The organism is Pseudomonas sp. 1L-B-1-E-C1 (genome assembly GCF_057291835.1).
In genome coordinates this window covers 54839-166231 of sequence record NZ_JBXAWN010000013.1, presented here as the reverse complement: position 1 = coordinate 166231, position 111393 = coordinate 54839, and the positions used below count along the sequence as shown (strand labels likewise).

Below are 111393 nucleotides of genomic sequence, written 5' to 3'. Positions count from 1 at the left end.
TTGGCTGCGCCCTGGCGTTCCATTTGCTGCTCGGCTGTTCGCTGACTTTCGGCATCGCCCTGACCGCGTTCGACACACTGCTGGTGCTGGCCCTGCAGAACCGTGGTTTCCGCCGGCTCGAAGCGATCATGCTGGTGCTGGTCGCGACCATCGGCGTGTGTTTTTTCGTTGAGCTGTTGCTGATCAAACCGTACTGGCCGGACGTGGCGCAGGGCTTCAAACCGTCGCTGGCGGCCATCGGCGATGCCGCACCGCTGTATCTGGCCATCGGCATCCTCGGCGCCACGGTTATGCCGCATAACCTGTATCTGCACACCTCGATCGTGCAGACACGAATGATCGGCAAGGATCTGGCGAGCAAGCAGGATGCGGTGAAACTGGCGCGCATCGACACCATCGGTTCGCTGGCCCTGGCGCTGCTGGTGAATGCGGCGATCCTGATTCTCGCCGCGGCGGCGTTTCACCAGTCCGGGCACACCGATGTGGTCGACATTCAGGACGCCTATCATTTGCTTGATCCGCTGGTCGGCGGTGCGCTGGCGAGCGTGTTGTTTGGCGTGGCGCTGTTGGCGTCCGGGCAGAGTTCGACCTTCACCGGGACCATCGCCGGGCAGGTGATCATGGAGGGCTATCTGAACCTGCGCATCCCATGCTGGCAGCGACGTTTGATCACTCGCGGGCTGGCGCTGATTCCGGCTTTTATCGGCGTGTGGCTCATGGGCGATAACGCGATCGGCAAATTGCTGGTGTTGAGCCAGGTGGTGCTCAGCCTGCAACTGCCCTTTGCCTTGTATCCATTGATCCGTATGACCAACGACAAACAGCTGATGGGCCCGTTCGTCAATCGCTGGCCGACCCGGGTGCTGGCGTGGGGGTTGTTCGTGTTGATCAGCGGGGCGAACAGCTGGTTGATCTTGCAGTGGGCGGTTTGATTGTTGAGTTGCGGTGGATGTTTTGGCCTCTTCGCGAGCAGGCTCGCTCCCACAATGTTGAGTTCATCACTGGGCCAATGTGGGAGCGAGCCTGCTCGCGAAGACTCATCATCAGCCGCCGCTAATGTTGAACAGTGGAACCCGGCCATTGAGCGATGGCCTGTAATCCCAGCCCAGGCTATTCAGACCAAGGCCGCTGGCAAGGATTTGATTCAAAGTCGCCCCGGCAATACTCATCGCCAACGCTTGCCCCGGACACTGATGCCGACCACTGCCAAAACTGAAACTTCGCCGATTCGGCCGCTCCGGCAGAAAACGCTCCGGCTGTTCATTCAGCGCCGGATCGCGATTGGCCGCGGCCAACAGCAGCAGAACTGCATCACCCGCTGCAAGCCGCACGCCATCGATTTCGCATGGCGCTGCAACAAAGCGGCGGGTGTTCTGTACGGGCGGGTCGAAGCGCTGAACTTCCGCCAGTAGATTCTCTATCGGTGTTGCATGTAATTCAGGCTGGCGCTGCAACGTTACCAACGCATTGCCGATCAGGCCGGCGCAGGCTTCGAATGTCTGCGAGCACAGGCCGATGAGGTTGGCGATCAATGTGTCTTGATCGCCTTCGAAACGTTGTGTGATCCCCTGCAATAGCGCGCTGTTCATGCCGGGATCGGCCAACAACCCGATGAAATAACCGCGCAACTGCGTTGCTGCAGCATGAGCGGCGGCGAGTTGCAGGTCATTGCTCAAAGGTGACAGGCACGCGACGAAATCCGCGGTCAGCTCGCTGATCGTCCGACTCTGCGCCGGCGGGAACCCGAGCAACGTTGCGACCACGGCGACCGGGCCGCGGAACATTGCGTTGTACAAACCGTCGGCATCTGCTGTGAACAGTCGGGCAGCAACCAGCTCACGTACCTCATTCTGATTGATCAGCCCCAGCGCCGGTTCGATGGCCGAGCGTGGGCAGCGCTGGCGCTCGCCGTCATTCATGCGCATCAGTCGGCCAAACACCTCGCCCGCCGGGCCTTGTGCGATGGTTTGAGGCACCGGTTCCTGCACCGGGCGCACGCGGCAATCGGCGTGCGCCAGCACCGCACACACCGCCCGTGCGCTGCTGGCGACCCACAGTTTCAAATCGTGGTGAAAGGCCAGTCCGCCAGCGCGCAGCTCTGTGTAGTAAGGATAGGGATCGGCGTGAGTCGCAGCGCGAAGCGGGTCCATGGTTGGCGGCCTTGTCAGCGGAGAAAGTATTGCTACTATCTCCACTCCTTGCAGGCGACGATTCGTTCGGGAGCGAAATATGCACGCAGAGCAGCACGACATCGGCGTCTCGCAAGTGGCCGCCGCTATCGCCGAACCGGCGCGGACGAAAATGCTCTGCTCGTTGATGGACGGCCACGCCCGCACCAGCACCGAACTGGCCGCCGTAGCCGACGTCAGCGCCTCCACCGCCAGCGCGCACCTGAGCAAACTCAAGGAGCTGGCTTTGGTGCGCCTGCATGTGCAGGGCCGCCATCGCTATTACAGCCTCGCCGATCGGCGCGTTGCCCAGGCATTGGAAGCGCTGATGGTGATCGGCCAGAACACCGCGCCGACGTTCAAGGCGCACACCCCGGATCGCCTGCAATTCGCCCGCACCTGCTACGACCATATGGCCGGGACGCTGGCGGTGTTGTTGCATGACCGCTTGATCGCAGGCGGTTGGCTGGTGCAAACCGACGAGCAGGCGTATCGCCTGAGCGACAGTGGCGAGGCGTTGATTCTCGGGCTGGGTATCGATGTGCGGGACTTGACGACTCTGCGTCGCAAATTCGCCTGCCCGTGCCTGGACTGGAGCATGCGTCGGCCGCATCTCGGTGGCTCGCTGGGTGCGACATTGCTGCAAACGGCGCTGAAGCGCAAATGGGTGACGCAGGATCTGGACAGTCGGGCGCTGGCGTTGACGGCGGTGGGGCGCAAGGAGATCAGTGCGCGGTTTGGTGTTGAGTGGCCGGTAGACGGGTAGATCAAAGGATCGCAGCCTTCGGCAGCTCCTACAGGAGTCGTGTACACCCGATAAATCGCGACCCTACCCAATCCATGTTGGAGCTGCCGAAGGCTGCGATCTTTTGATTTTCAGCTTCTGACCGACGAGGGGCGCATCTGCCACCTTGTATCACCGCTGTCGACTCTATACTGTATATGCACACAGTAAAGAGTCCGCGCCCATGCAAATCATCGACAAGCTCAGCATCCTCGCCGACGCCGCCAAGTACGACGCTTCCTGCGCCAGCAGCGGTGCGCCCAAGCGCAGCTCCGAAGGCAAGAGCGGGCTCGGTTCGACGGACGGCATGGGCATTTGCCACAGCTACACGCCGGACGGGCGCTGTGTGTCGTTGTTGAAGATTTTGCTGACCAACTTCTGCCTTTACGATTGCCAGTATTGCGTCAATCGTCGTTCCAGCGACGTGCCGCGTGCGCGCTTCATCCCGGAAGAAGTCGTCACGCTGACCATGGATTTCTACCGGCGCAACTGTGTCAGCGGCCTGTTTCTCAGCTCCGGGATCATCCGCTCGGCGGACTACACCATGGAGCAACTGGTGCGGGTGGCGAAGTTGCTCCGTGAAGAGCATGAATTTCGCGGCTATATCCATCTCAAGACCATCCCGGAAGCCGATCCTGCCTTGATCGAGGAAGCGGGGCGTTATGCTGATCGTCTAAGCGTCAACATCGAATTGCCCACGGACGCCAGCCTGCAGACGCTCGCGCCGGAGAAGGACATCACATCCATCAAGCAAGCGATGAACACCATCTACACGGGTGTGCAGACCGTGTTGAACGAGCCGCGCTCAGCGAAGTTCGCCCCGGCCGGACAAAGTACACAGCTGATCGTCGGAGCCGATGACACCGATGACAGCACCATCCTCCACAGCGCCCAATCGTTGTATGGCAACTTCAGTCTGCGGCGGGTCTATTATTCGGCGTTCAGCCCGATCCCAGACAGCCCGAAAAGCGTGCCCCTCGCGGCGCCGCCGCTGATGCGCGAGCACCGTTTGTATCAGGCCGATTTCCTCCTGCGCAGCTACGGCTACCGCGCAGACGAATTGCTTAAAGGTCCGGGCAATCTGGCGCTTGATATCGACCCGAAATTGGCCTGGGCGCTGGAGAATCGCGAGGTGTTTCCGCTGGACCTGAACCGTGCCGACGCGTCTCTGATCGCGCGCATTCCCGGCATCGGCTTGCGCACCACCGAGCGCCTGGTCGAGCTTCGCCGTCAGCGCCGCATCCGTTACGAAGACGTGGCGCGGATGCGCTGTGTGCTGGCCAAGGCCAAGCCGTTCATCATCACCAGCGACTATCACCCGCAGCAGGCGGAGGTCACCAGCCACATGCTCTATCAGCAATTGCGCGACCGGCCGATGCCGCAGCAGATGGGGTTATGGGGATGATCAGTCTCGATTGTGATGACCTGTTCGACACCTGGCGTCAACAGGCACGCTGGTTGCTCAGTCATGAAATCGATCCGAGTCTGGTGAGCTGGGCGGCTGAAGGGGTGGGTGATCTGTTTGCCAGTGATGAACACGTGCCCGAAGGGCAGGGGCCGTTTCAGGCGCGTATCCCCCGTGCGCTGCTCGACACCCTCGAACAAGCGGCACGCTATCGCGGCGAGCAACGCTGGAGCCTGTTGTATGAAGTGCTATGGCGCGTCAGCCATGGCGACCGCACGGCGATGATGGCCGGCGACAAGCTTGGCAGTGAGTTGCAGCGACGTATCAAGCAGGTCAGCCGCGAGGCCCATCATCTGCATGCCTTTGTGCGTTTCATTGAGCGCCCAAAGGATCTGCCCGGCCCGCAATACGTGGCGTGGCACGAACCGGCGCATGACATTTTGCACAGCGCCAGCGAGCACTTCATCGGGCGGATGGGCCAGCATCGCTGGTTGATCGCCACGCCGCGCGACGGTGTGTATTACGACGGCGAGCAATTGATTCACGAGCGGCAGTGCCCGATCGAATGGCAGCAACTGGCGCAGAACGTCGACGATCCGCACGGCGATTTGTGGTTGACCTACTACAGCCACATCTTCAATCCGGCGCGGTTGAACCCGAAGGTCATGCAAGGGCATCTGCCGGTGCGGTTCTGGAAGAATCTGCCGGAGGGTGAGTTGATCCCAGGACTGATCACCCAGGCGCGGATGGGCAAGCAGCAGAATGGACAGGCGAGTGGGATTTCGGATCGGACGGGCAAGCGCATTGCCTCCAAAAATCAAAAGCAAACCCTCACCCCAGCCCTCTCCCGGAGGGAGAGGGAGCCGACCCAAGTGTTCTCCCGTACTCCACCGACCTGAAAGTTCGCGTCGAATTCGGGTTTTGAAAAGCACAAAAATCGGCTCCCTTTCCCCCTCGCCCCCTTGGGGGAGAGGGCTGGGGTGAGGGGAAAAGATCCCCAGCCTTACACAAAAAGAACCAACAACCACCATCAAAAAAGCCCCCCACCAATCACTCGGTGGAGGGCTTTTGAGCATCCGCAGTCGTCAGATCAAACCTTGACGATCCAGCCCGCAGGCGCTTCGATGTCGCCGGTCTGCACGCCAGTCAGCTCCTTGTAGAGCTTCTGGGTCACCGGGCCCACCTCGGTTTCGCTGTGGAACACATGCAGGTGATCGTTGTAGCTGATGCCGCCAATCGGGGTGATCACGGCAGCGGTACCGCAGGCACCGGCTTCCTTGAAGTCCGACAGTTTGTCGATCAGCACATCGCCTTCAACCACTTCCAGGCCCAGACGCGATTTCGCCAGTTCGATCAGCGACAGGCGGGTGATACCCGGCAGGACCGATGGCGAGTTCGGGGTGACGAACTTGTTGTCGTGGGTGATCCCGAAGAAGTTGGCCGAACCGACTTCCTCGATCTTGGTGTGGGTCATCGGATCGAGGTAGATCGCGTCAGCGAAATTGGCTTTCTTGGCTTTCGAGCCCGGCATCAGGCTGGCGGCGTAGTTGCCACCGACCTTGGCCGCGCCGGTGCCTTGTGGGGCCGCGCGGTCGTAGCTGGAGATCTGGAAGTTGTGCGGGGTCAGGCCACCCTTGAAGTAGGCGCCGACCGGGATGCAGAAAATCGAGAAAATGAATTCGGGCGCGGTGCGTACGCCGATGTTGTCACCCACGCCGATCACGAACGGGCGCAGGTACAGCGCGCCGCCGGTGCCGTACGGCGGGATGAAACGCTCGTTGGCGCGAACCACGGCTTTGCAGGCTTCGATGAACTGCTCGGTGTCGACCGTCGGCATCAGCAGACGCGCGCAGCTGCGTTGCATGCGCAGGGCGTTCTGGTCCGGGCGGAACAGGTTGATCGAACCGTCCTTGCAGCGATAGGCCTTCATGCCTTCGAAGCACTGCTGGCCATAGTGAAGGGCCGTGGAGCCTTCGCTGATGTGCAGGACGTTATCTTCGGTCAGGGTGCCTTTGTCCCACTCGCCATCGCGAAAGTACGACAGATAGCGTTTGTCGGTCTTGATGTAGTCAAAACCCAGCTTGTCCCAATTGATGCTTTCGTTACCCATGACACCCTCTATCACTGAACAACCGCCGAAACGGTTCAAGGCTTCTGACGTTTTTTGGATGGGCACAACAATACTTCATTCTTGAGCGGTTTCGCAGCCCGGACTATCGGATGGCACACAGATAAATCGTGTTGCCCTCAAGAATTCGCGAGCAGGCTCGCTCCCACAGGGGAATGCATTTCAAATGTGGGAGCGAGCCTGCTCGCGAAGGGGCCTACAGATGCAGCGCATGCCCAAGGGCACGCAACGCCGCTTCCTGCACCGCTTCGCCCAGGGTCGGGTGCGCATGGATGGTGCCGCCGATGTCTTCCAGCCGCGCGCCCATTTCCAGGCTTTGCGCAAATGCCGCCGACAATTCCGACACGCCAACGCCCACCGCTTGCCAGCCGACAATCACATGATTGTCACGACGCGCAACCACGCGCACGAAGCCGCTTTTCGATTCCAGGGTCATCGCCCGGCCATTGGCAGCGAACGGGAAGCTGGAAACAATGCAGTCCAGCCCGGCAGCCGTGGCCTCGTCGGGGGTCTTGCCGACCACCACCAGTTCCGGGTCGGTAAAGCACACGGCGGCGATGGCGGTCGGGTTGAATTCTCGGCTCTTGCCACTGATCAGCTCGGCAACCATCTCGCCCTGGGCCATGGCGCGGTGGGCGAGCATTGGTTCGCCACTCAGGTCGCCGATCGCGTAGACGTTGCGCATGCTGGTCTGGCAGCGGCTGTCGATCTTGATCGCCGAACCGTTCATGTCCAGATTCAGCGCTTCGAGATTGAAACCCTGGGTGTTGGGTTTGCGACCGACCGCGACCAGCACCTGATCGGTTTCCAGATTCAAGGTTTCGCCTTCAGGATCACGCACCTGCAACCTACCGTCGAAACCCAGCACGCTGTGCTTGAGGTACAACTTCACGCCGAGCTGCTTCAAGGCGTCGTGCACCGGTTGCGTCAGTTCCGCGTCATAGGCCGGCAGGATGCGGTCCTGTGCTTCGACCACGCTGACCTCGGCGCCGAGCTTGCGATAAGCGATGCCCAGTTCCAGGCCGATATATCCGCCGCCGACCACGATCAGGCGTTTCGGCACGGACGTCGGCGCCAGCGCTTCGGTGGAGGAGATGATCCGCCCGCCAATCGGCAGGATCGGCAGGTTGACGCTGGTCGAACCGGTGGCCAGCACCAGATGCTCACACTGAATGCGCGTATCGCCGACTTCCACGGTTTTGCCGTCGATGATTTTCGCCCAGCCGTTGATGACCTGAACCTTGTTTTTCTTCAACAGCGCGGCGACGCCAGTGGTCAGGCGATCAACGATGCCATCCTTCCACTCGACGCTTTTGCTGATATCCAGGGTCGGCGCGGCGACGCTGATGCCGAGCGCCGAATGCTGGCTGTGGTGCTGCGTCTGGTGAAACTGCTCAGCCACATGAATCAGCGCTTTCGACGGAATGCAGCCAATGTTCAGGCAAGTCCCGCCCAACGATTGGCCCTCCACCAGAATGGTCGGAATGCCCAGTTGCCCGGCGCGGATCGCCGTAACGTAACCGCCAGGGCCGCCGCCGATAATCAGCAGCGTAGTGTTCAAAGCTTGCATTCCATTACTCCACAAACAAAGTGGCAGGTTGTTCGAGCAAGCCACGGATGGCCTGGATGAAGAGTGCCGCGTCCATGCCATCGACCACGCGGTGATCGAAGGAGCTGGAGAGGTTCATCATCTTGCGGATCACTACCTGGCCCTTGACCACCATTGGCCGTTCGACGATTTTGTTCACGCCGACAATGGCCACTTCCGGCAAATTCAGCACCGGCGTGCTGACGATGCCGCCCAATGCGCCGAGGCTGGTGAGCGTAATGGTCGAACCGGACAGCTCATCGCGGCTGGCCTTGCCATTGCGCGCGGCGTTGGCCAAACGCGAAATTTCGGCGGCGCTGTCCCACAGGCTGCGCGTCTCTGCATGACGCACCACAGGCACCATCAGGCCGACATCGCTTTGCGTGGCGACGCCGACATGCACCGCGCCGAGGCGGGTGATGACCTGGGCTTCGTCGTCATAACGGGCGTTCATCTGCGGGAAGTCGCGCAAGGCGACGACCAGCGCGCGAACAAGGAACGGCAGCAACGTCAACTTGCCACGGCTGGCGCCATGGTTTTCATTCAGATGCGCGCGCAGTTCTTCGATCGCAGTAACGTCGATTTCCTCGACGTAGCTGAAATGCGCCGCGCGCTGAGTGGCGTCCTGCATGCGCTGAGCAATCTTGCGGCGCATGCCTATGACTTGAATCTGTTCTTCGTCGTTGCGTTGAGCGTACGCGGCGGCAACGGGTGCCGAAGCGTTCGACTGACCTTGCGCCAGATAGGCCTCAAGGTCTTCGTGCAGCACACGACCGGCGGGGCCGGAGCCGCGCACCAGACGCAATTGAATACCCAGATCCAGCGCATGTTTGCGCACGGCCGGGGAGGCGAGGGGGCGTTCGTCTGCTTCGCGAGCAACCATCGGGCCTTGGCAAACAGGAGCAGGGCGCGGCGCGGCTGCAGCAGGTTTGCTTTCAACAATGGCTTCAACTTTCGGCGCAACAGGCTCTTTAGTAACAACCGGAGCGGCGGACTCTTTGAGGTTGCCAGCCCCTTCAACCTCGATGCTGATCAACACACTGCCAACCGCCATGACTTCACCCGGCTGACCACCGAGCGCAATCACTTTCCCGTGCACCGGCGACGGAATATCGACCATCGCCTTATCGGTCATGACGTCGGCCAGCACCTGATCTTCAACCACCAGATCGCCGACCTTGACGTGCCATTGCGACAGTTCTACTTCTGCGATGCCTTCGCCGATGTCCGGCATCTTGATAACGTGCGTGCCCATTCAGACCTCCATGACCCGTTTCAACGCCGCGCCCACTCGGGACGGCCCTGGGAAATACGCCCACTCTTGCGCGTGCGGGTAGGGCGTGTCCCAACCAGTGACGCGTTCGATCGGCGCTTCCAGGTGATGGAAGCAATGCTCTTGCACCAGCGACACCAGTTCGGCGCCGAAACCGCAGGTGCGCGTGGCTTCGTGAACCACCACGCAGCGGCCGGTTTTCTTCACCGACTTGACGATGGTTTCCAGGTCCAGCGGCCACAGGCTGCGCAGGTCGATGACCTCGGCATCGACGCCTGACTCTTCGGCAGCCACCTGCGACACATAAACGGTGGTGCCGTAAGTGAGCACGGTCACGTCCTTGCCCGGACGGGTGATCGCGGCGACGTCCAGCGGCACGGTGTAATAGCCGTCCGGCACTTGCGCGGCAGGGTGCTTCGACCACGGCGTTACCGGGCGGTCGTGATGGCCGTCGAACGGGCCGTTGTACAGGCGTTTCGGCTCGAGAAAGATCACCGGGTCATCGTTTTCGATGGAGGCGATCAACAGGCCTTTGGCGTCGTACGGATTGGACGGCATGACCGTGCGCAGACCGCAAACCTGAGTGAACATCGCCTCGATGCTCTGGCTGTGGGTCTGGCCGCCGTAGATACCGCCGCCGCAAGGCATGCGCAGGGTCATCGGTGCGGTGAACTCGCCGGCCGAGCGATAACGCAGGCGCGCCGCTTCGGAGATGATCTGGTCGGAGGCGGGGTAGACGTAGTCGGCGAACTGAATCTCGGCGACCGGGCGCAGCCCATAGGCGCCCATGCCGACGGCCACGCCAACGATGCCGCTTTCCGAGATCGGCGCATCGAACACGCGCGAAGTGCCGTATTTGGTCTGCAGGCCTTCGGTGCAACGGAACACGCCGCCGAAGTAACCGACGTCCTGCCCGAAGACGACGACGTTGTCATCGCGCTCAAGCATCACATCCATGGCCGAGCGCAGGGCCTGGATCATGGTCATGGTGGTCGTGGTCATGGCGGTTTCCAACTGAATATTGTTGTTGTGATCGTTCATGTCAGATTCCCAACTGCTGACGCTGGCGCTTCAAGTGCTCCGGCATCTCTTTGTAGACGTCTTCGAACATGGTCGCGGCGCTCGGGATCTGGCCGCCGGCGAGGGTGCCGTACTGTTCGGCCTGTTTCTGCGCGGCAATCACTTCGGCTTCGAGTTCGGCGCTGACGGCGGCGTGCTCTTCCTCCGACCAGTGGCCGGCCTTGATCAGGTGCTGTTTCAGGCGCGCGATCGGATCGCCGAGGGGGAAGTGGCTCCAGTCATCGGCAGGGCGGTATTTCGAGGGATCATCGGAGGTCGAGTGCGGACCGGCGCGGTAGGTGACCCATTCGATCATGGTCGGGCCGAGGTTGCGCCGGGCGCGTTCGGCCGCCCAGGCGGAAGCGGCATAGACCGCATAGAAGTCGTTGCCATCGACGCGCAGCGAGGCGATGCCGCAACCGACGCCGCGTCCGGCGAAGGTGGTGGCTTCACCACCGGCGATGGCCTGAAAAGTGGAAATCGCCCACTGGTTGTTGACCACATTGAGGATCACCGGCGCGCGATAAACGTGGGCGAAGGTGAGGGCGGTGTGGAAGTCCGATTCGGCGGTGGCGCCGTCACCGATCCACGCCGAGGCAATTTTGGTGTCGCCCTTGATCGCCGAGGCCATGCCCCAGCCCACGCCCTGAATGAACTGGGTGGCGAGGTTGCCGGAAATAGTGAAGAACCCGGCGTCCTTGACCGAATACATGATCGGCAACTGGCGGCCCTTGAGCGGATCGCGCTCGTTGGACAGCAACTGGCAGATCAGGTCGACCAGCGGCACATCGCGGGCCATCAGAATGCTTTGCTGGCGGTAGGTCGGGAAGCACATGTCGTCGATGTTAAGCGCCAAAGCCTGGGCGCTGCCGATGGCTTCCTCGCCAAGGCTCTGCATGTAGAACGACATCTTTTTCTGCCGCTGCGCCACGACCATGCGGTTGTCGTAGATGCGCGTTTTGAGCATCGCGCGCATGCCTTTGCGCAGGATTTCTACCGGCACGTTTTCAGCCCACGGGCCGAGGGCGTTGCCCTGATCGTCGAGCACGCGAATCAGGCCACGGGCCAGGTCGGCGGTGTCGGCCGGTTCTACATCGATGGGAGGTTTGCGCACCGTACCGGCATCGGTCAGATGCAGGTAGGAAAAGTCGGTTTTACAGCCGGGACGGCCCGAGGGTTCAGGGACGTGCAGGCGCAGCGGTTCATACGCTTGGGTCATGGCTTCTACGCTCGATCTTGTGAATTTCTTGTAGTGAGCTGGCAGTCATTCCTGGGTAGAGGAAATCTTGTCCTACAACAATCATAGGCGCGGCCAAGAAGAATATTTCTCTGTGTTTCGTTGCGCTGACGACCATTTGCAGATAGAAATTCTGCATAAACATAAAAAACAGGTGGTTTTGTCTCATGCGCAAACTGGACCGTACCGACATCGGCATTCTCAACAGCCTTCAGGAGAACGCCCGCATCACCAACGCCGACCTTGCCCGCTCGGTAAATCTGTCGCCAACTCCATGCTTTAATCGGGTCAAGGCGATGGAAGAACTGGGCCTGATTCGCGAGCAGGTCACGCTGTTGGATGCCGACCTGCTGGGGCTGCACGTGAACGTGTTCATTCACGTGAGCCTGGAGAAGCAGGTGGAAGAGGCGCTGCAGCACTTCGAGGAAGCGATCTCTGATCGCCCCGAGGTGATGGAGTGCTATTTGATGGCCGGTGACCCGGACTACCTGATACGGGTGCTGGTGCCGAGCATCCAGTCGCTGGAACGCTTCATGATGGATTTTCTGACCAAAGTGCCAGGAGTAGCGAACATTCGCTCAAGCTTTGCGCTCAAGCAGGTGCGCTACAAGACCGCGTTGCCGTTGCCTGCGAACGGGCTGACTCTGAGTAGCTAAGCGTCAGATGTTGTCGTAGCGGTAATCCAGTTCACCAGTGTAAAGCGTTTGTTGCACGGTATAGGTTTGCGGCCAGGGTGCCGGTTCACTGTCGGGATGAAAAACCAGAACGGTTTCGGTTGAATCCGGCGAGCCGGCCACATCGGTGAAACCCGGGGTACCGGCGTGTTGGTGCTTCCAGCGCTCCCACAGCAGATCGAGATAGCAGTGATGCAGGAAAAATATCGGATCATTGGGTGAGGCTGCTTCCGCCATGTTCCCTCCGATCCATGCGTGTACCGGATTGTGCAATTCGACTTCCGAAACATTCTCCCAGCCACTTTCGGCCAGCCAGTAAGGCGTTCTGTTCAATGCGGATATGACGGTCTCGGCTGTGGGCAACGTGCCTTGCGCCGCGAAATTTCGCCGAACGCCCGCGTTTCCAATGCCCTCATCCCATACCCGGACTTCGAATTGCGAGTGCTCCCTGGAGAACGGGCCACTGGTGACGCGTTGGTCTTGCAGGTTATCGCCGTTCGAGCCCATAAAGTCCGAGGTGAACGGATTGTCGGCGCCGGTCAGTTGCCAGTTCCAGTAGGGGAGCGTGATGGTCGCGTTGTTGGCAGCGGATTGCAGGGCAAGTTCAAATTGGCGGATCAGGATTCGGTGCCATGGATAGAACAAGGGACTGCGATGCGGGTTAGGCGTCAGCGGGTTGCCTCGTCCCATCGAATTCTTGTGAATCTGGACAAAGTCATCGTAGCGGCTTTGCTCTCCGGGCCGGAGTACGCTATCGACATTGTTTTTGAGTAGCAGGATGGCATCGATGAATGCCGATTTTTGTTGCGTGGTCAGGTCACGGTGATTACGACGAATATCCATATTGCGAAAACTCCATTGAATGTTTGCCTGATGGAGTCTGATCGCTGCGAGGATTTTCACCAGTTCATCATTGTCGACAGCGTTCGTAGGAAAAATAATCTGGCGACGGATCTAGCGATTTTTCCTATAGGGAATCCAGCGGGATCTTCAGGTAAACCACGCCGTTGTCTTCCGCCGCTGGCAGATTACCCGCTCGTACATTTACTTGTATCGCCGGCAGCAACAACGTCGGCATGCCCAATCCGGCGTCACGCTGAGTACGCATCTCGACGAACGCGGCTTCATCGATCCCGTCATGCACATGAATATTGCTTTTGCGCTGTTCGCCGACCGTGGTCTGGCACTGTGAGGCGCGGCCTTCAGGCGGGTAATCGTGGCAAACATAAAGCTTCACACTCGCCGGAAACGCCAACAGCTTCTGGATCGACTTGAACAGCTGCTGCGCATTGCCGCCGGGAAAATCACAGCGCGCGGTGCCGACATCGGGCATGAACAACGTGTCGCCGACCAAAATCTGCTCACCGTCGATCAAGTAGGCCATGTCCGCTGGCGTATGGCCGGGAACGTGCAGGGCGGTGGCTTTGAGATTGCCGATCATGAACGCCTCGTTCGGCGCGAACAGGTGATCGAACTGCGAGCCGTCGACGCGAAATTCCGGCTCCAGATTGAACAGGGCCTTGAACACGTTCTGCACTTTGCTGATTGATTCGCCGATGGCGATCTTGCCGCCCAGTTCACGGCGCAGATATGGCGCTGCGGAGAGGTGATCGGCGTGGGCGTGGGTTTCCAGCAGCCATTGCACTTGCAAGCGATGCGCACGGACGAAGGCGATGATCTTGTCCGCCTGCACGGTGCCGGTGCGCCCGGCGGCGCCATCGTAATCGAGCACCGGGTCAACGATTGCGCACTGGCCGCCGTCGGCCTCGTAGACCACGTAGCTGTAAGTCGAGGAGGCGGGGTCGAGGAACGCTTCAATCAGGGCGGGCATGGGTAAAAACCTGTGCTGGGGAATTCAGAGTTGCAACACTTTATGTAAAAACATAATGTTCGCAGCTTAAGTGACCTACAAGGCCTCGTGCAAATGCAATCCAGTCTGACCGAATGTGAAGTCGCCCAACTGCGCGCCTCGGCGTCCAAGGCCTGCGCCTTGCTCAAAGCCTTGGCCAATGAGGATCGTCTGCTGATCCTCTGTCAACTGACCCAGGGTGAACGCAACGTCGGCGAACTGGAAACCATGACCGGCGTGCGCCAGCCGACACTGTCCCAGCAACTGGGCATCTTGCGTGACGAAGGGTTGGTCGCGACCCGCCGCGAAGGCAAATACATTTTCTACGGCCTGGCCAGTCATGAAGTGATTCAGGTGATGAAAACCCTCTCGGGGCTCTATTGCGGAGCGGTGCTCAAGAGCTGGGAACAGCAATAAATGCCAGCCTTCACAAACATCTCCTGTGGGAGCGAGCCTGCTCGCGAAGGCGGCGTGTCAGCCGACGAATAGTTGACTGAGCCACCGCTTTCGCGAGCAGGCTCGCTCCCACATTAGTTGTTGTGGTGAACCAAAAATCCTTGCGTGCAGTAAAAAGGAACCAGCAATGAACGATCAACACTGGGGCTCATCCATCAGTGCGGACATCGTGGTCATCGGCGGCGGGACGGCTGGCATCGGTTTTGTCGCCAGCCTGCTCAAGCGTGACCCGCACCTCAACGTCACCGTGATCGAGCCAAGTTCACAGCACTACTACCAACCGGCCTGGACGCTGGTTGGCGGTGGCGCGTTTGACGTGAAAGACACCGTCAGGCCGATGAGCAAAGTCATGCCGCGTCAGGCGACGTGGGTTCAGGCCAGTGTAAGCGCCATCGACCCACAAAACCGCCAACTCACCCTCGACGACCAGCGCACTGTCAGCTACCAGAACCTGATCGTCTGCCCCGGCCTGCGCCTGGCCTGGGAGAAAATCGAAGGTTTGCGGGAAAGCCTCGGCCAGCACGGTGTCACCTCCAACTACAGCTATCAACACGCCCAGTACACTTGGGATCAAGTGCAGAAACTGCGCGACGGCCGGGCGCTGTTCACCCAGCCAGCGATGCCGATCAAATGCGCCGGCGCGCCGCAAAAAGCCCTGTACCTGTCCTGCGACCATTGGCGCAAAAACGCGGTGCTGCACAACATCAACGTTGAATTCAATCTGGCTGGCGCTGCGCTGTTTGGCGTGCCGACCTTCGTGCCGCCGCTGATGAAGTACATCGAACAGTACAACGCGCAACTGGCCTTCAATTCGAATCTGGTCAAGGTCGACGGCCCAGCGAAAACCGCGTGGTTTGAGGTCAAAGACGCCGATGGCAACGTCAGCCTCCTAGCGAAAACCTTCGATCTGCTCCACGTCGTTCCGCCGCAAGTCTCGCCGGATTTCATCGCAGAAAGTCCGCTGGCCGACGCCGCCGGCTGGTGCGAAGTCGATCCGCATAGCCTGCAGCACCTGCGTTTTCCCGAAGTGTTTGCACTGGGCGATATCTGCGGCACCAGCAACGCGAAAACTGCAGCGGCGGTGCGCAAGCAGATTGTCGTCGTTGCGCAAAACCTCCTGGCCGGGCGCAAACAACAGCCGCTGCCGCTGAAGTACGACGGCTACGGCTCGTGCCCGCTGACGGTGGAGAAGGGCAAGGTGATCCTTGCCGAGTTCGGCTATGGCGGCAAACTGCTGCCGACCTTCCCGCTCGACCCGACCGTGCCGCGGCGGTCGGCGTGGTGGCTGAAAGCGACGCTGCTGCCGTGGTTCTACTGGCACGGCATGCTCAAGGGCCGCGAGTGGCTGACGCGTCTGTCCAAGGTCGACTGAGAAAACCCTATGTTGCTGGCAAGTCTGTTTGGCGTGGTGATGGGGTTGGTGCTCGGCCTGACCGGCGCGGGCGGCGGGATTCTTGCGGTACCGGCGCTGGTGCTGGGGCTCGGCTGGACGATGACGCAAGCGGCGCCGGTGGCCTTGTTTGCGGTCGGCAGCGCGGCAGCGGTCGGCGCTATCGATGGTTTGCGCCATGGCCTGGTGCGTTATCGCGCTGCGCTGTTGATCGCAGCATTGGGCGCGGTATTTTCGCCGCTGGGGATCTATTTCGCGCATCAGTTGCCGGAAAAGATTCTGATGATTCTGTTCAGCCTGCTGATGGTCCTGGTCGCCTGGCGAATGTTCAGAAAGGAGCGTGAGCAAGCGGGGCCGAGCGATCACGGCCATGCCAGTTGGGGCCAGAAGAATTGCATGCTCAACGAGCAGACCGGGCGCTTCGACTGGACCGCCAAATGCACCGCCACCCTGGCCGCACTGGGGGCGATTACCGGTGTCGTCTCGGGATTGCTTGGCGTCGGTGGCGGTTTTTTGATCGTGCCAGCGTTCAAGCAACTGACCGATGTGCAAATGCGCGGCATTGTTGCGACATCGTTGATGGTGATCAGTCTGATTTCAGCGATCGGGGTGATGGGTTCGTTTCATGCGGGCGTACGCATCGATAGCCAGGGCGCGGCGTTCATCGTCGCGAGCATCGTCGGCATGATCATCGGCCGCAGGGTTTGCGCGCAGGTGCCGGCGCGGGCGTTGCAGGTGGGGTTTGCCAGTGTGTGTCTGGTGGTGGCGGGGTACATGTTGTTGCGGGCTTGAGGATCAAAAGATCGCAGCCTCGTTGCACTCGACAGCTCCTACCAGAGAGTGCGGTCCTGTAGGAGCTGCCGAAGGCTGCGATCTTTTCAGACGGTTACAACACCAGGTGCGGCAGCCACAGCGAAAGGGCGGGCACGTAGGTCACCAGCATCAATACCAGGAACAGCACTGCATAGAACGGCAGCAGGGCTTTCACGGTGCTTTCGATACTGACTTTGCCCACCGCCGAGCCCACGAAGAGCACGGCGCCCACCGGCGGTGTTATCAATCCGATCCCCAGGTTGACCAGCATGATCATGCCGAACTGCACCGGATCGACACCGATACCGAGAATCACCGGCATCAGGATCGGCGTGAGGATCAGGATCAGCGGCGCCATGTCCATCACCGTGCCCAACAGCAGCAACATGACGTTGATGCACATCAGGATCACGTAACGGTTGTCCGACAGCGTCAGGAACATCGTGGTGATCTTCGCCGGGATCTGCATCAGCGTCATGATGTAGCCGAAGCTCGCGGCGAAACCGATCAGGATCATCACAATCGAGATCGTCCGCACGGTGCGGTGCATCAGCTTGGGCAGTTCACGCCACTTGTAGTCGCGATAGATGAACATGGTCACGAAGAACGACCACAGCACTGCGATCGCCGCCGATTCCGTCGCGGTGAAAATTCCCGAGAGGATGCCGCCGAGGATGATCACCATCGCCATCAGGCCCCAGAGGGCCTCGCCGACGATTTTCAGCGCCTGGCGCATCGGGATGACTTCGCCCTTCGGGTAGTTGCGCTTTTTCGCGAAGATCAGACACAGCACCATCAGGCAGGCGCTCATCAGCAGGCCCGGAACGATGCCGGCCATGAACAGCGAGGCAATCGAGACCGTGCCACCGGCGGCCAGCGAGTAGAGCACCGAGTTATGGCTTGGCGGGGTCAGCAGGGCCTGCACCGAACCGCTAACGGTGACGGCGGTGGAGAAGTCCCGTGGATAGCCCTTGCGTTCCATTTCCGGAATCAGCACCGAACCCACCGAGGCGGTGTCCGCTACCGACGAGCCGGAGATCGCGCCGAAGAAGGTCGAAGCGACGATGTTGACCAGTGACAGGCCACCGCGCACGAAACCCACCAGCACGCCGGCACACGCCACCAATCGCCGGGACATGCCGCCCTCGGCCATGATCGCACCGGCGAGGACGAAGAACGGAATGGCCAGCAGCGAGAATTTGTTCACGCCCGAGGCGACCTGGATCATCACCGCCTGGAACGGAATGTCGATCCACCATGCGCCGATCAGCGCGGCGGCGCCCAACGCGTAGGCGACCGGCATGCCGATCAGGATCAAAGCGATAAAACTGCCCAGCAGTATCAGAGCGTCCATTAAGCGGCACCTTCACTTTCTTCCACCAGGTCGAACTGCACGACCCGCCGTTTGCTCTGGTCACCGAGCAAGAGTTTTTCCAGGACAAAAATCAGCGTCAGCAAGCCGCCCAAGGGAATCGGCAGATAGGTCACGCCAACGCGCAGGTCGGGCAGGGCGGCCATGAACTGGTTCCAGGTCGACATGCACAGCTTGGCGCCCCAGATGGTCATGAAGATGCAGATCGCCGCCATCAGCAGTTGCGAAAAGATCGCCGCCGCTGATCTCAGCGGCGGTGACATGCGATCGGTCAGCATGGCCACGGCCATGTGCGCGCCGGCGCGGTAACTGGCGGCGGCACCGATGAAAGTGAACACCATCATCAGCAGGATCGCCGTCGGCTCTGGCCAGCTGGAGCCGGTGCCAAGTACGTAGCGGGCGAATACGCCCCAGGGAATCATCAGGGAAATCGCCAGGACGGAAAGGCCGGCGACCCAGATGCATGTCATGTAGATCTTGTCGTTGATACGTAGCAGCAGATTCTTCATCGGGTTCCACCGTAACCCGGCGCGCCTGAGTCATCAGGCGCGCCGGGCCTTGTTCATGAGTACGGAGCGGGAGGGTTACTGAACGGCTTCGATTTTCTTGATCAGGTCGGCGTACTTCGCGCCGTATTTTTCCCGTACCGAAGCGGTGGCGTCGTAGAAGGGTTTCTTGTCGACTTCGATGAACTCGACGCCGGCGGCCTTGAGTTTTTCTTCACTGGCAGCGGACTTCTTGTCCCACAGCACGCGTTCTTCAGCCTGAGCAGCCTTGGCGGCTTTCTTCACCAGTTCCTGTTGATCCGGAGTGAGTTTCTCCCAGGTGATTTTCGACATCACGATCGGCTCTGGCAGGATCAGGTGACCGGTCAGGCTGTAGAACTTGGCGTTCTGGAAGTGGTTGTGTTCGAGCAGGGTCGGCGGGTTGTTTTCTGCGCCGTCGATCACGCCGGTCTGCAGGGCGCTGAAGATCTCGCCGGTGTCCATGGCGATGCCGTTACCGCCCATGGCATTCATCATGTCGATGAACATCGGGTTGCCTTGCACGCGGATCTTCATGCCCTTGAGGTCTTCGAGCTTGCGCACCGGCTTCTTGGTGTAGATGTTGCGCGTGCCGCCGTCCATCCACGCCAGGGCTACCAGGCCGAATTCGGAGTTGGTGATCTTGTCGAGAATCTCATCGCCCACCGCGCCATCGATGACGTTACGCATGTGCTGATGGTCGCGGAAAATGAATGGCATGTTGAACACGTTCACGTCCGGCACCACGGGGCCGACGATACCCAGGCTGACGCGCGACAGCTGCACCGCGCCGACCTGCATCTGCTCGATGACTTCCTTTTCCGAACCCAGCACACCGCCCGGGAAATATTGGAAGGTCAGTTCGCCGTTGGTTTCCTTGGTCAGGGTCTTGCCCATGTTTTCTTCGGCCACCACGGTTGGATAACCGGCGGGGTGGATGTCAGCGAATTTGAGTTTGATTTCTGCCTGAGCGGCACCAGCGAAGGTGAACATCAGCGGAAGTGCAGCGGCGAGCAAGGTGCGTTTGAAGTTCATGGGGGTGAGTCTCCAGTCTTGTTATTTTTTTGTTCAAGGCGCAGCGGTGCAGCAGAGGGGCTAAAGCAAATCGTTGAATTCAGGTTCGGCGAGGCCTTTGACGCCCGGCTTCAAAGCGAATAAGCCGCCGGCCAGGGATTGCGGATCGAGGTCATCGCCGGGGCGAATCGAGGCGACAAAAAGAGTGTCGAAATTGCTGCCGCCGAAAGCGCACATGGTCGGTTTTTTCACCGGCACTTCCAGTGAGAAGTCGAGGCGGCCATCCGGCGCGAAGCGGTGAATCAGGCCGGCGTCGTTGGCACAGATCCAGTAGCCACCTTCGGCATCCACGGCGGCGCCGTCGGGGCGGCCGGGGAAGTGATTCATGTCGACGAAGATTCGGCGATTCGACGGCGTACCGGTTTCGATGTCGTAATCGAACGCCCAGATCAGTTGCACGTTGGGGTGCGAATCGGACAAATACATGGTTTTGCCGTCGGGACTGAAGGCGAGGCCGTTGGGCACGATGAAGCCATCCAGCTGCGCTTCGACCACGCCGGATTGCCCGGCGCCGAAGCGATAGAGCCGGCCTTCAGGCGCATTCAGGCCCATGTTCAAGACCATGCTGCCGGCCCAGAAACGCCCTTGGCGGTCGCAGCGACCGTCGTTGAGGCGCATGTCCGGGCGGCTGTGCTCGACGGTGGCGAGCAATTCGCTGTCGAGGCTGCCGTCGCTGTGCGGGTGCAGGCGAAAGAAACCGCTTTCCATACCGGCCACCCAGCCACCGCTGCGGTGGCGGGTGATGCAGGCGAGCATTTCCGGGGTTGTCCACGAGGCAACATGGCCAGTGTCGGCGCTCCAGCGTTGCAGGCCGCCGTTGGGAATATCGACCCAGTACAGCGCTTTTTCCTGCGGCACCCAGACCGGGCTTTCACCGACCGCGTTGCGGGCGTCGACGATCAATTCGGCTTGCATACTCATTCCCATGGTTTTTATTGGAGGGGGATCAAGTCGAGCGATCAGTCGCCGAACGGGCCTGCTGCGACGAAGGCGCCGCCCTGATAGATCCGCGCCGGATCATCGTCGGCCGGCATCGGCTGCGCTTCGACCTTGTCGCGGAACACTTCCGAGCTGTCCCTGGCTTCGAAACCGAGGTGGCTGGCGTAGCGGTTGTCCCACCAGACGTCTTTGTTGGCGGACATGCCGTAGACCACGGTATGTCCGACATTCGGTGTGTACAGCGAGCGTTCGAGCAGTTGCGTGAGATCGTCGAAGCTCAGCCAGGTGTGCATCATCCGGCGGTTCTGCGGCTCGGGGAACGAGGAGCCGATGCGGATGCTGACGGTTTCGATGCCGTAGCGATCGAAGTAGAAACTGGCCATGTCTTCGCCGTAGGACTTGGAGAGGCCGTAGTAACCGTCAGGACGGCGCGGGGAGGTGGCGTCGAGTTTTTCGTCCTGCTTGTAGAAGCCGATCACATGGTTCGAACTGGCGAAGACCACCCGCTTCACGCCGTGCTTGCGCGCCGCTTCGTAAATGTGAAAGACACCGCAGATGTTGGCGCCGAGGATTTCTTCGAACGGCCGCTCGACCGAAACGCCGCCGAAATGCAGGATCGCATCGACGCCTTCGACCAATTGATGCACGGCTTGCTTGTCGGCGAGGTCGCAGAGCACGACTTCTTCGTGTTCATCGACGGCCGGGGCGAGGGCGGCGATGTCGGACAGGCGCAGCACCTTGGCGTAAGGGCGCAGGCGTTCGCGCAGCACTTTGCCCAGGCCTCCGGCGGCACCGGTCAGCAGCAGGCGATTGAAAGGCACGCGGGGGGTAGAAGTAGACGTCATGGCAATCCCTGGACACATTGTTATTAGGTTTGTTGTAGGTTGTCGTATGACTGCGCTGAAGTATCGGTAGGGTTTCCGGATCTTGTCAACGCGACTTTTGGTGTAGATGACGGAAGGCCCAGTCCAGTCTTCTATAACCACAAATGCCTGTTTGGCAATGCAACTCCCCTGTGGGAGCGAGCTTGCTCGCGAAAGCGGTGTGTCATTGAAAGATGAATTGACTGACCCGACGCATTCGCGAGCAAGCTCGCTCCCACAGGGAATATCGGTGTGGAGACTGGCTTTACAACAACGAAATCGGATAGCTGATAAAGATCCGGTTTTCATCAAATTCGTTGGTGCTGAAGTCCCGGCGGATGGTCGCATTGCGCCATTTCACGTTGAGATTCTTCAGCGGGCCGCTCTGCACGGTGTAGGCCAGTTCCGATTCGCGGCCCCATTCCTTGCCGTCATTGGTGGTGGCGGTGTGCACGTTATCGCCGCTGATGTAGCGGTTCATCAGGGTCAGACCAGGCACGCCCAGCGCAACGAAGTTGTAGTCGTGACGCACCTGCCAGGAGCGCTCCTTGGCGTTGTCATAACTGGCGTTGTAACTGTCGTTGGCCAGGGTGCCGCCGCTGGTGCCGTTGACGCGCATCCAGGCATCGTCGCCGGTGAGTTTCTGCAGGCCGACGTAGAAAGTGTGGCCGCCGTACTTGGCCGAGAGCAGGGCGAACGCGGTCTTGTTGTCGAGATCGCCGGCCTGGGCGCTGCCGTCTTCCTTGCCGGTGAAGAAACCGAGGTTGGCGCCAAGGGTCCAGTCGCCCATCGGCTGGCTGTGGCTGAGGTTGAAATACTGCTGCTGATAGATATCGGTGAGTTCGGCGTACCACAGGCCGACCATGGTGCGCTTTTCGTTGAAGGTGTATTCGCCGCCGCCGAAGTTGAAGCGATCAGAGGTGAACGCACCGCGGCCGTTCATCGACATGTCTTCCATGCTCGCATCGTTGCGCGGGCTGTTGCCGCGGAACTGGCCGCCGTACACGGTCAGACCGTTGATTTCGGTGGAGGTGATCTGGCCGCCGCGAAAGGTCTGCGGCAGGGAGCGGCCATCGTCGGAGCGCAGGATCGGCAGCACCGGCATCCATTCACCGACCTTCAATTCAGTTTTCGACACCTTGGCTTTCAACGCCACGCCGAGCCGGCCGAAGTTGTCCGCCGGGCGCCCGTCATCGTGGATCGGCAACAGCTGTGTGCCGCCGGTACCTTTGCCGCCATCGAGCTTCTGCGAGTACATACCCAGGATGTCGAGACCGAAGCCGACGGTGCCTTGGGTGAAACCGGACTTGGCGTCGAGGATGAAGTTCTGCGTCCACTCTTCAGCCTTGCCCTGGGGATAGGCCGGGTTGACGAAGTTGCGGTTGAAGTAAGCGTTGCGCAGGTTCAGCGTGGCTTTGCTGTCGTCGAGAAAGCCTTCGGCATCGGCGCTCATTGGCAGGGCGAGGGCGAGGCTGCTACAGCCGAGCAGGCTGAGGGTGGAACGTGGGCGGGTAACGGCAAAACGTGGAGGGCGGACGGAATTGCGGGCGAGTGTGCTCACTGTGACGCTCCCTGAATCGTTTGTTGTTTTTATTATTTGTCATACGTCGTCGTACAACATCGTTGCGGATATTTCCCAGATTTTCGGGGATTGTCAACTGGAAGTTATACGATCACCGCCGGTGCTACGCCGCACGCCTTGTAGGAGCTGCGGCACGCTGCGATCTATTGATCTTGCTTTTGAAAAATCAAAAGATCGCAGCCTCGTTTCACTCGACAGCTCCTACAGGTTTTTTTGTTGTCCATGGAAAAGTGTGCTGCAAAGAAATATGCGGCAAACTTCCCTCACCCCCAGCACCAGGCCGATCCATGGATAAATACGCCCCGCGCAACTGGCAACCCCACGAAAAGCCCAGCCTGCCCGGTTCCCCATCGACCCCTTTGCACTCCACGCCCAAGCGACTGGCGTATGCGGCGGTCGGTGTGCTGGTGGCGGTGACCGGTGGGCTGGGGAATTCGCTGGTGGTGGCCAACCTGCCTTATCTGCAAGGCTCGCTCGGCGCGACTACGGCGGAAATGGCCTGGTTGCCGGCGGCGTATGTGATGACCAACGTATCGATGAACCTGCTGCTGGTGAAATTTCGCCAGCAATTCGGCTTGCGCGCGTTCACTGAAGTGTTCCTGGTGCTGTACGCGCTGGTGACCTTCGGCCACTTGTTCGTCAACGATCTCAATTCTGCGGTGGCGGTGCGTGCTGCCCACGGCATGGTCGGCGCGGCGCTGAGTTCGCTGGGTTTGTATTACATGGTCCAGGCGTTCCCGGCGAAGTGGCGGCTGAAGGCGCTGGTACTCGGTCTTGGCACGTCACAACTGGCGTTACCGCTGGCGCGGCTGTTTTCCGAGGATCTGTTGCAGATCGCCGAGTGGCGCGGCCTCTACCTATTCGAATTGGGCATGGCCCTGTTGTCACTCGGCTGTGTATTGCTGCTGAAGTTGCCGCCAGGTGACCGCTTCAAGACTTTTGAAAAACTCGACTTCCTGACCTTCGCCATCCTCGCCACCGGTGTGGCGTTGTTGTGCGCGGTGCTGTCGCTGGGACGCATCGACTGGTGGCTGGAGGCCGACTGGATAGGGGTGGCGCTGGCCTGTTCGATCGCGCTGATCATCATGGGTCTGGCCATCGAGCACAATCGCAGCAACCCGATGCTGATGACCCGCTGGCTGGGCAGCGGCACGATGATTCGTCTGGCGCTGGCGGTGACCCTGATTCGCATGGTCACTTCGGAGCAATCCACCGGCGCGGTCGGTTTCATGCAGAACCTGAACATGGGCTATGAGCAACTGCACAGTCTGTACGTGGTGATGCTCATCGGCAGTATCGCCGGCCTTGCGACCAGCGCGCTGACCATCGACCCCAAACACTTGCTGATGCCGTTGATCATCTCGCTGGCGCTGATGGCCACCGGTTCGGTGATGGACAGTTTTTCCAACAACCTGACCCGCCCGCAAAATCTCTACGTCAGCCAGTTCCTGCTGGCGTTCGGCAGTACGTTTTTTCTCGGCCCGACCATGGTCTTCGGGACGCGCAACGTGCTGACCAATCCGCGCAACCTGGTGAGTTTTTCCGTGCTGTTCGGGATCTGCAACAACCTCGGCGGGCTGCTCGGCGCGGCGTTGCTTGGCACGTTTCAGATCTTGCGCGAGAAATACCATTCCAGCCACATCGTCGATCATCTGGTGATGTCCGACCCCTTGGTGGCCGCGCGCGTGCAGAGCGGCGGCTCGGCCTACGGCGGTTTGCTGGCCGACCCGAGCCTGCGCAATCTGGCCGGGATCCGCAGCCTCGCCAATGCGGCGACACGCGAAGCGAACGTGCTGGCCTATAACGATGTCTTCATGCTGATCGCGGTCATTGCCGTTCTGACCATGATCTGGCTTTCGATTCGCGCGTTGTGGCTGATGAGCACCACCAAAGCCATTGAGCCGACGCCTTCCGTACCACCCAGCGGCGCCATTTCTTCATGACCGAACCGACCACCACAACCACCAATGCCATCGCCGCCACACCTGAAGGGGAGGCGCCGCCATCGTCGCCGAACACCGCGCCGCGTTCGCTGCGGGTGCGGATCATTTCTTCGCTGGGCTTTGCCGCGATCGCCATCGTTGGCGTACTGATCGTGTTGTATGCCTGGCAACTGCCGCCGTTCAGCAGCGCCGTCGAAACTACAGAAAACGCCTTGGTGCGCGGGCAGGTGACGATCATCGGCCCGCAGCTCAGCGGATATGTGTTCGAGGTGCCGGTGCAGGACTTCCAGTACGTCAAGGCCGGGGATCTGCTGGTGCGTCTGGACGACCGCATTTATCAGCAGCGCCTCGACCAGTCGCTGGCACAACTGGCGGTGCAAAAGGCTGGATTGGCCAACGTGGTGCAGCAGCGCAACAGTGCCGAGGCGACGATCAAGTTGCGCCAGGCAGTGCTCGCCGACAGCCAGGCGCAGTTGCGCAAGAGCGAGGCCGATCTGCGGCGCAATCAGGAACTGGTGCGCGACGGCTCGGTGTCGAAACGCGAGTTCGACGTGACTCTCGCCGCCAATGCGCAGAGCACGGCGGCGGTGGCGCAGGCCAAGGCCAATCTGGAAATCGCCCGGCAGGACCTGCAAACAGTAATCGTCAATCGCGGCTCGCTGGAAGCTGCGGTGGCCAGCGCCGAAGCGGCGGTGCAACTGGCACGGATCGATCTGTCGAACACGCGGATTGTCGCGCCGCGCGACGGCCAGCTCGGGCAGATCGGCGTGCGCCTCGGCGCCTACGTCAACTCCGGCGCGCAGTTGATGGCGTTGGTGCCGGATCAGAAATGGGTGATCGCCAACATGAAGGAAACCCAAATGGCCAATGTGCGTGTCGGGCAACCGGTGCGCTTCACCGTCGACGCCTTGAACCACCGCAGATTCACCGGCCATGTGCAGCATATTTCGCCGGGCACCGGTTCGGAATTTGCCTTGCTCCAGGCCGACAACGCCACTGGCAACTTCGTCAAGATCGCTCAGCGCGTGCCGGTGCGCATCACTATCGATCCCGATCAGCAGGAAGCAGAACGGCTACGACCGGGGATGTCGGTGGTGGTCAGCATCGACACCGCCGCCGGCGACACACAACCCCACTGATCAATGCATAACCCTGTGGGAGCGAGCCTGCTCGCGAAAGCGTCGTATCAGTAACATTTCTTTATCTGACACACCGCTTTCGCGAGCAGGCTCGCTCCCACAGGATTAGTGCTCGCGGGCTGTGTTCACTCGGGCGAGGGGGTGACCCGGCAGCTCTTGCGCTTGCGAATCTGCTCGTCGCTCGGCCGTTCGCGGACGAATTCGAAGCGCGGTTCGCCTTCGCTGTAATGCACCAGCCAGCCCCATTCCAGTTCGCTTTCGTTCTGCCCGGGTTGTGGTGGCCGGGCCCACCAGGGTTCTTTGCTGAGGATCTCGCGCATGGCAGCCTCCGGTTGTTGGCAATCCTTGAACTATAGCTTCCTGGCGCGAGTCGTCAGCACAGGCTGTGTAGAATCGGCGCGGTCATGACGAAAAAGGGGGCAGGGTGATGATTGATGGGGTGCGCAAGGATGAGCCGTCGAAGCGATTGTTTTTTGCCTTGGATTGCCCGCCATCGCAGCGCAAGGCGATCGCCCAGTGGCGCGCGGAGCTGGGCCTGCGAACCGGGAAACCGGTACCGGCGGATAATTTTCATCTGACCCTGCTGTTTCTCGGCGCGGTGCCGCTGGCGCAGATCCACGGCGTCTGCGAAGCAGCGAGCAATGTGCGTATTCCGGGTGAAGCGTTGCGGGTTGCGCTGGATCGCTTGCAGGTCTGGCATCGCGCCGGTGTGTTATCGCTGGCACCGGAGCAGGCGCCGCCGGCGTTGTTGCGCCTGGTCTATGCGCTGGAGCAAGCGATGCTGCCGTTTGGTTTTGAGGAGACCGCCCACGAGTTTCGCCCGCACCTGACCCTGGCCCGCGAATACCGTGCGCCGGAGCCGGAAACGAGCGCGCCGCCAGAGTTCTTTCTGCGCGCGGAACGCTTCGCTTTGTTCGAATCGCACAAGGGCCGCTATCGGGTTTTGCAGGACTGGTCGCTGATCTGAACGAACAAAAAAAGGCGCCCGAAGGCGCCCGCAAATTCACCCGAGCCGAGGGAGCCGGGTGAGGCCGTTCAGAGCAGGGTGCAGCGGTGGTAAGGCGCTGCGTGAACGGGAAACTTCAGAATCTGGCCGGCTCACATCGATCGACTGTGGGAGCGAGCCTGCTCGCGAAGGCGTCGGTACATCCAACATTTTCGTCGCCTGTCCTACCGCTTTCGCGAGCAGGCTCGCTCCCACATTTTTGATTATCGGTGTTTTTATTTCCCGAGCTTCACCCGCGTCCAGCCGCGGGTCATGATCCGCTGCGTGGCAATCGGCTGATCCGGCACGGCATACAAGGTCGCCATCACCGCTTGCGACGGATACGAGCCCGGTTCGTTGCGGATCGCCTCGTCCACCAGTGGCGTGGCCGCCGCGTTGGCGTTGCTGTAGCCGATGCTGTTGGTGACTTCGGCGATGATGTCCGGGCGCATCAGGAAGTCCATGAACAGGTAGGCGTTGTCGACGTTCGCCGCATCACGGGGGATGGCGACCATGTCGTAAAAACTGCCGGCGCCTTCCTTGGGAATGCTGTAGTCGATCACCACGTTGTTGCCCGATTCCACCGCACGCGCCTTGGCCTGGAGGACGTCGCCGGAGTAACCGACCGCTACGCAGATGTTGCCGTTGGCCAGATCGGAGATGTACTTCGAGGAATGGAAATATGCCACGTACGGGCGGATTTTCATGAACAGCGCTTCGGCCTCGGCGATGTGCGCCTTGTCCTTGTCGTTCACCGGATAGCCCAGATAGTGCAGAGCGGCCGGGAGCATTTCGGTCGGCGAATCGAGGAAACTGATGCCGCAGGCTTTGAGCTTTTCCGCGTTCTCCGGCTTGAACAGCAAGTCCCAGGAATTGGTTGGAGCGTTGGCGCCGAGCACTTCCTTGACCTTGGCCGGATTGAAGCCGATACCGATCGAGCCCCACATATACGGGAACGCGTGGGCGTTGTCCGGATCACTGGCGGCAGCGTTTTTCAATAGCACCGGATTGAGATTCTTCCAGTTCGGTAGCTTCGATTTGTCCAGCGGCTGATAGACGCCGGCCTTGATCTGCTTGGCCAGAAAACTGTTCGACGGCACGACGATGTCGTAGCCGGATTTGCCCGCGAGCAGGCGCGCTTCCAGGGTTTCGTTGCTGTCGAAGACGTCGTAGGTCACGCGAATGCCGGTTTCGTCTTCAAACTTCTTGACGGTGTCCGGCGCGATGTAATCGGACCAGTTGTAAACACGCAGCACCTTGTCGTTGGCCTGGGCGCCCATGACCATTGCGCCCATTAAGGACAGTGTCAGCAGAGTCCTGCCAAACATTTTCATCGGTACAACTCCCATCTTTTTATTAACTTCAAGCAAAGGACCCTCACCCTGACCCTCTCCCGGAAGGAGAGGGAATTGGCTGGTCGGCCTGACAACATTTGTGTAGGAGCTGACGAGTGCAACGAGGCTGCGATCTCCTGATCTTGCTTGTGAAGATCAAAAGATCGCAGCGTGCCGCAGCTCCTACACGGCGGTCGCGGCACGTTGCGGCTGCCACGCTTCGTTGGCGGTCTGATCCATGGCTTCCTGAATCGCCCGCTTGCGATTGGCTTCCGCTTTGCGGCCGAAGTACCAGACGAGGAAAGTCACCAGCGACACCGCCAGCAGAATCAGGCTGGCCACGGCGTTGATCTCAGGCTTCACGCCCAGGCGCACCGCCGAGAACACTTCCATCGGCAGCGTGGTCGAGCCCGGCCCGGAGACGAAACTCGCCAGCACCAGGTCGTCCAGCGACAAGGCGAACGACATCATCCCGCCCGCCGCCAGCGACGGCGCGATCATCGGAATGGTGATGAGGAAAAACACCTTGAACGGCTTGGCGCCGAGATCCATCGCCGCTTCTTCGATCGACAGATCCAGCTCCCGCAGGCGCGCGGAGACTACCACCGCGACATAGGCCGCACAAAACGTGGTGTGGGCGATCCAGATCGTGACGATGCCTCGCTCCTGCGGCCAGCCGATCAACTGCGCCATCGCCACGAACAGCAGCAACAACGACAGACCGGTGATCACTTCCGGCATCACCAGCGGCGCGGTGACCAGGCCGCCAAACAGCGTGCGACCCTTGAAGCGCGTGACGCGAGTCAGGACAAAAGCGGCAAGGGTGCCCAGCGCCACTGCTGCAATCGCGGTGTAGCAGGCGATCTCCAGCGAGCGCAGCACCGAGCCCATCAGTTGCGTGTTGTCGAGCAGGCCGACATACCACTTCACTGACCAGCCACCCCACACCGTCACCAGTTTCGAGGCGTTGAACGAGTAGATCACCAGAATCAGCATCGGCAGATAAATGAACATCAAGCCGAAGATCAGCATGAACCTGGAAAAGTTGAAGCGTTTCATCCCCGTGCCTCCATCTCTTTGGCCTGACTGCGGTTGAACAGCAGAATCGGCACAATCAGGATCAACAGCATCACCACCGCCAGCGCGGACGCCACCGGCCAGTCGCGGTTATTGAAGAATTCCTGCCACAGCACGCGACCGATCATCAGCGTCTCCGGGCCACCCAGCAGTTCTGGAATCACGAACTCGCCGACCACCGGAATAAACACCAGCATGCAGCCAGCGATGATGCCGTTCTTCGCCAGTGGCACGGTGATCTTCCAGAAGTTGTTGAAGTTGCTCGAGCCCAAGTCCTGCGCGGCTTCCAGCAGGCTGTTGTCGTGCTTGACGAGGTTGGCGTAGAGCGGCAGGACCATGAACGGCAGGTAGGCATACACCACGCCGATGTACACCGCTGTGTTGGTGTTGAGGATCTCGATCGGATGATCGGTGAGCCCGGTCCACATCAGGAACGCGTTGAGCAGACCGTTGTTGCTAAGGATGCCCATCCACGCATACACACGGATCAGAATCGCCGTCCAGGTCGGCATCATGATCAACAGCAGCAGGACGTTTTGCGTTTCCTTGCCGGTCTTCGTGATCGCGTAGGCCATCGGGAAACCGATCGCCAGGCACATCAGCGTGCTCAGTGCTGCGACCTTCAGCGAACCGAGGTAGGCCGACAGGTACAGTTCGTCTTCGCCGAGCAGGGTGTAGTTGCCGATGTTCAGCAGCAGCTGGAATTTCTGTTCGGCGAAGGTGTAGATCTCCGAGTACGGCGGGATCGACAGCGCCGCTTCCGAGAAGCTGATCTTCATCACCAGAAAGAACGGCAGCATGAAAAACAGGAACAGCCAGATGAACGGAATGCCGATCACCAGTTTTCGTCCGCTGGGCACCAGGCGCAGGAATTGCTGATTGAAAGTTTTCATGAGCGCAGCACCACGCCGCTGTCGTCTTCCCACCAGACGTAGACCTTGTCGTCCCAGGTCGGCCGCGCGCCACGGCGTTCGGCGTTGGCCATGAACGACTGGACGATCTTGCCGCCGGGCAGCTCGACGTAGAACACCGAGTGGCCGCCGAGGTAGGCGATGTCGTGCACCTTGCCCTCGGACCAGTTGTAGCGGAACTCTGGTTGGCTGGTGCTGACGAGCATTTTTTCCGGGCGGATGGCGTAGGTGATCGACTTGTCCTGCACCGACGTGCTGACGCCGTGACCGACGTAAATCTTCTGCTGCAAATCCGGGCTGTGAATGATCGCGTGGCCTTCGAGATCTTCCACCACGGTGCCGTCAAAGGCGTTCACATTACCGATGAATTCGCAGACCATGCGGCTGACCGGCGCTTCATAAATGTCGACCGGGCTGCCGATCTGCGCGATCCAGCCCAGGTGCATGATTGCGATGCGCTGAGCCATGGTCATGGCTTCTTCCTGGTCGTGGGTCACCATCACGCAGGTGACGCCGACGCGCTCGATGATCTCCACCAGCTCCAGTTGCATTTGCGAACGCAGCTTTTTATCCAGCGCGCCCATCGGCTCGTCGAGCAGCAACAGCTTCGGCCGCTTGGCCAGCGAGCGGGCGAGGGCGACGCGCTGCCGCTGACCGCCGGACAATTGGTGCGGGCGACGTTTGGCGTATTGGGTCATGTGCACCAGACGCAGCATTTCTTCGACGCGGGCATCGATTTCGCTGGCAGGCAAACGGTCCTGTTTGAGGCCGAAGGCGATGTTCTGCGCCACGGTCATGTGCGGGAACAACGCGTAGGACTGGAACATCATGTTGATCGGCCGCTCGTACGGCGGCATGTCGGTGATGTCCACGCCATCGAGCAGAATCCGCCCCTCGGTCGGCCGCTCGAAACCGGCGAGCATGCGCAGCAGAGTCGATTTGCCCGACCCGGAACCACCCAGCAGCGCGAAGATTTCGCCCTGATGGATCTCCAGGGACACATCGTCCACGGCCACGGTTTCGTCGAACTTCTTGGTGACACGATCGACTTTCACCAACACCTTTTTCGGTTGCTGATGACCTTCGAGTGCCTTGCGGTAAGTGCTGGAGGCGTTTGCCATGTGAAACTCCCAACAGGTTTCGTGTGCCTGGCCAATGTGGCCGGGCTTAAGTGGATTGCAAGCCTGCAAGTGCACCTGTAGGAGCTGCCGAAGGCTGCGATCTTTTGATCTTGATCCTGAAAAACAAAATCAAAAGATCGCAGCCTTCGGCAGCTCCTACAGGGCTCCTGCCATCCGGCTTGTTCGGCGCCGCCGTCCTGGCTGCCTGGGTCGTACTTGTTGTTATTACGGGTGTTGCGGTTCACGACTGACGGATGTGCAAACGCACACCCGCCAGCCGCGGGGCAGTAAAACGTTATTGGGTCTGTGGTTGCGTCAGCGCTGATTGCGCCGCGCCGTCCGGTGCCGGCACGCTGCGCCGAACGCCTGGAAAATCTTCAGGTAGTCGGGGTTGTCCAGCACTTGCCACTCCGGGTGCCATTGCACGCCGAGGGCGAAGGTGGAGCTGTGCTCGACCGAAATCGCTTCGATCAAACCGTCCGGCGCCACGGCTTCGGCACGCAGGCCAGGAGCGAGGCGGTCGATGCCCTGACTGTGAATCGAATTGACCTGAAATTCGTTGGGCAGCTCCAGCGCTTCGAACACACCGCCAGCGATCACGCTGACCGCATGGGCCGGGGCGTATTGCACCGCCACATCCGGGCTGTCGGCCTCGCGGTGATCGAGCATGCCCGCCAGCTCATGGACCTTCTGATGCAGGCTGCCGCCGAAGGCCACGTTCATTTCCTGAAAGCCACGGCAGATGCCGAGCACCGGAACGCCCGCCGCGATGGCTGCACGCAATAAAGGAAGGGTGGTGGCGTCGCGGGCCGGATCGTGATCCGTGCCGGGTGCACTGGCCGGGCCTTGGTAGTGGAAGGGCTCCACGTTCGAGGGAGAGCCGGTGAGTAAAAGACCGTCGAGCTGACCGAGCAGGTCATCGATTTCAGTCAGGTTGCCAAGAGAAGGAATGACCACTGGCAACCCTTCAGCGCCAACGCTGACAGCACGTACATACTTGTCGCCGCTGATGTGATAGGGATGCAGGCCAATCTGTTTGACGCACGCAGTAACGCCGATCAATGGCTTGAATGCCATTTTTATTCACCTCGAAGTCTGTCACTTGAACGAGCTTTTCCGGAGCTTAGCCTCGTTGATTTTAATTAACAACTGCCATGTAAAAAATTCTAAACGGCGATCATCGCGCCGCTCTGGTTTTATTGGGTTTAGCAGCTGATCTGGCACGAGAGTGTTAATAAAAGCCCGAAAAATAAAGGCTGAGGGGCCAGCTGTTCGCTATTGACTTCACTTTGCCTTTCGGATTGACTGGCTGCGCAACACGGTGGTGAACATAATAATTAACAGCTAAATAGGTGCATCATGTCGGTCCCTCTGCGTACCGTTCAACTCAACGAAGCCAACGCATTCCTTAAGAAATATCCTGAGGTTTTGTACGTCGACCTTCTGATTGCGGATATGAACGGTGTGGTGCGCGGCAAGCGCATCGAACGCACCAGTCTTCATAAGGTGTACGAAAAAGGCATCAACCTGCCGGCGTCGCTGTTCGCGCTGGACATCAACGGCTCGACAGTGGAAAGCACCGGTCTGGGCCTCGATATTGGCGATGCCGATCGCATCTGCTATCCGATCCCCGGCACCCTGAGCATCGAGCCGTGGCAAAAACGCCCGACTGCGCAACTGCTGATGACCATGCACGAGATCGAAGGTCAGCCATTCTTCGCTGACCCGCGTGAAGTGCTGGCCAACGTAGTGCGCAAATTCGACGACCTCGGCCTGACTATTTGCGCGGCGTTCGAGCTTGAGTTCTACCTGATCGATCAGGACAACGTGAATGGCCGTCCGCAGTCGCCTCGCTCGCCAGTGTCGGGCAAACGTCCGGTATCGACGCAGGTCTACCTGATCGACGACCTCGACGAATACGTCGACTGCCTCCAGGACATTCTGGAAGGCGCCAAAGAGCAAGGCATCCCGGCCGACGCGATCGTCAAGGAAAGTGCCCCGGCGCAGTTCGAAGTCAACCTGCATCACGTCTCCGACCCGATCAAGGCTTGTGATTACGCGGTGCTGCTCAAGCGTCTGGTGAAAAACATCGCCTACGACCACGAGATGGACACGACTTTCATGGCCAAGCCGTACCCAGGCCAGGCCGGCAACGGTTTGCACGTGCACATTTCGATTCTGGATAAAGAAGGCAACAACATCTTCGCCAGCGAGGATCCCGAGCAGAACGCCGCACTGCGTCACGCGATCGGCGGTGTGCTCGAGACCCTGCCGGCGCAAATGGCTTTCCTCTGCCCGAACGTCAACTCGTATCGCCGTTTCGGCGCGCAGTTCTACGTGCCGAACTCGCCGAGCTGGGGCATCGATAACCGCACCGTCGCCGTGCGCGTGCCGACCGGTTCAGCCGACGCCGTGCGCATCGAACACCGCGTCGCCGGTGCCGACGCCAACCCGTATCTGCTGATGGCTTCGGTGCTGGCCGGTATTCACCACGGCCTGACCAACCAGATCGAACCGGGCGCCCCGGTCGAGGGCAACAGCTACGAGCAGAACGAGCAGAGCCTGCCGAACAACCTGCGCGACGCCCTGCGCGAGCTCGACGACAGCGAAGTCATGGCGCGCTACATCGACCCGATGTACATCGACGTGTTTGTCGCGTGCAAGGAAAGCGAACTGGCCGAGTTCGAGAACTCGATTTCTGACCTTGAGTACAACTGGTATCTGCATACCGTCTAAAAGCTGACACCCAACCCTGTAGGAGCTGCCGAAGGCTGCGATCTTTTGACTTTGATTTTCGGAGCAAGAGCTAAAGATCGCAGCCTTCGGCAGCTCCTACATGGGAACGGGTTATCAGATTTCGTTTGGCGTGCGTTCGCCCATCCCCATTCCTTTCGTCGAGCTCATAACAATGACCACAACCCGCAACGACTGGGAACAACGCTTCCAGTCCCTGTCCATCGAATCCCGCGCCTTCATCAACGGTGAATACCGCCCGGCGATCAGTGGCGACACCTTCGAATGCCTGAGCCCGGTCGACGGTCGCTTTCTTGCCGCCGTCGCCAGCACCGATGAAGCCGACGCCAATCTCGCCGTCGAAGCCGCGCGTCAATCGTTCAATTCCGGCATCTGGGCGAAAAAAGCCCCGGCCGAGCGCAAACGCATCCTGATCCGCTTCGCCGATCTGATCCTGCAACACCAGGAGGAACTGGCGCTGCTGGAAACCCTCGACATGGGCAAACCGATCAGCGATTCGCTGAGCATCGACATCCCGGCCACCGCCAACGCGATCCGCTGGAGCGCCGAGGCCATCGACAAGATCTACGACGAAGTCGCCGCCACCCCGCACGATCAACTCGGCCTCGTCACCCGCGAGCCGTCCGGTGTGGTCGCGGCGATCGTGCCGTGGAATTTCCCGCTGATCATGGCCAGCTGGAAGTTCGCTCCGGCGCTGGCGGCGGGTAATTCGTTCATCCTCAAGCCTTCGGAAAAATCGCCACTGACGGCGATCCGCATCGCGCAGCTTGGGCTGGAGGCCGGGATTCCGAAAGGCGTGTTCAACGTGCTCCCAGGTTATGGCCATACCGTCGGCAAGGCGCTGGCATTGCACATGGACGTCGATGTGCTGGCCTTCACCGGCTCCACGGCAATCGCCAAGCAACTGATGATTTACGCCGGCCAGAGCAACATGAAACGCGTCTGGCTCGAGGCCGGCGGGAAGAGCCCGAACGTGGTGTTTGCCGATGCACCAGACTTGCACGCCGCAGCCCAAGCGGCGGCCGCTGCCATCGCCTTCAATCAGGGCGAAGTCTGCACTGCCGGCTCGCGTCTGCTGGTCGAGCGTTCGATTCGCGAGCAGTTCATTCCGCTCCTGGTGGAAGCGCTGCAAGCGTGGAAACCAGGTCACGCACTGGACCCGGCGACCACCGTCGGCGCCGTGGTCGATCAGCGTCAACTCGACAACGTCCTGCGCTACATCAGCATCGGTCGGGAGCAGGGCGCCGAGCTGATTGCCGGCGGCCAGCGCACTCTCGAAGAAACCGGCGGCCTCTACGTGCAGCCAGCGATTTTCGACGGCGTGACCAACGCAATGACCATCGCTCAGGAAGAAATCTTCGGCCCGGTGCTGTCGCTGATCACCTTCGACACTGCCGAAGAAGCGCTGCAGATCGCCAATGACAGCATCTTCGGCCTCGCCGCCGGTGTGTGGACCAGCAACCTGAGCAAGGCGCACACCTTCGCTCGCGGCCTGCGCGCCGGCAGCGTTTGGGTCAACCAGTACGACGGCGGCGACATGACCGCGCCGTTCGGTGGCTTCAAACAGTCGGGCAACGGTCGCGACAAATCGCTGCACGCGTTCGACAAGTACACCGAGCTGAAGGCGACCTGGATCAAGCTCTGACTCTTTTACAGCGGCGGCCGCCCATGGTCGGCGGCCCTCGGAGAAACCTATGAAACAGCAACACGTAAACAGCTATTACGCCGCCACCCGCAACGAAGTCATCGACTTTCCGATGCTCGAAGAAGCGGTGGACTGCGACGTCTGCATCATCGGTGCCGGCTATACCGGCCTGTCCTCGGCGCTGTTCCTCAGCGAGGCCGGCTATAGAGTGACGGTGCTGGAAGCGGCGAAAGTCGGCTACGGCGCCAGCGGGCGCAACGGCGGTCAACTGGTCAACTCCTACAGCCGCGACGTCGATGTCATCGAAGAGCGCTACGGCGACAAGACTGCGGAAATCCTCGGCAGCATGATCTTCGAAGGCGCCGACATCATCCGCTCACGCATCAAGGATTACGACATCAAGTGCGACTACCGCCCGGGCGGTATTTTCGCGGCGATGAACAAGAAACAACTCAACGGCCTGGCCGAGCAAAAGCGCAACTGGGAACGCTACGGGAACCGCAATCTGAAGATGCTCGACGCCGCGGATATTCGTCGTGAAGTAGGTTCCGATGCCTACGTTGGCGGCTTGCTGGACATGCAGGGTGGCCACGTTCATCCGTTGAACCTGGCCCTCGGTGAGGCCGCTGCCATCGTGCGCTTGGGCGGCAAGATCTACGAGCAATCGGCGGCGGTGGAAATCACCTACGGCGAGCCGATCACCGTGCGCACCGGCAAAGGTCTGGTCCGCGCCAAGTACCTGCTGATCGCCGGCAACGCTTATCTGCCGCAGGGGCTCGATAACCGCGTCACCGCGAAAAGCATGCCGTGCGGCTCGCAGATCGTCGTCACTGAACCGCTGACCGAGCAGCAAGCACGCAGTTTGATCACCAATAATTACTGTGTCGAAGATTGCAATTACCTGCTGGATTACTACCGCCTGACTGCCGACAACCGTCTGCTTTACGGAGGAGGCGTGGTGTACGGCGCGCGCGAGCCGGACGACATCGAACAGCTGATTCGGCCGAAGATCCTCAAGACCTTTCCGCAGCTCAAAGACGTGAAGATCGACTACCGCTGGACCGGCAATTTCCTGCTGACCATGTCGCGCATGCCGCAATTCGGCCGCATCGAAAAGAACGCCTACTACATGCAGGGCTACAGCGGCCACGGCGTTACCTGCTCACACCTGGCCGGCAAACTGATCTCGGAAATGATCCGCGGCGACGCCGAACGCTTCAACGCCTTCGCCTCCCTGCCGCACATGCCGATGCTCGGCGGCCGCACCTTCTCCGCACCGCTCACCGCTCTGGGCGCCGTCTACTACTCGCTGCGCGACCGCTTTGGCGTCTGAGCCACCTCCCCGGCGACGGTCCCCAAGACCGCGCCGGTTTTCCCCTGTGGGAGCGAGCCTGCTCGCGAAGAGGCCAACCCAGCCACACTCGCTTTTGCTGACCTGCTCAAAACCAAATGTGGGAGCGAGCTTGCTCGCGAAGGGGCCATATCAGCCAACATCTTCGTTGTCTGACACACTGCTTTCGCAAGCAAGCTCGCTCCCACATTGGCTGTATTGCCAGTGCGAGAGGAAGTTTCGTCTCACCATCCATCGAACCTGCTGAGCAACACCACCAAACGTGATTTAATAGCCGCCTTTCACGGTTCCGGGACACGGGAGCAACGTGATCCGCGCGACCTGCGCGTCACCCGCCACCCACCCCCATTACCCTTAAGTACCTCAACATAAGGCAGTCATGGATACGGGTTCTCGACTCAAACTAGTACGCGAAAGCTACAAACTATCCCAGCGCGAGCTCGCCCGGCGCAGCGGCGTGACCAACGCGACCATCTCGCTGATCGAACAGAACCGCGTCAGCCCCTCCGTCAGCTCGCTGAAAAAGCTGCTCGAAGGCATACCGATGTCCCTGGCCGACTTCTTTACTTTCGACCAGCCGCCGCGCGAACACCAATACGTGTTCCGCGCCAACGAACAACCCGACCTCGGCCGCCACGGCCTGCGCCTGCTGCTCATCGGCGCCTCCGTCCCCAGCCGCCAGATGCGCCTGCTGCGCGAACAATACGCCCCCGGCGCCAGCTCCGGCGAAGAGCCGATCGTGCATGCCGAAGGCGAAGAGTGCGGATTGGTCACGCGCGGCACCGTAGAATTGACCGTGGACGGGCAGGTGAGTGTGTTGAGTGCGGGCGATGGGTATTACTTTCCGACGACGTTACCGCACAAGTTTCGCAATATCGGCGCGGATGAGGCTGAGATCATCAGTGCGAATACGCCGGCGAATTTTTAAGTGAAATTACGAGCATGAGAGCAAAAGAAGGTGATCAAGAGAAATCGTGAGTAGCGATTTCTCTTGATCCTAAGAGTGGATGAAAACTTACCTTTGCCTGCATGTGCCGTCGGGCAGTTTGTCGCTTCCGGTGCAGGTTGCTGCATAAGGCTTTTTGAATTCAGCCATAGAGGGGGGGGAGCTGCTGATGCTGGCGATCGAAGGAACAGCAACGTTGACAGCAAGGAGCGCTAGTAGGAGGGTGGTTGATTTACGATAAGTTTTCATTTTGATTCTCGTTTTAGCTGGTGCGGTGAGCAACGGTTCGAGGGCGAATTTCGTATGTCATCATTCTTGATGTTACAAATTTCGATCCCGCACCCCGGATAATGAGAGTTGCGACCGTGCTACGCACCTGTCAAAGCTGACAGTTTTTTATCACTTATTGAAATTGCTGCTATCCCAACTAGAACTAAAGCATTCGACGCGGTGCGCAATGGAGGGAACATCGGTAGCAATGGATTTTACTGTTTAGACACCGAATCGAAGTTCTAACATCCAGAGCCAAGCAACAGTGGAAAATGTAGCCGGATTTGTATTTTTATACGTTTTCGCACAACTCTTCTCCGCCTTCAGCCGGCAGACACGCTGCTCCGCGAACAATACGCCCCCGGCGCCAGCTCTGGCGAAAAGCCGATCATGCGTTCCGATACTCTGCAGCGTTCCTCACAGGCCATTACTGGCGTCTTTATTCGCATGTTATCGGCACTTCTCGATCATAGGCCTGGTAGGTTGCCAATTTTCTGGCCTCGCGAATTCTCATTCGCAATTGCAATAAAGCTCATCCCTACTGTTACGCAAAAAAAGGCACACCTCGCTGAAGTTGTTCATACGATCTCCGGAGTTGTTTGGGATTTGAATTTTTTGAAGCGTTCGGCCAGTGATGTTGGAGAACATTTGAAGTGTTTACACCTGTAAGTGTTGACAGTTTTTTAGATTTAAATGGAGTCAATATAATTTCAAATGGCTCTCTACCATTCACGGTAAAGGTTAGCGCGGCGGCTAACGTTCGGAATTATTCGGAATTAAAACCTCTCCGCTCAACCACCCTGAATACATCGCTCACATCTTGCACCATGATCCTGGCAATATTGGTCACGGTACTGATGTCATGCTCTGCGTAATCTGGAAGGCTGGAGCAAGCGATGAGGTCAAGGTATTTGAGGACGGCGTTGAGGCGTTCGGCGAGGCAGGCGTGGAGGTCGCGTAACGGGGCGCCTGTATCGATCAGGAGAACGGGTGTATCGGTGGCAGGGTGGGACATATGGGCGTAGTGGTGGAGCGGTTTGTTGACGGTCATCAGAAGTCCTCTCGGGTAAAAGAGCCACCTCTCTGCTGCGAAACAAAAGGGTGGCGGCTGTGAGCGGGTTCGCAGACCGAGGAGAAGACCAAGACTCGGCAGACCCAAGGGTCTCCCGCGCACAGCCACCATAAAACGTAACGCGGGCGGATTTTGCCAGAATTGTCGTTTGGCTGTGTCAGTCATATTCTCATTAGGGCTGCGAAACCCATCGCTAACTTCGGTCAGCGACACTCCCACTCTAGGCACCAATTTCACCAGCCACAACCGGCCTGTAGGACGTGAAACGCACACTTGTGGCGAGGGAGTTTGCTCCCGCTTGACGACGCAGTCGTCGTAATCCGGGGCGTGCGGTAGGTCCGGGAGAAACGGACTATCCGGTTTTGGCGTAGCTTCGCAGCCCAGCGGGAATATGCTCTCTCGCCGCAAAGGATGTTTTCCTACGAAATTTTCAGACGCCGAAATTGCGTGAGCTATTCGGCTGATAACCGTTCGTCCGACCCATCGCACGTTCGCCGCACACCTTCTTCCAATGCTGAAACTCACCACGCAAAGGAAGAGCCACCATGCTGAACCATAAAATCGCGGTGTTAACCCTCACGGCGCTGCTGTTCGGCAGTGCGCCGTATGCGCTCGCGGCGGGGGAGACGTCGACCCCCAAGGCGAGCGACGGCACCAGCCAGACTCGTGAACCGGCATCTCCAGCCACCAATGCCGACCCGGATGCCGATTCGCTGCCCCAAGGTGGTGATGGTGGCAAGACCGACAATGGGCCGGTGCCATCTGCCTCCAAACCCACCCCTGCGGGTCAACCATCCGGCAGCAGCAGTGGCGGGAGCGGCGGTGGTTGATAGGTGTCGAAAACTGAAAGCCCGGTCTTTTGAGCCGGGCTTTTTTCAGCGTGCAAGATTTGTTTTTTGATGACCCTATATCTCTTTCAAGGTTGTCGGGTTATTCATTCCTGCCATTCGTCAGCCGCTCCGCATTTTCACCGAACAGCTGTTTCCAATGCGTAACTCACCCCCGCAAAGGAACCATCGACATGCGCCCAGTCAAACTCGCAACATTCACTCTGGCCACTCTGCTAGCCGCCTCCTCGCTTTATGCAACAGCCGCCAGCGACGCCCCTGAACCCACCGCAAATGACGGCAACAGCCAAACCAACCCGAGTGCGCCGGAAGACATTCATTCCAATGGCGCCACCGTGCCCAAGGGCACTCAGGGCAACACCACCAACAATGACGGCTCGACACCGTCGGGTTCCAAGCCCAGTGGTTCGAAGCAATCGAATGACAGCGGTACCAGCAGCGGTGCCGGCGAGGGTTAATGGTGGATTCAGATGCAGCAAGCCCGGCATCAAGCCGGGCTCTTTGATAGACATTCCTGGCAGCTGAAGCTATTTAGCCTTCCAGTTCCCACCACTGTTCTCACAATCAATCTTCGCCTGAGCCAGATGCTCACCGTCGTAGTAATACGTGGTGACTTTGGCGTTGTCGGGCATGTTCAGCGGTTTGGCGCTTTTGTCTTTGCTGGTCGAGTGCGGGTTAGCGAGGGATTCCTGGGTTAGGCGGGCGGTGCAGGTGGCCTGGTAGTGGTCGTCGCAGCGTTCGACTTTTTTCTTGGTGGCGTTGAGGGTGTCCTTGCTTTCGTTGCTGCATGACCAGTTGATGGAGTCCACGGGCATGCCTTCGTATTCATAGCAGCTGTGGGTTTCCACGGCGGGCACTGCGGCGCTGGAGGAACGGGTCTGGACGTCGCAGCCTTCGGCCATGACGCAGGTGGGGATGATGGCGAATGTGGCGATCAGGAGCAGCAGTCGGGTTTTCATCGGCAATTCCTCTCCAATGGCGCCGCGTCTGATCGGATTTGGCGCTTGTCTGGTTTCGAGGCGGCGAGGGCGGGCAAGGTTCAATCGGCTTTGCGCTGCCTCATCTTCGCGTACACTGCGCAACCATCAGATACATTCAGCGCCCAAGGATTGGACCGTCGCTATGATTGAAATCGGCCGCCGCAACATTGCTCCCGCTTCGCAGCATCCCTTTCACGACATCTATCTTTTTCATATCGATCCGGGCAAACCGGATACACCATTCTGCTTTGAACAATCCATGGGCGGCGGGCATATGGAGCATGGCGGCGCGCGGTTTTTGGCGCTGGACGAGCTGGACGGCTGGTCCGGCGAATGGCGCGAGCACCTGCGCAAGGCCGATTGCGTCTGGGTCGCGGAATTGATCGATGCAAGTCCGCAGGCGGATCAGGCGACGCTGGTGACGATGATTCTGCAGCGCCATGCTGAACCGGCAACACCCGTCGGGCGCCTGCGAGCCATTGGCAACTGGTTCAAACGCAACATTCACGTCGGCGGCCGCTATGGCCTTTGAAACCACGGAGACTCCCATGGCCCAAACCCTCGAACGCGCCATCGCCATTGCCGCCACGGCCCACACCGGGCAGGTGGACAAGGGCGGCGCGCCGTACATCTTGCATCCGCTGAAAGTCATGTTGCGCATGAACACTCTGGAAGAGCGCATCGTCGCTGTGCTGCACGATGTGGTCGAGGATTGCGGCGTGAGTCTGGACGATTTGCGCGGGGAAGGTTTCAGCGAAGAGGTGCTGGCGGCGATTGCAGCGGTGAGCAAAGTGCCCGGTGAATCCTATGAGGATTTCGTCGATCGCGCCGCGCAGAACCCGATCGGCCGGGTGGTGAAACTGGCGGATCTGGAAGAGAACAGCGATATCGCGCGGATCGCCTCGCCGGGTTGGGAGGATCTGGAGCGGGTCGAGAAGTATCGGCGGGCGATTGCACGGTTGCGTATGTAAAACATGATCGCTGTGGAAGCGAGTGATAGTCATCTGAATAGCCAAAGGCGAAAACGTCATCCAGTACGCCGCAGCGGAATCTGAGACTGGTCGAGTGACGGCAACGTTGTATTTTTTATTTTTTATTCGGGTTTTTGTGAGATGGCAAAAAGTTTTGCGTACCTGTCACCGTTTGGTGGACTTGCCGATAAAGTGACGGCCAAACAGATCGAACGTCGTCGATGCCAAGAGTTTCACGGACAGCCCACAGGGCAACTTTTCTACAGTTCTCACAAACCAGGCAATCGTAAACCGGTCAAGCACGTGATGAAGGGGGGGACCAGCTATTTTGCCTATATCAACAGTGATGGCAGTGGCGGTGGTGTTGGAGGGGAATCCCTGAATCACCAATTGTTCAAAGAGGCCCTCATATCTATCGAGCGGGCACGGTTGCAGCTGATCTTCAATTCAAGCACCAGGGCCAGGAGACAAGAGAACATTTCGATAACGGTGACCCACACCGAGTCCGAGAAAAGGCTTGTGACGCAAAATGAGAGCTCCCGCTCTGTTGATGTCTACCTGAAATTTGAAACCGAAAGCCGCATAGGGTGTAAGTGGGAGCAGCAACTGTATCTGGAAGTGCATAGCACAAACGCTGTGGATGCAGAGAAACAGACGGATCTGCGGGCACTGTCAGTGCCAGTGGTTGAGGTCGATATCCCGGATATCTTCGTTTATAAATTTTCTGATGAAAATACAACGGACGAGCGTGAGGCCGCGCACAAGGCATTCATAAAAAAAATCCTCGAAGGGCCAAACGGTTTTCTGCGATGCAGGGTATTGAGCGATCCAAGCTCCCGGCAGTATTTGGAAGAGCAGGTTGTTCTTCAGCAAAAAACCATCAACGAACTTCAGGTGGCAAACGGCGAATTGGTGCAGGCGCGAGCTGAGATTTCAACTCGACTGGAGGCTGCCGAAAGTGCCTTGGAGGCCGCACACAGCGATCGTGAAGACCTCTTGGCACAGCTCAATAGACTCAGTGGGGTGCATTCTGCAACCGCACGGGAATTGGCTGTAGTGAAAAACGACCTGTGTCAGGCCGAAGCCGACAACGGTGAGCTGAAGGGCGAACTCGATCGTGTGACTGACGCATTGGACAAGAAGACGGGCGAGCAGAAAGAAACGCTTGAAACGTTGAGCAGGTTGAAATCGACGTGCGCGGCGCTTTCAAACCAGACACGGCAACATCTCATTCGTATTCGCCAATTGTGGATGGGGCTGGCAGCGGCATTGGTCGTTGGTTGTGTCTCTATCGGATGGCAGGTATCGGGTATGAAAGTGTCCTCGGTGTTCAGCAAGTTTTTTGGTGGCTGAGCTGTAGGGTCAGATAGCGATTATCGGGCAGTGCCGGCAGTCCGGATTTGCTGTGCTGCCAACACGTGCATCATCAACGTGCCATATAGCGCCACCAGAATGAACAGGCCCATGCGCACTGCGAACGCGGTGTACACATCCTTGCCGGCGGCGCTGTCCTGCACCGATTGGCCGAGCAGGATGATCATCGTCATGAGGGTGTTGAGCCAGAAACCGGGGCTGAACCGCGTAGGGCTGAGTCGATAGAGTCTGCGCGCCAGCCACAGGCCGAACAGCAGCATCCACAGAAAGAACATCCACAGGTGCACAAACAGGCTCAACCCGCACCATAGCAGCACCGCCAGCACGCCTGCGAGGAGGGTCGAGCCAAGCAGTTCGCGGCCGGCGTGACGGGTGTGCGTGGCAGAGCTTTGTTGGCCCAGGCTGACAGCTTTGAGGATGATCGGCAGATAGCTGGCCGGATCGCTCAGGGCCAGCATGAACGTCGGCAGCACAATCAGAGTGGCGCGCAGGGCCACCCATGGAACCTCCTCGGCAGGCATGGACGGCGGTTTTGGTGGGGCGGGGCTATCAGGTTGCTCAGGAAACAGCGCATGGCTGACACCGACCACTGCGACCGCCAGCAACAAGCCTTTGACCAGCGCGCCGATCACCGCCATCGCCAGCTCGAATTCGGCGAATCCGGCGGCAGAAATCATGGTCATGCCGATCACCAGAAACGTCACCAACAGCGGATTGCCGCCGCGCAGGCCGAAGCGAAACACCACAAACAGACCGAGGCCGATCAACAGTACGCCGCTCACCGGGGAATAGCGCAGCAATGGCACCAGCAGCAGGCCGATGCTCGTGGTAAGGCCCGCCACCAATGCCAGCACCAGCGCACCTTTGAATGGCAAGGGTTTGGGCATGCTGGCCAGCAACAACACCGCCAATACCGGCGAAATAAACGCCAGCGGCAAGGCCAGCGCATAACTGGCAGCGGTGCACAGCGCCGTGCCGAACGCAAGGCGCATGGCCCGTTGCGCCGGGATGCTGCGCTCAGTAGGCATACGACAGCCAGCTCATCAACGCGACAAACAGCCGCCCCAACGAGTTGAGCGGATTGCCTTCGCTGGGGAAAACCATGACTTCGGCCTGGCCGCCGGCACGGATCGCTCGGCTGTCCATGAGACGGTTCTTCGCCTCTTGCGTGAACTCGATGATCACCGGAAAACGTTGCGCCGGACGCAGCCAGTCGCGGCTGTTCTGGATATTTGGCAGAGTGCCGGGCGCTGGGGTCTGGCCGCCGCTGACGCCGTAACCAACGCTGCGGACGCGGCCGTCAAGGACTTCTCCGGGTAACGCATCGAGGACGATCGCGACCGGTGTTCCGGGTTGGATGCGGCCGAGGTTGTTTTCGGTGAGGTCAGCGCTGATCCACACGTCGTGGATGGCAATCAAGGTCATCACCGGATTGCCAGCGGTGGTGAACTGGCCGACGTCGGTGCGCAGGTCAGTGATCAAGCCGGCCGAACGTGCGCCGATGCGAGTGTTGGCCAGGTCCAGTTCGGCCTTGGCCAGTGCCGAAGCAGCGCTGCGCAGTTGCGCGTTGGTGTCAGTATTTCCACCTTCCTGCTCTTGCGCGCGCTGCACTTCGGCTCGGGCGGCGGCGACCTGGGCGACCGCTTGTTCGCGGTTGGCCCGAGACACTTCAAGAAGTCTCACGGAGACTGTACCGGGATCCTGCCTGTACAAGCCTTCAAGCCGTTGATTGTCCTGCCGTGCCTTGAGTTCATTGGCTTGCGCAGCACGCAACGACGCCTGCGCCGAGGCGATACCGGCGGTACTGGCGCCGACCTGGCGACGGGTCGACTCCAGATCAGCCTTCGCCCGGTCAACAGCGATTTGCAACGGCTGCGGGTCGAGTTCGAAGAGAATGTCGCCAGCGTTCACGTCCTGATTATTACGCACGTTGACGCGGATCACCCGACCGGCGACCTCCGCCGCTACCGGAATCACAAACGCACCGACCCGTGCCTGCTGAGTGTAAGGTGTGTAGCGGTCGGCGAGCAGGTACCAGGCCAGGCTCAGCACGATCAACAGCAGCACCCAGCGGATACCTTTTTTTGCCGGATCGGGTTGGGCAGATACAGGATCCGGGGCGGGCGGCGCGTTGTCAGTCATGGCGGCTTACCTGCGAGGGAAGGGGATACGCCAGTCGGGCGGGCGGCGCGCTGAGCAGATCCCACCAATCGGTACGTTGCTGCATGTGTTGCCGAGTCGGCTCATCGATCGGCGGCGCGTTGCTCAGCCACCCGCCACCGAGGGCTTTGTAGAGGGCTATCAGATTGCTCACCGCATTGCTGCGACTGACCAGATAATTGTCCTGCAACTCCAGCAGCGCCCGTTGCGCGTCCAGTACCCGCTGAAAATCCGAATAGCCTTCACGGTATTGGGTGTTGGCAAGTACCAGCGAACGCCGCGCCGCACCTTCGGCTTCACGCAGAATACGCTCGCGTTCCAGCGCTTTGGTCAAGCCGCTGGCGGCGTCGTCAGCCTCGCGGGCAGCTTGGCGCACTTTGTCGCGATAGGCTTCGATCAGTTGCTGCAAGCGCGCATCCTGCACCCGCACGTTGTTGCGGATACGCCCGTAATCAAAGATGTTCCAGCGTAGGCTCGGGCCACCGATAACGTCGAGGCTGCGCGGCGTGGCGCCGAGGGTATCGCTGGACCAGACAATACTGCCGAGCAAGGTCAGCGACGGATACAGATCGCTCTCGGCGACGCCGACCAGCGCCGATTGCGCAGCGACATTCATTTCCGCCGCACGCACGTCCGGACGGCGCAGCAGCAGGTTGGCCGGGATGTCCTGCAACACTGCACGATCCGTCAGCGGGATCAGTCCGGTTTGTTCGGCCAGCAGCGCCGCGCCACCGGGTGGCTGGCCAACCAGCACTGCCAGGGCGTTGCGGGTGCGCAGCAGTTGATCTTCGAACGCCGGGATACTGCTCAGCGTGCCGAGGTATTGGGTTTTCGCCTGTTGCAGATCCAGTTCGGCCGTCTGGCCGCTGCTGAAGAGTTGTTGAGTGATCTCGAAATTGCGTTTTTGCTGAACGGCGTTCTCCCGGGCGACGCGCAGCCGCGCTTCGGTGGTGCGCAAAGCGAAATAGGTATCAGCGACTTGCGCGCGCAGAAGCACCAGGGCGTCTTCATAGTTGGCCTGTGCGGCGAAGTAGCTCGCATCCGACGATTCGATGGCGCGGCTGAATCGGCCCCAGAAATCCAGTTCCCAACCAACGTCGAACGCCGCGCTGTGTTGCCAGAAGTGCAGATCCTGCGGGTTGCTGCCGCCGGACTGATGGCGGTCAACATACAGACCGTCGGCGCCGAGCTGCTGCAGTTGCGGGTAGCGAGCACTCTCGGCAATGCCCAGTTGCGCGCGGGCTTCGAGTACTCGCAGGCCGGCGATTTTCAGGCTGCTGTTGTGCGCATCGGCCTCGCTGATCAGGCGGTCGAGCACAGGATCGGCGAAAATCTGCCACCACTGGCGCAAATCAGGCTGGGCGGCGCGCTTACTGGCCTGTTCCAGCGCGGAACTGTTCCACTGTCGGCTCCACGCCTCAGCGGGGGGCTGGAAATCCGGCCCCAGGCGTACGCACCCGCCAACGCTCAGGGCGCCAAGCAACAACAGGTGACCGGGCCGCGTCAGCAGGGCGGTTGTTGGAGGCATTGCGTCATGTCCCTGACCCGCGAATATCAGTGGAGCATAGACTGCGAATGGCGAGTTGTTCGTGCGGATCTGCTGCTACGCTTTTCAGGCGTCTGCACCCCACCCCAACAGGTATAAAACCATGGAAAACGTCAAGGATCAGCTAACGCCGCCCCCCGCTTCCAACTGGCGCTTCAAGGTTGGCCTGGCAATCATCTGCGTGATGCTTGGCTCGTGGCTGATGGTGCCGCTGGCTGCCGCCTTCGACGTACCCGGCTCGAAGATAGCGGCATTGACCGGGGTTCTGTTCATCAGCAACAAAGTGTTGCTACTGGTGGTCATTGCGGTCATGGGCAAGGCCGGGTTTGCCGAGCTCAAACGTAAGATCGGCGGTTATATCTCGGGGATGATTCCAACGCCGGTCGACGAAGTTGGTCCGACCCGGCACCGGATCGGCGTGGTGATGTTTTGCCTGCCGTTGCTCAGCTCGTTTCTGGAACCGTATTTCGATAACTTCTGGCCCGGATTACGCCCCAATCTGTGGCAGATGCAATTGCTCGGGGATTTGATGTTTGTCGGCAGCTTCTTTGTACTGGGCGGCAACTTCTGGGACAAGGCTCATGCGCTGTTTGTGCGCAAGGCGCGGGTGGTTTCGACCTGATGCCCGATGCGCACGGCGCGTCAGGCGTGACCCAAAGCAATCGCGAACGAGACGACAATCATGCAGGCGAATGCGAAATTGAGATTCATGGGCTGTTCATCCTGAGCTTTTAAGAATGGGGCCATTGTGAACAGGCGCAGCGCAAAGAAAAAATTCGCCTTGTCGATTCCAATGATCGAAAGCATTGATAGCCGCTGCGTTTGTATTTGCCCGAGACTTTCGCTAGTGTCGCGGAAACCTGCAATTACAAGCACAAACAGGCATAACCATGCGCGAGCACTCCATCGCTGAACTGCCGTCTCTGCGTCGGCAGAAAATCCTCTTGCTTCTCGAACGTGACGGCAAGGTCATGGCCTCGGAGCTGAGTCAGCATTTCGCGGTTTCCGAAGACACCATCCGCCGCGACCTCGCCGAGCTGGACAGCGCCGGGCTGGTGCAACGCGTGCATGGCGGGGCGTTGCCGCGACCCAAGGATTCCGGCAAGGATTATTTCACCCGGCTCGATGAAACCGACGAGATCAAAGTGCGCCTGGCGCAATTGGCGGCCCAGCACATCGAGGACGGGCAGATTGTGCTGTTCGATTCCGGCTCGACCACGTTGCAGGTTGCGCGCGCATTACCTGCCGACATCCGCATCACCGCCGTGACCGCGTCACCGCTGACGGCGATTGCCTTGTCCGAATACAAGGGCGTCAAAGTGATTCTGGCGGGCGGTGAATTGAATCCGCATTCGATGTCGGCGAGCGGTCAGGAAGCGCTGCGATTGCTCGCGGGAATCAAGGCCGATCTGGCGATTACCGGGGTATGTGCAATTCATCCCGAGGTCGGGATTACCTCGCTGCATTTCGATGAGGTGCCGGTAAAACAGGCGATGCTCAACAGCGCGACGCGGGTGATCGCTGTGACCACGGCGGACAAGCTGGGGGCGGTGGAGCCGTTTGTGGTGGCGCCGTGTACGCGCCTGCACAGGCTGATTACCGAACGGCATTTGGGGTCGGGGAGTGTCGAGGACTATCGGCGATTGGGGATTGTGGTGGAGCAGCTGCCGGATTGAATTTTTTGTTGGGTTTGAGGGCCTCATCGCGAGCAGGCTCACTCCTACAGGGGACCTGCAGTGAATAAATGACTTTGTAGGAGCTGCCGAAGGCTGCGATCTTTTGATTTTGATTTTTAACAGCAGGATCAAAAGATCGCAGCCTTCGGCAGCTCCTACAGGTAATGGATTAGCGCAACCGCTCGAGCATCTGGTAATACCACATCCCCGCCGCCAGCAACGGGTTGCCGAGCAGGTCGCCCATCGGCACGCGGATGTGCTGGCACGCGGCGAAGGTATCGAACTGTTCCATTTGCCCGGTGATCGCCCGGCTCATGATCTCGCCCATGATGTGCGTGGTGGCGATGCCGTGTCCCGAGTAGCCCTGGCAATACCAGACGTTGTCGGAAAGCTTGCCCAGTTGCGGGATGCGATTGATGACGATGCCCATGGCGCAGCTCCACTGGTAATCGATCGGCACGCCTTTGAGCGCTGGAAATGTGCGCTCGATGCACGGGCGCAGTTCGGCGGCAATGTCTCGTGAGTCCTTGCCGCTGTAATTCGCGCCACCACCAAACAGCAACCTGCCGTCGGCGGTGAGCCGGTAGTAATCGAGGACGAAGCGGCAGTCGTACACGGCAAGGTCTTCGGGGTTGATCTGTTTCGCCAGATCACCCAGCGGCGCGGTGGTGACGATGCCGCCCATGGCCGGGAAAATCTTGCCCTTGAGCTGGCCCGGTTCGAGCTTGTGATAGACGTCACCGGCGAGCATCACCTGATTGGCGTCGATCTGACCGTGAGCGGTGCGCACGCCGGGTGTGTCGCCGTGAATGATCTCCAGCACTTCACTGTTCTCGAAGATCAGCGCGCCCAGACTCTGCGCCGCCCGCGCTTCGCCGATGCACAGGTTGAGCGGGTGCAGGTGCATGTTGCGGGTGTTCTTGATCGCCCCGTGGTAGAGCTCGCTTTGCAGCAGGTCGCGAACCTGGCTGCGGTCGAGCAGGCTCACTTCATCGCCCAGACCTCGGCGCACGGCTTCGTCGTAGTCCTTGCGCAGATCGTTCATGTGGCTCGGCTTGTACGCCGCGTGCAGATGGCCGTGTTTGAGGTCGCACTGGATCGCATATCTGTCGACGCGCTGGCGGATGATTTCATGACCGCGCCAGCGCAAATGCCAGATGAAATCGTCGACGTCATCGCCAAGACTGGCGCGCATCTGTTTGCGCATCGCACCGTCGCCGGAGAGGCTGCCGGTGACTTGCCCGCCGTTGCGTCCGGTCGCGCCCCAGCCGATCTTGTGGCTTTCGACGATCGCGACTTTCAGGCCTTTTTCTGCCAGTTCGACAGCGGTGGCGACACCGGTGAAACCGCCGCCGATGATCACCACATCGACCTTGTGCCGGCCTTGCAGGGTGGGGTAATCGGTGTCGTGGTTGAGGGTGGCGGTGTAGTAGGAATTGCAGCGAATGGTCATGGCAGCGTCCACATAAAATGGGAGTCGGAATGCAATCCTCTGTGGGAGCGAGCTTGCTCGCGAAAGCGGTGTGTCAGTCACCCAAAATGTTGAATGTGACGACGCCTTCGCGAGCAAGCTCGCTCCCACAGGTTCGGTGTCGGATCGTTAAGCCTCGGTCAGGTACCACCGCCAATCCTGCTCACCCACTTCAGCCATGAACTGCCGATACTCGGCACGCTTCACCGCCAGATACACCCCAAGGAATTCCTGCCCCAACGCCTCCCGTGCCCACGCGGAATTTTCCAGCGCCTGCAACGACGTCAGCCAATCGGTCGGCAGCAGTTCTTTCGCCTGGGCATAACCATTGCCCTCGACCGGTGCCCCCGGATCCAGCTCTTCACGGATGCCGCGATGAATGCCGGCAAGAATCGCCGCCGCTGCCAGATAGGGGTTGGCGTCGGCGCCGCAGATGCGGTGTTCGATGTGTCGCGTAGGGGCCGGGCCGCCGGGTACGCGCAGGCTGACCGTGCGGTTGTCGACGCCCCAGGTCGGCGCCAGTGGCGCGTAGCTGTTGGCCTGGAAACGCCGGTAAGAGTTGGCGTTGGGGCAGAACAGCAGCAGCGAATCGAGCAGGGAGGCGAGCATGCCGCCAATCGCCGTGCGCAACAGTGGCGTGCCGGCTGGGTCTTCAGAGGCGAACAGATTACGCCCCTCGGCATCGGCGAGGCTGACGTGCATGTGCATGCCGGTGCCGGCCAGATCATCGAACGGTTTGGCCATGAACGTCGCCTGCATGCCGTGTTTGTGCGCCACGCCTTTGACCAGACGTTTGTAGCGCACCGCCTGATCCATCGCCTCCAGCGCATCGCCGTGTTCAAGGGTGATTTCCACTTGCCCCGGGGCGTACTCGGAGATCGCCGTGCGCGCCGGAATGCCATGCAGTTTGCAGGCACTGTAGAGATCGGCGAGAAACGGCTCGATCTGCTCCAGCTCGCGCAAACCGTAGACTTGCGTGTGTCGCGGTCGCCCGCCGTCGGCGTCCAGCGCCGGTTGCGGGCGGCCGTTGTGATCGCGTTTGGCGTCGAGCAGATAGAACTCCAGCTCGCAGGCCATGATCGGGTGATAACCCTCGGCCTTGAGCCCGTCGATCACCTTGATCAGCAAGTGCCGAGGATCAGCGATGCTCGCCGGCAGGCCTTCGGTCGGGTGCATGCTGACCTGCACCGCCGCAGTCGGAATCTGCCGCCATGGCAGGCGTACCAGACTGCCTTGCAGCGGATAGGCGCGGCAGTCGATATCGCCGACGTCCCAGACCAGCCCGGAGTTCTCGACGTCCTCTCCCTGCACGGTCAAACCGAGAATCGTGCTCGGCAGCGGCCGGCCGCTTTCGTACACGGCGAGCAGTTCCTCGCGATGCAACAGCTTGCCGCGCGGCACGCCGTTGGCGTCGAGGATGAACAACTCGATCATGTCGATATCGGGGTTCTGTTCGAGGAACAGGCGTGCGTCTTCGATGGCTGCGAATTTCATGGCAAATCACTCACGATGGCGCCGCACAGGCGCGCAGATTCGGCCGGACACCACGCGACAAAAAGGCGTAGGGGTCCCGGCAGGGATATCAGGAAAATCGGGAAATTGACTGACGCGGGTTTCAGCTCACGCGATCAGGCAGGACTGGCGATATCCGGCGGGCGTGCGGAGTGACGCAGCTTGGAGCGGCGCAGGGCCATGGGCAGATTGACGATGCGATTCATACGCGGCCCCGGTTGTAGTGGGCGCGTACGGCAGAGACGTGCAACCTTTGCGGTTGTTGTGGTGACGTGCTCATAACGCGTGTTTCCGTTGGCGGAAAGCGTCGGCGGCAGGGCGGGCCCGGCGACCGGTGTGCCCGGATAGTAAGGGGGAATTCGCGCGCGTGTAAACGCAAAATTTGCCGGTGTCGCTTGGTGCGTTTGGTCTGATTGACCGAGTTGCCTTTTTCGCGAGCAGGCTCGCTCCCACATTGGAATGCATTTCAACTGTGGGAGCGAGCCTGCTCGCGAATGTCCGCACCTCGGTCCAGAGTGAACACGCCGGGCCCGCCGCTGTGCCTTTCAGCGCAGCACGTAGTCGTCCGGCTCCGGCGCGGGGGGCAATGGCGAGACACCCAGTTCGTGCAGCACATCGCGCTCCAGGGTGCGCACCAGCGCGTCGGTTGGCAGATCGTTTTCATCGCGGCCGAACGGGTCTTCGAGCTCGTCGGCAATCGCGTCGAAGCCGAAGAAGGTGTAGCTGACAATCGCCGTGAACAGCGGCGTCAACCAACCCAGCGATTGCGCCATGGCGAAGGGCAGCAGCAGGCAGAACAGGTAAATGGTGCGGTGCAGCAGCAGGGTGTAAGGGAAGGGCAGCGGCGTGTTCTTGATCCGGTCGCACACGGCTTGGGCCTGGGACAGGCAGGTCAGGTGATTGGCCAGCAATTGATAGCGCCATGGCGACAGCACACCGGCCGTTTCCAGCTCGGAACACTGGTGCCCGACCTGGTGCAGGATCTGCCCGCAGTGGTCCGGCGCAGCCTCGTCGATCGGCGGGCTGACCCAGTCGGCACTGGCCTGCGCCTCACTTTCTCCACGCAGCCGTGCGTTCAGTGCATGGGCGAATCCGCACAGGTTGCGCAACAGTTGTTCACGCAGGCTGGCGTCGTCGATGCCTTGGGTTTCGCGCATCACCGCGCGCACCCGCAACAGCACCTCGCCCCAGGCCTTGCGGCCCTCGTACCAGCGGTCGTAGCAGGCGTTGTTGCGAAAACTGAGGAATATCGACAGCGACAGGCCGAGCAGGGTGAACGGTGTCGCGTTGATCTCGGCGAAGTAGCGCGGCACAAGGATTTCAACCAGCACAATCGCTGCCGCCAGCAGTGTCAGCATCAAGGTGCGCACGGCAATGCGTTTGGCGATCGAACCTCTGAGGGTGAACAGCACGGCGAACTGATTGGGTCTCGGTCTGACGATCATTTCGCGGTCCCTGTTGTGCGGCGAATCAGCCGCCGGTCATGTTCATGAAACGCACCACTTGCACGTCGTCGTTGACTTCGAAGTTGTGTCGATAGGGCTTGAGTTTCATTGCCTCGATGATCGCGTTTTCCAGACGTTCCGGGTGGCCCGGATGGGCACGCAACACCGCTTTGAGGTCCATTGAATGCTCGTTGCCCAGACACAGCAGCAAGCGACCTTCGACGGTCAGGCGCACGCGGTTGCAGGTGCCGCAGAAGTTGTGGCTGTGCGGTGAAATGAAACCCAGGCGAATGTTCGGCGCCTCGGCCACGCGCCAGTAACGCGACGGCCCTTGCGTCGATTCGGTGGAGTCGATCAGGGTAAAGCGTTCGGCGATGCGGTCGCGCACTTGCGCGCTGGAATAGAAGGATTCGGCGCGGCTGTGTTCGGCGATCGCGCCCAGCGGCATTTCTTCGATGAAGGAAATATCCAGATCGCGGTCGATGGCGAAACTGACTAGATCGTTGATCTCGTGATCGTTGCGGCCCTGCATCACCACGCAATTGAGCTTGGTACGGGTGAAACCAGCGGCACGGGCCGCGTCGATGCCGTCGATGACCTGCGCCAGATCGCCGGTGCGCGTCAGCTCTTTGAAGCGCTGCGGATCGAGGCTATCGAGGCTGATGTTGAGACGCTTGACCCCGGCGTCGAACAGCGGCCTGGCCAGTCGGCCCAGTTGCGAGCCGTTCGTGGTCAGGCATAGTTCACGCAGGCCGGGCAGGGCGGCAATCTGCTCGCAGAGTTGCACGACGCCGGGGCGGATCAGCGGCTCGCCGCCAGTGAGGCGGATCTTGCGCGTGCCGAGGGCGACGAAACTTTGCGCCACCTGGAACAGCTCTTCGAGGGTGAGGATCTGCTGACGCGGCAGGAACTGCATGTCCTCGGCCATGCAGTAGACGCAACGAAAATCGCAGCGGTCGGTGACCGACAGGCGCAGATAATCCACGCGGCGGTTGTGACCATCGATCAATTCACGCTGTGTCATGGGCTCGCCTCGTGGATGTGGAGCGCCGTTATCGGGCGCAGACCGCGCAGGGTAGGCTGCGCTCGCCATGCCGTCCAATCACTCTGGCTGACCGAGTGATTGACGGCGTCGATGATGCCTTACGGTGCGCCGAACATCGCCGTCCAGTAAATGCCGGCGTTGCTTTTCGGATCGGTTGCGTACGCGGCGCCCAGTTCCTGGTATTGCGGGTTCATCAGGTTGGCGCAATGACCGGGGCTGGCGAGCCAGCCGTCGACAACCTTGCCGACGGTGTCCTGCCCGGCGGCAATGTTTTCACCGACCAGTTGCCCGCTGTAGCCGGACAGCTCGGCACGGTCACCGGGCGTGCGGCCGTCGCGGTCCTTGTGGTCGAGATAATTGTTGTTGGCCATGTCGCGGCTGTGATCCTGGGCAACGCTGCCCAGGGTGGCGTTCCAGGCCAGCGGTGCTGCCGCCGCGAAGGACTGGCCGCCGCACTGGCGCGCCTGGCTGCGCGCGGTATTGAGTTGCGCCAGCAGCTTTTGCCCTTCGCTTTGCGCATCGCCGAGTTTCGCCGTCAGCAACGGCCGCGCGAGGACGATGCGCCAGTCGCGATCGACGCGGCTGACGCCGATATCGACAAACTGCGGATCGAGCACCACCTGGCAGAAGCTTTCCTTGATCGCCTGCATCGCCGCTGCTGCATCGCGCGGGCCGTTGAGGGTGATCGCCTGCACGTTGACCATCGGGTAGTGGGCGCTGGTCATGGCCTGCTGCAGATCGACCGCGCCACTGGCCGGCAGGCGCAGGCGCGGGTCGGCGGACAGCGGTGGCAACTCGTTTGACGCCTGCGTGCCGCAACGCTGTGGCTGGCTGCGATAGCTGTTGATCGACTCAATCAATTGCAGTTCATCGGCGGCCAGCGCCGAGGTGGCGAATACCACGCCCAGCGACAGTGCGGCACAACGCAAAACAGACGGCATGAAGCGCATGGAAATCTCCCTTGAGCTGAATGCGCCCATGATGCGCGAAAGGCCCCCGATGGGTGAATGTCTTTTTCTTTTCGGTGGATTTTTTTCTGCGCTGGTGCGCCCGCACATTTGCTCGCTACACTTTGCGAAGACCCCGCAAACCGGGCGTCTCACCGACGTAACATCTTGCCCCGGGCGGGCGCTGACGGAAGAAACGATATGGGATTGAGAGGCTTGGCGGGCGGTTTGTTGTGTATCGTTTTTGCCGGTGCAGCATGGGCCGGCGCTCAGGCGCCGATCGAGGCCAAGGCGGAACAGAAAGCCGAGGTGCTGGAAGAGAAAGCGGCGGATAAGGTCAGCGCCGCGCCGGCGCCGAAATCCGAAGCCATCACCCCCACCGAAGCGCAGGCCGTAGACCCGGCCGGTGCCGCGCCACTGGACGATCCGCTGACTTGTCTGGCGCGCAGCATTTATTGGGAAGCCAAAGGCAAGGACACCCCGGAAATGGAGGCCGTCGCCAGCGTGGTGATGAATCGCCTCGGCCACGACGGCTTTCCCGACACGGTGTGCGCGGTGGTGAAGCAAGGTTCGGAAAGCGGCAACTGCCAGTTTTCCTGGTGGTGCGATGGCAAGCCCGATCAGGTCAAGGAGGACGCCGAATACGCGTTGGCCAAGGAAATCGCCGGCAAGGCGTTGAATCGCCAGCTCAAGGACCGCACCCGCGGCGCCCTGTATTTTCACGACCGCGGCGTACACCCGAGCTGGGCCAAGGCCTATCGCAACACGGCGCGGACCGGCAGGTTCCTGTTCTACAAACCCGCCGGCGGCGACGCGCGTTAACTGGCGTGGGTGTTGAGAATGCTCGCCACCTGCTGCGGCTGGCAGTTCAGGTACGGTGACTTTTGCAGCCAGCGCTGATCCGGGTACCAGGAAAACATGAACTGGCCGTTCTTCAGGCGATCGATCACCTGTTTGGCGATCTGCGGCCGCACGGCGGGGCAACCCTGACTGCGGCCGATGCGGCCCTGACGCTTGCTCCACAACGGGTTCACGTAACTGGCGGCATGAATCACGATCGCGCGATCGCGGGCCAGATCATTGAAGCCGGGCTCGAGGCCGTCCATGCGCAGCGAATAACCGTGGGTGCCTTCGTAGCTTTCCTGAGTGCGGAACAGGCCGAGACTGGACTGATAACTGCCTTCGCGGTTGGAAAACTGCGTGGCGAAGTTTTCCCCGGAATTCGAACCATGGGCAACCAGGTCGCGCAGCACCAGCTTCTGTTTGCTCAGGTCAAAGATCCACAGTCGACGTTCGGTGGACGGTTGCGAATAGTCGATGATCGCCAAATGGCGCGAGGGCTTTGCGCCGTTGTTGACCGCGCACTGCATGGCGTTCAATGCGCCTTTGAGCGCTTGGGGATTGAGTTCCGGCGCGGCGTGGGCGAGGCTGTTGTAGAGAACCGGCGATGGCTTGCCGGCGGCAAATACTGGGCTGGTCACGGCGACGAGGGTCGCGGTGCTCAACAGAAGTCGGCGCAAAAACGTCAACATTTTATAAAGTGTCCTCAACTTGCTACATAAACGGCACTTTGGCTCCTGACTCCCAGTCAATACCCGCAGGCTCCGAGGCTGGAGCCTGACTGTTCAGCGCACCTGATGTAAGGTTGGCCGTCATCTGGACGGCCATGGATTGGAGTAAAGCAGTTGTTCAAAAAGTACGCATGCTACTTGAGCATTTGTTTGCTCGCTGCGCCGTTTGTCGCTTGCGCCGATGAGCCGCTGCCCCCGCTGGAAACCCTGCCGACGCCTGAAACGCAACTGCCGGTAGAGCCGCGCAGCCCGTTGCAGGCCGTGTTGATCAGCCTGGCGCAGTCGTGCCCGACGATTGCTCCGCGCCTCAACGGCCCGGCGCTGCGTCAATTGCAGGCCTTCTATGAGCAGCAGGACTGGATGCCGGTGTGGGCGGGCGAGTCTGCACGATTGCCGGCATTGCGCGCGCAATTGCAGCTGTTGGCGGATGATGGGTTGAATCCGAATCGCTACGCCGTGACCACAACACCGCCGCAGGATGGCGAGTTGTGCGCCGACATCGACATCAGCCGCAACTACCTGCAGGCCTTGCAGGATCTGCATTACGGCCGTCTGTTGCAATCGCATTTCGAGCCGCTGTGGCGTGTCGACGGCCCGCCGACCGATCGTCAGGCGCAATTGCTCAGCATTGCCGTGCCGGGCATGAACGATATTGCTGCGGCGTTCGACCTGGCGCGTCCGCATCTGCCGCAATATCAAAGTCTGCGTCAGCTGTATGCCGCGCAACGCTTGCAGGCCTTGCCGCAATGGCAACCGGTGGGCAATGGTCCGCTGCTGCGCCCGGCGATGGAAGACCCGCGCGTGCCGGAACTGGCGCAGCGTCTGTACAGCGAAGGCTATCTGGCCCACGCGCTGGTGACGCCGGACAATGCCTACGATGACGTCCTGGTGGAGGCGGTGAAGCATTTTCAGGCCAGTCACTCGTTGCAAGCTGACGGCGTGGTCGGACCGGGCACCATTGCCGAGCTGAACATCAGCCCACTGACCCGGCGCGATCAGCTGCGCGTCAATCTCGAACGTTTCCGCTGGATGGCCCAGGACATGGAGCCCAGTGGGCTGGTGGTCAATGTCGCGGCCGCTGAGCTGACGCTGTATCAGGGCGGTCAATCGGTCTGGCAGACTCGCACCCAGGTCGGCCGCGCGGAACGTCAGACACCGCTGCTCAAGTCCCGCGTCACTCGACTGACGCTGAACCCGACCTGGACCGTGCCGCCGACCATCTGGAAAGAAGACAAACTGCCGGAAATCCGCAAGGACCAGACCTTCCTCAGCCGCCAGAACCTGCAAGTCCTCGACGCCAACGGCCAGCCCCTGGCGGCAGCGGACATCGACTGGGACAATCCCGGCAACATCCTCCTGCGCCAGGACGCCGGGCCGCGCAATCCGCTGGGGCAAATGGTCATTCGTTTCCCCAACCCGTTTTCGGTGTACCTGCACGACACGCCGAGCAAGGCGCTGTTTGAAAAAGGCCCACGGGCGTTCAGCTCCGGTTGCGTGCGTGTCGAGCATCCGCTGCAACTGCGCGATCTGCTGCTGTCACCGGCAGAAAAGACCCGCACCGATACTTTGCTGGCAACCGGTACCACTCATGAATTTCGCTTGTCGGCACCGGTGCCGATCCTGATGACCTACTGGACGGCGCAAGTCGACAGCAGCGGCCACGTGCGTTACGCCCCGGATATCTACAGCCGCGACAGCGCATTGCTGGCGGGGCTGGATCGGGCGCATTGAGTCAGAACACCTCGGTCAGTCCCCTCTCCCTCGGGAGAGGGCTAGGGTGAGGGGCCGATTTCAAGCCGAACCCATTACTCAAAATCTCACCGCCCCAGCTTCTCCACTAACCAAGGCAAAAGCGCCTCACACGACCCTTCAATCTTCAAATCGAGCAAATCATCCGCCCGGGTCTTGCCCAGATTGATCGCCATCAACGGCTTGCCACGCTCGGCAATCACCCGGCACAAACGAAACGCCGAATACGCCATCAACGATGACCCCACCACCAGCAACCCCGCCGCATTCTCGGCAGCGGCCATGGCCCGCGCCGCCGTCGCCTGCGCCACGTTCTCGCCGAAAAACACCACATCCGGTTTCATCCGCTCACCCGCGCAATGCGGGCACTGCGGCACCTGGAAGCGCGCTTCGAAGGCAGGGTCGAGCAAGGTATCGCCATCCGGCGCCTGCACCGCATCAACGCCACTCAGATAGGGATTCTGTGCCTCCATCTGGCGCTGGATCTCGTCGCGCTCGCTGCGTTGCCCGCAATCCAGGCACAGCACCCGATGCAGACTGCCATGCAGCTCGATCACATCGTGGCTGCCGGCCTGATCGTGCAAGGTGTCGACGTTCTGCGTGATCAAGTCACTGATCCGGCCACGCTGCTGCAACGTCGCCAGCGCCTCATGCGCTGCATTCGGCCGGGCCTGACGCACGCGCGGCCAGCCGAGCATGGCCCGCGCCCAATAGCGACGGCGTGATTGCGGGGCAGAAAGGAATTCCTGATACATCATCGGTTGCCGCCCGCGACGTACGCCGTCGCTGTCGCGGTAGTCCGGAATTCCCGATGGCGTGCTGATGCCGGCGCCGGTCAGGACGAGAAACTTATCCTCGGCCATCGCCTGCAACAGCGTATCGAGGTGTTCGCGGATCGGACTATCGAGCATGCTCAGCACTCCAGAATGGGCAGTGCTCGCAGGTTAGCACGCGATCCGCGCGGGTTACTTGCGCGCCTCCAGTATCAGGTTGAACGGTGTCTGCGTGGCGCGACGGAACTGCTTGAACCCGGCCTCGGTGAAGACTTTGCGCAGGCGCAGTTCACCGGCCTGTGCACCGAGTCCGAGGCCGACTTCCTGTGACAGCGAATTGGGTGTGCAGATAAACGTCGAAGCGGCGTAGAACAGACGGCCGACGGCGTTGAGATTATCGTCCAGTTTGTCGTTGGCGAACGGTTCGACCAACAACACCGTGCCGTCGTCTTTCAGTGACGCATAAGCGTGGCGGGCGGCGCCGACCGGGTCGCCCATGTCGTGCAGGCAGTCGAAAAAGCAGATCAGGTCGTAGTCGCCGCCGGGATAGTTTTTTGCCGTGCCCTCGAAAAATCTGGCGCGGTTGCCCACGCCACCTTCTTCGGCGCGTTGCGTGGCGACGGTGACGGAGGGCGCGTGGAAGTCGAAGCCGACAAACTGCGACCTGGGAAACGCCTGGGCCATGATCACCGTCGAGGCGCCGTGGCCGCAGCCGATGTCGGCAACCTTGGCGCCGCGCTCCAGTTTGGCTACCACGCCGTCCAGCGCCGGCAGCCATTCGGCTATCAGGTGACCTTTGTAGCCGGGGCGGAAAAAACGTTCGGTGCCGCTGAACATGCACGGATGGTGATCGCCCCAGGACAGCGCGCCATTGCCGCGCATGGCCTTGACCAGTTTGTCCTTGTCATGGAAAAACGATGCGACCACGCCGAGTCCGCCGGCGACATACACCGGCGAATCCTCCACGGCCAGCGCCAAGGCCTGTTCTTCCGGCAAGCGAAACTGACCGTCAAGGTGCTCCATGTAGCCGGACGCGGCGTGGGCGCTGAGCCATTCGCGCACCAGGCGCGGATTGCAGGTGGTTTTTGCTGCAAGGGCTTCGGGGCTGATCGGTTGGCTGTCGGCCATCGCCCGGTACAGACCGAGTTCTTCGCCGACGATGACATTGGCCAGCATCGCCGCGCCGCCCATGTCGTTGACCAGTTTGCCCATGAATTCGTTGAGCTTCGCCTCATTCATCACGTGTGCTCCTGAAACAGGATCACCGTCCGGCGGCGTTGAATGTCGAGGCAGGCGCCACCGGGCGGTGGTCACGGATAGGGGCAGGGCACAGCAGAAGTCCTGCGGCCCCCTCGACTGGGTAATGAATGAGTCTAGTCGGTGTTTTTCTCAGCGTGGCAGCGGCAACCTCAGTTCCGCGCACAACCCGCCGCCTTCACGATTGCTCAACATCAGCGAGCCACCCAGCGCCAGCGCCAATTGCTGGGCGATCGCCAGCCCGAGCCCGGTGCCGCCGGTGTCGCGGTTGCGCGAATTTTCTACGCGGTAGAACGGTTCCAGCACCTGCGCCAGTTCGGCCTCGGCGATGCCCGGGCCGCGATCGAGGACTTTCACCGACAGGCTGTTGCCCTGCGCTTCGACCTGCAGCTGCGCGGCACCGGCGAATTTCAGGGCGTTGTCGGTCAGGTTCACCAGGACCCGGCGCAGCGCTTGCGGACGGGTTTCGATCACCGCCTTGCTCTTGCCGCCGAGCTGCACGTCCTTGCCCATGTCCTGATAGTCGAAGACCAGGCTGTCGAGGAACGAGTCAAGATCGGTGCGCCGACTCTCTTCGGTGGCGCCGTGCACGCTGCGGGCATACGCCACACCTTCGCGCACCAGATGTTCGATCTCGCCGAGGTCGCTGCTCAGTTTGTCTTTCTCCACCGAGTCGTCCATGAACTCTGCGCGCAATTTCATCCGCGTGATCGGCGTTTGCAGGTCGTGGGAAATCGCCGCGAGCAATTGCATGCGTTCTTTCAGGTAGGCGGCGATGCGCGTTTGCATGGCGTTGAACGCCCGCGCGGCGTGGACGACTTCGGTCGGCCCTTGCTCGTCGAGCTTGATCGGATGCGCGTTGGGGTCGAGGGTTTCCACCGCATTGGCGAGGCGGGTGAGGGGCCGAATGGCAATGCGCACGGCCAGCCAGGTGCAGAGGATCAGCAGCGCCAGTTGGCCCAGCAGCACCACCGGCAACCACGGTGACAGTGGCACCATCGCCGGACGGATGTCGATGGTCACCGGGCTACCGTCGCTCAGGCGCAGATGGCCCTGGAAATGTCGTCTCGGACCGCCGGGAACCTCGGTAAACACTAATGGATAAGTGTCGCCGATGGCCGCAGTAATCGAGGCGATGGCGACGGACTCTTCCGCCGAGGTCACCGGCATGCCCGGTTCGCCCTCATTGAGCAGGTAGCCGTAATTGCGCCGGGCCAGGCGCGGTAACCAGGCCTCGCGCTCGGCGGCGGGCAGGCGATCGAGGATCGCCATCGAGGTCGAGACGTCGGTTTCGAGGTTACCGAGCATGGTGGTTTTGGCACTTTGATAACGCTCGTAATACTGCGCGCCGAACGACAGGCCCTGCGCGAGGATCAGCCCGATCAGGAAAATCAGCGACAGGCGCGAGGCCAGGGTGCGCGGCCATTGCAGCTTGAGTTTCATGCCGACGCCCCGAGCAGTTCGACCGGCAGCGAAAACACATAACCTTCGCTGCGCACGGTCTTGATGTAGGCCGGCTCGCGGGCATCATCCAGCAGGCGTTGGCGCAAGCGGCTGACCAGCAGATCGATGGAGCGGTCGAACAGATCGGCCTCGCGGCCCTGGGTCAGATTGAGCAGCTGATCGCGGCTGAGCACCCGTTGCGGATGGTCGAGAAACACCCGCAGCAAGCGGTATTCGGCGCCGCTGAGGGCGACCATGGTGCCGTCGCTGTCGAGCAGATGCCGGGCCGAGGTGTCCAGTTGCCAACGACCGAAGGCCAGCAGGCGTCCGGCTTCGGTGACCACCAGGTTCGGCGGCAACATGCGGGTGCGGCGCAACACCGCGTTGATCCGCGCCAGCAACTCACGTGCGGCGAAGGGTTTGCTCAGGTAATCGTCGGCGCCCATTTCCAGACCGATGATGCGGTCGGTCTCATCGTTGCGCGCGGTGAGCATCAGCACCGGCGTCGCCTTGTGTTTGCCCACACGCAATTCGCGGCACAGCTGCAGGCCATCGTCGCCAGGCATCATGATGTCGAGCACGATCAGGTCGACCGTATTGGCATCCAGGAAGCTGCGCATCTGCCGGCCATCGGCGACCACTGTCGTGCGCAGGCCGTTTTTCTTCAGGTAGTTGCCTACCAGTTCACGGATCTCGCGGTCGTCGTCGACGATGAGAATGTGATCGACATGTTCCATCGGTTCAAGCCTCTGTCAAAGGGGGAATGCCGTGCAGTCTATAGCGCCGTTGACCGCACGCCTGCCTGCCTTTGTATTGCAGTGTATCTGCCCTGACGGCGGATACACGCCGACGCAAAAACGCGATTTTCTGCGGGTTTTGTATCGCTGTGTATCTACACAAGGCGTGGATACACAACGAGTGATTCTCGTCCTTTCCTGACACAGACGCGATACCTCGGGGGCCTCAAATAGGCTCCATCGAGGCACGCACAGATCGCCTCGGCTCAAACCCACTGAAGCCTTGAGGACTACACCATGAACAACAAATCCGTATTCGCCGCCTGCCTGTTCGCCGCTCTGAACATCTGCACCCTGTCGGCCCACGCCGAAGCTGACGTCAGCCGGCAAACCTACACCTACGGCACCCATCTGGATATCCAGAAAGTACTGTCGATGACTGAAGACACTTCAGTGACCTGCGGCATCACCGAGGCGCGCATGACCTACCTCGATTCCGCTGGCAAAACCCGCGAGCTGGATTACAGCAAATTCGCTGACGGCTGCAACAACCAGAACTGAACCATCCCTACTTTTTCTGCAAGGAGTTTTGCCATGAACAACGTCTCGCGCTTTCTGACCGCAGCAGCCTTCGCTTTCACCGGTGCCGCCGCCCACGCCAACAGTGCCGTGGAGCAGAGCAGTTGCGCCAGCAGCACCTGCTTCCAGCTGAGCACAGTGGCGAAGGAGGGCAGCGATGCACTGATCGCCGCTGACGGCTCCAGCCGCACGCCGCAAGGCCAGACGCTTGCCGCTGATGGTTCCAGCCGCACGCCGCAGGGCCAGACGCTTGCCGCTGATGGTTCCAGCCGTACGCCGCAGGGCCAGATGGTTGCCGCTGATGGTTCCAGCCGTACGCCGCAAGGCCAACTGATCGCAGAAAACGGTGCCAGTCGCACGCCACAAGGGCAGTTGCTGGACGGCCAGAACGCATGAGCCACGGCGTTAATAAAGCAGGTTAGCGAGGGCGCGTTTCCCTCGCTGCCTGGTTGCGTGCCCAGCCCCCCCACATTCAAGGTGACCCCGTCATGTACCTCATCGCATTTCTCGGCGGTCTGCTGACCGTCCTCAGTCCGTGCATCCTGCCGGTGGTGCCGTTTCTGTTCGCTGGCGCCAACCGTACACGTTCCTCGATCCTGCTCACCCTCGCCGGCATGGCGCTGACCTTTGCGCTGATCTCCAGCCTTGCCGTGGTCAGCAGCGAGTGGGTGATTCAGGCCAGCAACACCGGCCGCCACGTTGCCTTGTTCGTCATGGCGCTGTTCGCCCTGTCGCTGATCTCGGCCCGCGTCGGTGACTGGCTGACCAAGCCCTTCGTCGCCCTGGGCAATCGTCTTGATCCGGACACCCGTAAACGAGCCGGACCGATGGGCTCGATCATGCTCGGTGTCGCCACCGGCCTTTTGTGGGCGCCGTGTGCCGGGCCGATCCTTGGAGTGATTCTCACCGGCGCGATGCTGCAAGGTGCCAATGCGCAGACCAGTCTGTTGCTGCTGGCTTACGGCGCTGGCAGTGCGTTGTCGCTGGGCACGTTGATCTTCGCCGGGCGCGGTCTGGTCAATCGGCTGAAACCATCGATCCCGTTCAGTGGCTGGTTGCGCCGTGGTGCCGGAGTTGCGGTGCTCGCTACCGTCGCGGTGATAGCAACGGGCGTCGACAAGACTTTGCTTGCCAGCACCTCTTCGGAAGGCGTGGCCAGCGTCGAGAAAAACGTCCTGGAGAACGTGCCGAAAGTGGTCGACTACTTTGTCAGCAAGGTCCGCGCCGATTCGATGACGGACCAGGCTCAAGGCACAATGCCGTCGCTGTCGGGCGCTGTGCAGTGGCTCAACTCACCGGAACTGAACGCCGAATCCCTGCGCGGCAAAGTGGTGCTGGTGGACTTCTGGACCTACGATTGCATCAACTGCCAGCACACCCTGCCGTACGTCAAGGACTGGGCGCAGAAATACGAGAAGGACGGCCTGGTGGTGATCGGCGTGCATACGCCGGAGTATGGCTACGAGCGCATCATCGACAACGTCAGGGATCAGGTGAAAAAACTCGGCATCACCTACCCGGTAGCGATCGACAACGACTATGCGATCTGGCGCAACTTCGACAACCAATACTGGCCGGCGCATTACCTGATCGATGCCAAGGGGCAGGTGCGTTACAGCCACTTCGGTGAAGGTCGCTATGCGGAGCAGGAGCAGATGATCAAGCAGTTGCTGGAGGAGGCGAAAGCACCTGCAGCCTGATCAAACAAACAATGGCTCACAGGTCGCGGACCATGAGCCATTGTTGTTTTTCCCACGCTTGGAAACGCTCCAATAGCTGCCAACCGCGTTTGCCGTAGTAGTCGTGTTTGTCTTGCGTGTGCAAGTACAAACGCGATACCCCACGCTGCTTTGCTGCGTCGCAAATCCCTTCAATCAGTTGCTCAGCCAGGCCTTGCCCGCGCGCCTCAGGGTCGACGAATACACAGGCAAGCCATGGGCCGAGATCGGCGCGATCGGCCAAGTCGTTGCGAGCGAGTGCAGCACCACCGAGCAGTCGTTCACCGTCCATGGCAATCAGGCACGACCATTCGCCGTTGCTTTGGCCTTCGGCAAATTCGCGCTGCCATTGAGCCAGGGGCTGGTCGGCGTACTCGTAGTGGAATTGTTGGTGAATCCACGCCGCGTAGCGATCGCTGTGTTGCATGTGCGCGGCGAGCCAGTCGAGGTGCAGTGACATCGGTCGAGTCCTTTGCGTAGGCGAGCCCGCATCAGAAACCAATCCCGCGACGCTGGCAATGCGCAAGGTGTATCAGGGGCTTGACAGATTCCCGCCGCTCATCGGCAAAGTGCCCGGTTTACGGGGTTGCCGGACGATTGACAGGGACGCCGGGCAGCCTCGGCGCGATAGTGAGCAAGCACGGTCCGCGTCGCAGCCTGTGCATTCTCTCTGCCACGGAGCTCGCTGTCATGAGTACCCCGATTGATCTCACTGCCCTGAAGGAACGTCAGAAAGTCGCTTGGACCAGTGGCGACTACGCCGTGATCGGCACCACATTGCAAATCGTCGGCGAAAGCCTCGCCGAGGCCTGCGATCTGCGCTGTGATGAACAGGTGTTGGATGTCGCTGCTGGCAACGGCAATGCAACCCTGGCAGCGGCGCGGCGCGGGTGTGTAGTGACCTCGACCGATTACGTGGCGGCGCTGCTGGAGCGTGGTCAGGATCGCGCCCGGGCCGAGCATCTGGAGGTGATTTTTCAGGTGGCCGATGCCGAGGCGCTGCCGTTTCCCGATGAAAGCTACGACGCCGTGTTGTCGACGTTCGGCGTGATGTTCGCGCCCGATCAGGTCACCGCCGCTGCCGAGCTGGGCCGGGTCTGTCGTCGCGGCGGGCGGATCGGTATGGCGAACTGGACGCCGGAAGGCTTCGTCGGGCAGATGTTCAAGATCCTCGGTCAGCATCTGCCACCGCCTGCGGTTGCACAGCCTCCCTCGAATTGGGGCTCGGATGCATGGCTGCACAAGCAGTTCGATGATCGCGATTTTGTCGTACGCGTGACGCGCAACCACTTCAACTTCCGCTACCGCTCGGCGGCGCACTTCATTGACATCTTTCGGCACTGGTACGGGCCGGTGCACAAGGCTTTTGCGGTGTTGTCGCCGGAGGCTGGGCAGGCGCTGGAGGATGATCTGATGGAGTTGCTCAATCGCTCGAATCGGGCGGGGGACGAGTCGCTGGTGGTGCCGAGTGAATATCTGGAAGTGGTGATTACCAAACGTTAGTCCGCATCGGATCTCCTGATCGATGAAGAATCTCTGTGGGAGCGAGCCTGCTCGCGAAAGCGGTGTGCCAGACAACGTTTATATTGATGGAACCACCGCATTCGCGAGCAGGCTCACTCCTACAGGGGGAGGTGTTTATTTCAATGGCCGCGATCAAACCACTCCAGCGCCGTGCGCCAGATGCAGATCCCCAGGAAGTAAGCCGACATCAGCAACCACAGACCCATCACCATCGGGTTGACCACCGGGTGATTGAGCACCAGCGACAAACTGCACAGCAGCCAGATCGCGGTGACGGCAATGTTGATCGGCATGAAGCGGCGCACGCGGAACGGGTGCAGGAACTTCATCCGCGTCACCGTCAGCAGCGCCAGACCTATCACTGTCAGGAAGGTGATCCACGGCCCCGGGCCAATGATGTACAGACACAACGCAACCACGTTCCATGCCGCCGGGAAACCGACAAAATAGTTGTCCTTGCTCTTCATGTTGACGTTGCAGAAGCAGAACAGCGAGGACACCAGAATCACCGACACCGTCAGCAACAAGGTGTAATCGGGGAGGGGAATGTAGCGGTAGATAAACAGTGCCGGGATGAACACATAAGTCAGGTAGTCGATCACCAGATCAAGAATCGAGCCGTCGAAACTCGGCAACACCGATTGCACATTGACCTTGCGCGCCAGTGCGCCATCGAGGCCGTCGACGATCAGCGCTACGCCCAGCCACATCAGGCAATGGATCGGCTGGTTTTCCAGCAGGGCGAGGGTGGCAAGGAAGGCGGTGACCACGCCGGTCGCGGTAAAACCATGGGCGCCCCATGCTTTCAGCCTGGCGATGTGTACGGTGGATATCACGGGGGCGTTCTCCAGAAAGTGAAGCAAGCCGGGTATCGCCCACCGTCAGGAAGGGCGTCGGCAAACCGGGTCGGGTTGCAGCTATCGACCGGTTTGGCCGGGATAAGGTTCACCACCCTTGAATCTTAGCTGGCTGGCGGAAAATTTCTCGGGTGGCGATTTATCGATTAACGGGCGTCAGCCAAACGGTGCTGGCGCTATGGCCGCGTCGGTCTATCGTTGCCTGACGCAATCGGGCCGGGGCCTTGAGGATGACGACATGAACACCAGCGATTTGCTCGAACAACTGCTGCGAGGCCAGGCCTCGGCGGGACAACAACGTGGTGCTGCGGCCGGCGATGGCCTGGGCGGATTGCTTGGCGGCCTGTTGGGCGGTGGAGGGCAGACCCGCGCAGGTGCTGGCGCGGCTTCCGGCGGACTCGGCGGCTTGGGTGGGTTACTGGGAGGCTTGCTCGGTGGTGGCGGCTTGGGAAGTGCCTTGGGTGGCGGCAACCGAAGTCGTTCCGGCGGCACCCATTACGCGGCCCTCGCTTCGCTGGGCATGATGGCCTACCAGGCGTATCAAGCCTGGCAACGCAGCCAGGCTAGCAAGGCGCCGCCAGACCTGCCACAAACCGCCGACCTGCTCGCCGGCCCGCAAATCGAAACCCACAGCCACGCGGTACTGCGCGCCTTGATCGCCGCTGCCAAGGCCGACGGACGTATCGACGACGCAGAGAAGCACCTGATCGGCAGCGAAATCGGCAAACACACCGCGGATCCGCAGTTGCAGCAATGGCTCGACGCCGAAGTCGCCAAACCGCTGGATCCCGGTGAAGTAGCAGAGTCCGCGGGTGGCGATCCGGCCGTAGCCGCCGAAATGTACCTGGCCAGCGCGATGCTGGTGGACGATCAACAGGACGCCGAACGCAGCTATCTCGATGAGCTGGCCGCAGCCTTACAGATTGATCCGGATCTGCAGGTCCATCTGGAACAGCAGGCCAAAGGACAAGCCTGACGCAACATCAAAAGATCGCAGCCTTCGGCAGCTCCTACATTTGAAATACGGTGCAACCGTAGGAGCTGCCGAAGGCTGCGATCTTTTGATCTTCAGAGCCAGAAAGGGTAATCCCCCAGGCGCGCCACGCGACCGGCTCGTATGGTGGCCCTGCCTGCACCGAGTGCGGCGTTTTCAAAAATAAAAGATCGCAGCCTTCGGCAGCTCCTACATTTGAAATACGGTGCAACCGTAGGAGCTGCCGAAGGCTGCGATCTTTTGATCTTCAAAGCCAAATGACGGCCACACAGGGTAATCCCCCAAGCGCTACCAGACCGGCTCGCATGGTGCGGCGTTTTCGAAGATAAGAGATCGCAGCCTTCGGCAGCTCCTACATTTGGAATACGGTGCAACTGTAGGAGCTGCCGAAGGCTGCGATCTTTTGATCTTCAAAGCCAAATGACGGCCACACAGGGTAATCCCCCAAGCGCCACCAGACCGGCTCGCATGGTGCGGCGTTTTCGAAGATAAGAGATCGCAGCCTTCGGCAGCTCCTACATTTGGAATACGGTGTAACTGTAGGAGCTGCCGAAGGCTGCGATCTTTTGATCTTCAGAGCCAGATTGCGTCCCACAGCGGGTACTCCCCCAGGCGCGCCACCAGACCGGCTCGCACAGGATTCTTGACGACGTAGAGCGCAGCGGCTTTGAGATCTTCATCCCGCCTCAAGGCGCGGTCGTAATACCCTCGCTGCCATAATTGTCCCTGGCGGCCATGTCTTCGGTTGTATGCCTGGCAACTTCGCGATTTAACGCGACACATCAAATCTGCAAGCGAGCCCTCATTAAGCTCAACGAGCCAATGCAGGTGGTCTGGCATTACGACCCAAGCCAGAGAGGTGGCTAACCCGGCTTCACTGCACCGTCTCAACTCGGTTACCACCAATCTACCGTCGTGCCAGTTGGCAAAAACACGCTCACGTTGATTAACCACGGCTGTAAGCAGATAAATCCTTCCGGTTTCAGAGTACCGACCCTTTCTCAGACGACAGGCTTTTGCAGCAGCAGGCATTCCATAGCCTCCCTTTCAAGATCCAGAAAAAACCTTAGCGTCCGTACCCTGTTTAGCCAGCCCAGGCAATTACTGGATGTGTCGTTACAAGCCCCGGCCGCTCCATCCGTCCGGGGCTTTTTTACGTCGATTGAATTTTTCCGCCGCCGTGTCGCTCTTCTGCATACCAGAACCCGTTTGCCATCGGTGTGCTCATGAACAGGAACCTCGACGATTACAACCGCATGCGTGATTTTTCCGCGACTTCGGAACCGGCTGCGGTCAAGCGCCCGGGGCGCAAGTCTGCCAAGGATCATGCTTTGCAGTTCTGCATCCAGAAGCACGACGCTTCGCACCTGCATTACGACTTTCGCCTGGAACTCGATGGCGCGCTGAAGAGCTGGGCGGTGCCGAAGGGGCCGTCGCTCGATCCCAAGGTCAAGCGCCTGGCGATTCATGTCGAGGATCATCCGCTCGATTACGCGACGTTCGAAGGCAGCATTCCCGAGGGGCATTACGGCGCTGGCGATGTGATCGTCTGGGATCGCGGCGTGTGGATTCCGCTGGAGGATCCGCACAAGGCCTACGCGAAGGGCCGGCTCAAGTTCGAGTTGCAAGGCGAGAAGCTCGGCGGCGTGTGGAATCTGGTGCGCACGCACATGCCGGGCAAGAAAGAACAATGGTTTCTGATCAAGCATCAGGACAATGCCGCACGCCCGCAGGATGATTTCGATGTGCTGGTCGCCGAGCCCGACAGCGTGCTCAGCGAACGCACAATTGTCGGCAAACCCACGCTGGCCGCGGAACAGGCGAAACCGGTCAAGAAGGCTCCGGCCAAGTCGCGCAAACAGGCCTCGGGCCAGCTCACCGGCGCTCGCAAGGCCAAACTGCCGGCGCTGATCAAACCGGAACTGGCGACGCTGGTCGATAGCGCACCCGAAGGGCAGTGGAGCTATGAGATCAAATTCGACGGTTACCGAATCATGGCGCGGATTGATCATGACGAGGTGCAGCTGTTCACCCGCAACGGCCACGACTGGACGCACAAATTGCCTCAGCAGGCCAAGGCGCTGGCGGCGCTGGGCCTTGAATCGGGTTGGCTCGATGGCGAGATGGTGGTGGCCAACGAGCAGGGCGTGCCGGATTTTCAGGCGCTGCAGAATGCCTTCGATGCCGGGCGTAGCGGCAACATTGTTTATTACCTGTTCGACTTGCCGTTTCTCAACGGTGTCGACCTGCGTGATGTGCCGGTCGAAGAGCGCCGCGCGGCGCTGAGCACCATCCTCGGCGCACAGAAAGATTCTTCACCGCTGCGCTTCTCCGAAGCTTTCGAAGAAACCCCGGATGCGTTGCTCAACAGCGCCTGCCAGATGCAAATGGAAGGCCTGATCGGCAAGCGTCTTGGCTCGCCTTATGTGTCTCGGCGCAGCGGCGACTGGATCAAGCTCAAGTGCAAGCACCGGCAGGAATTCGTCATCGTTGGCTACACAGATCCCAAAGGTGCGCGCAGTGCTTTCGGCGCGTTGCTGCTGGGCCTGCACGACCGTGACAGCGGCGAGTTGCGCTATGCCGGCAAGGTCGGCACCGGATTCAATGAAACCACGTTGAAAAGCATCCTTGCCCAGCTCAAGCCGTTACAGACCAAGAGCGCGGCGGTGGTCAATCCGCCGAGTGGTTTCGAGGCCAAGGGCGTGCACTGGCTGAAGCCGAAACTGCTGGCGGAAGTGGCGTTCGCGGAAATGACCAAGGACGGCTCGGTGCGCCATGCCGTGTTCCACGGTCTGCGTGATGACAAACCGGCCAAGGACATTACAGAGGAGCGAGCGAAGCCTGTGAAAGCTGCCAAATCCGAAAAATCCGAGAAGACCGAAAAAACCAAACCCGCCGCGAAGAAACCGGCGAAGAAAACTGCTGCCAGCAAAGCCGAAACCGCGCCGTCGCAAGCGGGACTGGCCGGCGGCAAGGTGCGCATCACTCACCCTGATCGGGTGATCGACGCGGTCAGCGGCACGACCAAAATGCAGCTGGCGCAGTATTACGCCAGCGTTGCCGAATACATCCTGCCGCAACTCAAGGATCGCCCGGTCGCGCTGGTGCGTGCGCCGGACGGTATCGCCGGTGAACTGTTCTTTCAGAAGAACGCCGATCGGCTGGCCATTCCCGGCATCACCGCACTGGACAAAGATGTCACCGGCCAGCCAGTGATGATGATCAACAACCCTGAAGCGCTGGTCGGCGCGGTGCAGATGAGCACCGTGGAGCTACACACCTGGAACGCCACGACGGTGGATCTGGACAAGCCCGATCGCTTCGTCCTCGACCTCGACCCGGATCCGGCGCTGCCATGGAAGAGCATGGTCGAAGCCACCGCGCTGACCCTCACCGTGCTCGATGAGCTGGGGCTCAAGGCCTTCCTGAAAACCAGCGGCGGCAAGGGTATCCACCTGGTCGTGCCATTGACACGCAAACATGGCTGGGACGAAGTGAAGGACTTCAGTCACGCCATCGTCAGCCACATGGCTAACCTGCTGCCCGATCGAATTTCAGCAGTGTCGGGGCCGAAAAACCGGGTCGGACGGATCTTCATCGATTACCTGCGCAACGGTCTCGGCGCAACCACCATTTGTGCCTATGCCGCGCGGGCCCGTGAAGGCATGCCGGTATCGGTGCCGGTGTATCGCGAGGAGGTCGCCGAGCTCAAGGGCGGCAATCAGTGGAACATTCACAATGTTCACGAGCGTCTGGCAGAGGTTGGTGACGAACCGTGGGCAGACATGAAGAAAACCCGTCAGACCATCACTGCCGAAATGCGCAAACGGGTCGGCATGAAAAAGTGATCAGGTGTCGCGCAGCAAGTCGTGGGCGTTGAGCAGTTCGAAGGCGATTTGCGGGTGATTTTCCAGGCCTTTGCGAATCGCCGCAGGGATCGCCGCACGGGTCTTGCGGCACAGCCCCGGCAGATCGTCGATCTGAATGGCAATGCCGCGCATGGTGCGTACTTCGTTGAAACCGGGCGCGACGTCGACGCGAATGCCCAACTGCTCATACATGCGCTGTTGCAAGCGTTTGAGATCGTCGAGGTCTTTGAGTTGTTCCAGACGCGCCAGGAGGATTTTCTCCTCGGCACGAGTCAGGCGCAGAATGCGCAAATCGGCGCCGGGCGTTTCCAGCAAAGGATCGCGCCCGCAGATGCAGGCGCCGGGTGGGCAGGGTGAGCGCAAGGGCACGGTCGTCGTCATGGCCTCCATCATAGAGGCCGTCGGACATATTTGCCTATGCGCACTCAGCGGCCGTCCATCGGCCGCTGCTTCCCTCGTGACTACTGCTGCACGCCTTCGTATTGCACCAGAATGGCATTGGCCAGGTCTTCATCGCTGGCGTTCAAGCCAGGGTTGGCCTGACGCACCTGTTGCAGTACCGACTCAAGATAAACCCCACGAATGGCCCCGCCGCTGGCGACAAAGGCAGACACGTCGTCACGGGCCGGAATCACCATTTTGTCATCCTTGAAGGTCGAGTACAGCGACGCGGAGACACCTGCCGACGTGGCGACGTCACCCGCGTCAACGCGGGCCAGCGCCGAACCGACCGGCAGGCAAAGCATTAAAGAAGAAATCAGGACTAACTTGCGCATGACGTGTTCCTCCACAAGCGCGAAGCAAAAAGGGAAGGGACTACATAGCTTCAGAGATAATCGGCGCGCCGGAGTTCCGTGAGCGGAAAAAAGCCTTGGGTCAGGGCATTATCCCGCTCAGTCGGATCAGATCACCCCGCAGGCCATGCGGTCGCCGCCACCGCCCAGTGGCTTGGGCATGTCGGAATGGTTATCGCCGCCGGCGTGAATCATCAGGGCGTGGCCCTTGATCTCGGAGATTTTCTTCAGCCGCGGCGCCAGCACCGGATAGTTGGCGACACCGTCAGTCGTCACATATACCGCTGGCAGATCACCCAGATGCCCGTCCGCGTACGGGCCAAGATGCTTGCCGGTTTTCGCCGGATCGAAGTGCCCGCCAGCGGCCAGTGCCGCGCCTTTGACGCCATCTTTGGTGCCCGCTTCGCAACTGCCGTTTTCATGGACATGGAAGCCGTGAATGCCGGCCGGCAATGATTTCAGCTCAGGGGTAAACAGCAGACCGTAAGGCGTTTCGCTGACCGTGACCGAACCGATCGCCTGCGGCGCACCGTCGGCGCTGACCAGATTGATCGCGACTTTCTCCGTTGCCGCCTGTGCGGTGCCGATTGCCAGGGTGCCGAGCAGGCCAAACCACAGTGCGCGTTTCATAAGCGTTTCCTTCAGCTGCATGAATGTTCGAAGCGATGGATTCATAGCCCGCCAGGGTTAACCGGCGATGAAGACGTAATCCATCGGCGCTGCAAAGTCTGACTGGGCCTGCGCTTGAAAAGTTTTGCCGGATTCAAGTCGCCACTGACATCAGCCGATACGCTCTGTGTCGGCAGTTCTATCCAGATAGGCTTAACTGAAATCCGACAAGCGCAATCCAGCGTGCCCACGGGAGATTCCACGGTGTCGATCAAACTGCGTTTGGTGTTGCTGATTGCGACCAGTCTGCTGACGGCGCTGATCGTGAGTCTGGTCAGTTACGTCGGCAATTTGCGGATGGCCACGGCGGTCAGCGATAACACGGTGAGCATGAGCGCGCTGCGCAATCACATGGAAGCCGACATGATGCACGACGCCCTGCGCGCCGATGTCTATTCGGCGATGCTGGTGGGTTTGGGCAAAAGCACCGGCACCGCCGCTGAAGTGCGCGATTCGCTGGCCGAGCATGCCGGGCATTTTCGCGAGGTGCTGGATGACAACCTGAAACTGCCGATCAATCCGACATTGCGCACGGCGCTGGAGCAGATCAAGCCGAGCCTCGATACCTACATCAAGTCTGGCGAGCGGATTGTCGCTGTGGCGCTGGACAACCCGGACGCCGCCCAGCAGCAGCTTGGTACTTTCAATAGCGCCTTCACTCAGCTCGAAGAGCAGATGGGCGCGCTCAGCGAACTGATCGAAAACAACACCCTGCACACCAGCGAAGGCACCGAAGCGGCCATCCGCCACGCCAATCTTGCGCTGGGAGTGGTGTTGGTCGTCAGTCTGTTGCTGCTGCTGATTCAGGGGCGCTGGGTGATCCTGAGTATCATGGGGCCGCTCAAATCCGCCAGCCACATCGCCGAAAGCATCGCCCATGGCAATCTCAGCGAACCGATTGTCGAGCCCAGCGGCAAAGACGAAGCCAGTGCCTTGATCCGCACGCTGGCGACCATGCAGCGCGATCTGCGCAATATGATCGACGTGGTGCGGCGCAACGCCCACGGCGTCAGCGGCATGAGCGAGCAGCTCAGCCACGGCTGCCATCAGGTCGCCGACAGCAGCCAGCAACAAAGCGTCGCCGCCGGGACCATGGCCGCCGCCGCCAGCCAGATGACCGCCAGCATCGAAGAAATCACCCGCCACGCCGAACGCGCCCTGAGCATGGCCAATCAGGCCGAAAACCTGGCCAAGGAGGGCGGGGGAGTGATTCACCAGGTTGTCAGCGACATGGACGGCATCGCCCGCTCGGCGCAGCAGTCGGCGCAGGTGATCCGCACACTGGATCAGGAGTCCGAGGCGATCTTCAATATCATTCAAGTGATCAAGAGCATCGCCGACCAGACCAATTTGCTGGCCCTCAACGCCGCGATCGAGGCGGCGCGCGCGGGTGAACAGGGCCGAGGATTCGCCGTGGTCGCGGATGAAGTGCGCAGTCTGGCGGCACGCACCAGCGCCTCGACCCAGGAGATCGCCGCGATGGTCGCTCGCATTCAGAACAGCACGCGCGAGGCGGTCAGCAGCATGGAGGCGGGTGTGGCGCAGGTCGACAAGGGCATGGCGGTGACGGCGGAAGTCGAGCGAGCGATTCGGGAAATCCTTGATGCCACGCTGAGCACCACACAACTGGTCAACGACATCACTCGCACGATTGGCGAACAGAGTATGGCCAGTAACGAAATCGCCCATCAGGTGGAGATGATTGCCGAAATGAGCGAGGGCAATAGCCGGGTGATCGGGCAGACCGCGACGACCACGGACGAGTTGTCGAATCTGGCCGGGCAGTTGGCGCGGTCGGTGGATCGGTTTCGGTTGTGATATTCAGATGAGGGTTTTTGGTTGTCTGGACTGGCGCTATCGCGAGCAGGCTCACTCCCACAAAGGACTCGACACCGCCGAACCCTGTGGGAGCGAGCTTGCTCGCGAAGAGGCCAGCTCGGGCAACACTGAATCAGGCCAATGTGCCCTCAATCAAAATTTGAACGCCTGCCGTCCCACCAACAACCACTTCCCGCCTTGCTTCTGCCAGATCTGGAAATTCTCGATTTCGGTTGGAATCACCTCGGTCCCTTTCAACGCCTGTGCGGAGAAGTGGTGGCGCACCAGCGCGGTATCGCCGGACAGGGTGATGGTCTGCTTTTGCATCTCGAGGGTCTTGAATGCACTGCGGCCGGTTTCGATGTCGGCGATGAATTCCTGCTTGTTCTGAATCTTGCCACTGGAGTGGCCGTAGGTCAGGTTCGGCGCAGTAAGCGCGTTCAGTTCGGCGATGTCTTTGTGCAGCATCGCTTGGGTCAGGTGGTCGACTGCCTGGGCAACTTCCTTTTCCGCCGGGGCAGTGGCGGCCATGGCATATGCGCTGAAGGCGCAGAGAAAACCGATCAGGAGGCGGGACTTGGTCATGTTGTTTCCTTATTGTTATCGGGTTGGAAGGACTGAAGAGAATTCATCAGTCATCGTACAACGTAGCAGAATATTTTCTTGATGGATAACGAGCCGTAAGGATTGATTCAGCGCATTGCGATAATGGGCCCGCGAAAGTGTGTGTGAGATGCGTAATTGACATCATGTTTCGCACCCGACGGCCGATAAGTTCATCAGTGAAAGAACTCTTGGGTCGGGAACAGACGCGCGGGTTTGCCTGACGTGATATTCTCCGCGCCAATTTGCTTTGACCTAATTCGGTTGGTCTGCCTTTGAGGCGGGCCGACGGGATCCCTGTCGCTCAAGCAGCTGAAGCCAATAACGATAAGAAGTCAGTTCAGAAGGGACATTAACTGAGGTCGATGCCACATATCGGCCTTGTGTGCCCACCCGTCAATATTGAAGTGTGCCGGATTGCGCGACGCCAGCCTGAGCGTCAACAAAGCGCAACGCAGACTGATAACAACGACGGGCGGAAGGCGTTTTATCATAGGTGCAACAGATGTTTAAGAAAGTGAACACAGCCTTGCTGGGGCTGGCTTTGGCGATGGGGATGTCGTCTGCCAATGCTGCCGAAGCGAAGAAAGTTGACGTCCTGCTGATCGGCGGCGGCATCATGAGCACCACCCTGGGTGTGTGGATCAATGAGCTGGAACCGAGCTGGTCGATGGAGATGGTCGAGCGCCTCGACGGCGTCGCCCTGGAAAGCTCCAACGGCTGGAACAACGCCGGTACCGGTCACTCGGCCCTTGCCGAGCTGAACTACACCCCGGAAGACGACAAGGGCAACGTAACGATCCCGAAAGCCGTCGAGATCAACGAAGCGTTCCAGGTGTCGCGTCAGTTCTGGGCGTGGCAGGTTCAGCAGGGAGTGCTGAAGAACCCTCGCTCGTTCATCAACACCACGCCGCACATGAGCTTCGTGTGGGGCGATGACAACATCAAGTTCCTGAAAAAACGCTACGAGGCTCTGCAGGCGAGCCCGCTGTTCGCCGGCATGCAGTACTCCGAAGATCCGGCGGTGATCAAGAAGTGGGTGCCGCTGATGATGGAAGGGCGTGACCCGAACCAGAAAATCGCGGCCACCTGGAGCCCGCTGGGTACGGACATGAACTTCGGCGAAATCACCCGCCAGTTCGCCGCTCACCTGCAGACCAAGCCTAACTTCGATCTGAAACTGTCGAGCGAAGTCGAAGACATCACCAAGAACGCCGATGGCACCTGGCGTGTCAGCTACAAAAACCTGAAAGACGGCAGCAAAACCGAAACCGACGCCAAGTTCGTGTTCATCGGTGCTGGCGGCGGTGCCTTGCACCTGCTGCAGAAGTCGGGCATTCCTGAAGCCAAGGAATACGCAGGCTTCCCGGTTGGCGGCTCGTTCCTGGTGACCGAGAATCCGACTATTGCCGAGCAGCATCTGGCCAAGGCCTACGGCAAGGCTTCGGTTGGCGCGCCACCGATGTCGGTTCCGCACCTGGACACCCGTGTTCTGGACGGCAAGCGCGTCATTCTGTTTGGCCCGTTCGCGACCTTCAGCACCAAGTTCCTCAAGGAAGGTTCGTACTTCGACCTGCTGACCAGCACCACCACCCACAACATCTGGCCAATGACCAAGGTCGGCATCAAGGAATACCCGCTGGTCGAGTACCTTGCCGGTCAACTGATGCTGTCGGATGAAGATCGTCTGAACGCGCTGAAGGAATACTTCCCGAACGCCAAGGCCGAAGACTGGCGCCTGTGGCAAGCCGGCCAGCGCGTGCAAATCATCAAGCGTGATGAAGCCGCTGGTGGCGTGCTGAAACTGGGCACCGAGATCGTTGCTTCGCAAGACGGCTCGATCGCCGGCCTGCTGGGCGCATCGCCAGGCGCATCGACTGCTGCACCGATCATGCTGAGCGTGCTGCAGAAAGTCTTCAAAGACAAAGTCGCAACCCCTGAGTGGCAGACCAAGCTGCACCAGATCGTGCCGAGCTACGGCACCCAGCTGAACAGCGATCCGGCCAAAGTGGCTGCCGAGTGGGCTTACACCGCGAAGATCCTCGAACTGCCGACGCCTCCAGTGATCGGTCAGGTAGCTGCTCCAGCGGCACCTGCGGCTGATAAAGCCGTAGCGCCGAAGGAAAATGCTGCACGTGACATGGCTCTGTAACCGGGGCCCTGACACACGAAACCCACTGAACCGGCGACGGTCAGTGGGTTTTTTTATACGCCGAACCTGTAGGAGCTGACGAGTGCAACGAGGCTGCGATCTTTTGACTTTGACTTTGACGTTTGAAGATCAAGATCAAAAGATCGCAGCCTCGTTGCACTCGTCAGCTCCTACGGTCCGGTGGGGATTCAGGCTTTTGCGGATGCGAGATAGGCACCGAGGCGCCGGCCCATTTCCTCGCCCAGGGCCTGCAATCCGCTCAGCGGCCGCACCATCACTTCAAACTCGACGATCTTGCCGCTGGCGTCGAAGCGGATCATGTCGATGCCTTTCAGCTCCTTGGTACCGACCTTGGCGCTGAATTCAAGAATCACATTCAGGCCATCCGCCGTCGCCAACTCGCGGTGATAAGCGAAATCTTCAAACACCTCGAACACTGTGTTGAGGATCATCGCCACCACGGGCGCGCCGGGGTAGGGCGTGTGGGCCATCGGCGAGCGGAACACGGCTTGGGCATCGAGCAATTCGGGCAGGGCTTCGAGATTGCCGCTGCGGATCATCTCGTGCCAGCGCTTGAGGGATTCGGCAACATTGGGCTGCAAGGTGAGGTCGGGCATGGTCACTCCGGTTTTTATTGTGGTTGGCGGCAATCACTGTAGATCAACCCGGCGCAGAGTGGATCGTCAAGTTTCAAGCTGAATACCGGTCCATGCCCGAAGCGGATCAGATGCGCATCTGCTCCGTATTTTTCTGTTTCATCTGCCTCTGTATTGAGTACAGCCACAGCCTCAGAATGCCCGGGCAGTGCGGACATTCACCCCCCGACCTCATCCCGAAGCGTCCGGTGCACCGCACACTCAGCATCAAGGAGCGCAACATGTACAAGATGGCAATTTTCCTCGGCGGCTTTCTGACCTTGACCATCCTGATCGGCGTACTGGCGACGATCTCTCCAGTGTGATCCGCGCGCATTTTTTCGAACTCCGCCGTTCTCCTGCTTTCAGTTGCAGAACAGGGCCCAAGCGCCCGTCACTGAATGTCCGAGGAGCGAAAAAATGCGTAATACAACCTTGCAGGGACGTTGGGTTCCCGTCGGTTTGATGGTCGCCGCGCTGACCGGTTGTGCGATGAGCAACACCGAGTCACCGGTGCAGACACCGGGCCAGGCCAAAGCCTCCGACACTGAAATGCTCGAAGTCGGCGCGCAATGGTTGCAGGACAAACCGCCGATCCGCGCGTTGAACATGTACCTCGATGGCTTCCATTTCTACAGCGGCCATCCCGGCGCACAGATGGAAGCGCATCACTACTGCTCGGCGCTCAACGAGGAAGTGTTCCAGTGCGTGATCTACGACGGCAACACCGCTGAAGCCAAGCTGATGGGTGTGGAATACATCATCAGTCAGCGCCTGTTCACGCAATTGCCGGCGAAGGAAAAAGCCTTGTGGCACAGCCACGCGCACGAAGTCACTTCTGGCCAGTTGGTCGCACCGGGCATTCCGCAAGTGGCGGAAACCCGTCTGATGGAAAAGCTCGCCAACACCTACGGCAAGACCTGGCACACCTGGCACACCGATCAGGACAAGCAACTGCCACTGGGCGTGCCGCAGTTGATGATGGGCTTTACGGCTGACGGTCAGGCGGATGCGCAAATGGTCCGTCAGCGCGATCAGCGTCTGGGCATTGACAGCGCCGATAAGAAAAAGGCCCGCGCTGAGATCAAACCGGCGCCTGTCGCATCAGGGGCGGATGCGTGGCAAAAGGGTCATGCCGTGCAACTCAACGACCCGACCGGGCATCAGCATGTCAGGCCGCGCCCGGCCACCTCTGGCGATGAAAATGCCCGGAGCGGCAGTCAGCCTTAGCTTTGGACATTAGCTGGAAATGGTGATGTCTGTACCGGCGTCATCGCGAGCAGGCTCACTCCTACATTTGAAATGCATTCCCTCTGTAGGAGCGAGCCTGCTCGCGAAGGCGTCTCCATGATCGCTACACCTTTCAGCGATTCAACACATCCCCCATCCACCGCAAATACTCCCCTCGCTCGGAAATCGAGTTATGCCCCGAGTCCGGCACCACCTTCAGCGTCGCCACCCCCGCAGGAAAGTTCTCGAACAACCGCTGCGTACTGCTGCGTCCAATCACCTCGTCATCACTCGCTGCCAACAGCAATGTCGGCACGCGAATGTGCGCGGCGTACTTGCCCGATTCGAAACGATCCTTGAGCAGCCACTTCACCGGCACCCACGGGTATTGCCGTTCGGCGATTTCCTCAAGGCTGTTGAACGGCGTTACCAGGATCAGGTTCTGCACCGGCCGCTGACTGGCCAGGCGCGCCGCCACCCCCGAGCCAAGGCTGCGCCCGATCACTGCAATCTGCGGATGACTGGCGTAGACCTGATCGAACAACGCCAGCGCATCTTCGGCAATCGCCGCTTCCGATGGCGAGCCAGTACTGCCACCAAAGCCCCGGTAGTGCAGGAAATACAGCGCGTAGTCCGGGAACGCCTCGGTGAACTCCGGCAGATTGCGCGAGACGTCCTCGGCATTGCCGCCGAAATAGATCAGCGCCCGCGTCCCGCTGCGCTCTCTGGTAGTCACCCAGACTTCGGCGTCCGGCATCGACAGTTTCAACCGCGAATCCGCCGCAACCACGGCCGCAGGCTGGGGAAACCAGATCAGCGAACGCTGAAACACGAACAGCGCGGCGCACAGCACCAAGTACACGGCAACGATGAAAACGACGAGTGACATCAGGGTTCGGGACATTCGGCTACTTTTAACGGGGTGGGAGGTTGGCTGTGGCAGTGTAGTTCAGCGACTGCGCCTGACAGCCGGCGCACACACCATGCAACAGATCCGCGCAGCAGGAGGACCCGCATGCGCCACACTGAGGGTTACTCTCGTCGCCGCTTGCTCGCCCTGGCTGCCCAGGCTGCGGCGCTGTTCACGATTGATCGGGCGTTGGCCAGCGGCATATCGCCGACCGTCACTGCGCCGCTCACGGCAGGAGACCAGACCATGCAGACCCGCGCCATCCCTTCCAGCTCCGAGGCACTGCCCATGGTCGGATTGGGCACCTATCGCGGTTTCGACGTCGGCCCGGGCGATCCGGTTTACCGGCAATTGCCCGCCGTACTCGAAGCGCTGTTCAGGAAGGGCGGCACACTGATCGACAGCTCACCGATGTACGGCCGCGCCGAGCAGACCACCGGTGAATTGCTGTCGATCCACGAACCGCGCTCGCCGGCCTTTCTCGCCACCAAGGTGTGGACGCGCGGACGCAAGGAGGGTATCGCGCAGATGGAGCAGTCGTTCAGTCTGCTGCAAACCGAGCGCATCGACCTGATGCAGATTCACAATCTGCTCGACTGGCAAACCCACTTGCCGACCCTGCGCGAATGGCAGGAGCAGGGGCGGATTCGCTACATTGGCATCACCCATTACACCTCGTCGGCCTATGACGAAGTCGAAGCAGTGCTGAAGGCCGAGAAGCTGGATTTTCTGCAGATCAACTACGCCCTCGACGACCGAGGCGTGGAAAAGCGCATCCTGCCGCTGTGCCGCGAGCGCGGGGTCGCGGTGATCTGTAACCGGCCATTTGGCGGCGGCGATTTGCTCGCCCGGCTCAAGGGCAAGCCGTTGCCGGCGTGGGTCTCGGACGTGCAGGTGAACAGCTGGCCGCAACTGGCGCTGAAGTTTCTCCTGGCGCATCCGGCAGTGACCTGTGTGATTCCGGGGACCAGCAATCCGCGCTACATGGCTGACAATGCCGGAGCCGGTTTTGGGCCGATGCTCACCGATGCGCAGCGACATCAGCTTATTGCGTTGCTGGGCTGATCAGTCCTTAAACTTCGCAAAGCCCTTCCGGTTAATTGCAAATTGTTCTAAAAAACTGTCAAACCTGACAGTTGGCTGAGCTGTGCCCGAGGCCAATCATGCAGTTCCAGCCAAACGGCAGAACCGTCATGAACTTGAAACACCAGAGATTTCTTGGTTTGGCAGGCGTCTGCCTGATATTGACGTCCCTCGAGGTAATCGGCGAAACCGCAGAGTACGTGTGCATGGGCAGCCAGCGAGGCCAAATCGCAATCGTGCGGGCAAATTCTTTATTGGAGGCGAACCAGATAGCCAAGGCAGCGTGGGGGGGCTGCCGGCTGCTATAAAAAGTGACTTAACTGCGATAGCGCAACGCCTCCAGCAACAACGCAAACGCCGGCGCTGCCTGGCGTCGGCTCGGGTAGTACAGGTGATAACCGGAAAACGCCGGGCACCAGTCTCCCAGCACCTGGACCAAGCGACCGTCCGCCAGAAACGGCGCAACCACGTTTTCCGGGATGTAGCTCAGACCGAAACCGTCCAGCGCGGCGTCGAGCAATGGGTACACGCCATTCAGCGTGACCTGGCCGGAGACGCGCACTTTCAGGCTTTCGCCATCCTTTTCGAACTCCCATGAATACAGCCCGCCATTGGTTGGCAGACGCAGGTTGTTGCAGGCGTGGTCGGTCAGGTCGCGCGGGGTTTGTAACGCAGCGCGACGGGCGAAGTAGGCGGGCGAGCCGACCACGGCCATGCGCATGTCCGGGCCGATGCGGGTGGCGATCATGCCCTGTGCGACGTCTTCGCCGAGGCGCACGCCGGCATCGAAGCCCTGACCGGCGATGTCGACGAAGCCATAGTCACAGCAAACCTCGACGGACACATCAGGATACTGCGGCAGTAAATCCTGCAACACCGGACGCAGGATCCAGTTCAGCGAGTGGTCGGTGGCGCTGATGCGGATCTTTCCCGCCGGGGTCTCGCGCAGGTTGCTCAGGGCGGCCAGTTCCACCTCGATTTCCTCGAAGCGCGGGCCGATGGTCTGCAGCAGGTGTTCGCCGGCTTCGGTCGGCGAAACGCTGCGCGTGGTGCGGGTCAGCAGACGCAGGCCGAGTCGCGCCTCGAGACTGCGAATGGTGTGGCTGAGCGCCGATTGCGACACGCCGAGTTTGGCCGCGGCCTTGGTGAAACTGCGTTCACGGGCAACGGCGAGAAAGGCGAGCAGGTCGGTGGCGTTTTCCCGAAGCATTGATGATTGTCCTGCATAAGTTTTTTCGGATTCTAGACGATTATTTAAAGAGTGCAGATCGCTACAGTGGCTGCATTATTCATCCGGAGGAACCGCCATGAACCCGATCGCTGCTTCTGCGCTGACGCTCTCGCTGCTGGCCGGCGAGGTGCAGGCTACCGAAACCCCGCGTGTCACGGTCACGCCGAATGGCTCGCAACCGTCTGCCAAGGGACCGGCTGACTGGTTTACCGGCACGGTGCGGGTGGATGCGCCGTTCAAAGGTACCGACGAGGCGCGGGTCAGTGGCGCGACCGTAACGTTTGAGCCTGGCGCGCGAACGGCGTGGCATACCCATCCGCTGGGGCAGACATTGATCGTCACCTCGGGGGCAGGCTTCGTGCAGGAGTGGGGGCAGCCAGTGCGGGAAATCCGGCCGGGCGATACCGTGTGGATTGCCCCGGGTGCCAAGCACTGGCATGGAGCGGCGCCGACGACGGCGATGAGTCATATTGCGATCGCGGAAGCGCTGGATGGCAAGGTGGTGGACTGGATGGAACAGGTCAGTGATGAGCAATATCCACGCTAAGCGAGGCACCCTGTAGGAGCTGTCGAGTGCAACGAGGCTGCGATCTCTTGATCTTGCTCTGGAGATCAAAAGATCGCAGCCTGCGGCAGCTCCTACAGGGGTGTTTTTAGGTCGACGCTTCTTCAGATCATCTCCGGCAACGAATCAAGAATCTTGTCCAGCGTAATCGGGTACTCCCGCACCCTCGCGCCGGTGGCGTTGTAGATCGCATTCGCCACTGCCGCGCTCACACCGCAGATGCCCAGTTCACCAACACCCTTGGCCTTCATCGGCGAAGAAATCGGGTCGGTTTCCTCGAGGAAGATCACTTCCTGATGCGGAATGTCGGCGTGCACCGGCACCTCGTATCCGGCGAGGTCATGGTTGACGAAAAAGCCCAGGCGCTTGTCCACCGACAGCTCTTCCATCAATGCCGCGCCGACGCCCATGGTCATCGCGCCGATGACCTGACTGCGCGCCGAGGTCGGGTTGAGAATCCGCCCCGCCGCGCAAACCGCAAGCATGCGCAGCACGCGCACTTCGCCAGTGGCGGCATCGACGGCGACCTCGACGAAGTGCGCGCCGAAGGTCGATTGCTGATACTTCTCGGCCAGATCACCGAATTCGATACTGTCCTCGCCAACCAGCGCGCCGCCCTCAGCGGCATTGCGCAACGGCAGGCTCTTGTTGCCGACGCGCACCTGACCATCGGCAAACTCGGCCTGATCCGCCGCCAGCCCCAGCTTCTGCGCCACCGCTTCGCGCAGTTTCACGCACGCAGCGTAGACCCCGGCGGTCGAGCAGTTGCCGCCGAACTGGCCGCCGGAGCCAGCCGAGACCGGGAAGTCCGAATCGCCCAGACGCACCACCACATCATTCAGGCCGACGCCCATCATCTCGGCGGCTGTCTGCGCGATGATCGTGTAGCTGCCGGTGCCGATGTCGGTCATGTCGGTTTCGACTACGACCTTGCCGTCACGCTCCAGGCGCACGCGAGCGCCGGACTTGACCAGCAGGTTGTTGCGAAACGCCGCCGCCACGCCCATGCCGATCAGCCAACGTCCTTCGCGGCGAGTGCCCGGTTGCGCCTTGCGCTGATCCCAGCCGAATTTTTCCGCGCCGATCTGCAGGCATTTGACCAGTTGACGCTGAGAAAACGGCCGCTCGGTCTTCACCGGATCGACCTGAGTGTCGTTAGCGATGCGGAACAGCACCGGGTCCATCTTCAGCTGTTCGGCCATTTCGTCCATGGCGATTTCCAGCACCATCAGACCCGGCGCTTCACCCGGCGCGCGCATCGCATTGCCTTCGGGCAGGTCGAGCGGGGCGAGGCGCATGCTGACGCGGCGGTTTTCTGCGGCGTACAACAACTGACTTGGCTGCGCGGCCAGTTCGACCTTGCCGTCGGCGAGGTTGCCCGACCAGCCTTCATGCGCAATGGCGGTGAGCTTGCCATCGGCCGTGGCGCCCATGCGGATGCGCTGGATAGTCGCCGGGCGGTGGGTGGTGTTGTTGGCCATTTGCGGGCGGGCGAGGGCGACTTTCACCGGCCGCCCAGCCATGCGTGCGCCGAGAGCGGCGAGGATCACGTCGGCGCGGATGAACAGCTTGCCGCCGAAACCGCCACCAATGTAGGGCGAGACCAGGCGGACTTTTTCTTTCGGCAGACCGAGGGTTTTCGCAATGTCGCCGACACTCCAGGCGACCATCTGGTTCGACGTCCACACGGTCAGTTGATCGCCTTTCCAAGCGGCCAGCGTCGCGTGCGGTTCCATCATCGCGTGGGACTGGTCCGGCGTGGTGTAGGTCTGATCGAACTGCACCGGGGCAGCGGCGAAGGCCTTGTCGAAGTCGCCGTGATTGACGTCCGGCAGCTCGTCTTTCGGCTCGACGCCGAGGTCTTTGACGCTGGCCAGGTCGAACTTGCCTTCGGTGGTTTCGTAGTCGACCTTGACCAGTTGCGCCGCGGCGCGGGCCTGTTCAAAGGTTTCGGCAACCACCAGCGCAACGGCTTGCTGGTAATGCTGCACTTCGGGGCCGGCGAGCAGATGCGCGGCGTTGTAATCGCCCTTGTCGAGCTTGCCGGCATTCTCCGCAGTGACAATCGCCAGCACGCCCGGCGCGGCTTTCGCCTCGTCTAGACGAATAGCTTTGATCCGCCCTTTGGCGATCGCCGAGTCGACCATGAAGCCGTAGGCCTGATTGGCCGCCGCTTCATGTTGTTCGTAGGCGTAAGTGGCCTGGCCGCTGGTTTTCAGCGGGCCTTCGACGCGCTCGGTGGGCTGGCCGACGACTTTCAGGCGGTCGATTGGATTGGTGGTGGCGGGCGTGTCGAATTTCATGCGGTTTCCCTCGCTTGCGCCAACACCGAGGCCAGCGTGCGCTCGACCAGTGTCAGTTTGAATTGGTTGTCATCGGTGGGCGTCGCGCCTTCAAGCAGGCGTTGGCTGACTGCTTTGGCTCCCTTGGGCAGCAACGCTTCAGCGGCTTCGACCCGCCACGGTTTCGGCGCAATGCCGCCGACGGCCACGCGGCCGGTACCGTCCTTTTGCAGGATCAGACCGACCGAGACCAGGGCAAACGCGTAAGACGAGCGATCCCGCACTTTGTGATAAATGTGCGTGCCACCGACCGGCGCCGGCAGGGTCACGGCGGTGATGAACTCACCGGGTGTCAGGCTGGTTTCGATGTTCGGCGTATTGCCGGGCAATTGATGGAGATCGGCCATGGGAATGCTGCGGGTGCTGCCGTCGGGCTTCACCGTTTCGATCTGCGCATCGAGGGCGCGCATGGCGATGGCCATGTCGCTCGGGTGTGTGGCGATGCAGGCGTCGCTGACGCCGATGATCCCCAGTTGCCGGGTGACGCCGCCGATCGCCGCGCAACCGCTGCCCGGATTGCGTTTGTTGCAAGCCTGGTGGGTGTCGTAAAAGTACGGACAGCGGGTGCGTTGCAGCAGGTTGCCGGCGGTGGTTGCCATGTTGCGCAACTGCCCCGAAGCGCCGGCGAGCAGGGCGCGGGAGAGCAGGGCATAGTCCTTGCGCACCCGGGCGTCGGCCGCCAGATCGGTGTTGCGCACCAGGGCGCCGATACGCAGTCCGCCCTCAGGCGTAGCTTCAATCTGATCCAGACCGAGGTGGTTGATGTCGATCAGGTGCACGGGGGTTTCGATGTCGAGCTTCATCAGGTCGAGCAGGTTGGTGCCGCCGGCGATGAACTTGGCGCCTTCGACCTGCGCAGCCTGGGAAGCGGCTGCCGCAGGCGAGTCGGCGCGGCTGTAGTTGAAGGCTCTCATGCCGGCACCTCCGCGACTTCAGTGATGGCTTCAATGATGTTCGAGTACGCGCCGCAGCGGCAGATATTGCCGCTCATGCGTTCCTGCAGTTCGGCGGCGATCAGCTTCGGCGGCTCGGTCAGGCTCGGGCTGACGTGGCTGGGAATACCGTCGCGGATTTCCTTGAGCACGGCGACCGCCGAGCAGATCTGCCCGGGCGTGCAATAGCCGCACTGATAACCGTCGTGCTTGATGAACGCGGCCTGCATCGGGTGGAGCTTGTCCGGCATGCCAAGGCCTTCGATGGTGGTGACTTCGCTGCCTTCGTGCATCACCGCCAGGGTCAGGCAGGAGTTGATCCGCCGACCGTCGACGATCACCGTGCAGGCGCCGCACTGGCCGTGGTCGCAGCCTTTCTTGGTGCCGGTCAGGTGCAGGTGTTCGCGCAGGGCGTCGAGCAGGGTGGTGCGGGTGTCGACATCGAGGGTTTGTGGTTTACCGTTGACTTGCAGGGTGATTTTGCTCATGGCCGGTTGCTCCAGACTGGCCGCGTAGGCCTTGAGGCTGATAAAGGGGGGCATGGCGAACGCCGTCGCGGTTACGGCGCCGAGGATCATGAAATTGCGTCGGGAAATCGGCATGGTTCGATTCCTTTTCTCTCATCGGGCGGCAGGATTGCAAAAGGCCCAAAAGGGCGCGCCGGCATGCATGCCAGTCTCGTAAAAGGAGTGACCGCCGGAGAGGGGAAAAGGTTTTGTCGGATTTTCGCTAAAGAGTTATGTGCTGAGCTCATCAATCTGCAGATCACACCAAACCCCTGTAGGAGTGAGCCTGCTCGCGATTACGGTGTGTCAGTCAAATCAGTATCAACTGACAGACCGCTATCGCGAGCAGGCGAAGGCCTACAGTGGAATTGTCTTTCTTCAGTTATGGCCCACCTACAACCATCGAGGTAAACGGTGCGACATACGCCTGCAATGTCACGAGTCCGCCGACGAGGATCGCCAGCACGATCGAATGGAAGAACACGTAACGCAGAATCTCGCCCTCATGCCCATACCAACGGGTCGCGGTGGAGGCAACGACGATTGACTGCGCGTCGACCATTTTGCCCATTACCCCGCCGGAACTGTTCGCCGCGGCCATCAGCACCGGGCTGATGCCCAGTTGTTCCGAAGTCACCCGCTGCAAGCCGCCAAACAGCACGTTCGAAGCGGTGTCCGAGCCGGTCAGCGCCACCCCCAGCCAGCCGAGCAGCGTGCCGAACATCGGGTAGAAAATCCCCGTCGCCGCGAACGCCAGGCCCATGGTCGCATCCAGTCCCGAATAGCGGGTGAGGAAGCCCAGCGCGAGCATCGCCGCAATCGTGATCAGGGAAAACCGCACCACCCAAAGCGTGCGCAGGTATTGCTTGATCAGTTGCGGGATCGAATAGCCCATCAGCAAGCCGCCGACAATCGCCGCCAGCAGAATCCCGCTGCCGGTTGCGGTCAGCCAAGTGAACTTGTACACCGCTTCCTCGGCTTTCGGCGCCGCAACCACGGGTGGGACTTTTTCTATTTGCAGATGCAGGCTGGTGAAAGTCACTGCCGGGGCGAAAATCGGATTGGCCTCACGCACCGGTTTGCCTTGCGGGTCGAGCTTGGCCGATTGCGTAACCGGATCGATCACCGGGCGCGTGTCGAACATGTTCTTGAAGCCCTGCGTGCCCCAGGCAAACACGAATATCGTGAGAATGATCCACGGCATCCATGCGCGCATTACTGCCGGGCGCGCCTGGTCGCTGAAGGCGGCGCTGGCGGTGACTGTTTCTTCGTCGACCTTGGAGTTGTCGACGCGACCGGACAGCGCTGCCGAAGTGTGGATGGTGGCCGGTTTCCACACCTTGAGAAACAGCGTCAGACAGGCCATGGAAATCAGCGCGGCGATCACGTCCACCAGCATCGGTCCGTGATAGTTCGAGACGAGAAATTGCGGGATGGCGAAACTCACCCCGGCCACCAGAATCGCCGGCCACACCTCGAGCATCTTGCGCCATCCGGCAAAGGCCCAGATCAACCAGAACGGCACCAGCACCGAGAAGAACGGCAACTGCCGCCCGACCATCATCGACAGCTCCATCTCATCCAGCCCGGTGACTTTGGCCAGGGTGATGATCGGCGTGCCCAGAGCGCCAAATGCCACGGGTGCGGTGTTGGCGATGAGTGCCAGTCCGGATGCGGCCAGCGGCGAAAAGCCCAGTCCAATCAGAATCGCCCCGGTCACCGCTACCGGCGTGCCGAAGCCCGCCGCACCTTCGAAGAACGCACCGAAGCAGAAGGCGATCAGCAGCAGTTGCAAACGGCGGTCGTCGGTGATGCGTGCGAGGGAATCCTGCAGCACTTTGAACGAGCCGTTTTCGGTGGTCAGGCGATGCAGAAAGATGATGTTGAGAACGATCCAGCCGATCGGCAGCAAGCCATTCGCCGCGCCGAACAGTGCTGCCGAACCGGCCATGCCCGCTGGCATGTCGAAGGCGAAGATCGAGATCAGCAGGGCGGACGCGAGCGCCAGCAAGGCTGCCAGATGCGCCTTGACGTGAAAGAACGCCAGCGCCGCGAGCATCACCACCACCGGCACCGCGGCCATCAGCGTGGAGAGCACCGGATTGCCGAACGGGTCGTAGATTTGCTGCCAGACCATGGTTCACCTCTGCTTGTTGTTATTGAGGGTGCAGATCCATTGCATGGGGGTTGGTTGCAAGCAGTATAGGTGGCATTACGCCGCTGTTCGGGCGTGACGAACGGGCCGACCAACGGTCCATAGTGGCCACTGAATCAACGTGCTTTTGCCCGGTCGTATCTGCGGCTGCGCGCACTGCCTCTCGAAGAGTCAGCAGCGTGGCGATTTCATCGTCAAGACCTTGGGTTTTAGGGAAGTGTTGAATGAAGCAAGCGACAACGATGCTGCTCACTGTGACCGCCGCCGTATTGCTCAGCGGCTGTATTGCGGATTTTGATGATGACCACCGGCATGGCCGGCATTACGACCGCGATCATGGCCGCTATTACGACCATGACCGGCGCTGGGACGACCGCGATGACGACCGCCGCGATGGCCGTCGTTATTACCGTGATCGCGATGATGACTGATTAATGAGAAGAGGGCGTTCCCGCACAGGAACGCCCTCTGTGCATCAGCCCTCAGTTGAAAAAACGAGCGTTCGCCTGGACGCGGGATCGCGCAGGCACCGGGGCCTCGTGATCGAGCAAATGGGTGGCGAGTATGTCGCTCAGAAAGCGGAACTGATCGTTGAGGCCGACCACTTCATTGCTGAAGTGATTGCTGGCGGCGGGCATCAGCAGATCGTCGAAATCTTCGTTGAACACCAGCGTCTGCGCCTTGCGCGGCACGACGTGCTGTTGGTAATAGTTGCTGCCGAACACCGGGAAACTCACGGAGAGGGTGACTTGGGTATGCATCATGATGTGAACGCCTCGTTGTGTGTCGGATGAGTCAATCGTGCCTTTCATCCTGGGAGGGCGGAAGGCAATCGTGGCGATGGTGGATATCGATGGTGGTGATGGTTGAGATTTGCGGTGCTGCTGATGGCCTCTTCGCGAGCAGGCTCGCTCCCACATTTGAAATGTGTTGCACCTGTGGGAGCGAGCCTGCTCGCGAAGAGGCCGGAACCTCCAGCATCGGAATCGACTGACCTGCCTATACTCAAACCTGCACCTCCCCAAGCCAAAGGACGCCACCACCGTGAACCCGCGCGCGCTGGTCGTTGCCGCACTGTTTCTGCTGGCCGGCTGCGCCACCTCGGCCCGGGCACCGGTGAGTGCGCCGCGAGCCGTGGTGGTATCGGCGCAAACCTGGCAGCAGATCGATCGCGAAATCCTTGGCGCCTCGCAGCAGGCAACCGAGCAGGTCAAGCTGTTCGCCCGTGGCTCGATGGAACATTGGCGCACGCGGGTCTATCAGCAAACTGAAGAAAATTTCATCCCGTGGTTCAGCAGCTACTGGACCCAGGAATGGCTTTCGATGAAGGTCAGTTGGTACACGATCAGCGCTGGCGGCGAGCAGGATGCCTCGGCGAAACGGCTGGCGGCGTATCTGCTTGAGCAATATCAGGAAAAAGTCCTCGCTCCGGTCGCCGTGGAGATCGATCCGGATGCGATTCTGGCTCAGGCCACGGCGTTCTATGCGCAGTTGATGGCGCAGCAGATGCCGCTCATCGCCCAGCGCCACGGTGTGCCCATCGCGCAGCTCAATGGTCGCTTGCAGAAGATCCCGGCCATCGCGCTTGGCCCGCCGCCGGCTCGGGATGCGTCGCTGTTCAAGGTCATCAGCACCGAACCGCTGAACACCCTCCCGGCGTACGCCGCGCTGATCGACAAGATCCACACCGATGGCGGCGCCAGGGGCATTTCTTCCACCGACGCCGCCATGGCCCCCGTGGCCAAACGTGCCAGCCAGCGCATCGAGGCGGAAATGGCTCCGCGCGGCGCCGCCAGTGCGGTGGCAGCAGCGGCGGGGAAACTGGCCGGGGCGATGATTTCAGTCGGCGTGGCCGGCATTCGCGCGATCATCCAGGCCAACGACCGCCCCGACAGCGAAGCGCTGATCCGCAGCAGTCTGGGCAACACCTTCGACAAGGCCTGGATGAAGCTGCTGCAGAACCCGACCACCGGGGTGATGGCGGGCACACTGCATATCGCCGGACAGGTCGAGGGCAATCTGGTGATGAATGAATGACGGTATCGACAGAAGACAACGGCCGGCAAGGGTTTCATGCGATTTTCAAGGCGTGGCACGATCCCGAGTCGTCGCGGTCGTACTCTTCACCTAGCCGCATCACAGTGTGGAGATCCAATGAGCCAGGAAGTCCTGACCACCGAAACCAACCGTCGCCAGTTGCAGCAGATCATCGCCGGGCTGTCGGACGGGGTGATTCTGCTGGAGCTCGACAAAAGCATTCTCTGGGCGAATGAAGCGGCGCTGACCATGCATGGCGTCAGCACCATCGGTGACCTGGGCACCAACGCTGACGAGTACGCCAAACGCTTCATCCTGCGCTATCGCAATAACCATGTGTTGTCGCCCGAGAACTACCCGATCAGCCGCGTGGCGCGTTGCGAGGCGTTCAGTGACGTGCTGATCGAGATCTCGCCCGTGGACGACCCGGAGCGTGTCTGGGTGCACAGTGTGCGCAGCATGGTGCTGACCGACCGCGTCGGACAGCCCGAGTCACTGGTGCTGATCATGAGCGACGTGACCGACTGGGCTAACGCCGAGCAGCGTTTCGAAAAGACCTTCAACGCCAACCCTGCCCCGGCGGTGATCTGCCGCCTGAGCGATTTGCGCTATATCAAGGTCAATCCGGGTTTTCTGGAAATGACCGGCTACACCCGCGATCAGGTGATCGGCACCTCGGCATACGAAATCGATATCTTCGAGCAGGCCGATAAACGCGATCTGGCTATCCAGCGCTTGCGCGATGTCGCGACCATTCCGCAGATGCAGGCGGAACTGCGCCTGCCTGACGGCGGCAGCAAACAGGTGATCGTTGCCGGCCAGCCGCTGCTGCTCAATGACGAGAGTTGCATGCTGTTTTCCTTTGTCGACATGGAGCCCAGGCGTCGGGTCGAAGTCGCATTGCGCCAAAGTGAGGAGCGCTTCGCCAAGGCTTTTCGCCTGACACCCGTGCCGATTCTGATCTGTACCGCTGACAGGCAGGAGGTCATCGACGTCAACCAGGCATTTCTGGACACGCTGGCCTACGACAGCGATGAAGTGATCGGTAAAACCGTGACGCAGTTGAGTTTCATCCACGATGACGGCGCGCGCGCGCGGTTGTTGTCCGCGCTGGCCAAGAATGGTCGGGTGGATCGCGTGGACGTGCCGGTGCGCAAGAAGGATGAGGAGTTGCTGGAATGCGCGGTTTCCGCCGACACCGTGAATATTCACGATGTTTCCTGCTATTTGCTGGTGTTGATGGACATGACCGAGCGCAAGCGGACCGAGCTGGAATTGGTCGCGGCTATCGAAGAGGTGATGAAGGATGCTTCGTGGTTCAGCCGCACCTTGATCGAAAAGCTGGCCAACGTGAAGAAGATCAACTCGCCGCAATTGCCCAGCGCCTCGTTCACTGATCTGACGGCCCGCGAGCGGGACGTGCTGGGGTTGATCTGCGAAGGTCTGGCGGACAAGGAGATTGCCGCACGGTTGAAGCTCGCGCCCAATACCGTGCGCAATCACGTGGCCACGGTCTATTCCAAACTGGATGTGCACAGCCGCAGCGAGGCGATTGTCTGGGCCAGGGAGCGTGGCTTGTTCTCTGGAGAATGGGGCACAAAGGGGCAGCGCTGAGGGTGCAAATGCACTAGTTACAAGGGTGCAAATTCATGTATTGGCCGGGGGCGCGTGTTCTTAGGCTGGTGGGGTGCGGTGTGAGCCATTTGCGGCTTGCGATCGCGCCCCTTTGAAACAGCCATAGGAACGATGTCCATGATGAATCTTGCGCAGTTGCGCGCTCGGCTCGAGCACAGTTTTGCGCCGCTGGCTTGTGATTGTTCGGTGGATGGTGATCATTCGCTGACGGTCAGGTTGTATCACCCGGATTCGGGGCAGGTGGATCTGGTGATCAGTGGCCTGGATCAGGCTTCGCTGCGTACGCCTGAGGCGGTTGACGCTTTGGTGGATGAGTTGCGGTATGAGCTTGAGAGCAATTCCTTGCGGTCTTCGCGGGATCCGGATTTGGCTTAGCGCGCTTTGGTCTTGGCGGCCTTTGGGCCGACCATGCTCTTGGGGGTTTGGGTGTATATCCGTTTTTTTGGGTGTTGCTGATTACGGTTTCGCCCTTACGGCGAGGCACTTTTTCCAGACGCCGAAAAAGTACCCAAAAAGGCTTCGCCCTGACGTTCGGCCCGCTCGCTGAGGCTCGGGGTCCCTTCGCTCCGGGATCGATCCTGGCGCAGCGGCTCCGGTTTGCTTCGCTGCACCTCCTTCCGCTGTGTACGACTACGTCGTACGGTCGCTGCGCTCCCACGCCCGGATCAATCCCTCCGCTCAGCCTGCCGACGGGCTCCGAGATCAAAAGCAGAACTCGAGCTAACGCTCATCGTGTGTAGGAGCTGCCGAAGGCTCGGGGCGCGATCGGACGATCTTTTGCTTTTGCTTTTGATTTTCTGTGGGAGCGAGCCTGCTCGCGAAGGCGGCCTGACAGCCGACCTGATTTCTCCAGATGTACACCGCCCCCTTGTAGGAGTGAGCCTGCTCGCGATGAGGCTCTCGCTGATTACGATAATCTCAATCCAGACTCTTCTGGAAAATCCGCGCAAAACCGACAGCCCAAACCACTCAATCATCCCAATCCACTGGCGCTAACAAGGCGCTCAGCTATAAAGAATGAGTGGTCAGGTCTTCCGCGGCCGGTCGGGTTGCGGAAGTTTGTCTCTCTTTACCGCGGGTCGTCCTATGAATAATCCTGGGAAACGCGTATTGCCGTTGGCTGTTCTTGCAGTGTTGGTGGCGGGTTGTGCCAGTCCACCACCCCCTGCGCCTGTCGCGCCGCCGCCACCGCCGGAGCGCCGCTGCGAGGTGTTGGAGAATACTGAGGTTGTTGGGGACATGTACGTGGACGGGCAGGTGACGCGCCAGATCACGACTACCCGTTGCATCACACAATAAGACTGTGGGAGCGAGCCTGCTCGCGAAGGCGGGGTATCAGTCGAAACACAGCTGACTGACACGACGCTTTCGCGAGCAGGCTCGCTCCCACACGGGCTAGCAATTTGCCTGGGAAATCAGGACAGGAATCCGCCATCCACGTTCAGCGCCACACCAGTGGTGTAACTCGACGCGTCGCTGGCCAGGTACAACACCGCGCCAGCCATTTCGCTTGGATCGGCCACGCGCTTGAGTGGGATCTGTGTCAGCGCCTGCTTCAAAATTGCATCGTTCTTCACCAGCGCTGAGGCGAATTTGGTGTCGGTCAGGCCCGGCAGGAGAGCATTGCAGCGGATGCCGAATTGCGCGCATTCCTTGGCAAAGACTTTGGTCATGTTGATGACCGCCGCTTTGGTCACCGAATAAATGCCCTGGAAAATCCCCGGTGAGATGCCGTTGATCGAGGCGACGTTGATGATGCTGCCGCCACCGTTTTCGCGCATCAGCTTGCCGGCTTCCACCGACATAAAGAAATAGCCGCGAATGTTGACGTCGACGGTCTTCTGGAACGCACCCAGATCGGTGTCGAGCACGTTGCAGAATTGCGGGTTGGTCGCGGCGTTGTTGACCAGGATGTCGAGCCGGCCGAATTGTTCCTTGATGCCGGCGAAGACCTGGCTGATCTGTTCCATTTCACCGATGTGGCAGGCCACTGCGGTGGCTGTGCCGCCAGCGGCAGTGATCGCGTCGGCGACGTGCTGGCAGCCTTCGAGCTTGCGGCTCGAGACGATCACGTGGGCGCCTTGCTGGGCCAGCAGTTTGGCGATGGCTTCGCCGATGCCGCGGCTGGCGCCGGATACGAAAGCGATTTTGCCATCGAGGTCGAACAACTGAGTCTTGGACATGGGATTCCCTTGTGAAAAGTCTTGTTATCGGCCCGGATCAGAGGCTGGATTTCTGAATGACCTGCAGGCTCATCTGCTCCAGCAGTTTGTTCATGTAAATGAACTGCGCGAAGCGTTTGTCCTGGGTCTGTCCGTGGTAGAAGCGGTAATAGATCTGCTGCACGATGCCGGCCAGGCGGAACAGGCCGTAGGTGTAGTAGAAATCGAAATTGTCGATGCGGATGCCCGAGCGCTCGGCGTAGTAATCGACGAATTCGCGGCGGGTCAGCATGCCCGGTGCGTGGCTCGGCTGGCGGCGCATCAGTTGTACCGGTGCCGGGTCACCGGCTTCGATCCAGTAGGCGAGGGTGTTGCCCAGATCCATCAGCGGGTCGCCGAGGGTGGTCAGTTCCCAGTCGAGCACGCCGATGATCTGCATCGGGTTATCCGGATCGAGGATGACGTTGTCGAAACGGTAGTCGTTGTGGACGATGCTCGACGTCGGGTGGTCGGCCGGCATCTTGTCGTTGAGCCACGCTTTCACTGCTTCCCAGTGCGGCGCGTCCGGGGTCAGGGCTTTTTCGTAACGCTCGCTCCAGCCTTTGATTTGCCGCGCGACGTAGCCTTCGGGCTTGCCCAGATCGCCGAGGCCGCAGGCGTTGTAATCGACCCGATGCAGCTCGACGAACCGGTCGATGAAGCTTTTGCACAGCGCTTCGGTTTTCGCCGAATCCAGACCCAGCTCCGGTGGCAGTTCGGCGCGCAGGATGATGCCCTTGACCCGTTCCATCACATAGAACTCGGCGCCGATGACGGTTTCGTCGGTGCAGTGCACGTACGCTTTCGGGCAATACGGGAAGCCGTCGCGCAGCTGATTGAGAATGCGGAATTCACGGCCCATGTCGTGGGCGGATTTGGCCTTGTGGCCGAACGGCGGGCGGCGCAGAACGAATTCCTGCTCCGGGTATTCCAGCAGGTAGGTCAGGTTCGACGCGCCGCCAGGAAACTGGCTGATCTGCGGAGTGCCGGTGAGGCCGGGAATGTGCGCCTTGAGGTACGGATCGATCAGGCTGGCATCGAGTTCTTCGCCCGCGCGGATCCGGGTGGACTGGTCAGTAAGCGCCATGCTTATCCCTTCTGCTTATTTTGGAGGCCAGACATCATTGGCTAATCTAATGGCGCGCTCGGGTGCTCACAAGCGCGGGTCGGTCTTATAGGTTAGCGTGTTGCCGGATAATCAACTTTGAGAATGGGGCGAGGAGCGGCGCGGACCGCGGATCCCGCGCGCCTTAATGCACGCGCTGGTTAGTCAGTTTCGGTGGCAGCGCGACGGGAGTCAGCACTGGTTGTCCGGAGAAAAACGCCATCAGATTCTGACCCACCAGTTCCACGGTGCCTTGTGTGGCCTCGGGAGAAAGCCCGGCGACATGCGGCGTCAGCACAACGTTGCCGAGGTTCTTCAGCGTCTCGGGCACCTCGGGTTCATGATCGAACACGTCCAGCGCGGCACCGGCGATGCGTCGTTGTTCCAGTGCGGTGATCAGATCAGCCGTCGCGACAACGCTGGCCCGCGCAATGTTGACAATAAAACCCTTGGGTCCGAGCGCATCGAGCACCGCTCGCGTTACCAGATGCTGGGTGCCGATGCCGCCGGGCGTGGCAACCACCAGAAAGTCCGAAGCCCGGGCCAGATCGGTCGGTGTCGAACAGAACGCGTAGGACACGTCGCTGCGTATCTGGCGATTGTGATAACTGATCTGCATATCGAAGCCCAGCTCGGCGCGCTTGGCGATGGCCATGCCCACAGCGCCCAGCCCGAGGATGCCCAGACGCTTGCCCGCCAGCGAAGGGCGCATGATTTTCGGCCATTCACCGCGGCGCACGGCTGCATCACAGCGCGGGATGTCGCGCACCAGTGCCAGCAGCAGCGCCATCGCATGATCGGCGACCGACGAAGCGTTGACCCCGGCACCATTGGTGACGGTGATCCCTCGGTCACTGGCCGCTTGCAGGTCGACCTGTTCATAACCGGCACCGATCACCGTAATGATTTTCAGGGCGGGCAGGGCGCTGATCTCGTCGGCAGTCAGGCCCAGCGGGCCGCGAGTGAGCACGGCATCGATGCGACTGCCATGGGTGGCGATGGCTTGCGCGCGTTCGGCTGGCGTTGGTGCAAGGATCAGGTGGAATCCCTGATGTTCAAGAATCGGCAGATAGTCATTGATCGTTTCAACCAGTACCAGAACGGTTGCGGGCATTGCGCGGCTCCTGTGATTGGCGGCGGGTGGGTCGCGAAAGTCGGCTCAGAGTGCTGAATGCGCAGCGGCTTGGCAATCGTTGCATTCGCGCAGTCGTGCTTTGATTCTGGACGGGTTCGCGGAACAAGCAAGCACGCAGGCATGGCGCACTGCCAATCAGCTGACATATTGCGCGACGCCGTTGCCGAACGACCAGTTCTCCTTTTTCACCTCCACCAGATTGATGAACACATCCTCCAGGCGAATGCCCAATTGCGCATGCAGGTTTTCGGCGATGGTTTTGAACAGCAATTGTTTCTTTTCCACGCTGCGCCCTTCGCTGATGGTGATCTGGATGAACATCACGCCGTCGCTGCGCTGAATGCCTAGGTATTGCGGGTCATATACGAAGTGCTGGCCATCGTGCTCGTTGAGGATCTGGAAATTGTCGTGCTCGGGCACATCGATGCAGGTGCGCAGGGCGGCGTAGATCTGTTCGCCGATGCGCCTGGCGAAAGTGGGATCCGGATTTTGCTGGATGTCGACGCGGACCAGTGGCATGTGGGGGCTCCCAGGATTATGGCTTCTCTCACGCTAGATCAAAGGCAGAATTCTGGCAGGTAGTTGGTCTGGAATATTGCGGATTACTCGTATGAGGAGGCTTACGTGACTCGCGGATTTTGCCTACGGGGATGGCAGATGCGTCTGCTGGTCAGCGTGAATGGAAAAGTTTGATGATAAGGGCATGACGAGAGCCGTTGATGTGCATACAAGTGCTGGCCCCAGACCGCCAGCAGCCAAGGAGGGCAAATGTTTCATAACGATCGCGAAAATCTGGAACTCGACAGGCTCGAAAATGAATCACGGAAACTCGTGGCCGAATGGAAAAAGCTCCAGGCTGAGGAGAAGAAGCTATCAAGGGAGACGAGCCTTTATCCAATTGCGGTGTTTGGCGGAGTGTTGACTGCGATCACCGCAGTCGCAGGCGTTTTCTTCAAGTTTTGAGTATTCATGCTTGAGATTACTCAGGCGCATTATCCAAGGGATAAATCTGTATGAGCACATATGACCGCAAGGCACGACTGGAACGAATTGAACGGGAGTTTGCAGAATACGAGGAAAAGGTGCGCCAGAAAGATAAAAGGGAGAATGGCAAGCTCTGGTTGCTCTTCTGTTTCGGGCTGTACTGCATTTTATTGGGATTTATGCTCGGCATATCGCTCTGAGCGCGTTCGATGAAGCATGGCTTGATCGCAAAAACATATCCGTATGCGGCATCTTACATACCCGTTTGCGACCTTGTTTTTCCCATAAACGACTACCCATCAATCTGCTCCGCACAACCATTCCTCAGCTAAGTCTTTGCTTGCGTTGATTTATCACGGAGAATCGCGCCCCTGTTTCGGCCGGAGCATGTCTGTCGGTTTTTTCCGACGCGTCCCGACCGAGTGGCAAGTGACCGGAATGCGGAGATCCGACCGGATGAATGATCAGGCCAATAGCCTCGAAAAGCGTTTCGACGCAGCAGCACCTGCTGAACTTTCGAGCTGGAATCGCCAGGACACCACCTGGATGCTGGGACTGTTTGGGACGGCCATTGGCGCCGGCACCCTGTTTTTGCCGATCAACGCAGGGCTGGGTGGCTTCTGGCCGCTGGTGATCCTCGCGCTTTTGGCATTCCCGATGACGTTTTATGCACACCGTGGCCTGACCCGTTTCGTGCTGTCCGGTCGCGAAGGCGCCGATATCACCGAAGTGGTCGAGCAGCATTTCGGCATCAAGGCCGGCGCGTTGATTACGCTGCTGTACTTCTTCGCCATCTTCCCGATCCTGCTGATCTACAGCGTCGGCCTGACCAATACGGTCAGCAGTTTCCTCGAACATCAACTGCACATTACGCCGCCACCGCGCGCGCTGCTGTCGTTCGCGCTGATACTCGGCCTGCTGGCTGTGGTGCGTTGCGGTGAACAGGTCATCGTCAAGGCCATGAGCCTGATGGTCTATCCGTTCATCGTCGCGCTGCTGTTCCTCGCTGTGTACCTGATTCCGCACTGGAACGGCGGCATCCTCGCCACCGCCGCGCAAGTGCCGGCGCCATCAGCGCTGCTGCATACGTTGTGGCTGGCGATTCCGGTGATGGTGTTCTCGTTCAACCATTCGCCGATCATTTCGGCGTTCGCAGTTGATCAGAAGCGCCGTTACGGTGTGCACGCGCAAGAGCGCAGCTCGCAGATCCTTTCGCGCGCTCATGCACTGATGGTCATCATGGTGCTGTTCTTCGTATTCAGTTGCGTGTTGACCCTGTCGCCGGAGCAATTGGCTGAGGCGAAAGACCAGAACCTGTCGATCCTTTCTTATCTGGCCAACCACTTCAGCAATCCGACCATCGCTTTCGCAGCGCCGTTGATTGCGTTCGTGGCGATCTCCAAGTCCTTCCTCGGTCATTACATCGGTGCCAGCGAAGGTCTCAAGGGTTTGATCGTCAAGAGCGGTAAACGCCCGGGCGCCAAGGCGCTGGATCGCATCGTGGCGGCGTTGATGCTGGTGATCTGCTGGATCGTTGCGACGCTCAATCCGAGCATTCTCGGCATGATCGAAACCATCGGTGGCCCGGTGATCGCGGCGATTCTGTTCCTGATGCCGATGTATGCGATTCGCAAGGTGCCGGCGATGGCGCGTTATCGCGGTCAGGCGTCGAACGTGTTCGTTACGGCGGTCGGGCTGGTGGCGATTTCGGCGCTGGTTTACAAGCTGGCTGTCTGACCGGTCTGTGCGATTGCGAGCCTGCCATCGCGAGCAGGCTCGCTCCCACAAGGTTTTGCGTGATGCTTGCCTGGCAGGCATAAAAAAACGCCGCTCATCTTTCGATGGGCGGCGTTTTTTATTGCCTTGCAGCGTTAGGCTTGAACGACCGGGATGTTGGCGTTCGCAGCCGCTTCACGGAACTCGGCGATCTGGTCGAAGGACAGGTAGCGGTAGACATCGGCCGCCATGCTGTCGATCTTGCCAGCGTATTCCATGTACTCCTCGACGGTCGGCAGGCGACCCAGGATCGAAGCAACGGCAGCCAGCTCGGCCGAGGCCAGGTAGACGTTCGCGCCGTCGCCCAGACGGTTCGGGAAGTTACGGGTCGAAGTCGACACGACGGTGCTGTTCGGCTCAACGCGTGCCTGGTTACCCATGCACAGCGAGCAGCCTGGCATTTCCATACGTGCGCCAGCCTTGCCGTAGATGCCGTAGTAGCCCTCTTCGGTCAGTTGGTGAGCGTCCATCTTGGTCGGCGGCGACAGCCACAGACGGGTTGGCAGCTGACCCTTGACCTGATCCAGCAGTTTACCGGCGGCGCGGAAGTGACCGATGTTGGTCATGCACGAACCGATGAACACTTCGTCGATCTTCTCGCCAGCAACGCTGGACAGCAGACGGGCGTCGTCCGGATCGTTCGGCGCGCAGAGCACAGGCTCGTTGATCTCGGCCAGATCGATTTCGATGACTTCGGCGTATTCGGCGTCGGCATCGGCTTCCATCAGCTCAGGATTGGCGATCCAGGCTTCCATCGCTTGAGCACGACGTTCCAGGGTACGCGCATCGCCGTAGCCTTCGCCGATCATCCAGCGCAGCAGGGTGATGTTGGACTGCAGGTACTCGGTGATCGATTCTTTCGACAGCTTGATGGTGCAACCGGCAGCCGAACGTTCGGCCGAGGCGTCGGACAGTTCGAACGCCTGCTCCAGGGTCAGACCTTCCAGGCCTTCGATTTCCAGGATGCGGCCGGAGAAGGCGTTTTTCTTGCCTTTCTTCTCGACGGTCAGCAGGCCGTTCTGGATAGCGAAGTACGGAATGGCATGAACCAGGTCACGCAGGGTGATGCCAGGTTTCATCTTGCCTTTGAAACGCACCAGGATCGATTCCGGCATGTCCAGCGGCATGACGCCGGTGGCTGCGGCGAACGCGACCAGACCGGAACCGGCCGGGAACGAGATGCCCATCGGGAAACGGGTGTGCGAGTCACCACCGGTACCAACGGTGTCCGGCAGCAGCATGCGGTTCAGCCACGAGTGGATGATACCGTCGCCCGGACGCAGGGAAACGCCGCCGCGGGTCATGATGAAGTCAGGCAGGGTGTGGTGGGTGGTCACGTCGATCGGCTTTGGATAAGCCGCGGTGTGGCAGAACGACTGCATCACCAGATCAGCGGAGAAGCCCAGGCACGCCAGGTCTTTCAGTTCGTCACGGGTCATGGGACCTGTGGTGTCCTGAGAACCCACGGTGGTCATCTTCGGTTCGCAGTAGGTACCAGGACGCACGCCCTGGCCTTCTGCCAGACCGCAAGCCTTGCCGACCATTTTCTGCGCCAGGGTGAAGCCCTTGGTGCTTTCAGCCGGAGCTTCCGGCTTCTTGAACAGGTCGAACGGTGGCAGACCCAGCTCGGCGCGAGCCTTCTCGGTCAGGCCACGGCCGATGATCAGCGGAATACGACCGCCGGCACGGACTTCGTCCAGCAGCACCGGGGTTTTCATTTCGAAGGTGGTGATGACTTCGTCGGTACCGTGCTTGCAGACCTTGCCAGCGTGCGGGTACAGGTCGATGACGTCGCCCATGTTCATGTTCGACACGTCGAACTCGATCGGCAGGGCGCCGGCATCTTCCATGGTGTTGTAGAAGATCGGAGCGATCTTGCTGCCGAAGCAGAAACCGCCAGCGCGCTTGTTCGGCACGTACGGGATGTCGTCGCCGAAGAACCACAGCACCGAGTTAGTGGCCGATTTACGCGAGGAACCGGTACCGACCACGTCACCGACGTAGGCGATCGGGAAACCCTGGCCGCGCATTTCTTCAATCTGCTTCATCGGGCCGGTCTTGCCTTGCTCGTCCGGAACGATGCCGTCACGGGCCATTTTCAGCATGGCCAGGGCGTGCAGCGGGATGTCCGGACGCGACCAGGCGTCTGGCGCCGGCGACAGGTCGTCGGTGTTGGTTTCGCCGGTAACCTTGAATACGCGCAGGCTGATCTTGTCGGCCAGCACCGGGCGCTTCTTGAACCACTCGCCGTCAGCCCAGGATTGCAGCACGGCCTTGGCGTGAACGTTACCGTTCTTGGCTTTTTCCGCGACGTCGTGGAAAGCATCGAACATCAGCAGGGTGTGCTTGAGTTCTTCGGCGGCGACTGGGGCCAGCTCGGCGTCGTCCAGCAGCTCGACCAGGGTGACGATGTTATAGCCGCCCTGCATGGTGCCGAGCAGTTCGACAGCGCGTTTCTTGTCCAGCAGAGGGGAGGAGGCTTCGCCCTTGGCCAGGGCGGACAGGAAACCGGCCTTGACGTAGGCGGCTTCGTCCACTCCAGGCGGTACGCGATTGGTGATCAGGTCAACGAGGAAAGCTTCTTCGCCAGCCGGAGGGTTCTTCAGCAGCTCGATCAGGCCTGCTGTTTGTTCGGCGTTAAGCGGCTGGGGAACGATACCCAGGGCTGCACGCTCTTCGATATGTTTGCGGTAGGCTTCAAGCACAGTTATTACCCTCATCAGTGGTCCCAAATGGGTGTCCGGGACGCTCATCCCGAAATTGCCGTACTCATGCTCCTCACGACGTTGTGGGTCGTTTGGCCAGAATTACCGGCAATTCCTTACAGAAGCTGCTTTCAAAGTTTTACGCCTGCAGAACGGGGAGCTGATGAGGGTTGGCGTTGGGCTTTTCCCCGCTGGAAAAACCCTTCGCCAACACCGCTCTGAAGGAACGACTGTGCTCGTGACGCTTTGAAAACAGCTTCTAACGGACATTGGCGCCTTAAAAGGCTGGCTGATTCTACGGCAAAAAAAATTTAAAGGTAAGTCGCGTGCTATTGGACTTTCGTGGCAATCAGCCGGGCCGCGGCCAACCTGCAACGCTGGCGAGACCCTGCTGTTTGAGGGGTGATCAATGCCCGACAAAGGGCTAACATGCCGGCCTGTTCCGCGTTTCAGTGTTTTGCCCACTTATGCCCAATCAGACCATCAAGACTCCCTGCGTCGGCCTCTGCTCCACCGTTTACGGTGACCTGGTGTGCCGTGGCTGCAAGCGTTTCCACCACGAAGTGATCCATTGGAATGGGTACAACGAGGAGGAAAAGCGCGCGGTGTGGCTGCGGCTGGAGCAATTGCTGTCGCAAGTGATGGCGAGCAAGGTCGAGATTTTCGACCCGGCGCGTCTGCGCGAACAGCTGGAACAGCGCAAGATCCGCTTCGTCCCGCATCAGTCGGAATATTGCTGGGCCTATCAGCTGATTGCCCGGGGCGCGCGGGTAATCATCAATCTTGAGGCGTACGGGATGGTATTGCTGCCGGAGTTTCGCGACTGGAACCTGCCGGAACTGCGTGATGCCATTGATCGGGAGTTCTTCCTGCTGTCGGAAGCGCATTATCAGCGCTATATCGCCCCCGGCTTCCTCAAAGACGCCTTTGGCGCCTGAACAGCAAAAGATCGCAGCCTTCGGCAGCTCCTACATGGGAATGCGTTCTACCTGTAGGAGCTGCCGAAGGCTGCGATCTTTTGCTTTCAGTGTTTCACCGTCAACTCCACCAGATGATCCTCAACCTCCTGCGGCTTGAGTACCAACACATCGCTTTCCAGCGTATCCAGCACTGCTTCAGCGGTATTGCCGATCAACGCGCCTGACAAGCCACTGCGCGCCACCGTGCCAATCACCGTTACCGCCGCCTGCAGCTTGTGCGCCATGAACGGGATCAGCACATCTGCCGGGCCTTCCTCGACGTGCAGGTGCTCGTCATCGACATCGAACTCCGCCTGGAACGCCCGGCATTGCTCGCGGTATTTGGCTTCTATGGTGGATTTGAGCTGAAACGTCGGGTCTGCCGCCGAGAGCATCGGCGACGGGTGCGCGGTGATCACATGCAAATGCGCCTTGGCCAGACTGGCGATGTCGTAGCCGTGATCAATGATGGTGCTGTGCAGATGCCGATGCTCACCATCGGCATTGCCGACGTCGACGGCGGCGAGAATCACTTTGTCTTTCCACGAGCCGGCGGTTTTCACCAGCAGCACGGGGGTAGGGCAGTGGCGCAGGAGTTTCCAGTCGGCCGGGGTCAGCAGGGCCTTTTTCAGCGAGCTGTCGGGAAAGTGCTGTTTGATCACCAGGCCGCAACCCTCGGCCTGCTGCACATCGATGATGGTTTCATGCAGGCTCTCGTTCCATGCCTGTTCGGTGGTCACGCTGTAGCCTTCGGCGAGCAACGCAGCCTTGAGCACACTGAGCAGGCCGGCGTGGTCATGCTTCTTGTCGCACACCAATAGATGCAGGTGGGCCTGGGTGACACCGGCGATCAGCTTGGCGCGCTTGAGCGCCAGGCTTTCTGCATGTTCAGGTTCGATGACCACCAGAATGCTGCGAATGGCTTGCATGAGCGGAGTCTCCAGCAAAGAAAAGGCACGGCGTTGCACAACTATAGTTGCTGTCCGAACGTCTGCGACTTGATGCATATCAACAGCCGCCGCTGGTGGTCTGCGGGCAGGCCGGTATAATCGGCGCCCTTCGCTCGAACACCTTTTACCGTGAGCCCCATGATCCTTCCCGAAATCCACGAATTCCTTGGCTGCCGCACGCCCGACGCCTGGGTCCAGGCGGCACTGGCCGATCAGGAAACCCTGCTGATCGACCACAAGAACTGCGAGTTCAAGGCCGCCAGCACTGCGCTGAGCCTGATTGCCAAGTACCACGCCCACGTCGACCTGATCAACATGATGTCGCGTCTGGCCCGGGAAGAACTGGTGCACCACGAGCAAGTCATGCGCATCATGAAGCGGCGCAAGATCGAGCTGCGTCAGCTGCACGCCGGCCGCTACGCCTCGGGCCTGCGCAAAGTGGTGCGCAGCCACGAGCCGGTAAAACTGGTCGATACACTGGTGGTCGGTGCGTTCATCGAAGCACGTAGTTGCGAACGCTTCGAAGCGCTGGTGCCGCATCTGGACGAAGAGCTGGGCAAGTTCTATTTCGGTCTGCTGAAAAGCGAGGCGCGGCATTTTCAGGGTTATCTGAAACTGGCCTATCAGTATGGTGATGCCAAGGATGTCGCGCAGGTGATCGAGCGCGTCCGTGCAGCCGAACAAGAGTTGATCGAGTCGCCGGACGAGGAATTCCGCTTCCACAGCGGTGTGCCGGTCGCCGCATGATTGGGTAGGAGCTGCCGCAGGCTGCGATCTTTTGATCTTGTTTTTACAAATCGAAAATCAAAATCAAAAGATCGCAGCCTTCGGCAGCTCCTACAGAGGTCCGCAATCCAATCGGGCATCATCGTCTGATTGTTAAAAACTCTTAAGAGTATGAAACATCACCGAAAACCGGCCCGCGTGGCCGGTTTTTGCTGTCTGGCGTCATCGCTTGATCGACGATTGCCCGCATAATGCGGCCCTCCACGTTTGGCTTGGCAACGGTCGTTATGGATAACCTGGGTTTTGGCAAAGTCCTGCTGGTTGAAGACGATGAGCGTCTGGCCGCACTGATCGCACACTTTCTTGAACAACACGGCTACGAGGTGCGCACGGTGCATCGCGGCGATCTGGCCGTGGCTGCGTTTCTCGAATTCAAGCCGAAGGTGGTGGTGCTCGACCTGATGTTGCCGGGGCAGAGCGGTTTGCAGGTGTGCCGGGAAATTCGTAGCGTGTCAGACACGCCGATCGTGATCCTCACTGCCAAGGAAGACGATCTCGATCATATTCTCGGTCTGGAATCCGGCGCTGACGATTACCTGATCAAACCGATCAAGCCGCCGGTATTGCTCGCGCGGCTGCGCGCGTTGCAACGGCGGCAGACGCCGGAGACCAGCGTGGTCAGTTTTCTTGAATTCGGGCGATTGAGCATCGACCGCAGTTGCCGTGAAGTGCGCCTGGCCGGTGAGATGGTCGAGCTGACCACCATGGAGTTCGAATTGCTCTGGTTGCTCGCCAGCGCGGCGGGCAAGATTCTCTCGCGCGATGACATTCTCAACCGCATGCGCGGCATCGCTTTCGACGGGCTCAACCGCAGCGTCGACGTCTACATCAGCAAATTGCGCAACAAACTCAAGGACAATCCCCGCGAGCCGGTGTGTATCAAGACCGTGTGGGGCAAGGGCTATCTGTTCAATCCGTTCGCGTGGGAGTTGTAGATGCTGCGCTTGTTCCTCGGCCTGTTTCTGGTAATGACGGTGGGGCTGGTGCTGGCCTTGCAGACCGTCGAACACACCTTCAACGCGCTGCTCGACAGCCAGATGCAGGACTACAACCGTGAAGCCGTGCGCGGCCAGGCGTGGTCGCTGGTGGATCATCTGCAAGGCCGCCTGGGTGCGGAGCGTGAACAGAAACTTGATTCGTTGCGCGCCCATTACGGTCTGTCGCTGAGTCTGGTCGAGGCCGATCAACTGGCCCTGACAGCCCAGGAAAAAGCCGAACTGGCGCGGAATCTGTTGGTGATCCGTGATGATTACACGCAATTCATCAGCAACATCGATGGCGGCTCGCAGCTGCTCAGCATCAAGCTGCCGCCGGAGCCGAGCCTGATGCCGTTCTACATCACCGCGGCGTACATGATGCTTGCAGTGTTGATCGGCATCGTGCTGTTTTTCTGGGTGCGCCCGCACTGGCGCGATCTGGAAAAGCTGCGGCTGGCCGCCGAGCGTTTCGGCGACAACGATCTGTCCGTGCGCATCCAGTTGTCGCGGCGCTCGAACATCCGCGATCTGGCCGAGCACTTCAATCTGATGGCGGCGCGCATCGAGGGGCTGATCGCCAATCAGCGCGAACTGACCAATGCCGTGTCCCACGAATTGCGCACACCGATCGCGCGGCTGTCGTTCGAACTCGATCAGCTCAAACAGCAACCGGACGCGAGCCAGAATCGCGAGCTGATCGCCGACATGTATGCCGACCTCGGTGAGCTGGAGGAAATGGTCTCGGAGCTGCTGACCTACGCCAGCCTGGAACACGGCGCGACGGTGATCAAACGGGAGAATGTTCACGCGGCCGACTGGCTCGACAGCGTTGTCGGCAGTGTGGCGCTGGAGGCCGAAGCGGCGGGGGTGCAGTTGTCGATCGGCGATTGCCGGGTCGACACCGTGAGCATCGAACCGCGCTTCATGGCGCGGGCCGTGATCAATCTGCTGCGCAACGCCATTCGCTACGCCGAGCAGCGCGTTGAGGTGTCGCTGCTGCGTAACGGCGATGATTATGAAGTGCGGGTCAGCGATGACGGGCCGGGCGTGCCGCTGGATGGACGGGCGAAAATCTTCGAACCGTTCTCGCGACTGGATGCCAGTCGTGATCGGCGTACGGGTGGATTTGGCTTGGGCCTTGCCTTGGTGCGGCGGGTGTCGCAGTCCCATGGCGGGCAGGTTGAGGTGGGTGACTCGGCGTGGGGTGGGGCGTTGTTCAGGATGACCTGGGCGCATCTGGATTAAGGTACTGATCATACCGGCCCCTTCGCGAGCAAGCTCGCTCCCACATTTGAAATGTGATCCCCTGTGGGAGCGAGCTTGCTCGCGAAGGGGCCGGGAGAGTCAATATCTATGCGGGCTGACCCACCTTCATCGCGAGCAGGCTCACTCCTACAGGGGGACGGTGTTCAGCGGGTCACACCGAGCCGCTCATGCCACTGGGCAATGGACTCTTCGGGATACTCATCGAACTGCTGATCCTTAGCCTTGACCTCGACCTCAACCCATGGCGCTTTCGAACCAAGCATCAGGTGCGTGTGTTCCGGCGGCACCGGCAGCGGCGTATCGATCGCCGAGGCGAATGGATGAATCAGCTCCGGCCACTCCGGGCTGAACAGCCACAGGCCGCTGCCGCACAGTGAGCAGAAGTGGCGTTCGGCGCTACTGCGATGGGCGCGCTTATCGCCGTCGGCTTTCATTTTTGCGTGGTAGATGCTGATGTTTTTGCGCCCGCGAACCTTGAGAGTGGTCGCGTCGCCGCCGAGGTTGATCGCATAACCGCCGCCGCCCTGGGTCTTGCGGCAGATCGAGCAATAGCAGCGTTGATAAGGGTAGGGGTGGGCGCTGTCGAGGCTGAACGTGACTTCGCCGCAATGGCAGGAGCCTTCGAGGTGCATGGTGCTCTCCTGTGTCTGAATGGTCCGGTTCAGCCTAGAACACTTTGCGTAGCGCTTGCCGGTGTGATGCGACCGGCGGGCGCAGCGTCTAGCCCCAGTGTCCCCGCGATCCCATGGGGCGAGACTTTCGGAACCCGGCATGCAAGCGCTGTTGAACGAGATCCTTGACGCGGTCCGGCCCCTGATCGGGCAGGGCAAGGTCGCTGACTATATTCCCGCCCTCGGCACGGTGCCGGCCAACCAATTGGGCATCGCCGTGTACGGCAACGATGGTGAAATGCATTGCGCCGGCGACGCCGAAACGCCGTTCTCGGTGCAGAGCATTTCCAAGGTGTTCAGCCTGGTCCAGGCCATCGATCACTCCGGCGAAGCAATCTGGGAACGGCTCGGCCACGAGCCGTCCGGCCAGCCCTTCAATTCGCTGGTGCAACTGGAATTCGAGCGCGGCCGCCCGCGCAATCCGTTCATCAATGCCGGGGCGCTGGTGATCTGCGACATCAACCAGTCGCGCTTCGCCGCGCCGACGCTGTCGATGCGTGACTTCGTCCGGCGGCTGTCCGGCAATCCGCAGATCATGATCGACGGCAAGGTCGCCGACTCCGAATACCAGCACCGCGCGCGCAATGCGGCGATGGCCTATCTGATGCAGTCGTTCGGCAATTTTCACAACGACGTCGAAGCGGTGTTACGCAGCTATTTCAGCCACTGCGCGCTGCGGATGAATTGCATCGATCTGGCCCGGGCGTTCTGCTTTCTGGCCAATGACGGTTTCTGCAAACACAGCGGCGAGCAGATCCTCACGCGCCGCCAGACCCAGCAGGTCAACTCGATCATGGCCACCAGCGGTCTGTATGACGAGGCGGGTAACTTCGCCTATCGCGTCGGTCTGCCGGGCAAGAGCGGGGTGGGCGGCGGGATCGTCGCGGTGGTGCCGGGGCAATTTACGGTATGCGTGTGGTCGCCGGAATTGAATGCGGCCGGCAATTCGCTGGCGGGGATGGCGGCGCTGGAGTTGCTGAGCTCAAGGATTGGCTGGTCCGTCTTCTGAACACACACCACGATTTCCATTGTGGGAGCGAGCCTGCTCGCGAAGAGGCCGGTACATCCAGCATCGATGTCGTCTGACCGGACGCTTTCGCGAGCAGGCTCGCTCCCACAGGGTGCAGTGTTGCTTTGCAGGATCGTGTTCTATACATTTTCCGGCCGCCCTCTGCATGGTGAATCCGTTTCATGTCTCTTGCGCTCGAACGTCTGGTTGCTGGCACGCCGATCCCTTTCGCTGGTAACCGCGTCACCGTGGTCAGCCCCGAACTGGCCGCGCGGTTTCAGCCCGGTGACCATTTGCTGGTCGAGCAGGTCAGTGGCGAGTTGTTGCTGATCCCCGTGGCCGATCAACAGGCTGCTTCGGTGGCAATCGAGCGTGCGGCTGCGGCATTCACCGCGTTGTCGGCCGTGTCCGATGAAGCCATCAGCCAGTTCTTCGACCTGTTTGCCCAACGCCTGGAAAATCCTCAGTGCTGGACGCAGATCGAAGCCGCCAACCGCGCTGACATCGAACGTGCCAAGGGGCGCGGTCGCTCGACCACTCGCTTGCTCGCCGATGAACGCATGCGCCGCGACATGATTGCCGGCTTGCGGGCGTGGCGTGATGCGCCACCGACGCGCGGCAAAGTAATCAGCAGCGTCGAACATGACGGCTGGAAGGTCGAGCAGGTGGTCTCGCCGCTGGGCATCGTCGCGTTTGTCTTCGAAGGCCGGCCCAACGTATTTGCCGACGCCGCCGGCGTGTTGCGCACCGGCAATACCGCTGTGCTGCGCATCGGCAGCGACGCATTGGGCACCGCGCAA

The 111393-nt window shown here is 60.3% G+C and carries 107 protein-coding genes and 1 pseudogene (2 of these 108 only partly in view); 50 read left to right on the top strand and 58 right to left on the bottom strand.

What is annotated here, in order from left to right; genetic code table 11:
- Positions 1-932: the 3' portion of an Nramp family divalent metal transporter gene (locus tag AC0Z4S_RS22360; RefSeq protein WP_485624626.1), read on the top strand. Its footprint begins 388 nt before the window's first position; 932 of the gene's 1320 nt are visible here — the last part of the coding sequence; its start codon lies beyond the left edge, outside the window; its stop codon occupies positions 930-932.
- 111 nt (positions 933-1043) lie between these two features.
- On the opposite strand, the gene AC0Z4S_RS22355 is transcribed toward AC0Z4S_RS22360, so the two are convergent.
- Entirely contained in the window at positions 1044-2150 is a 1107-nt protein-coding gene (locus tag AC0Z4S_RS22355; RefSeq protein ID WP_485624625.1) for a cytochrome P450, read from the bottom strand.
- A gap of 79 nt (positions 2151-2229) precedes the next feature.
- Here AC0Z4S_RS22355 and AC0Z4S_RS22350 point away from each other — a divergent pair, with 79 nt between their 5' ends.
- From AC0Z4S_RS22350 to AC0Z4S_RS22340, 3 genes are all read left to right on the top strand, one after another.
- Positions 2230-2934 carry an ArsR/SmtB family transcription factor gene (locus AC0Z4S_RS22350; RefSeq protein WP_485624624.1) on the top strand — a complete coding sequence of 235 codons (705 nt, stop codon included), beginning with the start codon at positions 2230-2232 and terminating at the stop codon, positions 2932-2934.
- 202 nt (positions 2935-3136) lie between these two features.
- Positions 3137-4357: a putative DNA modification/repair radical SAM protein gene (locus AC0Z4S_RS22345; protein WP_485624623.1), complete on the top strand. Its 1221-nt coding sequence runs from the start codon at positions 3137-3139 to the stop codon at positions 4355-4357.
- Positions 4354-5256, top strand: a complete 903-nt coding sequence (locus tag AC0Z4S_RS22340; RefSeq protein WP_485624622.1) for a TIGR03915 family putative DNA repair protein — start codon at positions 4354-4356, stop codon at positions 5254-5256. The genes AC0Z4S_RS22345 and AC0Z4S_RS22340 overlap by 4 nt, the downstream gene beginning before the upstream one ends.
- A 191-nt stretch (positions 5257-5447) precedes the next feature.
- Here AC0Z4S_RS22340 and AC0Z4S_RS22335 read toward each other — a convergent pair whose 3' ends face one another.
- The 5 genes from AC0Z4S_RS22335 to AC0Z4S_RS22315 all read right to left on the bottom strand — a co-directional run bounded on the left by AC0Z4S_RS22335 (position 5448) and on the right by AC0Z4S_RS22315 (position 11624).
- The gene (locus tag AC0Z4S_RS22335; protein WP_024013350.1) at positions 5448-6467 is read right to left on the bottom strand and encodes a branched-chain amino acid aminotransferase; all 1020 of its coding nucleotides are present in this window, start codon (positions 6465-6467) and stop codon (positions 5448-5450) included.
- 214 nt (positions 6468-6681) lie between these two features.
- Positions 6682-8055, bottom strand: a complete 1374-nt coding sequence (lpdA, locus tag AC0Z4S_RS22330; RefSeq protein WP_485624621.1) for a dihydrolipoyl dehydrogenase — start codon at positions 8053-8055, stop codon at positions 6682-6684.
- Positions 8056-8059: 4 nt separating this feature from the next.
- Positions 8060-9328, bottom strand: a complete 1269-nt coding sequence (locus AC0Z4S_RS22325; RefSeq protein WP_485624620.1) for a dihydrolipoamide acetyltransferase family protein — start codon at positions 9326-9328, stop codon at positions 8060-8062.
- Positions 9329-10387, bottom strand: a complete 1059-nt coding sequence (locus AC0Z4S_RS22320) for an alpha-ketoacid dehydrogenase subunit beta (RefSeq protein ID WP_007952909.1) — start codon at positions 10385-10387, stop codon at positions 9329-9331.
- Position 10388: 1 nt separating this feature from the next.
- Positions 10389-11624: a 3-methyl-2-oxobutanoate dehydrogenase (2-methylpropanoyl-transferring) subunit alpha gene (locus tag AC0Z4S_RS22315; protein ID WP_101162558.1), complete on the bottom strand. Its 1236-nt coding sequence runs from the start codon at positions 11622-11624 to the stop codon at positions 10389-10391.
- A gap of 185 nt (positions 11625-11809) precedes the next feature.
- Here AC0Z4S_RS22315 and bkdR point away from each other — a divergent pair, with 185 nt between their 5' ends.
- The gene (gene bkdR, locus AC0Z4S_RS22310) at positions 11810-12298 is read left to right on the top strand and encodes a Bkd operon transcriptional regulator BkdR (protein WP_253503030.1); all 489 of its coding nucleotides are present in this window, start codon (positions 11810-11812) and stop codon (positions 12296-12298) included.
- A 3-nt stretch (positions 12299-12301) separates the two neighbouring features.
- Here bkdR and AC0Z4S_RS22305 read toward each other — a convergent pair whose 3' ends face one another.
- Together AC0Z4S_RS22305 and AC0Z4S_RS22300 are read right to left on the bottom strand one after the other, a co-directional pair.
- Positions 12302-13159: a tyrosinase family protein gene (locus AC0Z4S_RS22305; protein ID WP_485624619.1), complete on the bottom strand. Its 858-nt coding sequence runs from the start codon at positions 13157-13159 to the stop codon at positions 12302-12304.
- Between the two features lie 124 nt (positions 13160-13283).
- On the bottom strand, positions 13284-14147 hold the full coding sequence (locus AC0Z4S_RS22300; RefSeq protein ID WP_485624618.1) for an MBL fold metallo-hydrolase: 864 nt from the start codon (positions 14145-14147) through the stop codon (positions 13284-13286).
- A 93-nt stretch (positions 14148-14240) separates the two neighbouring features.
- On the opposite strand from AC0Z4S_RS22300, the gene AC0Z4S_RS22295 reads away from it, so the two are divergent.
- From AC0Z4S_RS22295 to AC0Z4S_RS22285, 3 genes are all read left to right on the top strand, one after another.
- Entirely contained in the window at positions 14241-14582 is a 342-nt protein-coding gene (locus AC0Z4S_RS22295; protein WP_083352492.1) for an ArsR/SmtB family transcription factor, read from the top strand.
- Between the two features lie 166 nt (positions 14583-14748).
- Positions 14749-15993 (top strand): NAD(P)/FAD-dependent oxidoreductase, encoded by a 1245-nt coding sequence (locus AC0Z4S_RS22290; RefSeq protein ID WP_485624617.1) that lies wholly within the window; start codon positions 14749-14751, stop codon positions 15991-15993.
- A 9-nt stretch (positions 15994-16002) separates the two neighbouring features.
- A complete protein-coding gene (locus tag AC0Z4S_RS22285) occupies positions 16003-16803 on the top strand; it encodes a sulfite exporter TauE/SafE family protein (protein ID WP_485624616.1) in 801 nt (266 codons plus the stop codon).
- Positions 16804-16897: 94 nt separating this feature from the next.
- Here AC0Z4S_RS22285 and AC0Z4S_RS22280 read toward each other — a convergent pair whose 3' ends face one another.
- The 6 genes from AC0Z4S_RS22280 to AC0Z4S_RS22255 form a co-directional block, all read right to left on the bottom strand.
- The gene (locus AC0Z4S_RS22280) at positions 16898-18178 is read right to left on the bottom strand and encodes a TRAP transporter large permease (RefSeq protein ID WP_039763167.1); all 1281 of its coding nucleotides are present in this window, start codon (positions 18176-18178) and stop codon (positions 16898-16900) included.
- Positions 18178-18705 (bottom strand): TRAP transporter small permease, encoded by a 528-nt coding sequence (locus AC0Z4S_RS22275; RefSeq protein ID WP_485624615.1) that lies wholly within the window; start codon positions 18703-18705, stop codon positions 18178-18180. Before AC0Z4S_RS22275 ends, AC0Z4S_RS22280 begins: the two co-directional genes overlap by 1 nt.
- Before the next feature lie 75 nt (positions 18706-18780).
- Positions 18781-19755: a TRAP transporter substrate-binding protein gene (locus AC0Z4S_RS22270; RefSeq protein ID WP_039763165.1), complete on the bottom strand. Its 975-nt coding sequence runs from the start codon at positions 19753-19755 to the stop codon at positions 18781-18783.
- A gap of 60 nt (positions 19756-19815) precedes the next feature.
- Positions 19816-20709: an SMP-30/gluconolactonase/LRE family protein gene (locus tag AC0Z4S_RS22265; RefSeq protein ID WP_485624614.1), complete on the bottom strand. Its 894-nt coding sequence runs from the start codon at positions 20707-20709 to the stop codon at positions 19816-19818.
- A 44-nt stretch (positions 20710-20753) separates the two neighbouring features.
- Positions 20754-21578, bottom strand: coding sequence for an NAD-dependent epimerase/dehydratase family protein (locus tag AC0Z4S_RS22260; protein WP_485624613.1), 825 nt, complete (start codon positions 21576-21578; stop codon positions 20754-20756).
- Positions 21579-21861: 283 nt separating this feature from the next.
- A complete protein-coding gene (locus tag AC0Z4S_RS22255) occupies positions 21862-23157 on the bottom strand; it encodes an OprD family porin (protein ID WP_485624612.1) in 1296 nt (431 codons plus the stop codon).
- 308 nt (positions 23158-23465) lie between these two features.
- Here AC0Z4S_RS22255 and AC0Z4S_RS22250 point away from each other — a divergent pair, with 308 nt between their 5' ends.
- Together AC0Z4S_RS22250 and AC0Z4S_RS22245 are read left to right on the top strand one after the other, a co-directional pair.
- Positions 23466-25121: an MFS transporter gene (locus AC0Z4S_RS22250; protein WP_485624611.1), complete on the top strand. Its 1656-nt coding sequence runs from the start codon at positions 23466-23468 to the stop codon at positions 25119-25121.
- Positions 25118-26260 (top strand): HlyD family secretion protein, encoded by a 1143-nt coding sequence (locus AC0Z4S_RS22245; protein WP_471879545.1) that lies wholly within the window; start codon positions 25118-25120, stop codon positions 26258-26260. Before AC0Z4S_RS22250 ends, AC0Z4S_RS22245 begins: the two co-directional genes overlap by 4 nt.
- Positions 26261-26385: 125 nt before the next feature.
- On the opposite strand, the gene AC0Z4S_RS22240 is transcribed toward AC0Z4S_RS22245, so the two are convergent.
- Positions 26386-26580, bottom strand: coding sequence for a hypothetical protein (locus AC0Z4S_RS22240; protein WP_485624610.1), 195 nt, complete (start codon positions 26578-26580; stop codon positions 26386-26388).
- Between the two features lie 107 nt (positions 26581-26687).
- On the opposite strand from AC0Z4S_RS22240, the gene thpR reads away from it, so the two are divergent.
- Positions 26688-27227, top strand: a complete 540-nt coding sequence (thpR, locus tag AC0Z4S_RS22235; protein WP_485624609.1) for an RNA 2',3'-cyclic phosphodiesterase — start codon at positions 26688-26690, stop codon at positions 27225-27227.
- Positions 27228-27481: 254 nt separating this feature from the next.
- On the opposite strand, the gene AC0Z4S_RS22230 is transcribed toward thpR, so the two are convergent.
- From AC0Z4S_RS22230 to AC0Z4S_RS22210, 5 genes are all read right to left on the bottom strand, one after another.
- Positions 27482-28579, bottom strand: coding sequence for a polyamine ABC transporter substrate-binding protein (locus AC0Z4S_RS22230; protein ID WP_095182000.1), 1098 nt, complete (start codon positions 28577-28579; stop codon positions 27482-27484).
- Between the two features lie 183 nt (positions 28580-28762).
- Positions 28763-29638 (bottom strand): ABC transporter permease subunit, encoded by an 876-nt coding sequence (locus AC0Z4S_RS22225; RefSeq protein ID WP_485624608.1) that lies wholly within the window; start codon positions 29636-29638, stop codon positions 28763-28765.
- Positions 29635-30549, bottom strand: a complete 915-nt coding sequence (locus tag AC0Z4S_RS22220; RefSeq protein WP_485624607.1) for an ABC transporter permease subunit — start codon at positions 30547-30549, stop codon at positions 29635-29637. The genes AC0Z4S_RS22225 and AC0Z4S_RS22220 overlap by 4 nt, the downstream gene beginning before the upstream one ends.
- Entirely contained in the window at positions 30546-31688 is a 1143-nt protein-coding gene (gene potA, locus AC0Z4S_RS22215) for a polyamine ABC transporter ATP-binding protein (RefSeq protein WP_042609314.1), read from the bottom strand. The genes AC0Z4S_RS22220 and potA overlap by 4 nt, the downstream gene beginning before the upstream one ends.
- A 315-nt stretch (positions 31689-32003) precedes the next feature.
- Positions 32004-32765 (bottom strand): gamma-glutamyl-gamma-aminobutyrate hydrolase family protein, encoded by a 762-nt coding sequence (locus AC0Z4S_RS22210; protein ID WP_485624606.1) that lies wholly within the window; start codon positions 32763-32765, stop codon positions 32004-32006.
- Between the two features lie 282 nt (positions 32766-33047).
- Between AC0Z4S_RS22210 and AC0Z4S_RS22205 the strand changes: the two genes are divergently transcribed.
- The 4 genes from AC0Z4S_RS22205 (at position 33048) to AC0Z4S_RS22190 (ending at position 38366) form a co-directional block, all read left to right on the top strand.
- Positions 33048-34424, top strand: coding sequence for a glutamine synthetase family protein (locus AC0Z4S_RS22205; RefSeq protein ID WP_007918694.1), 1377 nt, complete (start codon positions 33048-33050; stop codon positions 34422-34424).
- 172 nt (positions 34425-34596) lie between these two features.
- A complete protein-coding gene (locus AC0Z4S_RS22200; RefSeq protein ID WP_485624605.1) occupies positions 34597-36087 on the top strand; it encodes an aldehyde dehydrogenase in 1491 nt (496 codons plus the stop codon).
- Between the two features lie 49 nt (positions 36088-36136).
- On the top strand, positions 36137-37420 hold the full coding sequence (locus AC0Z4S_RS22195; RefSeq protein ID WP_485624604.1) for an NAD(P)/FAD-dependent oxidoreductase: 1284 nt from the start codon (positions 36137-36139) through the stop codon (positions 37418-37420).
- Positions 37421-37817: 397 nt separating this feature from the next.
- Positions 37818-38366 carry a cupin domain-containing protein gene (locus AC0Z4S_RS22190; protein ID WP_011333561.1) on the top strand — a complete coding sequence of 183 codons (549 nt, stop codon included), beginning with the start codon at positions 37818-37820 and terminating at the stop codon, positions 38364-38366.
- A gap of 1054 nt (positions 38367-39420) precedes the next feature.
- Here AC0Z4S_RS22190 and AC0Z4S_RS22185 read toward each other — a convergent pair.
- Positions 39421-39705: a fructose-bisphosphate aldolase gene (locus tag AC0Z4S_RS22185; protein WP_485624603.1), complete on the bottom strand. Its 285-nt coding sequence runs from the start codon at positions 39703-39705 to the stop codon at positions 39421-39423.
- A gap of 566 nt (positions 39706-40271) precedes the next feature.
- On the opposite strand from AC0Z4S_RS22185, the gene AC0Z4S_RS22180 reads away from it, so the two are divergent.
- Together AC0Z4S_RS22180 and AC0Z4S_RS22175 are read left to right on the top strand one after the other, a co-directional pair.
- Positions 40272-40556, top strand: coding sequence for a hypothetical protein (locus tag AC0Z4S_RS22180; protein WP_485624602.1), 285 nt, complete (start codon positions 40272-40274; stop codon positions 40554-40556).
- Between the two features lie 191 nt (positions 40557-40747).
- Positions 40748-41032 (top strand): hypothetical protein, encoded by a 285-nt coding sequence (locus AC0Z4S_RS22175; protein ID WP_485624601.1) that lies wholly within the window; start codon positions 40748-40750, stop codon positions 41030-41032.
- Between the two features lie 69 nt (positions 41033-41101).
- Here the strand turns inward: AC0Z4S_RS22175 and AC0Z4S_RS22170 are convergent, their stop codons facing one another.
- Entirely contained in the window at positions 41102-41533 is a 432-nt protein-coding gene (locus AC0Z4S_RS22170; RefSeq protein WP_485624600.1) for a hypothetical protein, read from the bottom strand.
- Positions 41534-41696: 163 nt separating this feature from the next.
- On the opposite strand from AC0Z4S_RS22170, the gene AC0Z4S_RS22165 reads away from it, so the two are divergent.
- The 3 genes from AC0Z4S_RS22165 (at position 41697) to AC0Z4S_RS22155 (ending at position 43878) form a co-directional block, all read left to right on the top strand.
- On the top strand, positions 41697-42086 hold the full coding sequence (locus AC0Z4S_RS22165) for a hypothetical protein (protein ID WP_485624599.1): 390 nt from the start codon (positions 41697-41699) through the stop codon (positions 42084-42086).
- A 16-nt stretch (positions 42087-42102) separates the two neighbouring features.
- The gene (locus AC0Z4S_RS22160) at positions 42103-42525 is read left to right on the top strand and encodes an HD domain-containing protein (protein WP_485624598.1); all 423 of its coding nucleotides are present in this window, start codon (positions 42103-42105) and stop codon (positions 42523-42525) included.
- Positions 42526-42666: 141 nt separating this feature from the next.
- Positions 42667-43878, top strand: a complete 1212-nt coding sequence (locus AC0Z4S_RS22155; RefSeq protein ID WP_485624597.1) for a hypothetical protein — start codon at positions 42667-42669, stop codon at positions 43876-43878.
- 20 nt (positions 43879-43898) lie between these two features.
- Here the strand turns inward: AC0Z4S_RS22155 and AC0Z4S_RS22150 are convergent, their stop codons facing one another.
- From AC0Z4S_RS22150 to AC0Z4S_RS22140, 3 genes are read right to left on the bottom strand one after another with little or no spacing between them, the layout of a single operon-like run.
- Positions 43899-44927, bottom strand: a complete 1029-nt coding sequence (locus AC0Z4S_RS22150; RefSeq protein ID WP_485624596.1) for a DUF2955 domain-containing protein — start codon at positions 44925-44927, stop codon at positions 43899-43901.
- Positions 44917-46041, bottom strand: a complete 1125-nt coding sequence (locus AC0Z4S_RS22145) for an HlyD family secretion protein (protein ID WP_485624595.1) — start codon at positions 46039-46041, stop codon at positions 44917-44919. Before AC0Z4S_RS22145 ends, AC0Z4S_RS22150 begins: the two co-directional genes overlap by 11 nt.
- Entirely contained in the window at positions 46034-47587 is a 1554-nt protein-coding gene (locus AC0Z4S_RS22140; protein WP_485624594.1) for an efflux transporter outer membrane subunit, read from the bottom strand. The genes AC0Z4S_RS22145 and AC0Z4S_RS22140 overlap by 8 nt, the downstream gene beginning before the upstream one ends.
- A gap of 121 nt (positions 47588-47708) precedes the next feature.
- On the opposite strand from AC0Z4S_RS22140, the gene AC0Z4S_RS22135 reads away from it, so the two are divergent.
- Positions 47709-48227, top strand: coding sequence for a transporter suffix domain-containing protein (locus AC0Z4S_RS22135; RefSeq protein ID WP_253502944.1), 519 nt, complete (start codon positions 47709-47711; stop codon positions 48225-48227).
- Positions 48228-48247: 20 nt separating this feature from the next.
- Here the strand turns inward: AC0Z4S_RS22135 and AC0Z4S_RS22130 are convergent, their stop codons facing one another.
- A complete protein-coding gene (locus AC0Z4S_RS22130; protein WP_485624593.1) occupies positions 48248-48412 on the bottom strand; it encodes a hypothetical protein in 165 nt (54 codons plus the stop codon).
- An 83-nt stretch (positions 48413-48495) separates the two neighbouring features.
- Here AC0Z4S_RS22130 and AC0Z4S_RS22125 point away from each other — a divergent pair, with 83 nt between their 5' ends.
- Positions 48496-49281 (top strand): DeoR/GlpR family DNA-binding transcription regulator, encoded by a 786-nt coding sequence (locus tag AC0Z4S_RS22125; RefSeq protein ID WP_485624592.1) that lies wholly within the window; start codon positions 48496-48498, stop codon positions 49279-49281.
- Between the two features lie 169 nt (positions 49282-49450).
- Here AC0Z4S_RS22125 and AC0Z4S_RS22120 read toward each other — a convergent pair whose 3' ends face one another.
- The 5 genes from AC0Z4S_RS22120 to AC0Z4S_RS22100 form a co-directional block, all read right to left on the bottom strand.
- Complete coding sequence (locus AC0Z4S_RS22120; protein WP_485624591.1) at positions 49451-50734, bottom strand: NAD(P)/FAD-dependent oxidoreductase; 1284 nt, start codon at positions 50732-50734, stop codon at positions 49451-49453.
- Between the two features lie 147 nt (positions 50735-50881).
- Positions 50882-52246: a glutamine synthetase family protein gene (locus AC0Z4S_RS22115; RefSeq protein ID WP_485624590.1), complete on the bottom strand. Its 1365-nt coding sequence runs from the start codon at positions 52244-52246 to the stop codon at positions 50882-50884.
- A 563-nt stretch (positions 52247-52809) separates the two neighbouring features.
- Complete coding sequence (locus tag AC0Z4S_RS22110; RefSeq protein WP_485624589.1) at positions 52810-53709, bottom strand: bestrophin family protein; 900 nt, start codon at positions 53707-53709, stop codon at positions 52810-52812.
- Positions 53710-53734: 25 nt separating this feature from the next.
- Positions 53735-54733, bottom strand: a complete 999-nt coding sequence (gene moaA, locus AC0Z4S_RS22105; RefSeq protein ID WP_471879526.1) for a GTP 3',8-cyclase MoaA — start codon at positions 54731-54733, stop codon at positions 53735-53737.
- Between the two features lie 119 nt (positions 54734-54852).
- Positions 54853-55704 carry a CAP domain-containing protein gene (locus AC0Z4S_RS22100; RefSeq protein WP_485624588.1) on the bottom strand — a complete coding sequence of 284 codons (852 nt, stop codon included), beginning with the start codon at positions 55702-55704 and terminating at the stop codon, positions 54853-54855.
- Between the two features lie 198 nt (positions 55705-55902).
- Between AC0Z4S_RS22100 and AC0Z4S_RS22095 the strand changes: the two genes are divergently transcribed.
- Positions 55903-56523, top strand: a complete 621-nt coding sequence (locus AC0Z4S_RS22095; RefSeq protein ID WP_485624587.1) for a cell wall hydrolase — start codon at positions 55903-55905, stop codon at positions 56521-56523.
- Here AC0Z4S_RS22095 and AC0Z4S_RS22090 read toward each other — a convergent pair.
- Positions 56520-57233: a murein L,D-transpeptidase catalytic domain family protein gene (locus AC0Z4S_RS22090; protein WP_064363540.1), complete on the bottom strand. Its 714-nt coding sequence runs from the start codon at positions 57231-57233 to the stop codon at positions 56520-56522. The two genes, AC0Z4S_RS22095 and AC0Z4S_RS22090, sit on opposite strands and share 4 nt — an antisense overlap.
- 153 nt (positions 57234-57386) lie before the next feature.
- Between AC0Z4S_RS22090 and AC0Z4S_RS22085 the strand changes: the two genes are divergently transcribed.
- On the top strand, positions 57387-59003 hold the full coding sequence (locus AC0Z4S_RS22085; RefSeq protein ID WP_485624586.1) for a L,D-transpeptidase family protein: 1617 nt from the start codon (positions 57387-57389) through the stop codon (positions 59001-59003).
- 86 nt (positions 59004-59089) lie between these two features.
- On the opposite strand, the gene AC0Z4S_RS22080 is transcribed toward AC0Z4S_RS22085, so the two are convergent.
- The 4 genes from AC0Z4S_RS22080 to AC0Z4S_RS22065 form a co-directional block, all read right to left on the bottom strand.
- Positions 59090-59932: an NAD-dependent protein deacetylase gene (locus tag AC0Z4S_RS22080; RefSeq protein WP_485624585.1), complete on the bottom strand. Its 843-nt coding sequence runs from the start codon at positions 59930-59932 to the stop codon at positions 59090-59092.
- Positions 59933-59986: 54 nt separating this feature from the next.
- On the bottom strand, positions 59987-61033 hold the full coding sequence (locus AC0Z4S_RS22075; RefSeq protein WP_253502914.1) for a class I SAM-dependent methyltransferase: 1047 nt from the start codon (positions 61031-61033) through the stop codon (positions 59987-59989).
- 150 nt (positions 61034-61183) lie between these two features.
- Positions 61184-62494 carry an ATP-binding protein gene (locus AC0Z4S_RS22070; protein ID WP_485624584.1) on the bottom strand — a complete coding sequence of 437 codons (1311 nt, stop codon included), beginning with the start codon at positions 62492-62494 and terminating at the stop codon, positions 61184-61186.
- Positions 62491-63231, bottom strand: coding sequence for a response regulator (locus tag AC0Z4S_RS22065; protein ID WP_024013314.1), 741 nt, complete (start codon positions 63229-63231; stop codon positions 62491-62493). Before AC0Z4S_RS22065 ends, AC0Z4S_RS22070 begins: the two co-directional genes overlap by 4 nt.
- Before the next feature lie 297 nt (positions 63232-63528).
- Here AC0Z4S_RS22065 and AC0Z4S_RS22060 point away from each other — a divergent pair, with 297 nt between their 5' ends.
- The 3 genes from AC0Z4S_RS22060 to AC0Z4S_RS22050 all read left to right on the top strand — a co-directional run bounded on the left by AC0Z4S_RS22060 (position 63529) and on the right by AC0Z4S_RS22050 (position 65510).
- Positions 63529-63792 (top strand): DUF2790 domain-containing protein, encoded by a 264-nt coding sequence (locus AC0Z4S_RS22060; protein ID WP_016775158.1) that lies wholly within the window; start codon positions 63529-63531, stop codon positions 63790-63792.
- A gap of 33 nt (positions 63793-63825) precedes the next feature.
- Positions 63826-64206 (top strand): hypothetical protein, encoded by a 381-nt coding sequence (locus AC0Z4S_RS22055; RefSeq protein ID WP_485624583.1) that lies wholly within the window; start codon positions 63826-63828, stop codon positions 64204-64206.
- Positions 64207-64298: 92 nt separating this feature from the next.
- The gene (locus tag AC0Z4S_RS22050; RefSeq protein ID WP_485624582.1) at positions 64299-65510 is read left to right on the top strand and encodes a cytochrome c biogenesis protein DipZ; all 1212 of its coding nucleotides are present in this window, start codon (positions 64299-64301) and stop codon (positions 65508-65510) included.
- A gap of 16 nt (positions 65511-65526) precedes the next feature.
- Here the strand turns inward: AC0Z4S_RS22050 and AC0Z4S_RS22045 are convergent, their stop codons facing one another.
- On the bottom strand, positions 65527-65988 hold the full coding sequence (locus AC0Z4S_RS22045) for a GNAT family N-acetyltransferase (protein WP_471879519.1): 462 nt from the start codon (positions 65986-65988) through the stop codon (positions 65527-65529).
- Positions 65989-66218: 230 nt separating this feature from the next.
- Here AC0Z4S_RS22045 and AC0Z4S_RS22040 point away from each other — a divergent pair, with 230 nt between their 5' ends.
- Positions 66219-67031 (top strand): class I SAM-dependent methyltransferase, encoded by an 813-nt coding sequence (locus AC0Z4S_RS22040; RefSeq protein ID WP_485624581.1) that lies wholly within the window; start codon positions 66219-66221, stop codon positions 67029-67031.
- Positions 67032-67171: 140 nt separating this feature from the next.
- On the opposite strand, the gene pcsA is transcribed toward AC0Z4S_RS22040, so the two are convergent.
- Positions 67172-67888: a phosphatidylcholine synthase gene (gene pcsA / locus AC0Z4S_RS22035; RefSeq protein WP_485624580.1), complete on the bottom strand. Its 717-nt coding sequence runs from the start codon at positions 67886-67888 to the stop codon at positions 67172-67174.
- 259 nt (positions 67889-68147) lie between these two features.
- Between pcsA and AC0Z4S_RS22030 the strand changes: the two genes are divergently transcribed.
- A complete protein-coding gene (locus AC0Z4S_RS22030; protein ID WP_485624579.1) occupies positions 68148-68885 on the top strand; it encodes a tellurite resistance TerB family protein in 738 nt (245 codons plus the stop codon).
- 591 nt (positions 68886-69476) lie between these two features.
- On the opposite strand, the gene AC0Z4S_RS22025 is transcribed toward AC0Z4S_RS22030, so the two are convergent.
- Positions 69477-69935 (bottom strand): REP-associated tyrosine transposase, encoded by a 459-nt coding sequence (locus AC0Z4S_RS22025; protein ID WP_485624578.1) that lies wholly within the window; start codon positions 69933-69935, stop codon positions 69477-69479.
- A 194-nt stretch (positions 69936-70129) separates the two neighbouring features.
- Between AC0Z4S_RS22025 and ligD the strand changes: the two genes are divergently transcribed.
- Positions 70130-72751: a DNA ligase D gene (gene ligD, locus AC0Z4S_RS22020; RefSeq protein WP_485624577.1), complete on the top strand. Its 2622-nt coding sequence runs from the start codon at positions 70130-70132 to the stop codon at positions 72749-72751.
- Here ligD and AC0Z4S_RS22015 read toward each other — a convergent pair whose 3' ends face one another.
- The 3 genes from AC0Z4S_RS22015 to sodC all read right to left on the bottom strand — a co-directional run bounded on the left by AC0Z4S_RS22015 (position 72752) and on the right by sodC (position 74196).
- Positions 72752-73153, bottom strand: a complete 402-nt coding sequence (locus AC0Z4S_RS22015) for a hypothetical protein (RefSeq protein WP_173867309.1) — start codon at positions 73151-73153, stop codon at positions 72752-72754.
- 80 nt (positions 73154-73233) lie between these two features.
- The gene (locus AC0Z4S_RS22010) at positions 73234-73548 is read right to left on the bottom strand and encodes a DUF2388 domain-containing protein (protein ID WP_016775151.1); all 315 of its coding nucleotides are present in this window, start codon (positions 73546-73548) and stop codon (positions 73234-73236) included.
- Between the two features lie 126 nt (positions 73549-73674).
- Positions 73675-74196 (bottom strand): superoxide dismutase [Cu-Zn] SodC, encoded by a 522-nt coding sequence (gene sodC / locus AC0Z4S_RS22005; RefSeq protein ID WP_485624576.1) that lies wholly within the window; start codon positions 74194-74196, stop codon positions 73675-73677.
- A gap of 336 nt (positions 74197-74532) precedes the next feature.
- Here sodC and AC0Z4S_RS22000 point away from each other — a divergent pair.
- Positions 74533-75195 (top strand): annotated as a pseudogene (locus tag AC0Z4S_RS22000) (HAMP domain-containing protein); the annotation flags it as partial.
- Complete coding sequence (locus AC0Z4S_RS21995; RefSeq protein ID WP_485624663.1) at positions 75190-76053, top strand: methyl-accepting chemotaxis protein; 864 nt, start codon at positions 75190-75192, stop codon at positions 76051-76053. The pseudogene AC0Z4S_RS22000 and the gene AC0Z4S_RS21995, both read left to right, overlap by 6 nt.
- A 153-nt stretch (positions 76054-76206) precedes the next feature.
- On the opposite strand, the gene AC0Z4S_RS21990 is transcribed toward AC0Z4S_RS21995, so the two are convergent.
- Entirely contained in the window at positions 76207-76638 is a 432-nt protein-coding gene (locus AC0Z4S_RS21990) for a nuclear transport factor 2 family protein (RefSeq protein WP_485624575.1), read from the bottom strand.
- A 523-nt stretch (positions 76639-77161) separates the two neighbouring features.
- On the opposite strand from AC0Z4S_RS21990, the gene mqo reads away from it, so the two are divergent.
- On the top strand, positions 77162-78808 hold the full coding sequence (gene mqo, locus AC0Z4S_RS21985; RefSeq protein ID WP_329516382.1) for a malate dehydrogenase (quinone): 1647 nt from the start codon (positions 77162-77164) through the stop codon (positions 78806-78808).
- Positions 78809-78996: 188 nt separating this feature from the next.
- On the opposite strand, the gene AC0Z4S_RS21980 is transcribed toward mqo, so the two are convergent.
- A complete protein-coding gene (locus tag AC0Z4S_RS21980; RefSeq protein ID WP_485624574.1) occupies positions 78997-79425 on the bottom strand; it encodes a nuclear transport factor 2 family protein in 429 nt (142 codons plus the stop codon).
- 23 nt (positions 79426-79448) lie between these two features.
- Between AC0Z4S_RS21980 and AC0Z4S_RS21975 the strand changes: the two genes are divergently transcribed.
- Together AC0Z4S_RS21975 and AC0Z4S_RS21970 are read left to right on the top strand one after the other, a co-directional pair.
- Complete coding sequence (locus AC0Z4S_RS21975; protein WP_485624573.1) at positions 79449-79769, top strand: hypothetical protein; 321 nt, start codon at positions 79449-79451, stop codon at positions 79767-79769.
- Positions 79770-79863: 94 nt separating this feature from the next.
- Entirely contained in the window at positions 79864-80673 is an 810-nt protein-coding gene (locus AC0Z4S_RS21970) for an OBAP family protein (protein ID WP_485624572.1), read from the top strand.
- A gap of 133 nt (positions 80674-80806) precedes the next feature.
- Here AC0Z4S_RS21970 and AC0Z4S_RS21965 read toward each other — a convergent pair whose 3' ends face one another.
- Positions 80807-81577, bottom strand: a complete 771-nt coding sequence (locus AC0Z4S_RS21965) for an alpha/beta hydrolase (RefSeq protein ID WP_485624571.1) — start codon at positions 81575-81577, stop codon at positions 80807-80809.
- Positions 81578-81688: 111 nt separating this feature from the next.
- On the opposite strand from AC0Z4S_RS21965, the gene AC0Z4S_RS21960 reads away from it, so the two are divergent.
- Complete coding sequence (locus AC0Z4S_RS21960) at positions 81689-82648, top strand: aldo/keto reductase (RefSeq protein ID WP_485624570.1); 960 nt, start codon at positions 81689-81691, stop codon at positions 82646-82648.
- 334 nt (positions 82649-82982) lie between these two features.
- On the opposite strand, the gene AC0Z4S_RS21955 is transcribed toward AC0Z4S_RS21960, so the two are convergent.
- The gene (locus AC0Z4S_RS21955) at positions 82983-83876 is read right to left on the bottom strand and encodes a LysR family transcriptional regulator (protein ID WP_485624569.1); all 894 of its coding nucleotides are present in this window, start codon (positions 83874-83876) and stop codon (positions 82983-82985) included.
- 97 nt (positions 83877-83973) lie between these two features.
- On the opposite strand from AC0Z4S_RS21955, the gene AC0Z4S_RS21950 reads away from it, so the two are divergent.
- Positions 83974-84444 carry a (R)-mandelonitrile lyase gene (locus tag AC0Z4S_RS21950; protein WP_485624568.1) on the top strand — a complete coding sequence of 157 codons (471 nt, stop codon included), beginning with the start codon at positions 83974-83976 and terminating at the stop codon, positions 84442-84444.
- Positions 84445-84566: 122 nt separating this feature from the next.
- Here AC0Z4S_RS21950 and paoC read toward each other — a convergent pair whose 3' ends face one another.
- The 4 genes from paoC to AC0Z4S_RS21930 all read right to left on the bottom strand — a co-directional run bounded on the left by paoC (position 84567) and on the right by AC0Z4S_RS21930 (position 90379).
- Entirely contained in the window at positions 84567-86765 is a 2199-nt protein-coding gene (paoC, locus tag AC0Z4S_RS21945; protein WP_485624567.1) for an aldehyde oxidoreductase molybdenum-binding subunit PaoC, read from the bottom strand.
- A complete protein-coding gene (locus AC0Z4S_RS21940) occupies positions 86762-87718 on the bottom strand; it encodes an FAD binding domain-containing protein (RefSeq protein ID WP_485624566.1) in 957 nt (318 codons plus the stop codon). The genes paoC and AC0Z4S_RS21940 overlap by 4 nt, the downstream gene beginning before the upstream one ends.
- Positions 87715-88338, bottom strand: a complete 624-nt coding sequence (gene paoA / locus AC0Z4S_RS21935; protein ID WP_485624565.1) for an aldehyde dehydrogenase iron-sulfur subunit PaoA — start codon at positions 88336-88338, stop codon at positions 87715-87717. The genes AC0Z4S_RS21940 and paoA overlap by 4 nt, the downstream gene beginning before the upstream one ends.
- 286 nt (positions 88339-88624) lie before the next feature.
- Positions 88625-90379 (bottom strand): L-lactate permease, encoded by a 1755-nt coding sequence (locus AC0Z4S_RS21930; RefSeq protein ID WP_471879500.1) that lies wholly within the window; start codon positions 90377-90379, stop codon positions 88625-88627.
- 242 nt (positions 90380-90621) lie between these two features.
- Between AC0Z4S_RS21930 and AC0Z4S_RS21925 the strand changes: the two genes are divergently transcribed.
- Positions 90622-90828: a hypothetical protein gene (locus AC0Z4S_RS21925; protein WP_253502789.1), complete on the top strand. Its 207-nt coding sequence runs from the start codon at positions 90622-90624 to the stop codon at positions 90826-90828.
- Positions 90829-90879: 51 nt separating this feature from the next.
- Here the strand turns inward: AC0Z4S_RS21925 and AC0Z4S_RS21920 are convergent, their stop codons facing one another.
- A complete protein-coding gene (locus tag AC0Z4S_RS21920; protein ID WP_253502786.1) occupies positions 90880-91161 on the bottom strand; it encodes a hypothetical protein in 282 nt (93 codons plus the stop codon).
- 280 nt (positions 91162-91441) lie between these two features.
- Between AC0Z4S_RS21920 and AC0Z4S_RS21915 the strand changes: the two genes are divergently transcribed.
- The 3 genes from AC0Z4S_RS21915 to AC0Z4S_RS21905 all read left to right on the top strand — a co-directional run bounded on the left by AC0Z4S_RS21915 (position 91442) and on the right by AC0Z4S_RS21905 (position 94444).
- Positions 91442-92434, top strand: a complete 993-nt coding sequence (locus AC0Z4S_RS21915; protein ID WP_485624564.1) for a hypothetical protein — start codon at positions 91442-91444, stop codon at positions 92432-92434.
- A 117-nt stretch (positions 92435-92551) separates the two neighbouring features.
- On the top strand, positions 92552-94048 hold the full coding sequence (locus AC0Z4S_RS21910) for a helix-turn-helix transcriptional regulator (protein WP_485624563.1): 1497 nt from the start codon (positions 92552-92554) through the stop codon (positions 94046-94048).
- Between the two features lie 138 nt (positions 94049-94186).
- Positions 94187-94444, top strand: a complete 258-nt coding sequence (locus tag AC0Z4S_RS21905; protein ID WP_485624562.1) for a DUF1652 domain-containing protein — start codon at positions 94187-94189, stop codon at positions 94442-94444.
- A 1040-nt stretch (positions 94445-95484) separates the two neighbouring features.
- Here AC0Z4S_RS21905 and AC0Z4S_RS21900 read toward each other — a convergent pair.
- The 4 genes from AC0Z4S_RS21900 to AC0Z4S_RS21885 form a co-directional block, all read right to left on the bottom strand.
- The gene (locus AC0Z4S_RS21900; RefSeq protein ID WP_485624561.1) at positions 95485-96252 is read right to left on the bottom strand and encodes an SDR family oxidoreductase; all 768 of its coding nucleotides are present in this window, start codon (positions 96250-96252) and stop codon (positions 95485-95487) included.
- Positions 96253-96289: 37 nt separating this feature from the next.
- Complete coding sequence (locus tag AC0Z4S_RS21895; RefSeq protein WP_485624560.1) at positions 96290-97357, bottom strand: phosphotransferase family protein; 1068 nt, start codon at positions 97355-97357, stop codon at positions 96290-96292.
- A 163-nt stretch (positions 97358-97520) separates the two neighbouring features.
- Positions 97521-98489: a 2-hydroxyacid dehydrogenase gene (locus tag AC0Z4S_RS21890; RefSeq protein WP_485624559.1), complete on the bottom strand. Its 969-nt coding sequence runs from the start codon at positions 98487-98489 to the stop codon at positions 97521-97523.
- Positions 98490-98645: 156 nt separating this feature from the next.
- Positions 98646-99029: a tautomerase family protein gene (locus AC0Z4S_RS21885; protein WP_485624558.1), complete on the bottom strand. Its 384-nt coding sequence runs from the start codon at positions 99027-99029 to the stop codon at positions 98646-98648.
- A gap of 249 nt (positions 99030-99278) precedes the next feature.
- On the opposite strand from AC0Z4S_RS21885, the gene AC0Z4S_RS21880 reads away from it, so the two are divergent.
- The 3 genes from AC0Z4S_RS21880 to AC0Z4S_RS21870 all read left to right on the top strand — a co-directional run bounded on the left by AC0Z4S_RS21880 (position 99279) and on the right by AC0Z4S_RS21870 (position 101231).
- Positions 99279-99473, top strand: a complete 195-nt coding sequence (locus AC0Z4S_RS21880) for an FtsB/FtsL family cell division protein (protein WP_253502766.1) — start codon at positions 99279-99281, stop codon at positions 99471-99473.
- A 50-nt stretch (positions 99474-99523) separates the two neighbouring features.
- Positions 99524-99694 carry a hypothetical protein gene (locus tag AC0Z4S_RS21875; RefSeq protein ID WP_253502763.1) on the top strand — a complete coding sequence of 57 codons (171 nt, stop codon included), beginning with the start codon at positions 99524-99526 and terminating at the stop codon, positions 99692-99694.
- A gap of 256 nt (positions 99695-99950) precedes the next feature.
- Complete coding sequence (locus AC0Z4S_RS21870; protein ID WP_485624557.1) at positions 99951-101231, top strand: HAAAP family serine/threonine permease; 1281 nt, start codon at positions 99951-99953, stop codon at positions 101229-101231.
- A 134-nt stretch (positions 101232-101365) separates the two neighbouring features.
- On the opposite strand, the gene acnB is transcribed toward AC0Z4S_RS21870, so the two are convergent.
- On the bottom strand, positions 101366-103975 hold the full coding sequence (gene acnB, locus AC0Z4S_RS21865; RefSeq protein WP_471879624.1) for a bifunctional aconitate hydratase 2/2-methylisocitrate dehydratase: 2610 nt from the start codon (positions 103973-103975) through the stop codon (positions 101366-101368).
- Positions 103976-104442: 467 nt separating this feature from the next.
- Here acnB and AC0Z4S_RS21860 point away from each other — a divergent pair, with 467 nt between their 5' ends.
- Positions 104443-104913, top strand: coding sequence for a DUF1289 domain-containing protein (locus AC0Z4S_RS21860; protein ID WP_024013275.1), 471 nt, complete (start codon positions 104443-104445; stop codon positions 104911-104913).
- A gap of 86 nt (positions 104914-104999) precedes the next feature.
- Here the strand turns inward: AC0Z4S_RS21860 and AC0Z4S_RS21855 are convergent, their stop codons facing one another.
- Positions 105000-105863: a universal stress protein gene (locus AC0Z4S_RS21855; RefSeq protein WP_348971041.1), complete on the bottom strand. Its 864-nt coding sequence runs from the start codon at positions 105861-105863 to the stop codon at positions 105000-105002.
- Positions 105864-106022: 159 nt separating this feature from the next.
- Here AC0Z4S_RS21855 and AC0Z4S_RS21850 point away from each other — a divergent pair, with 159 nt between their 5' ends.
- From AC0Z4S_RS21850 to AC0Z4S_RS21840, 3 genes are all read left to right on the top strand, one after another.
- Positions 106023-106631, top strand: coding sequence for a MiaE family protein (locus AC0Z4S_RS21850; protein ID WP_041480839.1), 609 nt, complete (start codon positions 106023-106025; stop codon positions 106629-106631).
- Between the two features lie 266 nt (positions 106632-106897).
- Positions 106898-107605 (top strand): response regulator, encoded by a 708-nt coding sequence (locus AC0Z4S_RS21845; RefSeq protein ID WP_485624556.1) that lies wholly within the window; start codon positions 106898-106900, stop codon positions 107603-107605.
- A complete protein-coding gene (locus AC0Z4S_RS21840; RefSeq protein ID WP_485624555.1) occupies positions 107606-108892 on the top strand; it encodes an ATP-binding protein in 1287 nt (428 codons plus the stop codon).
- Between the two features lie 164 nt (positions 108893-109056).
- On the opposite strand, the gene AC0Z4S_RS21835 is transcribed toward AC0Z4S_RS21840, so the two are convergent.
- Complete coding sequence (locus tag AC0Z4S_RS21835; RefSeq protein WP_485624554.1) at positions 109057-109545, bottom strand: GFA family protein; 489 nt, start codon at positions 109543-109545, stop codon at positions 109057-109059.
- 139 nt (positions 109546-109684) lie between these two features.
- On the opposite strand from AC0Z4S_RS21835, the gene glsB reads away from it, so the two are divergent.
- Positions 109685-110593 carry a glutaminase B gene (glsB, locus tag AC0Z4S_RS21830; protein ID WP_485624553.1) on the top strand — a complete coding sequence of 303 codons (909 nt, stop codon included), beginning with the start codon at positions 109685-109687 and terminating at the stop codon, positions 110591-110593.
- Positions 110594-110775: 182 nt separating this feature from the next.
- A protein-coding gene (locus AC0Z4S_RS21825) for an aldehyde dehydrogenase family protein (RefSeq protein WP_485624552.1) crosses the window boundary here: on the top strand, positions 110776-111393 show its beginning. Its footprint extends 885 nt past the window's final position; only the first 618 of its 1503 coding nucleotides appear in the window; it begins with the start codon at positions 110776-110778; its stop codon lies off the right edge, out of view.

Excerpts from the sequence above, each read along its gene's own strand:
- AC0Z4S_RS22355 (WP_485624625.1), bottom strand. The coding sequence starts at position 2,150 with ATGGACCCGCTTCGCGCTGCGACTCACGCCGATCCCTATCCTTACTAC.
- AC0Z4S_RS22350 (WP_485624624.1), top strand. The coding sequence starts at position 2,230 with ATGCACGCAGAGCAGCACGACATCGGCGTCTCGCAAGTGGCCGCCGCT.
- AC0Z4S_RS22345 (WP_485624623.1), top strand. The coding sequence starts at position 3,137 with ATGCAAATCATCGACAAGCTCAGCATCCTCGCCGACGCCGCCAAGTAC.
- AC0Z4S_RS22340 (WP_485624622.1), top strand. The coding sequence starts at position 4,354 with ATGATCAGTCTCGATTGTGATGACCTGTTCGACACCTGGCGTCAACAG.
- AC0Z4S_RS22335 (WP_024013350.1), bottom strand. The coding sequence starts at position 6,467 with ATGGGTAACGAAAGCATCAATTGGGACAAGCTGGGTTTTGACTACATC.
- lpdA (WP_485624621.1), bottom strand. The coding sequence starts at position 8,055 with ATGCAAGCTTTGAACACTACGCTGCTGATTATCGGCGGCGGCCCTGGC.
- AC0Z4S_RS22325 (WP_485624620.1), bottom strand. The coding sequence starts at position 9,328 with ATGGGCACGCACGTTATCAAGATGCCGGACATCGGCGAAGGCATCGCA.
- AC0Z4S_RS22320 (WP_007952909.1), bottom strand. The coding sequence starts at position 10,387 with ATGAACGATCACAACAACAATATTCAGTTGGAAACCGCCATGACCACG.
- AC0Z4S_RS22315 (WP_101162558.1), bottom strand. The coding sequence starts at position 11,624 with ATGACCCAAGCGTATGAACCGCTGCGCCTGCACGTCCCTGAACCCTCG.
- bkdR (WP_253503030.1), top strand. The coding sequence starts at position 11,810 with ATGCGCAAACTGGACCGTACCGACATCGGCATTCTCAACAGCCTTCAG.
- AC0Z4S_RS22305 (WP_485624619.1), bottom strand. The coding sequence starts at position 13,159 with ATGGATATTCGTCGTAATCACCGTGACCTGACCACGCAACAAAAATCG.
- AC0Z4S_RS22300 (WP_485624618.1), bottom strand. The coding sequence starts at position 14,147 with ATGCCCGCCCTGATTGAAGCGTTCCTCGACCCCGCCTCCTCGACTTAC.
- AC0Z4S_RS22295 (WP_083352492.1), top strand. The coding sequence starts at position 14,241 with ATGCAATCCAGTCTGACCGAATGTGAAGTCGCCCAACTGCGCGCCTCG.
- AC0Z4S_RS22290 (WP_485624617.1), top strand. The coding sequence starts at position 14,749 with ATGAACGATCAACACTGGGGCTCATCCATCAGTGCGGACATCGTGGTC.
- AC0Z4S_RS22285 (WP_485624616.1), top strand. The coding sequence starts at position 16,003 with ATGTTGCTGGCAAGTCTGTTTGGCGTGGTGATGGGGTTGGTGCTCGGC.
- AC0Z4S_RS22280 (WP_039763167.1), bottom strand. The coding sequence starts at position 18,178 with ATGGACGCTCTGATACTGCTGGGCAGTTTTATCGCTTTGATCCTGATC.
- AC0Z4S_RS22275 (WP_485624615.1), bottom strand. The coding sequence starts at position 18,705 with ATGAAGAATCTGCTGCTACGTATCAACGACAAGATCTACATGACATGC.
- AC0Z4S_RS22270 (WP_039763165.1), bottom strand. The coding sequence starts at position 19,755 with ATGAACTTCAAACGCACCTTGCTCGCCGCTGCACTTCCGCTGATGTTC.
- AC0Z4S_RS22265 (WP_485624614.1), bottom strand. The coding sequence starts at position 20,709 with ATGCAAGCCGAATTGATCGTCGACGCCCGCAACGCGGTCGGTGAAAGC.
- AC0Z4S_RS22260 (WP_485624613.1), bottom strand. The coding sequence starts at position 21,578 with ATGACGTCTACTTCTACCCCCCGCGTGCCTTTCAATCGCCTGCTGCTG.
- AC0Z4S_RS22250 (WP_485624611.1), top strand. The coding sequence starts at position 23,466 with ATGGATAAATACGCCCCGCGCAACTGGCAACCCCACGAAAAGCCCAGC.
- AC0Z4S_RS22245 (WP_471879545.1), top strand. The coding sequence starts at position 25,118 with ATGACCGAACCGACCACCACAACCACCAATGCCATCGCCGCCACACCT.
- AC0Z4S_RS22240 (WP_485624610.1), bottom strand. The coding sequence starts at position 26,580 with ATGCGCGAGATCCTCAGCAAAGAACCCTGGTGGGCCCGGCCACCACAA.
- thpR (WP_485624609.1), top strand. The coding sequence starts at position 26,688 with ATGATTGATGGGGTGCGCAAGGATGAGCCGTCGAAGCGATTGTTTTTT.
- AC0Z4S_RS22230 (WP_095182000.1), bottom strand. The coding sequence starts at position 28,579 with ATGAAAATGTTTGGCAGGACTCTGCTGACACTGTCCTTAATGGGCGCA.
- AC0Z4S_RS22225 (WP_485624608.1), bottom strand. The coding sequence starts at position 29,638 with ATGAAACGCTTCAACTTTTCCAGGTTCATGCTGATCTTCGGCTTGATG.
- AC0Z4S_RS22220 (WP_485624607.1), bottom strand. The coding sequence starts at position 30,549 with ATGAAAACTTTCAATCAGCAATTCCTGCGCCTGGTGCCCAGCGGACGA.
- potA (WP_042609314.1), bottom strand. The coding sequence starts at position 31,688 with ATGGCAAACGCCTCCAGCACTTACCGCAAGGCACTCGAAGGTCATCAG.
- AC0Z4S_RS22210 (WP_485624606.1), bottom strand. The coding sequence starts at position 32,765 with ATGGCATTCAAGCCATTGATCGGCGTTACTGCGTGCGTCAAACAGATT.
- AC0Z4S_RS22205 (WP_007918694.1), top strand. The coding sequence starts at position 33,048 with ATGTCGGTCCCTCTGCGTACCGTTCAACTCAACGAAGCCAACGCATTC.
- AC0Z4S_RS22200 (WP_485624605.1), top strand. The coding sequence starts at position 34,597 with ATGACCACAACCCGCAACGACTGGGAACAACGCTTCCAGTCCCTGTCC.
- AC0Z4S_RS22195 (WP_485624604.1), top strand. The coding sequence starts at position 36,137 with ATGAAACAGCAACACGTAAACAGCTATTACGCCGCCACCCGCAACGAA.
- AC0Z4S_RS22190 (WP_011333561.1), top strand. The coding sequence starts at position 37,818 with ATGGATACGGGTTCTCGACTCAAACTAGTACGCGAAAGCTACAAACTA.
- AC0Z4S_RS22185 (WP_485624603.1), bottom strand. The coding sequence starts at position 39,705 with ATGACCGTCAACAAACCGCTCCACCACTACGCCCATATGTCCCACCCT.
- AC0Z4S_RS22180 (WP_485624602.1), top strand. The coding sequence starts at position 40,272 with ATGCTGAACCATAAAATCGCGGTGTTAACCCTCACGGCGCTGCTGTTC.
- AC0Z4S_RS22175 (WP_485624601.1), top strand. The coding sequence starts at position 40,748 with ATGCGCCCAGTCAAACTCGCAACATTCACTCTGGCCACTCTGCTAGCC.
- AC0Z4S_RS22170 (WP_485624600.1), bottom strand. The coding sequence starts at position 41,533 with ATGAAAACCCGACTGCTGCTCCTGATCGCCACATTCGCCATCATCCCC.
- AC0Z4S_RS22165 (WP_485624599.1), top strand. The coding sequence starts at position 41,697 with ATGATTGAAATCGGCCGCCGCAACATTGCTCCCGCTTCGCAGCATCCC.
- AC0Z4S_RS22160 (WP_485624598.1), top strand. The coding sequence starts at position 42,103 with ATGGCCCAAACCCTCGAACGCGCCATCGCCATTGCCGCCACGGCCCAC.
- AC0Z4S_RS22155 (WP_485624597.1), top strand. The coding sequence starts at position 42,667 with ATGGCAAAAAGTTTTGCGTACCTGTCACCGTTTGGTGGACTTGCCGAT.
- AC0Z4S_RS22150 (WP_485624596.1), bottom strand. The coding sequence starts at position 44,927 with ATGCCTACTGAGCGCAGCATCCCGGCGCAACGGGCCATGCGCCTTGCG.
- AC0Z4S_RS22145 (WP_485624595.1), bottom strand. The coding sequence starts at position 46,041 with ATGACTGACAACGCGCCGCCCGCCCCGGATCCTGTATCTGCCCAACCC.
- AC0Z4S_RS22140 (WP_485624594.1), bottom strand. The coding sequence starts at position 47,587 with ATGCCTCCAACAACCGCCCTGCTGACGCGGCCCGGTCACCTGTTGTTG.
- AC0Z4S_RS22135 (WP_253502944.1), top strand. The coding sequence starts at position 47,709 with ATGGAAAACGTCAAGGATCAGCTAACGCCGCCCCCCGCTTCCAACTGG.
- AC0Z4S_RS22130 (WP_485624593.1), bottom strand. The coding sequence starts at position 48,412 with ATGCTTTCGATCATTGGAATCGACAAGGCGAATTTTTTCTTTGCGCTG.
- AC0Z4S_RS22125 (WP_485624592.1), top strand. The coding sequence starts at position 48,496 with ATGCGCGAGCACTCCATCGCTGAACTGCCGTCTCTGCGTCGGCAGAAA.
- AC0Z4S_RS22120 (WP_485624591.1), bottom strand. The coding sequence starts at position 50,734 with ATGACCATTCGCTGCAATTCCTACTACACCGCCACCCTCAACCACGAC.
- AC0Z4S_RS22115 (WP_485624590.1), bottom strand. The coding sequence starts at position 52,246 with ATGAAATTCGCAGCCATCGAAGACGCACGCCTGTTCCTCGAACAGAAC.
- AC0Z4S_RS22110 (WP_485624589.1), bottom strand. The coding sequence starts at position 53,709 with ATGATCGTCAGACCGAGACCCAATCAGTTCGCCGTGCTGTTCACCCTC.
- moaA (WP_471879526.1), bottom strand. The coding sequence starts at position 54,733 with ATGACACAGCGTGAATTGATCGATGGTCACAACCGCCGCGTGGATTAT.
- AC0Z4S_RS22100 (WP_485624588.1), bottom strand. The coding sequence starts at position 55,704 with ATGCGCTTCATGCCGTCTGTTTTGCGTTGTGCCGCACTGTCGCTGGGC.
- AC0Z4S_RS22095 (WP_485624587.1), top strand. The coding sequence starts at position 55,903 with ATGGGATTGAGAGGCTTGGCGGGCGGTTTGTTGTGTATCGTTTTTGCC.
- AC0Z4S_RS22090 (WP_064363540.1), bottom strand. The coding sequence starts at position 57,233 with ATGTTGACGTTTTTGCGCCGACTTCTGTTGAGCACCGCGACCCTCGTC.
- AC0Z4S_RS22080 (WP_485624585.1), bottom strand. The coding sequence starts at position 59,932 with ATGCTCGATAGTCCGATCCGCGAACACCTCGATACGCTGTTGCAGGCG.
- AC0Z4S_RS22075 (WP_253502914.1), bottom strand. The coding sequence starts at position 61,033 with ATGAATGAGGCGAAGCTCAACGAATTCATGGGCAAACTGGTCAACGAC.
- AC0Z4S_RS22070 (WP_485624584.1), bottom strand. The coding sequence starts at position 62,494 with ATGAAACTCAAGCTGCAATGGCCGCGCACCCTGGCCTCGCGCCTGTCG.
- AC0Z4S_RS22065 (WP_024013314.1), bottom strand. The coding sequence starts at position 63,231 with ATGGAACATGTCGATCACATTCTCATCGTCGACGACGACCGCGAGATC.
- AC0Z4S_RS22060 (WP_016775158.1), top strand. The coding sequence starts at position 63,529 with ATGAACAACAAATCCGTATTCGCCGCCTGCCTGTTCGCCGCTCTGAAC.
- AC0Z4S_RS22055 (WP_485624583.1), top strand. The coding sequence starts at position 63,826 with ATGAACAACGTCTCGCGCTTTCTGACCGCAGCAGCCTTCGCTTTCACC.
- AC0Z4S_RS22050 (WP_485624582.1), top strand. The coding sequence starts at position 64,299 with ATGTACCTCATCGCATTTCTCGGCGGTCTGCTGACCGTCCTCAGTCCG.
- AC0Z4S_RS22045 (WP_471879519.1), bottom strand. The coding sequence starts at position 65,988 with ATGTCACTGCACCTCGACTGGCTCGCCGCGCACATGCAACACAGCGAT.
- AC0Z4S_RS22040 (WP_485624581.1), top strand. The coding sequence starts at position 66,219 with ATGAGTACCCCGATTGATCTCACTGCCCTGAAGGAACGTCAGAAAGTC.
- AC0Z4S_RS22030 (WP_485624579.1), top strand. The coding sequence starts at position 68,148 with ATGAACACCAGCGATTTGCTCGAACAACTGCTGCGAGGCCAGGCCTCG.
- AC0Z4S_RS22025 (WP_485624578.1), bottom strand. The coding sequence starts at position 69,935 with ATGCCTGCTGCTGCAAAAGCCTGTCGTCTGAGAAAGGGTCGGTACTCT.
- ligD (WP_485624577.1), top strand. The coding sequence starts at position 70,130 with ATGAACAGGAACCTCGACGATTACAACCGCATGCGTGATTTTTCCGCG.
- AC0Z4S_RS22015 (WP_173867309.1), bottom strand. The coding sequence starts at position 73,153 with ATGACGACGACCGTGCCCTTGCGCTCACCCTGCCCACCCGGCGCCTGC.
- AC0Z4S_RS22010 (WP_016775151.1), bottom strand. The coding sequence starts at position 73,548 with ATGCGCAAGTTAGTCCTGATTTCTTCTTTAATGCTTTGCCTGCCGGTC.
- sodC (WP_485624576.1), bottom strand. The coding sequence starts at position 74,196 with ATGAAACGCGCACTGTGGTTTGGCCTGCTCGGCACCCTGGCAATCGGC.
- AC0Z4S_RS21995 (WP_485624663.1), top strand. The coding sequence starts at position 75,190 with ATGCAGCGCGATCTGCGCAATATGATCGACGTGGTGCGGCGCAACGCC.
- AC0Z4S_RS21990 (WP_485624575.1), bottom strand. The coding sequence starts at position 76,638 with ATGACCAAGTCCCGCCTCCTGATCGGTTTTCTCTGCGCCTTCAGCGCA.
- mqo (WP_329516382.1), top strand. The coding sequence starts at position 77,162 with ATGTTTAAGAAAGTGAACACAGCCTTGCTGGGGCTGGCTTTGGCGATG.
- AC0Z4S_RS21980 (WP_485624574.1), bottom strand. The coding sequence starts at position 79,425 with ATGCCCGACCTCACCTTGCAGCCCAATGTTGCCGAATCCCTCAAGCGC.
- AC0Z4S_RS21970 (WP_485624572.1), top strand. The coding sequence starts at position 79,864 with ATGCGTAATACAACCTTGCAGGGACGTTGGGTTCCCGTCGGTTTGATG.
- AC0Z4S_RS21965 (WP_485624571.1), bottom strand. The coding sequence starts at position 81,577 with ATGTCCCGAACCCTGATGTCACTCGTCGTTTTCATCGTTGCCGTGTAC.
- AC0Z4S_RS21960 (WP_485624570.1), top strand. The coding sequence starts at position 81,689 with ATGCGCCACACTGAGGGTTACTCTCGTCGCCGCTTGCTCGCCCTGGCT.
- AC0Z4S_RS21955 (WP_485624569.1), bottom strand. The coding sequence starts at position 83,876 with ATGCTTCGGGAAAACGCCACCGACCTGCTCGCCTTTCTCGCCGTTGCC.
- AC0Z4S_RS21950 (WP_485624568.1), top strand. The coding sequence starts at position 83,974 with ATGAACCCGATCGCTGCTTCTGCGCTGACGCTCTCGCTGCTGGCCGGC.
- paoC (WP_485624567.1), bottom strand. The coding sequence starts at position 86,765 with ATGAAATTCGACACGCCCGCCACCACCAATCCAATCGACCGCCTGAAA.
- AC0Z4S_RS21940 (WP_485624566.1), bottom strand. The coding sequence starts at position 87,718 with ATGAGAGCCTTCAACTACAGCCGCGCCGACTCGCCTGCGGCAGCCGCT.
- paoA (WP_485624565.1), bottom strand. The coding sequence starts at position 88,338 with ATGCCGATTTCCCGACGCAATTTCATGATCCTCGGCGCCGTAACCGCG.
- AC0Z4S_RS21930 (WP_471879500.1), bottom strand. The coding sequence starts at position 90,379 with ATGGTCTGGCAGCAAATCTACGACCCGTTCGGCAATCCGGTGCTCTCC.
- AC0Z4S_RS21925 (WP_253502789.1), top strand. The coding sequence starts at position 90,622 with ATGAAGCAAGCGACAACGATGCTGCTCACTGTGACCGCCGCCGTATTG.
- AC0Z4S_RS21920 (WP_253502786.1), bottom strand. The coding sequence starts at position 91,161 with ATGATGCATACCCAAGTCACCCTCTCCGTGAGTTTCCCGGTGTTCGGC.
- AC0Z4S_RS21910 (WP_485624563.1), top strand. The coding sequence starts at position 92,552 with ATGAGCCAGGAAGTCCTGACCACCGAAACCAACCGTCGCCAGTTGCAG.
- AC0Z4S_RS21905 (WP_485624562.1), top strand. The coding sequence starts at position 94,187 with ATGATGAATCTTGCGCAGTTGCGCGCTCGGCTCGAGCACAGTTTTGCG.
- AC0Z4S_RS21900 (WP_485624561.1), bottom strand. The coding sequence starts at position 96,252 with ATGTCCAAGACTCAGTTGTTCGACCTCGATGGCAAAATCGCTTTCGTA.
- AC0Z4S_RS21895 (WP_485624560.1), bottom strand. The coding sequence starts at position 97,357 with ATGGCGCTTACTGACCAGTCCACCCGGATCCGCGCGGGCGAAGAACTC.
- AC0Z4S_RS21890 (WP_485624559.1), bottom strand. The coding sequence starts at position 98,489 with ATGCCCGCAACCGTTCTGGTACTGGTTGAAACGATCAATGACTATCTG.
- AC0Z4S_RS21885 (WP_485624558.1), bottom strand. The coding sequence starts at position 99,029 with ATGCCACTGGTCCGCGTCGACATCCAGCAAAATCCGGATCCCACTTTC.
- AC0Z4S_RS21880 (WP_253502766.1), top strand. The coding sequence starts at position 99,279 with ATGTTTCATAACGATCGCGAAAATCTGGAACTCGACAGGCTCGAAAAT.
- AC0Z4S_RS21875 (WP_253502763.1), top strand. The coding sequence starts at position 99,524 with ATGAGCACATATGACCGCAAGGCACGACTGGAACGAATTGAACGGGAG.
- AC0Z4S_RS21870 (WP_485624557.1), top strand. The coding sequence starts at position 99,951 with ATGAATGATCAGGCCAATAGCCTCGAAAAGCGTTTCGACGCAGCAGCA.
- AC0Z4S_RS21860 (WP_024013275.1), top strand. The coding sequence starts at position 104,443 with ATGCCCAATCAGACCATCAAGACTCCCTGCGTCGGCCTCTGCTCCACC.
- AC0Z4S_RS21855 (WP_348971041.1), bottom strand. The coding sequence starts at position 105,863 with ATGCAAGCCATTCGCAGCATTCTGGTGGTCATCGAACCTGAACATGCA.
- AC0Z4S_RS21850 (WP_041480839.1), top strand. The coding sequence starts at position 106,023 with ATGATCCTTCCCGAAATCCACGAATTCCTTGGCTGCCGCACGCCCGAC.
- AC0Z4S_RS21845 (WP_485624556.1), top strand. The coding sequence starts at position 106,898 with ATGGATAACCTGGGTTTTGGCAAAGTCCTGCTGGTTGAAGACGATGAG.
- AC0Z4S_RS21840 (WP_485624555.1), top strand. The coding sequence starts at position 107,606 with ATGCTGCGCTTGTTCCTCGGCCTGTTTCTGGTAATGACGGTGGGGCTG.
- AC0Z4S_RS21835 (WP_485624554.1), bottom strand. The coding sequence starts at position 109,545 with ATGCACCTCGAAGGCTCCTGCCATTGCGGCGAAGTCACGTTCAGCCTC.
- glsB (WP_485624553.1), top strand. The coding sequence starts at position 109,685 with ATGCAAGCGCTGTTGAACGAGATCCTTGACGCGGTCCGGCCCCTGATC.